Origin of the sequence: Haemophilus paraphrohaemolyticus (assembly GCF_002015045.1) — a bacterium.
In the GTDB taxonomy this organism is placed as follows: domain Bacteria; phylum Pseudomonadota; class Gammaproteobacteria; order Enterobacterales; family Pasteurellaceae; genus Haemophilus_A; species Haemophilus_A paraphrohaemolyticus.
Genome location: NZ_MUXX01000006.1, coordinates 1 through 113,006, shown reverse-complemented (window position 1 = coordinate 113,006; position 113,006 = coordinate 1). Strand labels below are relative to the sequence as shown.

Below are 113,006 nucleotides of genomic sequence, written 5' to 3'. Positions count from 1 at the left end.
AACCGTTACTTTTATTGACTGTCCAGCAGGTAAAGATGGCTCAAAATTAATTGGAATATCACGTAAATAAACAGCTTGATTATTTACCTGATAAGAGGAAATCCAATGAACAGATTTAATATCATTTTTTCCTTTATTTTCAATAGAATAAGTTAATGTCACCACAGGTTGATTATTTGGGCTCTGTAAGCCTCGTTCTGTAAAACGAATACCTACACTTTTGTTAAATCTTTCAAGTCGCACATCTTTTTTCTGTGATTCTGCTTGTTTTGTAACGGGCTGTTTTGACGGTGTCGTTTTCTCAACAGCCTGCACTGTATTCGTTGCAATAAATGCAGAAAAACCTAAAAGAGAGATTAATTTAAATAATTTCATAATACATACTCCTAAAACAGAAATTAAAGTTATTTTATACCTAATTTCTTTTCTTGTTTATCATTTTTTATTGCTCAACTGGACACAACTCAAACGTTAAATCTTGGTCAATTACCTTGAAAAGCAAATCAATATTAGGATGCTTGCCTTGATGCAATTTTGCATCTTCCACATGTTCTGCAAACCATTCTAAACCTTGCTGTGCAGCAGTAGCGGTTAATTTTCCATTAAATTTTGCAAAAAGTGCATGGTAAAGTTTTAATGAGCCCAACTTCCCTGCAATAACAGGGATAGTATGAATAACTTCACCCGTGCTATTTTTTACTTCTAAACCTGCTAGATGTTCAATGGTAGGAAAAGTTGCTAAATAATCTTTAAACTGCATAATAGATAACCTCAAAAAACAATAATATTGGCAGATTATATCAGTCTATAAACTAAAACCAAAACGCTAAAACGATTTAGTAAAATATCTTTTCGCAATCGTTTGCAAAGCCGAATATTCCCGATTATTATTAAATCATAAAGCGATTAAAAAAGAGTAAATAAGAAGGAAATTATGGCAAACCAATCTGATGTTGTTTTAATCGGTGCAGGTATTATGAGCGGCACGCTTGGCACGCTGATTAAAGAAATTCTGCCCGAGCAGAGTATCACTATTTTTGAAGCTCAAAACGCTGTGGCAACAGAAAGTTCGAATGAATGGCACAATGCGGGTACAGGGCATGCCGCATTATGTGAACTAAATTACACAGCAGAAAAAGCAGACAGTTCGATTGATATTACAAAAGCCTTGAACATCAACGAAAAATATCAACTTTCGCTTGAAATGTGGTCCTATTTGGTTGCAAAAGGTGATATTGAAAATCCTGCCGAATTTATTCGTAAGCTACCACATATGAGCTTTGTGCAAGGCGAAAAAGACGTGAATTTCTTACGCAAACGTTTTGAGGCTCTTGCTCAACATCCTTTGTTTGAGGGGATGCAATTTACTGATAATCGCGAAACATTAGCGAAATGGATTCCGTTGATGATGCAAAATCGTCAAGGAAATGAACCGCTTGCAGCCACACTCATTGAACACGGAACAGACGTGAACTTCGGCGAATTAACGCGAAAACTGTTCAAAAATCTGCAAAAACAGGGCTGTGAGTTAAAGCTGAGCCATCACGTGCAAGATATTCAGAAAACCGCTGAGGGTTGGACGCTAACCGTAAAAGACGCAAGCGGTCAAATTTTACAACACGCTTGCAAATTCCTCTTTATCGGCTGCGGTGGAGGCACTTTGCCGTTACTGCAAAAAACAGGCATCAAAGAGGGTAAACATATTGGTGGTTTCCCTGTAAGCGGTATTTTTATGGTCTGCCGTAATCCTGAAGTAGTGGAAAAACATTACGCGAAAGTATATGGCAAAGCAAAAATCGGTGCACCACCAATGTCTGTGCCGCATTTAGACACCCGCTTTATTGAAGGAAAAAAATCGCTTTTATTTGGGCCATTCGCGGGTTTTACAATGAAATATCTCAAACAAGGCTCACAACTTGATTTCCCGCTCTCGTTCAAACCAGATAATTTTGCAACGATGATGATTGCAGGAATGAAAAATATTCCACTCACGAATTATCTGATTAAGCAAGCAATGTTGAGCAAAGAGCAACGAATGGCAGATTTACGAGAGTTCTACCCAGAAGCAAAAAGCGAAGATTGGGATGTGATTGTCGCAGGGCAACGGGTGCAGATCATCAAAGATTTACCTAATGAAAGAGGCTCACTCTGCTTTGGAACAGAAGTGATTACCTCCGAAGATAAAAGCGTAGCAGCATTACTTGGTGCATCTCCTGGTGCTTCTACTTCAGTTGATGCCATGTTGAGCGTATTCTCAAAATGCTTTGTGGAAAAACATCCCGAATTACAAGTGAAGTTGAAACAGATTGTACCTTCTTATGGCGAAAAACTTAGGGATAAACCTGAGTTGATTCATGAAATCAGAGAGAAAGCGGCGAAATGGCTTGATGTATAAGTTTAAGTGAGCGGTAGAATTTGTAAAACAATTTGCAAAATCTATCGCTTTTATTTTTTAAATAGAAGTCGATTTAAAACAAATCCACTGTCACCATTCATCCAAAAGATCTATACTGGCTCCAATCATTTCTATTATTTGGAGTTTTTATGTCAGACCGTTCCCCTAACATCACTACCCACGATCCCTTCGGTAGCCTACTCGGTTATGCCCCCGGTGGCGTAGCGATTTATTCGTCGGATTACAACACTGCTGATGAAAAGGAGTTTCCCAATGATGCGGCATTTCGTAGCTATGTCGGGCGGGAATATATGGGCTACAAATGGCAGTGCGTCGAGTTTGCCCGACGTTATTTGTATCTCAATCACGGCATGGTGTTTGCCGATGTGGGAATGGCGTATGAGATTTTCTCGTTACGTTTTCTTCGCCAAGTAGTGAATGATGCCTTGTTGCCGTTGCAGGCGTTCGCCAATGGCTGCAAACGCAAACCGCAAGCGGGCGCACTCTTAATTTGGCAGGAAGGGGGCGAGTTCAAGCACACAGGGCACGTGGCGATTATTACCGATGTGCTGGAAGATCGGGTGCGCATTGTGGAGCAAAATGTGATTCACTCGCGTCTGCCAAGCGGTCAGCAATGGACGCGTGAATTGCCGATGAGCGTTTCCGAACAAGGCTATTTTCTGCACGACACGTTCAATGACACCCAAATTCTCGGCTGGATGATTCAAACCGACAACACTGAATTTGCCGAGCCACAACCTTTCCCAAAATCGACCGCACTTTCTCTTCAAGCTCGCCACATGGAAAATCACGGACAATTTGATGGCAAATGGCTCAATGAAAATGCTCCTTTTGATGCTGCTTATATCAAAGCGATGGGCGGGCACAAAGTGAGTCATTCCGACCAATATCGCTATTTTGCGATGTCTGAAAGTGCCCAACAAGAGCTAATTCACGCCACCAACGAACTGCATTTGATGTATCTGCACGCTACCGATAAAGTGCTGAAAGATGATAATCTGTTGCAATATTTCAACATCCCGAAATTGCTCTGGCCACGTTTACGCCTCTCTTGGCAAAATCGTCGATACCAAACCATCACAGGGCGTTTGGATTTTTGTATGAGCGAACGTGGGCTGAAAGTCTATGAATACAATGCCGATTCCGCTTCTTGCCACGCCGAAGCAGGCGATATTATGAGCCGTTGGGCGAAACAAGCGGTCGGAAACGCGGGAAGATTTGCAGGTGAAAACCCAGCGGACGGCTTGCGCAACGCCTTAGCCGATTGCTGGCAGCACAGCCAAGCCAGTCCACTTGTGCATATTCTGCAAGATCACGATGATGAAGAAGATTACCACGCGATGTTTATGCGTCAAGCCTTGTTGCAAGCAGGGTTCAAGGCGAAAATCATTCACGGCACGGAAGGACTGCATTGGGACAACCGCGGTCAGTTGATTGATGATGAAAACAATTTAGTGCAAACCGTCTGGAAAACGTGGGCGTGGGAAACAATGCTTGAACAGCTCCGCGAAGATGCTAAAGGCATGGAAGTTGCCCCGCCAATTCGCACGGGTTACCCTGAAGATCAAGTTCGGTTAATTGATGTGCTACTTCGCCCAGAAGTGTTGGTGTATGAGCCGCTTTGGACAGCAATTCCGAGCAACAAAGCGATTTTGCCTGTGCTCTGGTCGCTCTTCCCAAATCACCGTTATTTGCTAGAGGCTAGTTTTGAACTCACGCCGAACCTAATTCAAAACGGCTACGCCCAAAAACCGATTGCAGGCCGCCGTGGCGATAATGTAACTCTCATCGGTGAAAACAACGCCACACTCGACACGACAAGCGGTCAATTCGGTAAACAGGAAAATATCTACCAACAACTCTGGTGCTTGCCAAAAGTGGAAGATCAATATCTGCAAATCTGTACCTTCACCGTCGGTGGCCACTACGGCGGCACTTGCTTACGTTCCGATACAAGCCGCGTGATTATGGGCAATAGCGATATGCAGCCGTTAAGAGTGGTGAAGGATAGGGAGTTTTTTGAAAAATAGGAAAGAGAAGAGCGGTAAGATTTGATGAGAATTTTACCGCTTAATTGTTTATCCCGTTGAAATAATGTTTTTCAAAACAGGATTTTTATCATTATAAATCCTAGATCTTCGCTTCTTACCCTTTTAACTGAGGTAACCACGCTTATGTGCCACTCATCGTAAAGTTTCAAAGTAAGTCTGGGAAACTATAATGATCTGAGCATTCTGGATCGACTGCACGTTGAATACCGTCTTCGTCACCGTTTTGCCTAACGCAATAAATTCCAACCAGCCTTTATTGAATATTGGCTACCGCTTTATTTCATCAAACTGCATTGAACCATTGGTACTGAACATTGATAGTCAAGATACGGCAATGAACATCAACACACTTTTACTGTGCAATGATCCCAAAATAATCGCAGACTCCCCCCGCCAAGGCTTAAGCATCGAGCGAATTTTCGAGCTAAATATGCAAGCATTTGAAGACAAAGACGATTTCGTCCCGATTCTGCAAAAACATGGACGACAATATCCGCCCATTTCTTTGTATTATTTACAACATAGCCCAAAAGCACGAAAAGCACAGGTGGTGATTGAGTTTTTGTGGGAGAAGACAGGCAAATAATCGTGCCTATGGCTAGCTAAAGTGAGGAAATATGGCTATAATTGCACGCTTTTTAGGCATAGGGGATGAGCATAGAACAACCGAAGTTCGTTTTCTTATTTCTCACTTTACTTCTTATCTCACATTACTTCTGAGAGGACAAAAAATTGAAAAAATTTTTCGCAAAATTAGCTATAACAGCAATGGCGTTTTCTTCTGTGATGGCGAATGCCGCAGAAAAACTTTATGTGTATAACTGGACGGAATACGTGCCATCTTCATTATTGGAACAATTCACCAAAGAGACAGGCATTGAAGTAATTTATTCCACTTTTGAAAGTAATGAGGAGATGTATTCCAAATTAAAACTTTCAAATTCAACAGGTTATGACATCGTTTTCCCATCAAGCTACTATGTGGGCAAAATGGCGAAAGAAGGAATGTTGGCAGAATTAGATAAATCTAAGCTAACCAATTTAAAAAATATTACCCCTGATTTAATGGGTAAGCCATTTGATCCAGAGAATAAATACTCTCTTCCTTATGTTTATGGCTTAACAGGGATTGGTGTGAATGCTGCAGATATTGATCCGAAAACAATCAGCAGCTGGGGCGATTTATGGCGTGATGAATACAAAGGCAAGTTGTTACTAATGAACGATCCGCGTGAAGTGTTCCATATAGCATTGTTGTTAGACGGCAAATCACCAAACACTGGAAATGAAGAAGAAATCAAGGCGGCTTATGAGCGTTTAAAAACGATCGTGCCGAATGTGTTAGTGTTCAATTCAGACTCGCCTGAAATGCCTTATTTACAAGGCGAAGTAGCGGTAGGTATGCAGTGGTCTGGTTCTGCTCACCGTGCGAAAAGTGAAAATCCAGACTTGCAATTTATCTTCCCGAAAGAAGGTGCCGTGCTTTGGATGGATAACTATGTGATTCCAAAAGGTGCAGCAAATAAAGAAGCGGCACATAAATTTATCGACTTCTTACTTCGCCCAGAAAGTGCGAAAGAAGTAATTGAAACAATGGGCTTCTCTATGCCAAATGAAGGTGTTAAAGCATTGCTTTCTCCAGAGTTAGCAAGTGATCCGTTAATTTTCCCACCAAGTGAGGAGATTAACAAAGGCGTTTTACAAGCGGATGTAGGTCCAGCTGTAGAAATCTACGAAAAATACTGGAACTTGCTAAAAACAGGCGGAAAATAACCGCTTGTTAAATAATAAAGCATGTAGCTGTAGGGGCATGTTGAACTCGTCTCGACATTAAACACTATGGTTGCAAACCATTATTTTTGTGGCACAAATAATTGTGCCGTTTTTCCCGACATTGGCACAGGTGGAAACTTGAGCCAATGTTTTTTACTCGACATAATAGAGGTCTTTCATGTCAAATCAACACTCTTTAACGGCAAACCCAGCACCACTTGGTTTATGCGGTTTTGCATTAACAACTTGGTTATTAAGCCTTATCAATAACGGCACTTTCGGCGGCGAAAATGTTGGCTTAGTACTGGCAATGGGCTTTGCATTTGGTGGCTTAGCACAAATGTTGGCGGGTCTTTTTGAATTCTCAAAAGGCAACACATTTGGTTTTACCGCATTTACTAGCTATGGTGCATTCTGGATTTCATTTGCATTATTCAAAGTATTCTTCTCTGAAGGCGTGAGCCACGATTTCGTGGGTTGGTACTTAATCGCATGGGGAACATTCACACTGATGATGTTTATCGGCACACTCGCTAAAGCACGTGCATTACAAGCGATTTTTGCAGCATTAACTATCACATTCTACTTATTAGCAGCTGGTGATTTCACGCACAACACTACATTAACCAACATTGGTGGTAACTTCGGTTTATTAACTGCGTTATTGGCGTTCTACTTAGCTGCAGCAGACATCATCAACGACAGCTTTGGTCGTGAAGTATTACCAGTAGGCAATCCGAAAAAATAATGCCTAAAATGAACGAAAGGCTAGTTGCAAAACTAGCCTTTTTTCATCAACAAGCGGTGGGAATTTCAGGATTTTTTACGGATTTTCTGGTAGAATCTTTTGCTTAATAAATTTGGTGATTTTGGGATTTAAACAATAACGAATTTATCTCACGGCAGTAATGTAGCGGTTCAAACACCTAAAATTTCCCAAATTTAAGACCGTTAGATTTTGGCTGTGGTTTCTATTTGACCTCAAATTAACCCAAGCAGCTCGGCAGATAAAATTCTAAATCAATGGGAAGAATTAGGATTAACGCAGTTTATTTACGATATGTATGAGATTTATCATATTGAGCGATTGCAGAATGCGTTTGAGGATATTGATAAATTTATTGAAGAAAAAACAACTGCTTTTTAAGGAAAACTATGCAATCCAACGACATCACCTTCTACCAACGCTTCGAAACCGATATTCTCGCCGGGCGTAAAACTATCACGATTCGAGATAAATCGGAAAGCCATTTTAAAGCAGGCGATATCTTACGTGTTGGGCGGTTTGAAGATAATCAATATTTCTGCACCATTGAAGTGTTAAGTGTGTCACCGATTACCATTGATGAACTGGCGGAACAACATGCCAAGCAGGAGAATATGAGGTTGGATGAGTTGAAAGAAGTGATTAAAACAATTTATCCCAATGAAAGTGAGTTTTGGGTGATTGAAATTAGGTTAGTAAACTAAAATAAGTAACGATGAGATTATAATGTATAAATTTGCTATTTTTTTAAGAAAGGATGCACAACCGAATTTTTTAGAAACATTATTTTATCTACATTGAACAATAGTTATTTTGATAAATATGTCTTATGTAGTGCATTTTTTCAGGAAAATAAATTTAGTACTAGTTTAGAGATAATAAGTGCACTTAATTCTACTCGAACAGTTAACATAGATATATATGGTTTATATAGAGGAACATGGAATAAACAATTTAACCAGTTCTGTGGTAATCTGAAAAACTATTATCAGAACTCCAGTTGTTCAACTAATTTTTATAAATTTAAGCCAAATTCCCATGCAAAAATTTTTATAGCAAAAAAACAAGGTCTTCCTTTAATTTCAATAATTGGTAGTAGTAATTTAAGTGCTGGAGCATTTGCAGATAGAACGAGTAAAGATAAATGGAATCAAGAGTGCGATATTGTAATTTGGGACGATAGTGATCCCTCAAGTAAAGGAATCATACAAGATATACTGGAAAATGTCCCAGAACAATTAAAAAGTTTTATTTATATAGCTAATTATGAGCAAACTTATATCTCATCAGATATATCTTGTTTAGATAAGATTAATAGATTAGAAGAGTTAATGAAAAATAATTCTGTTACATATTCTGTATAATTAGTGCGAATATATAGCAATATGAATTTTATAGAAAGAGAGCAACAATGACACAAAAATTTGAAATGGCAGACCGTTTTAATCCGTCTGCGGTAGAACAAGCCCTTTATCAACATTGGGAAGAGAGCGGTTATTTTAAACCGTCTGAAAATGAAAATGCGCCGAGCTATTGTATTGCGATTCCGCCGCCGAACGTAACAGGCTCCCTACACATGGGGCATGCTTTCCAACAAACCCTAATGGATACCTTAATCCGTTTTAACCGTATGGAAGGGCATAACACCTTATGGCAAGCGGGGACAGACCATGCCGGTATCGCAACCCAAATGGTGGTGGAGAGAAAAATTGCGGCAGAAGAAGGTAAAACCCGCCATGATTATGGTCGTGAAGAATTTATCAATAAAATTTGGGATTGGAAAGCCTATTCAGGCGGCACAATCAGCCAACAAATGCGCCGCTTAGGTAACTCAATCGACTGGGAACGTGAGCGTTTCACGATGGACGATGGTTTATCTAATGCAGTAAAAGAAGTGTTTGTTCGCTTGCACGAAGAAGGTTTGATTTACCGTGGCAAACGCTTGGTAAACTGGGATCCAAAACTCCACACCGCGATTTCTGATTTAGAAGTAGAAAACAAAGAGAGCAAAGGCTCCCTTTGGTATTTCCGTTATCCGTTAGCTAACGGTGCAAAAACGGCAGATGGTACAGATTATCTAGTCGTCGCAACCACGCGTCCAGAAACAATGTTGGGCGATACAGCGGTGGCGGTCCATCCAGAAGATGAGCGTTACCAATCTTTGATCGGTAAAACAGTCGTTCTACCGTTAGCAAACCGTGAAATTCCGATTATTGCCGATGAATACGTCGATCGTGAATTCGGTACAGGCGTGGTAAAAATTACCCCTGCGCATGACTTCAACGACTATGAAGTGGGTAAACGTCACAGCTTGCCGATGGTCAACGTATTAACCTTAAATGCGGATATTCGTGATGAAGCGGAGATTATCGGTACTGACGGCAAACCACTTGCTGGTTATGAAGCAACAATTCCTGCGGATTACCGTGGCTTAGAGCGTTTCATTGCACGTAAGAAAATCGTGACAGATTTTGAAGCACTGGGTTTATTAGACGAAATCAAACCACACGATTTGAAAGTGCCTTATGGTGACCGTGGTGGTGTGCCAATCGAGCCGATGCTAACCGACCAATGGTATGTGAGCGTGAAACCGCTTGCCGATGTGGCGATTAAAGCGGTGGAAGATGGCGAAATCCAATTCGTGCCGAAACAATACGAAAACCTTTACTTCTCTTGGATGCGTGATATTCAAGATTGGTGTATCTCTCGCCAACTTTGGTGGGGACACCGTATTCCAGCGTGGTATGACGCGGAAGGCAACGTTTATGTTGCGCGTAACGAAGAAGAAGTGCGGTCAAAATATAACTTAGATTCTGCGGTTGAACTCAAGCAAGATGAAGACGTGTTAGACACATGGTTCTCATCAGGCTTATGGACGTTCTCTACCTTAGGTTGGCCAGAGCAAACCAAAGAACTCAAAATGTTCCACCCAACGGATGTGTTAATCACAGGTTTTGATATCATCTTCTTCTGGGTTGCACGTATGATTATGTTTACGATGCACTTTGTGAAAGATGAAAATGGCAAACCACAAGTGCCATTCAAGACGGTGTATGTAACAGGCTTGATCCGTGATGAAAACGGACAAAAAATGTCGAAATCGAAAGGTAACGTACTTGATCCAATCGACATGATTGACGGTATCAGCCTTGAAGATTTACTTGAAAAACGCACTGGCAACATGATGCAGCCGCAATTAGCAGAAAAAATTGCTAAAGCAACGTGCAAAGAATTCGCTGAAGGTATTGCAGCTCACGGTACAGATGCATTACGTTTCACATTAGCCGCATTGGCTTCAAACGGTCGCGATATCAACTGGGATATGAAACGCCTAGAAGGTTACCGTAACTTCTGTAACAAATTGTGGAATGCAAGCCGTTTCGTTCTTACGAATGACAAATTAGATTTAAGCGAAGGCGAGATCGAATTTTCATTAGCGGATCGTTGGATTCAATCAGAATTCAATCGTACCGTGGCAACTTTCCGTAACTCATTAAGCCAATATCGTTTCGATCTTTGTGCCAATGCAATTTATGAATTTACCTGGAACCAATTCTGTGACTGGTATTTAGAATTGACTAAACCAGTATTTGCAAACGGTAATGCAGCACAAATCCGTGCGGCAAGCCAAACCTTAGTTCACGTGTTAGAAAAATTATTACGTTTAGCACATCCGCTCATTCCATTTATTACCGAAGAAATTTGGCAAAAAGTGAAAGGATTTGTGGACATTACTGCTGACAGCATTATGTTGCAACCTTTCCCACAAGTGGAAGAGAACGGCTTTGATCCAGAAGCAGAAGCTGAAATTGAGTGGTTAAAAGAAGTAATTGTTGCGGTACGTAATATTCGTGCAGAAAGCAACATCGCACCAAGCAAAGGCTTAGATCTGTTATTCCGTAATTTAAGCGCAGAAAATGCAAAAATTCTCGAAAAACAGACCGCTCTTTTAAAAGCCATGGCGAAATTAGATAATGTTCAAGTGTTAGCGGCAAACGAAGCAGCACCACTTGCGGTAGCGAAATTAGTTGGCAATGCTGAATTGCTAGTACCAATGGCGGGCTTTATCAATAAAGAAGCAGAGCTTGCCCGTTTAACTAAAGAGATTGAAAAATATCAGAACGAAGTTAAACGTATCGAGAACAAACTCAGCAACGAAGCTTTCGTAGCTAAAGCACCTGAAACGGTGATTGCAAAAGAACGCGAAAAACAAGCGGAATACCAATCTGGATTAGAAAAAATCCAAGAGCAGTATAAGGCGATTGAGGCGTTGTAATGAAATAATAAAAGTCAGTGGATCGTTTGATTTACTGACTTTTTTCTTTCTTCCTCTTTATGCTAACAGGCTGTTCCATTAATGGTGGAATATCAATGTTTGAAACTCCAAATTTTCAAGAAGGAGGCGTGCTTCTTTTACCTGTTACCGATCGCGCTCTTTTTACCGCTACAGGTGTTGCCTTCACTGTAGTGGATTCTAATGGTGTAGAACGCAATTTAAGGGTGAATGATTGGGGCGAGAAGATTGAGGGAGGAAAAGTACGTGGAGAAAAATTCTTTAGAGGATTCACATTGCCAGAAGGAAACTATAAATTTACTTCTTGGAGATTAATTAGAACAGAAGGTGGTGATGCTAAAGAACCAACAGAGCCACTTACTTTTAAAATTAATAAAGGTGAAGTGCTTTATGTGGGTAACTTTAATGCAATACGTTTTCTAGGAAATGGTCAATTTCGTGACAATTTTGCTGAAGATAGTGAGAAATTCCGCTCACATTATTCTTGGTTAGCTAGTAGAGAGATAAAAAAAGAACTTGTTAAGTCTTCTTGGTGGTCTTTACCTTATGGAAAAGATCCTAAGGATTTAATGAAGAATTCAAAATAATATAAGCGGATTTAGCTTCATCAATCTCTCATAATGTCTGAACTATTTTGTCCTATATGCCGTTCTATAGCTAGATACAACATGGCATAAGGCATAATAGGGGCATAGCAGACCTACAAAAAACCCAGCCTAAGCTGGGTTTTTCTATAATCTTTTAGATTATTCAGCAACTACGTTTACAGTAACTACTGCGTTCACTTCTGGGTGTAAGTGAACTTTAACTTGATGTTCGCCAGTTGCACGAAGCGGACCTTCGCCTAAACGAACTTCAGATTTAGCTACTTCAACACCTGCAGCTGTTAATGCTTCAGCGATGTCTCTTGCAGAGATTGAGCCGAATAAACGACCATCATCACCTGCTGTTGCAGCGATAGCAACTGCTGCGATTTCAGCGATTTGAGCTGCACGAGCTTGTGCTGCTGCTAATGCTTCAGCTGCTTTTGCTTCTAATTCTGCACGACGAGCTTCGAAGTGAGCAATGTTTGCTGCTGTTGCCATAACTGCTTTACCTTGTGGGATTAAGTAGTTACGTGCAAAGCCTGATTTAACTTCAACTTGTGTGCCAACACCACCAAGGTGAGCAACTTTGTCTAATAAAATAACTTGCATTGTACTCGCTCCTTAATTACTGATGGTTGTCAGTGTATGGAAGTAACGCTAAGTAGCGTGCACGTTTAATTGCACGAGCTAATTGACGTTGATACTTCGCACGAGTACCAGTGATACGGCTAGGAACAATCTTGCCGTTTTCAGAAATGTAGTTCTTTAATGTAGCGATATCTTTGTAATCGATTTCAACAACATTTTCCGCTGTGAAACGGCAGAACTTACGACGACGGAAATAACGTGCCATTTGGCTTCTCCTGATCTATAAATTCAATATGTTCGGTATGTAAAACTAATTGGCTGTTGCCGTTGTAGTCTTTGTGTGTATTAAGAAATCCTTGTACACAGACTTTACTACCGAGCTTAATTTGTTGGGTTATTAAACTAAATTGATTACCGTTTAAAACCACTTGGATTTTGCACCAAGCTTGGCGTTCTAAATTCACTTCTGTTTGCGTCGAACGATGTTCTAACCAAAATCGGTAATTTGGAATGCCTAAAGGGCTCTGTTTTTGTTTGACTAAACTGACGACTTCACCCGTTAAACTTAAACGATTTTCAATCGGCAAAATTATTCGCCTGCTTCTACTTCAGCTGCTACTTCAACCGCTTTGCTTTCTTTTGCTTTAGCCATTGGTGAAGCTTCAGTTACTGCAGCTTTAGTGTGAACGATTAAGTTGCGAAGAACTGCATCGTTGTAACGGAAGTTAGTTTCTAACTCATCGATTACACTTTGTGGTGCTTCTACATTCATTAACACGTAGTGTGCTTTGTGAAGTTTGTTGATTGGGTATGCTAATTGACGACGACCCCAATCTTCTAAGCGATGAATTTGACCGCCAGCTTCTTTGATAGATGCTGTGTAACGCTCAATCATTGCTGGTACTTGTTCGCTTTGGTCCGGGTGAACCATAAAAACGATTTCGTAGTGACGCATTGACTATCCTTACGGGTTAGCAGCCTCCAACTTTAGCCAGTCACCAACTTGTGGAAGCAAGGATTAAAAACAAATGTGACTGAACGAGCTAATTATACAGGTTTAAACCGCTCGATCAAGCAAAAGCATAAAATTCAAGCGGTAAAATTTAAAAAAAGATTTGCAAATTTTATTGCTAGGCGTTTTTTGAAAAATAGCGTAAACTTACGCAATCGTTTGCTTTATTTAATTTTAAGGATTTTAAATGAATATTCTCATTATTGGTAACGGTGGTCGTGAACACGCTTTAGCTTGGAAAGTACGTCAATCGCCTTTGGCGGACAAAGTCTTTGTTGCACCAGGTAATGCGGGCACGGCATTAGAAGAAGGCATTGAAAATGTCGCTATTTCTGGCACAGATTTGACCGCCTTGGTGCAATTTGCCCAAGAAAACCAAATCGGCTTAGCCATCGTCGGGCCTGAAGCACCGCTCGTGGCAGGTGTAGTAGATGCTTTCCGTGCAAATGGCTTAAAAATCTTCGGCCCAACGCAAACCGCTGCCCAATTAGAGGGTTCAAAATCCTTTGCTAAAGATTTCTTGGCTCGCCACAACATTCCAACCGCAGAATACCAAAACTTCACTGAGGTTGAACCTGCACTGGCTTACTTGCACGAAAAAGGCGTGCCTATTGTGATTAAAGCAGATGGCTTGGCAGCAGGCAAAGGCGTAATTGTTGCAATGACGATGCAAGAAGCCGAAGAAGCAGTAAAAGATATGCTTTCTGGCAACGCTTTTGGCGATGCAGGGAGTCGTGTGGTTATCGAAGAATTTTTAGATGGTGAAGAAGCAAGCTTTATCGTGATGGTAGACGGTAAAAACGTCGAACCAATGGCGACCAGCCAAGACCATAAACGTGTTGGAGAGGGTGATAAAGGCTTGAATACAGGCGGAATGGGGGCATACTCTCCAGCGCCAGTAGTAACGCCAGAAATCCACCAACGTGTGATGGAACAAATTATCTATCCAACCGTTCGTGGCATGGCGGAAGAAAACAATGTTTACACAGGTTTCCTTTATGCCGGTTTAATGATTATGCCAAACGGTCAGCCAAAAGTAATCGAATTTAACTGTCGTTTTGGCGATCCTGAAACCCAGCCAATTATGATGCGTTTAGAGTCTGACTTAGTTGAGCTCTGCTTAAAAGCCTGCGACGGAGAATTAGATCAAATTCAATCAAAATGGCGTGAACAAGCCGCACTTGGCATTGTTCTGGCAGCAGAAGGCTATCCGAATGATTACCACAAAGGCGATGAAATTTCAGGTATTCCAGCAGAAACCACAACACAAAAAGTTTTCCTCGCAGGCGTTGAAAAACAAGGTGAAAAATTGCTGACCAATGGTGGTCGCGTGCTTTGTGCAACTGCATTAGGTAATTCGGTGTATGAAGCACAACAATCGGCGTTGCAACTAGCTGAACAAATCCAATGGCAAGGGTGTTTTTATCGCCGTGATATTGGCTACCGAGCAGTGGCTCGCGAACAAGCGGTTTAATTCTCCCAATATTTTGCAAAAGCGGAAACAAATTTCACCGCTTGCCTAAATTTAGACGGTTCAGTAAAATGAGCCGTTTATTTTTTTATCTCTATTTATATAAGGAACCTATTATGTTTGGAAAAGGCGGTTTAGGCGGCTTAATGAAACAAGCTCAACAAATGCAAGAAAAAATGCAAAAGATGCAAGAAGAGATTGCTCAACTTGAAGTAACGGGCGAATCTGGTGCGGGCTTGGTCAAAGTGACCATTAACGGTGCTCATAACTGCCGCCGCATCGAAATCGATCCATCATTGATGGAAGATGATAAAGAGATGGTAGAAGACTTAGTGGCAGCTGCATTTAACGATGCCGTTCGCCGTGCGGAAGAGTTACAAAAAGAGAAAATGGCAAGTGTAACCGCAGGATTAAATTTACCTGCGGGAATGAAGTTACCATTTTAATCGTAGTGTGGGATAAATCCCCCTTCAAACAAAATCCGACTCTATGCAAACAAGCCCTTTACTTGAAAACTTAATGGAAGCCCTACGGGCCCTCCCTGGCGTTGGTCCTAAATCAGCTCAACGTATGGCATTCCATCTCCTGCAACGCAATCGTGCGGGCGGACTTCATCTTTCTAAAGCCTTAAATGAAGCGATGACGCATATCGGGCATTGCCAATGGTGCCGTACTTTTACCGAAGAAGAACAATGTACGATTTGTAGCAATCCACGCCGCCAAATGAGCGGGCAGCTTTGCATTGTGGAAATGCCAGAAGATATTCAAGCAATTGAGCAAACAGGGCAATTTTCGGGTAGATATTTTGTATTGATGGGGCATCTTTCTCCTATTGATGGCATTGGTCCACGTGAAATCGGCTTAGATTTATTGCAACAACGGTTGGAAAATGAATCCTTCCACGAAGTAATTTTAGCCACCAACCCAAATGTCGAAAGCGAGGCAACCACGCATTACATCGCTGATATGTGCAAAATGTACAACGTAAAAGCCACGCGAATCGCTTATGGCGTACCAATGGGCGGTTCGCTTGAAATGGTCGATGGTAGCACGCTTTCGCACTCGATTATTGGGCGGCGGGATATTACCCTTTAGTTATTTTTTATTCACATAAAAGCTGATATAATCAGTCAACTTTTTACCGACAATTCTTTGAGGATACAATGGAAACTATCGACAAAATTAAAAAACAAATCAGCGAAAACCCAATTCTACTTTATATGAAAGGTTCGCCAAAATTCCCATCATGCGGTTTCTCTGCGCGTGCAGTGGAAGCGGTAATCAACTGCCAAGTGCCTTTTGGTTATGTAGATATTTTAACCAACCCAGATATTCGTGCAGAATTACCAAAATTCGCAAACTGGCCAACGTTCCCACAATTATGGGTGGAAGGTGAGTTAATCGGTGGTTGCGACATCGTATTAGAAATGGCACAAAAAGGTGAATTGCAAGCGTTATTAAAAGAAGTGGCAGCTCGTCATCCTGCTTAAAAAAACTTCTCATTTAGGGCAGATATCATATCTGCCCTTTATATTTTAGACCAAACGTAAATAAGCTCAAAGTTCGCCAAACCGTCCAGATTATGCGAAAATAACCGTCAATTTTAAGGAGCTACAATGAATTTATCGCAATATCACTGGACAAAAGCAAACGATATTTACCCCAACCGAGGCAAAAAATCTTATGTGGGCAAGCGATTACGCTACCGCCTACGTTCACTTTTACACGCACAAGCGGTCAAAAAATTTGAGCAATTTGTCAATCAACACCCTTTGCTTGTTTCTCTACTTAACGAGCGAACAAACTACGGCTATCCATTGGTGCATCGCTTTCTAGATAAACGTTTTAACAGCCAACAACGCTTCAATGCCATCTGCGAGAACTTACTTTTTCTTCCGCAACAACTTGCTCATCTCAACCCACCATTGTGGCAGCAGCCATTAAGTTTTGGCGAAGTTATCCCTGATTTTGAGATTTTGCTTAACATCAACGAACACCAGCCGATGGAAGGTTATTGGGCATTGGAACTTCGTTATAAGCCTGAGAATCAACTGATTTACTTGCTGACTTTTGGCAAATTAGACGATGCGTTATTGATTGCTGTGGTGCAAGGTCCAAATTTTGAAGGCTCAAAAGAGATAGTAAAACAGCTCACTAAAGCCTGCCACGGCTTGCGCCCAGCGTATTTAATGGTAGAAGCAATGAAAAGCCTTACCAAAATTTTAGGCTACGATAAATTATTGGGGATTCCGCAAAAATATCAAAACAAATCACGCCTTGTGCAAAGCAAACGCTACGTGGTGGATTACGATACGATTTTCTCTGAAGCAGGCGGAAAACGTGAAAATTATTGGCTACTCCCTCTTGAAGATAACCGCAATTTAGACGAAATCCCAAGTAAAAAACGTTCAATGTACCGCAAACGCTTTGCGATGTTGGATGAGTTGTTTGAAGTGATGAAACAAGCGGTAAAAATGTAAGAAAAGTTTGCGAGAAGAAAATCAGCCCTGAATCCAATTTAGGGTCTACTCTAAAACTTCAAAAAAATTATTCAAACTCAGTTCGAAATTGTGCAATCAAGATAGTCAAAATCTTACGAATAAATAGTTGTTACCGTTCATATTTTTAACAAATAAACATGCTAGAATTCTACCTCTTTTTTACTACTATCAATGAGGTATCTATGAGTACATTTAATGCGTTTGTTGAATTTGTTGCTAAAATCGTTGCCCCAATGCAACGCCAATTTATTAACTTTATTCGTATTGCTATTTTTATCGTTATGGTTTGGATTGGCGGCTTAAAAATTTGCCAATATGAAGCAGACGGTATCGCCCACTTTGTATCAAATAGCCCGTTCTTCAGCTATATGTATAAAAAAGGTCCAAATTTGGTTGAAAATGACAAGGGCGAAATGGTGATGGAATACACTCTTCACAAAAATCCTGAAGGCAAAATGGTAGCGAAAAACATCGAATGGCATAAAGAAAACGGTACTTACACCACTTCTTATATCATCGGTGCAATTATCGTGACTGTGGGCATCCTCACTTTAGCAGGTATCTGGAATGCAACAGCAGGTTTAGCGGGCGGATTGCTCACCTTCGGAATGTCGATTGTCACGCTCTCCTTCCTGATAACCACTCCTGAGGCTTGGGTGCCTAATCTAGGCGGTGATTTACCAACACCAGCCTATGGCTTCCCTTATCTCTCTGGTGTTGGTCGCTTAGTCATCAAAGACGTGATTATGATGGCAGGCGGCTTAACTGCTGCGGCTGAATGTGCTAATCGCATTTTAGCAAGAAAACGTGCAGCTTAATTGCAAAACAATCTAAATTTCTGACCGCTTGTAACATTTTCTACAAGCGGTTTTTTTCTATGTAAAATTTACAATTTGAGGTCGGAAAAATTGCATTTTCATTTAAGTCTGCATTTACCAATGAACCATTTATTGCATTCCTATTTGTAATTGTATGTTTCTTTATCGACTGGGCTGTAGTATTAAGTTTACTCGTGTTCTTCGGTCGTAACGAAAAAGAACCTGCACAAGTAATTCATTCTGGTCGTTCAATGTAGGAGGCAGCATGTTAAATAATCCATTTGAAACCGAAGAGCAAACAACAAAACCGTCAACAGAAGAAACCACTTTTGCTGTTGATTTAGAAAAAACAGAGCAAAGTAAGGAAGAAAATCCACCGCTTGATTTCGTAACGGAAGAACCTGTCATTGAAAAAAATGAATAATAGCTAATTTCTCTTAAAATCTCACCGCTTGTAGGTATAATACAAGCGGTGTTTTTTTAGGGAAACTTTGCAAATGTTACTTTTAACGCTTTATCTTATCGGGATTACCGCCGAATCGATCACGGGTGCGCTTGCCGCAGGGCGGGAAAAAATGGATATGTTTGGGATGATTATTATCTCATCGGTGACCGCCATTGGCGGTGGTTCGATTCGCGATATGTTGCTCGGGCATTATCCACTTGGTTGGGTAAAGCACCCTGAATATTTGGTGATTGTGGTTGCCGCCTCAATTTTTACGATGTTTATCGCCCAATTTTTGGGCTATTTTCGCACCATTTTCTTGGTATTGGACGCACTTGGCTTAATCGTTTTTTCCATCATCGGGGCGCAAGTTGCATTGGATATGGGGCACGGCTTCGTGATTGCAGCAGCGGCGGCGGTAATTACAGGCGCATTTGGTGGCGTGTTACGGGATCTGTTATGTAACCGCATTCCACTCGTATTCCGCAAAGAGCTTTACGCCAGCATTTCGTTTCTTTCCTGCTGTATTTATGTTGGCTTACTCAAATTAGGTGTTAATCATAACACGGTAGTGATTGCGACCTTGATTTTAGGTTTTGGGCTACGTTTGCTCGCGATTCGTTTTAAATTAGGCTTACCAATTTTTGAGTTTGATGAATCCCAATATTTAGGCAAAGGCGATTTGGTGGATAAATTGGCGAAGCGGAAGAAATAATTGTGTGTGATCCTATGGCTTTCGCCATAGGTTACGCATAAATCAGCCCCGCTGGAGCTGTAAATCAATGCACAAAACCCGCATCGACATCCGCATTGGGGTTCTGTTTTTCGTATTTTTCTTCTTTGAGTTTGCCCGTATAAAGTTCCTTATTCGGCTCGCCTTCAACAATAATATTCCCTTTCGCTCCTTTTTCGGCTCGGAAAATACTGTGATCAACAAAGGTATATTTCCCTGGCACATTCATTTGCATTTCGACCATTGTCGTGCCGCCTGATGGAATCAGCGTGGTTTGCACGTGATGATTTTGTAGCGTGCCACCTTCGACATAAACCGTATCAAAGGTACGCCCGATTAAATGAAACGAAGAAATTTTATTTGGACCAGCGTTACCAACGAAAAATCGCACTTTGTCGCCCACTTTCGCTTTGAGAGCGTTTTCATCAGTTAAAGCCCCCACTTTGCCGTTAAACACCACATAATCTGGTAATTCATATTCGGCTTTTGCCATATCGAACACTTTCAATTCAGGGTTGTTACCTTCTTTCACGTAAAATTCGTTCTGCATAATGTAGAATTCCTTGTCTACTTTAGGTAGTCCTTCTTTCGGTTCAACCAACATCAAGCCGAACATTCCCTTGCCGATGTGAATCCCAACGGGCATTGTGCCGCAATGGTAGAGATAAAGCCCTGGTGCAGCTGCTCGAAAGGCAAAAGTGGTGCTTTTACCTGGTGCGGTTTGGCTGGCAAGTGCACCGCCTTCGGGAGCCGCTGCAGAATGGAAATCAAGCGAATGTGGCATTTTGCCATTCACCGGGTTAGAAAGCTGAACTTCCACCATATCGCCCTCACGCACGCGGATAAATGGGGCAGGCGTTGTGCCATTGAACGTCCAATATTTGAACTTCACACCGCTTTCAATTTCCATTACTTTTTCCAACGCCTCAAGCTTAACCACTACTTTTGCAGGTGTGGTGCGTTCAATAGGTTTAGGTACGTTCGGGGCAAAGGCTAATTCCGCTTCAACGGTGGGTAATTGAGCCATCGGCACAAAAATTGAATTTGCATTTTGTTGTTGATTTTCGACCGCTTGCACATTCGGCAAGGTAAAATTGAAAGCCAACATCATGGCTAACGTTGTTTTTTTCATCTCGTAATCCTTTCTATCATCATATGAGTATTTACATTATAATAAAGGCGTTGAACAAGCGATATGATTTAGATTAAATTTTGCAAAGCTAAATCGTTACAGCTAAAATTTTTTATTTTTACATGAAGAGAAAATTATGAGCAAAATTTGGGTAACAGGCGATGCCGTGGTGGACTTAATTCCAGATGGCGAAAACCACTATTTAAAATGTGCAGGTGGTGCGCCAGCGAATGTGGCGGTGGGCGTAGCACGCTTAGGCTGTGAGGCAGGCTTTATTGGCCGTGTAGGCTTAGATCCGCTCGGCAAATTTATGCAAGAAACCTTGAATGCAGAAAAGGTTTGCACCGACCATATGATTTTAGACCCTACCCAACGCACCTCAACGGTGATTGTCGGGTTAGACAACGGCGAGCGAAGCTTCACTTTTATGGTGAACCCAAGTGCTGATCAGTTCTTGGAAGTGGGCGATTTACCAAATTTCCAAGCAGGCGATTTTTTACACTGCTGTTCAATTGCGTTAATCAACGACCCATCTCGATCCACCACCATTGAGGCGATTCGCCGTGTTAAACAAGCAGGCGGATTCTTCTCGTTCGATCCAAACTTACGCGATTCTCTCTGGGCAAGCCTTGAAGAGATGAAAACCGTGGTGAATGACGTAGTCGCTATGGCGGATATTTTAAAATTCTCCGAAGAAGAATTGACGCTCCTCACCAATACCACAACATTGGACGAAGCGATCAAAGTGATTACGGCACAATATCCTGAAAAACTGATCATTATCACATTGGGTAAAGATGGTGCAATTTACCACTTCCACGGCAAGAGCCAAATTGTCGCAGGCAAAGCGTTAAAACCAGTCGATACCACAGGCGCAGGTGATGCGTTCGTGAGCGGTTTATTAGCAGGGCTTTCAGAAGTCGCTGATTGGAAAGATGAAGCGACATTAGTGAACGTCATCCGCAAAGCGAATGCTTCAGGTGCGTTAGCCACTACCGCAAAAGGTGCGATGGCAGCACTGCCGAATAAAGCACAGTTAGAGGCGTTTTTGAACGCGTAATTCGTAGGGTGTGTGAGTTGTTTTGCAACTCACGCACCATTTTTTATCGCTTGCGTGCGTGAACTTCGTTCACACCCTACCCAAATATCCACTTTCGAGAAAATCCCATGCACATTTTCAACAACGGAAAATACAAAAGCCTGCACGCACAAGCGGAAGGCGAGCTGAACGCAATCTATGAAACCGTGCTTTCAGACCACAATTTCTACCCAACTTATCACCTTGCACCCAAAACAGGCTTATTTAACGACCCTAACGGCTTGATTTTTGATGGCGAGAAATACCATATTTTCGCTCAATGGTTCCCTTACGATGCGATGCACGGCATGAAGCACTGGGAACACTTTATTACCCGTGATTTCCAAACTTTTGAAAAAGGCGATTTACTGATTCCAGATGAATTGTTCGAATCGCACGGCTGCTATTCAGGCGGGGCGATTTTATGGAAAGACCATATCGTGGCGTTTTACACAGGCAACACTCGCCGTCCATCTGATAACGAACGCGTGCCGCACCAAAACATTGCCATTTTCGACAAAGCGGGCAAGTTATTGGAAAAACGTTGCATTATCGACCAAGCACCAAAAGGCTACACCAAACACGTTCGCGATCCAAAACCATTCGTGACTCAAGAAGGCAAAATCCGCTTCGTGCTAGGTGCACAACGTGAAAATCTCACTGGCACTTGTTTAGTCTATGAAATGGACGATTTAAACAGTACACCACGTTTGTTGGGCGAGTTAGCGGTGCAAGATTTCAACAACAGCCACGTCTTCATGTGGGAGTGTCCAGACTTGTTCCAGTTGGGCGGAAAAGACGTTTTCGTTTGGTCGCCGCAAGGTAAATTGCGTGAAGAGACGCAGTTCCAAAACAACTACCATGCTACTTACGCATTAGGCAAATTAGACGGCAATTGCTTAAAAGCGGAACACATTGAAGAACTCGATTACGGCTTTGATTTCTACGCCCCGCAAACGGTGCAAAATTCCGACCGCATTCTGTTCGGCTGGATTGGCTTGCCAGATTTGACTTACCCAACTGATAAATACAAATGGCATTCGACGCTTACTATGCCACGCCAAATTTCGGTGGAAAATGGTAGAATCAAGCAACGCCCAATTGTGAAAGTAGGCGAATTGCAAGCGGTCGAATTACAAGGCGAAATTGCAAATCTCGACACTAGCTATTTGCAAATCAATGTGGAAAATCAACCGCTTGAATTAACGTTCTTTGGCAAATTGAAATTCTGTTATCAAAATGGTATGGTAACGCTAGATCGTAGTGCAACCGAGCAGACGGATTTGATGAAACAGTTTGACGGTATTCGCCACGTAAAAGTAGAAAAATTAGACAAGATTGAGATTTTCTTTGACCGTTCAATTGTCGAGATTTTTCTCAATGATGGCGAAAAAGTGATGACTTCCCGCTTCTTTATCACAAATCGCGAAAATGTAGTGGCAAGCTCACGCCCTGTTTCGGCACAGGTTGCACAAGTGCACGCAATTACATTTTAATGGATTAAAAAGGTTACACCGTGAAAACTGAGCAACAAAAACGGCTAACGCTTAACGACATCGCCCGCCTTGCGGGGGTGTCAAAAACTACCGCAAGCATTATTTTAAATAACCGCGGAGATGATTTCCGCATTAAAGCGGAAACCCGCCAGAAAGTGCGTGAAGTTGCCCAGCAATACGGCTATCGGGCAAATGCTTATGCTAAAGCGTTGCAGGCACGTAAAACCAATGTGATTGGCTTGGTTATCCCTGATCTGACCAATTATGGTTTTGCTCAAACAGCAAAAACATTGGAGCGACTTTGTCGTGAAAATGGACTTTACTTAGTGATTGCCTGTTCGGATGATAATCCAACCCAAGAAAAAGTGGCGATTGAGCGATTACTTGATCGCCAAGTCGATCTCTTAATTACTGCCCCAACCCATACAATCGCTGATTATTATCAGGATATTTTACAACACACTCCGCTGCTTTTACTTGACCGTTATATTCCCAACTCTGGAATTCCCTCCATTACTAGCAAGGATATTCCAAGCGTTGCCATGTTAGTGGAAAACATTGTGCGAGCTTATCAGCTAGATGAATTTTTCTACTTTGGCGGGCAACTTTCGCTAACGCCAAGTGAAAATCGCTTGAAAGGCTTCCGCGAAGGCTTGATGCAATCGCATTTAACCGAACAAAGCGGTTGGATTTTGCATAAAGATTATCAACCTGAATCGGGCTATCAAATGTTAGCGGAAACGGTGGATCGAATCGGGCGTTTACCCAAGGCGATTTTTACCGCTTCTTACACCTTGCTTGAAGGCGTAATGCGTTATTTAACAGAGCATAAATTGATGGATAAGTTGATGAGCCAAGAGTTGCACTTAGCGACTTTCGATGATCATCATTTACTGAACGCCTTACCATTTCATATTCATTCGATTAAGCAAGATCACGAAACCATTGCTCAGCAAACTTTTGCAATATTAAAAGAGAAATTAAACCACCAAGAGAGCCAAAGTGCACAAGTAGATTGTGAAATTATTTGGCGGAGGTAATGAAACTAAAAGGAAATCTTATGGCACATTTTTACGAATATTTGGAATTTAGCAGCGATGAAGATCGCGAAAATCAGTTAGATGTTTACGTTGGCATTGAGCTTTCGCCTGAAACTGAATCGAAGATTAAAGCCCTCAATATCACAGGCGATTGGCTAGTGATGGCAGAACCTTACTGACCAGATTGCGTAGAGATTGTGGCATATTTCCAACGTATCACTAAGCTCAATCCGAACATCAAAGTGAAATATGTTTCGCGTAAAGATAACAAAGAACGTAAGCATTTCGATAGCGACGAGCAACAACAAGCGGTAATCGCTGCTCAAAAAATCCCAAGCATTTTTGATATTCACAACGGCAAAACCGAGCTAGTTTTAAATGAATTTCCTGCATTTTTAAAAGCCCAAATGGAAGCCAATCCAGAACAATTTGATGAGCTAAAAGCAGATTTCCGAATGGGTAAATTCGGTAAAGAAGTAGAAGCAGAATTGGTTGAGATTTTGACTAAATAACATTATTAAAGAAAAGTTGCTAATATTTGAAATAAATATTAGCAACTTTTATTACCCTATTACTTTTTAGAAGAAGCATATAACAAAATCAATACAAAAAAATAAAATATCGAACCTGAGTTATGTGCCAAGAAAGATTGGCTCATGAAATAAAACAGATGCGATAAAATATGAGTTACACCTAAAATTGCAATACATTTTATTTCTAAACTCGGTTCTTTTAGATTACGTATAAAATAAAATAATGGTATTAAAGTAACTAACATTAATCCAATAAATCCAACAAAACCACGTTTTACCCAAGATTCTAAATATTGATTGTGTAAACTATTAAATTGCAATGTGGTTTGTGCCATTTGCTTAGACTTAATTTGCTGATCTTTAAATGATTCATATCCTTTGCTACCATGACCAAATAAAGGAGCTTGTTTAATCGCAATCAACGCATTTTCCCACATATCAAATCGAGCACCAAGCGAGCTGTTCTTATTATTTTTTTCAAGGTAAAGCATAATATCTGATTTTGCAGCATTATAACGTTGCTCAATGCCAAATTTAGGATTGGTGATAAGTGTTGTAATACCAATACCTATAACCGCAATCAATGAGAAAATTAATTTTTTGCTAATGTATTGGCGATAAAGAAACAAAATCATTAGTAAAACAATGGGCAACCCTACCCAACCACCGCGTGCACCAGATAATGCACTAGTGCTCATTGCTAACATTATTCCGATAAAACTAAATAATGCAGATTTATATTCTCTCTTTACCGTAAAATAAATAGCAATCACAAGGCTAAATGTTGCAAGTGAAATCGCAATATTACCAACTTGAATATGCATAATCTCAGGAAATGGCTTCAAATACCCCAATTGAAATTTTTGAAATAATGCAGTTAGACCAGTAACCATTGCACCTACTGGGACCGAATATAAAATGGTTTTTATTTTAATAGGGAATTGGCTAAATAAAAGTAACAATGGAATAAATAATAAGATTCGGCTTGGATTATCTATTTCTCTAAAGCTATCTTTATTGATAATAATAGAAAGTAGAAAGGTAATGAAATAGAATAAAAAAGAGAAAATAAGCCATTTATCTGATTTTGCTAATTGCCATTTTTGCTTAAATTTTAAGAAATATACGAGAGTGTAAATAATGCTAATGCTACCTAATGCCATCGGTACATAGCTATAACCTTTTTTAAGCACTAAAACGCTTACAAAAAATAAAGCAACAAGTAGATTAAGCATCAAAGCAAAAGGTTTAGCCTGAATAAAGTTTGAACGAATCAACATAAAAATTCCTTAAATGAAAAGTCGTACACATTTTACCCGAAATCAGGATGCAAAAGTAGAACGTTTTTGCACCGCTTGATGAAATCAATGTTTAGTGAGAACTAACTTAGACCAAATTTTGTATAACGGATAATCTACAAAGAACCTAAATCATCTCTTTACTTCCTTGCTAACCTGCGTTAAAATTGGCTACCTTTTTTAGTTCTATGCCGCCAAAAATGTGTGCGGTTTAATTTAATCATATTTTTCTGAGGTGATGGCATATGCCAGTAATTAAAGTTCGTGAAAATGAATCATTTGACGTTGCATTACGTCGTTTTAAACGCTCTTGCGAAAAAGCAGGTTTATTAGCAGAAGTTCGTGCTCGTGAATTCTACGAAAAACCAACAACAATTCGTAAACGTGAGAAAGCGTCTTTAGCAAAACGTCACGCTAAACGCAATGCTCGTGAAAACGCACGTAACACTCGTTTATACTAATTCATTTGCTTTTTAAGCACTGAATCTTTACTGAAACCGTGAAACCGCGAGGAATCACGGTTTTAGTTTATTTATCCCACTCTTTTAGCAATGGAGGACCAATGAAAGGCACTATTCCACGTTCGTTTATTGATGATCTCATTGCTCGCACTGATATTGTCGATCTGATCAATCAACGCGTTAAGCTCAAAAAAGCAGGTCGAGATTATCAAGCCTGTTGTCCATTTCATCACGAAAAAACACCTTCTTTTTCCGTTAGCCAATCCAAACAGTTCTATCACTGTTTCGGCTGTGGGGCACACGGCAATGTAATTAGCTTTTTGATGGAATATGACAAGCTCGAATTTCCTGAAGCGATTGAAGAACTTGCCGCAATGCAAGGGCTAGAAGTCCCGCGTGAGAATGTGCGTCAATCGGGCAATTTTCGCCCAGTTAGTTATAAAACCAAACGCGATCTTTACAGTTTACTTGAAGAAATCACCCACTTCTATCAACAAAATTTACAAAACGATATTCTAAGCCAAAATTACTTACAAGGGCGGGGTTTATCGCCTGAAATCATCGCTAAATTTGAACTCGGTTTTGCACCGAATAACTATGATGCCGTACTCAAACGCTTTGGCGTGAACCCTGAAGAAACTCAGAAATTACGCGATACAGGGATGGTTTCTGAAAATGAAAACGGTCGAATTTATGATAAGTTTCGCAATCGTGTGATGTTTCCAATTCGGGATAAACGTGGTCGCGTGATTGCCTTTGGTGGTCGTGTAATGGGCGATGAACGCCCTAAATACCTGAACTCGCCTGAATCTGCCACTTACCACAAAGGCAATGAACTTTACGGCTTATATCAAGCCCTACAAGCCAATGAAAATCCTGAATATTTGTTTGTGGTGGAAGGCTATATGGATGTGGTAGCTCTCGCCCAATTTTGTGTGTTGAATGCGGTTGCTTCGCTTGGCACAGCAACCACAGGCGAACAAATCCAACAGATGTTCCGTGTCACCGAGCAGATTGTCTGCTGCTACGATGGTGACCGTGCAGGACGTGATGCGGCTTGGCGTGCCTTTGAGAATGCCTTGCCATATTTGTATGATGGGCGTCAGCTCAAATTTATCTTTTTGCCAGATGGAGAAGATCCTGATACTTTCGTACGAAGCCAAGGCAAAGAGGGTTTTGAACAATATTTGGCGGAACATTCCAAATCATTGAGCGATTTTCTGTTTGATAGCTTACTGATGCAAGTTGATTTATCTAGCCCAGAAGGGAAATCTAAACTTGCCTCGCTTGCCATTCCGCTCATTAATCGCATTCCAGGAGAAATGTTGCGGGTTTACCTTCGCAATATCTTAGGGCAAAAATTAGGCATCCTAGACTCTGCTCAGCTCGAAGCAATGTTGCCAAATCGTCAGCAAAAAGAGGTCGCTAAACCACAAGCAAACCAAATCAAACGCACACCAATGCGCTTGTTGATTGCTTTGTTATTGCAAAATCCAGTGTTGGCAAAACATGTGCCAGACCTCACACCGCTAAGCGAATTGAACGAACCTGGCTTTGCCTTATTCTTTGAATTAGCCCAAATTTGCCAAGCTAATGTTGGCATTTCAATGGGCGCTTTGCTAGAACATTGGAGAGACCACGAACAATTTCGCACGCTTGAATTACTGGCAAGTTGGGATCATATGGTCGCTCCAGAAAACCTAGAAAAAGAGTTTATCGAAACCCTTGCTTTTCTCTACGATAAATTGGTCGAAAAAAGGGCAGAAATACTAATTGCCAAAGAGCGAACTTCAGGCTTGAGCGCAGAAGAAAAACAAGAATTGGTTTTGTTAATTTCAAAGTAAATTTGACCACTTGTTTCCATTAGAATAGCTAAGAAAACCACAATATACATCAACTAAAAGGGATAGCATTCTTCAAACGCTATCCCTTTTTAATAGTGCACTATGGCATCTTATTTTTACACATCATAAGTGGTCGAAGCCGTATTACCGCCATGACCTGTCCAGTTGGTGTGGAAGAATTCGCCGCGTGGTTTGTCAGTGCGTTCATAAGTGTGTGCGCCAAAGTAATCACGTTGAGCTTGCAATAAGTTTGCTGGTAAACGTGCTGAGGTGTAGCCATCTAAGAAAGTGATCGCCGATGCCATACAAGGCATTGGGATACCCACTTCAATCGATTTCGCCACCACTTTACGCCAGTCGCTTAATGCGTTTTCTAAAATGCCTTTGAAGTAGCTGTCTGAACCTAAGAAAATTAAATCTGGGTTCGCTTCGTACGCATCGCGGATGTTGCCTAAGAAACGGCTGCGGATGATACAACCTTCACGCCATAACAACGCGGTTGCACCGTAGTTGATGTTCCAGCCGAACTGTTCTGATGCTTCACGAATGAGCATAAAACCTTGTGCGTAAGAGATGATTTTTGACGCTAATAATGCTTTGCGTACCGCTTCAATCCATACTTTTTTGTCGCCTTCAACTGGGCTGATGGTTTTGTTGAAGATCTGGCTTGCCGCTAAACGTTGGTCTTTGAATGAAGACACGCAACGTGCAAACACCGATTCAGTGATTAAGGTTAATGGAATACCGAAATCTAAGGCGTTGATACCCGTCCATTTACCTGTCCCTTTTTGGCCAGCTGTATCTAAGATTTTTTCAACTAATGGCTCACCATCCGCATCTTTATAACCAAGAATATCGGTGGTGATATCGATTAAATAACTATCAAGTTCAGTTTTTTTCCATTCTGAGAAGATGGCTTGCATTTCATCATAGCTCAAGCCTAAACCTTCTTTTAAGAATTGGTAGGCTTCACAAATTAATTGCATATCGCCATATTCGATGCCGTTGTGAACCATTTTCACGAAATGACCAGCCCCTTCGCCGCCTACCCAGTCACAGCAAGGCTCGCCTTGTTCAGTTTTCGCCGAGATCGCTTGGAAGATTGGTTTCACATATTGCCACGCTTCTGCATTACCGCCCGGCATAATGGAAGGCCCGTGACGAGCACCCTCTTCACCGCCTGACACACCAGAACCGATAAAGCGAATACCTTTCTCCGCTAAGGCTTTCACACGACGGTTAGTGTCTGGATAGTTTGAGTTACCGCCATCAATAATGATGTCGCCTTCTTCCAAGTGCGGTAATAATGCATCAATAAATTGATCCACCACATCACCCGCACGCACCATTAACATCACTTTGCGTGGACGCTCTAATTTAGACGCCAAGTCTTCCAAAGAATACGCACCAATAATGTTTGTACCTTTCGCAGCCCCTTCCAAGAACTCATCCACTTTTGAAGTTGTGCGGTTATATGCCACTACTTTAAAGCCATGATCATTCATATTTAAAATAAGGTTCTGCCCCATTACGGCTAAGCCGATAACACCGATGTCGCCTTTTACTGACATTGTTTTCTCCTGTTGGTAGGGTAGGCTTTAGCCTACCGTGATTTTTGATTTTATCCTAAGTTACACATAAGGGCGTAAACGATTAAATTTAAGTGAAAATTTACATTTCTAACGAATTTCCCTACTTTGGCAAAGAGGAGGCTTTCGAGCATTTTTACGAAATGCTCTTAAAATTCGACCGCTTATGCTCTTCTAATCTCTATGTGCGATTTCTTAAACGCTAATGCCACGGTTGCAATTAACATTACACCTGCGACCGCGATATAAAGCGTTTGTTTTTCCCATCCTGAGTCAAGCAATATTCCCGCAACCGTTGGAGCCAGCACTGAACCGGCGCGACCAGCGCCGATTGCCCAACCCACGCCAGTGTTTCGAATATCGGCATCATAAGTGGCTGGGTTGATGGTATATAAACCACTGATACAACCGTTAATTAACGCACCGACTACCACGCCAAGTACCATTGCAATCGCAAGGTTCGCACTTGAAAGAATAAAGACCACAATTGCAATTGAAGACGCCACAGTAAACAGCATCAACACACTACGCGCAGACCAGCGGCTGGCGATTAAGCCATAAACCAATGAGCCTACTGCACCGCCAAGCGAGATCATCATTCCCACATTGATACTCTCTTCCATGGTCATTCCTGCTTCTTTTAATAACGCAGGTGTCCACGAGCTGATGAAGTAGAAGCAGAACATAATCGCAAAAAATGAGAGCCATAGTAACAAGGTAGAACGTAAGTATTTTTGGCTAAATAGAGCCGTAATCGGCAATTTTACCGCTTTTTCAGCATGTTTTTCGGTGAGTTCCCATTCGCCAGCAAAGCCTAATTTGTGGGCAATCTTATTCAAACATGCTTTCGCATTTTGCGGTTGTTTAGCGTTTAAATAGTCGATCGATTCTGGTAACCAGATGAATAAAACGACAAACACCACTGCGGTCATTGCAGCACCAGCGAAGTAAACTGCATGCCAAGAGTAAGCGGCTTGTAACGATTTTGCCATCATACCGCCAATCATCGCCCCGATACCAAAGCCTGCTGCATAAACACTAATTGCAAAGCTACGCCATTTTTTCGATGAATATTCACTAGTGATTACGTTAGTTCCTACCAAAATACCGCCTACGCCTAAGCCTGTGAGAATACGTGAGAACGCAAGGATTTCAGACGTAGTAGAAAAGCCAGAACCCCCCAAACCCACTGCAGAAAATGCCACAGAAAGTAATAAAATTGGGCGACGACCGAATTTATCAGCAAGTGGTGCCAGCACCATTGAGCCAACTACCATACCAATTAACCCTGCACTGACGAGCATCCCAAATTCAGTTTTGCTCAAGCCAAAATCTTTGCTGATATTGGTGGCGGTAAAGGCAATGGCAAGCACGTCAAAGCCGTCTAAAAAGTTCATTACGGCAGCCATTAACACAATTGCCCACTGGTAAACGCCCATTGGGCTATTATCGATTTTTTCTCTTAAATTCATTAAGACCTCAAGTTGTATGTTGATTTTATTGGTTAATCCTCTCCCACAAGGGGAGAGAAGACATTAAACCTCTTTAATTAAAGAGCATCCTTCTTCAAAAGTATCTAACCATTGCCATTGTTCATTGCCAATTAATTTTCCACTTTCAATTGAAAATGTTGTTAAGCAACTCCCTAAACGATTTTCTAATGCTTGATTTAAATGCTGATAAGTGAACTCAATTTGTGTGTCGTTTATCCATTTCCCAATTAAAAAACCTTTTAAAATTTCACCACCACCATATTCGGCCCAAATCATTTTACCTTGTTGATGGTAATGAAATTCTGTTTGGTTACTCACTTCACCATTTGAGGTGTTTTCAACGGCAACAAATTTTTTATTATCTAAATTCAACATTAAAGTCACTCCGCATCTAATGTATCTATATCTTATTTTAGTCCGTACAATGCTAATAAATTAACTCTTCGTCCATGCACTCATATGCTGTGTAAATCCAATATTCGGATAATAATCCACGGCTTGTGGTGCCGATAACAGCACAATTTTGGCTTGTGGATGTAAGGCTTGTTTAGTGTGTTCAATCAATTGCAAACCGATACCTTGTTTTTGATATTGTTCATCAACCGCTAAATCAGATAAATAACAGCAATAGGCAAAATCCGTCACGGAACGTGCCACTCCCACTAATCGTTCACCATCCCAAGCGGTGATTAATAAATCCGCATAGTGCAACATTGCCGCGACACGTTTTTCATCCTCTAACGGACGGCGTGCCCCGAGCGTTGTTTTATTTAGCAATTCAATAAATTGTTTAACTGAAATTGGTTCATTCACTTTGTAGTCTATCATTTTGCAAGCCTGTGATATTTGATACTCAACTTGTTATAGCAATTTAGCTGCCGTTTTATCCAAGTACCATTCTGTCACGCCATTTTTTGCCTGAATTTTCGCGGCTGGATAAGGCAAGTTTTCTGCGGGCGTTTCTTGGATTTCTTTCAAAATTTCCGCTTTCGCCGCCCCTGTCACTAAGTAAGTAATACGTTTAGCGTTTTCCAATAATTTCGCAGTTTTAGAAATGCGAATTTGTCCTGTTTCAGGGTGTTTGGCAATCACCGCAACATTGGGATTATCAAAGTTGGTTTGATGTGGGAAAAGCGACGCGGTGTGTCCGTCGTTGCCCATTCCAAGAATAATCCAATCGAAGGCTAAATCTGGCACGCAAGCGGTCAATTCTTGCGAAAATCTTACCAATTCTTGCTCGACGTTTTCTTCACCACGAATGCGGTGAATGTTCTCGGCAGGAATTTGGATGTGATCGAAGAGCAGTTTTTGTACTTCACCATAATTGCTTTCAGGATCTTGTGGTGGAACCATACGATCGTCCCCCCACCAGAAATGGAGATTTTGCCATTGAATTTCATTGGCAAACGGAGCTTGAGCTAAGGTTTTAAATAATAATTTTGGAGTTGAACCGCCAGAAAGAGAGATATGCACAGGGCGATGTTGTTCGCTATATGCTTTCAATTCCTGAGCGATTTTTTCGACCGCTTGTTGAGCAGTAGGGAAGATAACTTTTTTCATTTTAGATTCTCTATAATACTCTCTCTTGTTGTGGGAGAGAGGCTGATGGCAATTGTGTAAGGCAATTTTCATCTGAAAAAAGGGGCTACGATATTAATTTTGCAAAAGAGTGATAAAAATGCATCGCTTACCCCTCTCCCACAAAGGGAGAGGGGTAAATTCATTACACTTTTTTCTTCATCACACCTGAAGGCTTACGCCATACTCTGCCGTGTTTGGCGATCAACTTATCCGCTTCTTTTGGCCCCCAAGTGCCTGCTTCATATTCATACACACGACCATTTTGGGCTTTATAATCCAAAATAGGCTGCACAAATTTCCAACACGCGTGCACTGCATCAGTGCGGGCAAATAGGGTGGCATCGCCTTTCATTGCGTCTAACAATAAACGTTCGTAGGCAGTGAGAAGACTTGGAGAAGCTAAATCAGCATAACGGAAATCCATTGAAACTTCTTTTGCCTCAAATCCTGCGCCTGGTTTTTTCAAACCAAAACGCATTGAGATACCTTCATCAGGTTGCACACGAATAATCAATTTATTTTCAGGCGCATTTTGGCTAAACACGGGATGAGGTGTAGTTTTGAAATGGATGACCACTTCCGTTACGCGGGTTGGTAATCGTTTGCCTGTGCGAACATAAAAAGGAACACCCGCCCAACGCCAGTTATCGATTTCACATTTTAATGCCATAAAGGTTTCCGTGTTGGAATCTTCTGGCACACCTTTCTCTTCCAAATAACCTTTTGCCATTTCACCATCAATTTCTGCGGCGGTGTATTGTCCAAGCACAAGGTTATTTTTCAAATCTTCGTCAGAAAGCGGGTGCAAGCAGTAAAGCACTTTTGCCACTTCATCACGCATTGCATCCGCGTTGATAATCGCTGGCGGCTCCATCGCAACCATGGCAAGCACTTGCAATAAGTGGTTTTGGAACATATCACGCATCGCACCCGAGCCATCGTAATAGCCGCCACGTTCTTCCACGCCAATTGATTCTGCTCCTGTGATTTCCACATAATCAATGTAATTGCGGTTCCAAAGTGGTTCGAATAAGCCGTTTGAGAAGCGCAATACGAGCAAATTTTGTACGGTTTCTTTGCCTAAATAGTGGTCGATACGGTAGATTTGATGCTCTTCGAAGAAACGGTGAATTTGCACGTCCAACGCTTTTGCGGTTTGAATATCATAACCGAATGGTTTTTCCACGATAATGCGTTTCCAGCCGAACTCTTCGGTAGTTAAGCCGTGTGCTGCCAAGCATTCTGGGATGACACCATATAAACTTGGTGGGGTTGAAAGATAGTAAAGCGTATTGCCAGCACTGCCGTATTTGTCGTGTAAATTATCAAGGCGAGGCAAGAGTTTTACGTAATCCAATGCGTCTGAAGTGTTTACCGCTTGATAATAAAGATGGCTGCAAAATTCATCTAAAGTTTCACCGCTTGCGTTCTCAAATTTAATTAACGCATCACGCATTTTTTCGCGAAATTGTTCATCGCTAAACTCCGTACGAGCCACGCCTAATACGGAAAAATGCTCGCCTAGTCTGCCGACTTTATGTAAGTTATAAAGTGCAGGGATGAGCTTACGGAAGGTTAAATCCCCCGATGCCCCAAAAATAACAATACAACAATTTTCTACGTTCATATTTTGTCCTAATGTTCTTATATTTTATAAATTTTACAATAATGCAACATTTTAAATCGTTTTGCTAATCGCTACGACTTATTAAATTGAAAGATAGTCTGCCAATCGCGCGTTTTATCACGAACCATAATGAAATAAGGGTTAATCAGGGTTTCTCGTTCGTTGTAGCTAAGAGGATTAAAATGCAAATCAAAAATCTCGCCGCCCAACTCACTTAATAAAATTTCAGATGCTGCCGTGTCCCACTCACCCGTATCGCCAAAACGAATATAGCAATCGGTGATATTTTCTGCTACCAAGCCTGATTTCAAGCTGCTTGATCCATATTCCATAAAGGTGGCTTGATAAGGTGGAATAAGATTATCTTCGATATGATCTGGATGCACAAATCCAATCGCAATATGTAAATTGTGTTCGCTGTGATCGGCTTGTTTGATGGTGTGAAGCGGTTGAATTTCGCCCTCTTTTTGCACAAAGCATCCGTGATGCTGCATAGCGAAATAGGTCTTTTCAATAATAGGGGCGTGAATAACGCCTAAGACTGGGCGATTTTTACCCTCTTGTTTTTGCACAAGAGCAATAATTACCGCAAATTGATCAGTACGATTGATAAATTGTTGCGTGCCATCCAGTGGGTCGATAATCCAATATTCGTCCCATTTTTGACGCTCTTCAAAGGCAATATCGCAATTTTCTTCTGAAAGTACGGGCACATCTGGCGTGAGCTGTTTTAACTGTTCCGTGATAAATTGGCTCAAAAAAAGATCCGCCTCGGTGACAGGCGTTTTGTCCGATTTAATATGTACCTCCACCGATTTCGCATAAAAATCTTTGAGATGATTGCCTGCTTGTTGAGCAATTTGCACGATTTTATCCAGCAAGTATTGATTAAGTGTTTGCATAGTTCCGTCCTTTTTTCTCTATTTTTCCGTATTCTTATTTAAATATGCTTTTAATAAAAAGAGGGCGGATAAATTTCTGGCTTCGGCAAAATCGGGAGAGGCGAGTAATTCGTCGATTTTCGCCAACGGATAATAAACCAGCTCAAGCGGTTCAGGCTCATCGCCCTCAAGTTTGGATGGGTAAAGGTCTTCTGCCACAAAAACGTGCATTAAGCCAAACATATGACTTGGACTGCTGTATAAACTCCGCAACGGCTCAATTTTACGTGCACCAAAACCAACCTCTTCTTGCAATTCTCGGTTGGCACTTTCAATCGGTTCTTCGCCCACATCTACAATTCCTTTCGGAAAGGTGAGTTCATAACGCTCAGATCCCACCGCATATTCTCGCACGAAAATCAAATTGCCCTTGTGAATTGGCAACACCATCACCGAAGAGCGGCGTTGTGGCGTAAGGCGCTCATATGTACGCTCTTCGCCATTAGAAAAGCGTAAATCGACCGCTTGCACTTCAAAAATCGCAGTTTTTGCAATCACAGAAACAAATTTAATTTCGGGCAGTCTTTTCATTTTATTCTAAAAAATGCGTTATTTTGACTTCAACATTGTAGCAACTGTGTTTCTTAAAGCAACCTAAAATCCTGTTAATTGCAAACGAGCATACAAGCGGTCAAATTTGGCCATATTTTTGCAATTAGCGTGCAAGTTTTCTTTGCTCTGTCAGTAAAATCCAAATCAAACACGGTGCGCCGATAATCGCCGTGAGCGTGCCGATGTAGATGTGCGAAAAAAGCGGGATATATTGCACGCAGAGATCTGCCACAAGCAGCAATAATGCACCAAGCAAACCGCTGGTGAGGTAAAGTTGCGACGGGCGTTGTTTCAACAAAATGCGGGCAAAATGCGGGGCGATTAAGCCGATAAAACCTATCGTGCCTGTTTGCGGAATGGTCGCACCGACCAATAAAGCAACGCCAAACGTGGTGATAAAAAAGCTGCGTTTAGGGTCGATGCCCATAGTCGAGGCGGTTTCTTCGCCGAAGGTGAGTAAATCGATGTAGCGGCGTTCTCGGTATAAACAAACTAAGCCGAGCAACACAATCGGCAAGGAAATCAAGAGCGTGTCGATCTTCGCCCACACGAGCGAGCCTTGCAGCCAGCGGTAAAGTTCTGCTAACGCCCACGGGCTTTCAGCGTTGGAAAGCAGTAAAGCTATCGCTGCCGAAAGCAACATATTTACCGCCAATCCGCTCAAGATCATTGCTGTTGTGCCATGATTTTTAGCAATCAAATAAACAATCAAAAAGCTCAATAACGCCCCAGCAATACCGCCGAAAAGTAGCACGGTAAAAGGTGCAGAGAAATAATAGAGAATCATCACGCTCGCGGTGGTTGCCCCTGAACTGCTTCCAAGTAACCCAGGACTTGCCAGCGGATTTTGGAAAATCCCTTGCATCGCATTGCCCGCCAACGCAAGGCTTCCCCCCGTGAGGATAGCTAAGCCAATACGTGGCAGGCGAATATCAAGCAGCACTAGCGAACGCATATCGGTAAGAATGCCATCCGCGTTTTTGAGTGCAATGAAGCTATCAAGTTGATGGTAAACCGCAAAGCCAATAATTAGCAGCAAAAGCGAAAAAAGAGCGGTGTTAAGTTTTTGTGTTTGGGTCATTTTTAATGATGGAAACTAATCTTGGAGGTCTATTTTACTCCCACTTCGCCAACTCCACACATTCCATCAACTCAGGATATTGTTTCGCCCATTTATTCCACTGCACTTTGTCGATCTCAATATCGATAATGCGATCTCCAAACTCATTGAAATGCTCGGTTTTAATGCCATTTTGTTGTTTGAAAAGCGTGTAAAGATTGCCTATAGTTGGCGGAAGAAGCAGCGTTTCTTGTACTAATTCGTTGCGTAACCGTTCGCGGATTGCTTCAAAAAGCAGATCAATACCGTCGCCAGATTGAGCAGAAAGGTAAACCGCCGTTACTTTTCCTTCATCATCACGTTCGACAAAAGGTTGAATGTCGTCTAGTTTATCTACTTTGTTATAAACCAAGAGAGTCGGAATATCCACAGCACCAATCTCTTCCAATACTTGATTTACCGCTTGGATATTCTCATTTTTGCGTTCATCTGCAACATCAATCACGTGCAATAAGAGGCTGGCTTCAACTGTTTCTTGTAAAGTCGATTTAAATGCAGAGACTAAATCGTGTGGCAAAAAGCGAATAAAACCTACGGTATCAGTAAGAATAGTGGTGCCCACATCTTGAATTTGCATTCTTCTTAGCGTTGGATCAAGTGTTGCAAAAAGCTGATCAGCAGCATAAACGCCGGCTTGGGTAATCGCATTAAACAAGCTAGATTTTCCTGCATTGGTATAGCCCACAAGCGAGATGGTCGGAATATCTGCTTTCTGGCGAGTTTTGCGATTTTGCTCGCGTTGCTTGCTCACTTTTGCCAAACGATTTTGCAGCTGCTGAATGCGTACTTTAATCAAACGGCGATCGGTTTCCAGTTGTGTTTCCCCAGGTCCACGCAAGCCAACAGCACCACCTTTCTGCTGGTCTTGATTGCCCAAACGACGCACTAAGCGAGTAGCAAGATGTTTAAGCTGAGCCAATTCCACCTGCAATTTCCCTTCGTGGCTACGAGCACGCTGAGCGAAAATATCTAAAATCAAGCCTGTCCTGTCTACCACGCGACAATTGCAGAGAGACTGCAAATTCCGTGTTTGTGAAGGGCTTAATTCGTGATTAACCAGCACGAGCGTTGCCCCCAAATTTTCGACCGCTTGTTTAATCTCTTCCGCCTTGCCTTTACCGACAAAATAGGTGATATGCGGGCTAGAACGAGAAGTGGTTAGCGTGCTTAAAATTTCTACGCCTGCCGATTCAGCAAGAGTGTGAAATTCAACCAGATTTTCGGTGTCTTTTTGTTGGGAAAGATAGAGATGAACCAAAATTGCTTTATCCGCTTGATGCGACTGCTCAAGAGATGGATTTTTTTGGTCTTTAGAAAGAGAGAAACCAAGCGGCTGATTTTCATCATCGCTTGGTAAATCATGTTGAGTAAGATTTGAGGTGTTAATAATCTTATTCCGTTACGTTTTCAACAATTTCAACGGTTTGTGTCACTTGCACTGGGGCATGTGAATTGTGGTTATTGCCGTGAGAAATCGCTCGAGCAGGCACCACAGTTGAAATCGCGTGTTTGTAAACCATTTGGCTTACTGTGTTTTTCAATAAAATAACGAATTGGTCGAATGATTCGATCTGTCCTTGTAGTTTGATTCCATTAACTAAATAAATTGAAACTGGAATACGTTCACGACGTAGTGCATTTAAGTAAGGGTCTTGTAATGATTGACCTTTTGCCATATTCATTTCCTCTTTGCTTTTTATTATTATGTGGAATTCCATTTTTTCGAGCGTAGAACACCAAATTCTACGCTCGAAATATTATCACGTTTCGATTTGGTTCGCTATCATTTTCAGGGTCCGATGAGTTGCCTCAAATCTCAAACTTCCCCCTCATACTCCCCACTGCCACTCTTGCAAAGAAAATCGCAAAGAGGAAATCGCCAAAGCCGTAACTCGCGAAAAAGCAGAAATAGACCATCGATTGCCCTGCTAGCACATCTAATTTTTCTGGTGTAGTCAGCAACCAATGTAACCAAGCCCCAAAGTAAACCAATTTTTCTACGCAGAAAACCCAAAGTAAAACAGGTACTTGCCAGAAATGTTTGGCAACCGACCAATACGCCAATCCCCAAAGTAAAATAGAGATTTGTCCGAGCCATGAGAAAACAATCGGATCGTTATCCATTAAAGTGGTATCAGTAAAAAATTGGGTAAAGCCTAAAACACCAATAAAGTTATAAAGCCCCGCTAAAAAGAAGCCTTCTCTTGCACTCTTGAGCTGCACGTTTTTCCTCCGTTTTTCTTTTATTATACAAAAAAAGTGCGATGAAATTCACCGCACTTTTTCTCAATTCTAGACTTATTGTGCTACTTTCACTAAATTTCGCTCGCTTGTGGTTGAGGATTTCTATTTCTTCGATAAATAGCTCTTTATTGAGCATGATTATACATGGCTTTTCTGACAGGAAAATCGATAAAACGGGAATAAACTATTCTGAAAAGCAGAATAAAAAATGGCTAGAAAACCTAGCCATTAGAATATTTTATTCTTCTGTTTCTCTTTCCAATTCGCCTAGTGCATTCTCTTTCATCAAATGTTGTAATTGTGGAAGGAGCTGTACTATCAGGCGTAATTGTTGGATGAGCACTAAACTCAATTCGTCTTGTTTTTCGTGGTGGGTTTGCTCAAATTGGGCAAGATCGCTATCAATAGCGATCAAATTTGCTTCCAATTTTGCAGGAGAGCGTTTGCCCTCTGCTATTTGCCCGATAATAGTTGCGACTTCCCGTCCGTGTGAGAAGAAAATCGCTGAAAAATCCACCTGTTGATTCAGCATTGGGCTGGCGATGCGATAGGCACCCAGTGCAGAAATATAGCCAAGCAAAGTATAATTTATACCTAGTAAATTCGGGGCAACTACTGAAATCGCTTGGTATTTTTTCGGCTCGCTATCTAGGTTTGACACCGCAGAACTCAAAGCAGAAATGTAGTTGTGCACTTCCCGGCGGGCACTACGGTATGGCAACTGTTCGTTATAGCCAAATTGCAGCTGTGCGATGATGTGTCGCAGGTAGTTACTGCTTGCCAGCACGGTTGATTTCAAGTTCTGTTTGAGGTTGATGTACTTCCAATCGGGGAAAATAAAAGAGACGGCAAACCACGCAATTGATGTACCGACCAACGTATCAATCACCCGTGGTAAAATACCCTCATCTGCGCCAATACCAATAATATCAAGGCTTACCAACACCAACAGCGTGATGTAGAAGGTTGAGAAACTGTAATGACGGAAACGGAAATAGGTGTAAAGGCTGGCGGTAATCACAATCAAGCCCAGCTCGGCTTCCAGCGTGGAAGTGAGGTAATATTCCCGCAACAGCATCCCAACCAACACGCCCAAGATAGTACCGATAACTCGCTGTCCTAAACGTTTCTTAGTTGCCGAATAGTTCGGCTGGCAGACGAAAATTGCCGTGAGTAGCACCCAGTAGCCTTTGCCGTCTAAATGGAAAATCGGCACGATGGCACTACACAACCCTACCACGACCGATAAACGGATGGCATGGCGAAAAAGTTGCGATGAGAGGTTGCAATGGCTTTGAATGGTTTGCCACATATTGCGAAAACCTGACACATTTTCCGCCAACAAGCGGTTAGAAAGGTGCTGTGATTTGCTAGATGCAAATTTATTGCTCATTTTAACCGCTTGTTCCATGCCCTCTTCTTGTTCGCTTTGGCTGTGCTCAATCTGGCAAAGTTGGCTTTCAATATTGCGTAAATTTTCCGCGATCGATTGCCAGCGATACGCACTTTTTAGCCCCTGTTCTTGATGATAATTGAGCGAATTAAATAAGCCTTGCATTGCCTTTTCCCCGCGGGAACTGTGCTGATAATGTTCCGCATAACGCAATGCCACTGCCACTTTTTGGCACGCCATGGCTTGCAGCTCCAAGACACGTTGGAAGCGAAAAATCAAATCGCTATTTTTAAGCTGTTGGAAGAATTCGTGATATTGATAATGGCTTGAACTGGCTCGTTCCAGAATATCTTGGGCGGTGTAGTAATAACGCAACATTTTTTGCGTCCGAGTTTGGCGATTATGGCGGCGCAAGCGATAGAAAAGCGACACGCGAGTCTGTTCAAATGCCTGAATCACTTCACTATTCGTGCGTGCTAAAGCACGCTGTTTCGCGTCGACATCGTCATCATCGGGATCAAAATAGGCAGCTTTCGCTTGTAAATATCTGCCCAATGCTTCGTAAGATTTCGCCAAATTCTCTTGCACCGTGCGGTTTGGGAAGACGATATAGACCAACATCGCCACCAAACCATAAAGCAATGCCCCCGCTAAAATCAGCAAAGTATTGGTGTACCAAGCAGTTTCGGGAGTGTAGGTCAGCGAGGCATAAACAGACACAACGAGCGTACCAAAAGCGATGGTGCTATAACGCTGCCCAATGCTGCCGAGCATTACCAAAATAAAGGTGCTGAGCACCGCAAGCGGTACAAAAAGCCAGCCAAATTCCAAAGAAAGCGTTGCCCCTGCGGACGAAATCGCAAAAGCAATCAGGGTAATGATAAGGTTTTTAAATCGCCCAGAAAGGTTGTTGTCTAAATCTACCAAACCGCCTGCAATAATGCCCAAAATCAATGGCATACTGTGCTCAGAAATATTAAGCAACCAGATACCAATGGCGGCAAGGTTGGTGGTAATAAAAATCGGCAAAGTGCTCAACACGTGAGCACTCAACCAATGAGATGGCATTTTTGTTGCAATTTTCATTGTTTAATTTTTAGTCCATTAACGCTGTAAACGTTCCGTCAAATAGCGATCGTAATCGGGCACTTCAATCTCTACTTCGTGGTTAAAACAGCTAGAGTGAAGCAAGAAATCGGCAGTCGCTTCGTTGATTGCCACAGGAATGTTCCAGACAGTTGCAATGCGCATTAAGGCTTTAACATCAGGGTCGTGCGGAGCAGCGTTCATTGGATCCCAGAAGAAAATCATTAAGTCGATTTTTTTCTCTGCAATCAATCCTCCCAGCTGTTGATCTCCACCCATTGGACCGCTCAATAAAGCGTGAATTTCCAAGCCTGTTTCACAAGAAAGTAAATTGCCCGTTGTACCAGTGGCGTATAAAGTATGCGGCTTCAAGGCTTCAGCATGTTTTTTCGTCCACGCCAATAAGCTCTGTTTGCAGCTGTCGTGTGCCACTAAGGCAATGCGTTTGTGTAATTCAATTTTGCGAGTGGTTTTGTACATTTTTTGCTCCTTTTGCTTTTTCGCAAGATAGTAAAATCATACCCCTATTTGGAAAAGCTTGGCAAGTTGAAAGGCTAGAAAGTGTTTTAATTACCCCAATTTGCAAAAAATTTTAAAATCTGACCGCTTGCGATTGACTAAGCTCGCATAATAGTTAAAAATCCAGCGTTATCTGATAGTAAATTATAGGGGCTAATTATATTAGCCCTGAAATATTTAGATTGAGATTAGGGCAAATATAATTTGTCCCTACGCTTAAAATAGCTATAAATAAAGGACATTCCGAATGAATTTATACAACATCAAACACCCAGAAGAACAAGTAAATTTCGCACAGGGCGTGCGTCAAGGTTTAGGTAAAGATCAGGGGCTTTTTTTCCCTGAAGTGTTCCCAAAATTTGATGATATTGATGCACTTTTAGTCCTACCATTAGTTGAACGTAGCCAAAAAATCTTAGGTGCGTTAATTGGGGATGAATTACCAAGAGAGACACTCAACAAAATGGTCGCAAATGCGTTTACCTTCCCTGCACCACTTGCTCGTGTAAATGATGATATTTATGCGTTAGAGCTTTTCCACGGCCCAACACTTGCATTTAAAGATTTCGGCGGTCGCTTTATGGCACAAGCCTTAAGTGCCGTGCGTGGTGAGGGCAAAATTACCATTTTAACCGCAACTTCTGGCGACACAGGGGCGGCAGTGGCACACGCTTTCTATGGTTTAGATAACATCAATGTGGTGATTTTGTATCCAAAAGGCAAAATCAGCCCGCTTCAAGAAAAACTATTCTGTACCCTTGGTGGCAATATCCGTACTGTGGCGATTGAGTCTGACTTTGATGCTTGCCAAGCGTTAGTAAAACAAGCGTTTGATGATGCAGAACTTCGTCAAGCAATTGGCTTAAACTCAGCAAACTCAATTAATATCAGCCGCCTGCTTGCTCAAGTGTGCTACTACTTTGAAGCCGTGGCACAATTACCGAAAGAAAAACGTTCAGAAGTGGTTGTTTCTGTACCAAGTGGTAATTTCGGTAACTTAACCGCAGGTTTAATTGCAAAAACTTTAGGTTTGCCAATCAAGCGTTTCATCGCTTCAACCAATGCAAATGACACCGTTCCACGCTATTTAAAATCAGGCAAATGGGAGCCGAATGCAACGGTGGCAACGCTTTCAAATGCAATGGATGTGAGCCGTCCAAACAACTGGCCACGTGTGGAAGAGCTATTCAAACGCAATGGCTGGAGCTTAGCGAATTTAGGTTCAGATGCGTTAAACGATACAGAAACCGAAGCCGCATTAAAATCACAATATGCGGAAGGCTACCTTTGCGAACCACACGGTGCAATTGCTTACCAAGTGTTGAAAGACCAACTTCAAGCGGGCGAAACAGGCATTTTCCTCTGCACTGCCCACCCAGCGAAATTTAAAGAGTCAGTAGAACGCATTTTAGACATTGAGTTACCATTGCCAGAAGCATTGGATAAACACAATAAAATGGAATTGTTATCCGACACAATGCCAGCAGATTTTGTCACATTGCGTGCGTATTTGTTGAAATAATTGGTGAGAAGTTAAAAAGAAATAACCGCTTATGGAGTAATGCAAGCGGTTTTTTAATAACCGAAGAAATGAATTTATTATAGGAAAATAATATGAAAGGTTCTGAAAAAAGATTGATGCAATTTATGGATGGTTCTAATAAAAGATTTATTATTCCTGTTTATCAAAGAAATTATAGTTGGAAACTAGAACATTGTAAGCAGCTACTTGATGACTTAAAAAGTCTAATCAATAAAAACAATACTCCACATTTTTTTGGAAGTGTTGTATCTTCACATATGGAAGGTGGAAATAGAGAAGATTTTCTGATTATTGATGGACAACAACGTATAACAACTATATCTATTCTTTTATTAGCTATTATTCATCTTATAAAAGAAGGTAAAGTTATTCCTAAAAAGGATAGTTTATCTATGCAAATTTTAGAAACACATTTAATAGATAAATATCAAAATGAAGAAAGAAAAATAAGACTAAAACCTATAAAAGATGATTGTGATGCTTTTGATGCATTATTCTCAGAAGGTAATTTCAAAGATAACTCTACCATCACTAAAAATTTTACATATTTTGCAAATAGGATTATTAATGAAAATATTTGTGTCGATGATTTATATGACGCTATTTGCAGATTAGAAATTGTCGATATATTCCTAGAAAAAGAAGATAACCCTCAGCTTATTTTCGAGAGTCTTAATTCGACAGGTCTAGAATTAGAGGAGGGGGATAAAATAAGAAATTATATTCTTATGGGATTGCCATCTAAAAAACAGGATGAGTATTATTATAAATACTGGGTTAACATAGAAAAACAAACCAATTTTAATGTTAGTGAATTCTTCAGAACTTATTTAACACTTAAATTAAGTAGAACAGTTATTATAAGAGATGTATACTTTACGTTTAAAAGTCAATTTTCAAATAAAGATATTAATGAAGAATTGTTTAAAGAGTTATTAGGGTATTCTTATTTATATAATAAAATAATTAACCCTTTAGATGGAGATAAAACCATATTTAGGGATGTTCTATATCGATTGAACTATTTAGACTTTAGTGTTACATACCCAACAATATTAGCTATTCTCTATAAATGGAAGAAAGGTGCACTATCTGAACAAGAAGTAAAAAAATTACTTATAACTATAGAATGTTATATTTTTAGAAGAACAATTGTTGGATTACCAACCAATTCGCTAGCTAAAATATTTGCTAATTTAGATAAAGATGCTAGTAAATTAGTAAGGAATGATAATGTGAAATATTTGGATGCTTTCAATTACATATTATTAAGCAAAGAAAATAACTCTAGATTTCCTGATGATGTTGAGTTTAAGAACGAGTTATTAAACAGAAATATTTATAATATGAATTCCAAATATAAAAATTATTTATTTAGTTATCTAGAAAATAGAAATAGTAAAGAGCAAATTGATGTTATTAGTAAAATTGAAAATAGAACATATACTATTGAACATATTATGCCACAGACACTTTCAGATGAATGGATTAATGAACTTGGTAAAAATTATAAAGAAATTTATAATCAATATTTACATACACTACCAAATTTAACTCTTACAGGATATAACAGTAAATATAGTAATCGTTCGTTTAGTGAGAAAAAAACTATAGAGGATGGTTTTAAAGATAGTAATCTTAGATTAAATCAATTTATTGCTTCCTGTAGAAAATGGGGAAAGGCTCAATTAGATAAGCGTAAAGATGAATTATCTAAAATTGCTTTTAAATTATGGACTTATCCTAAAACTAGCTATATTCCTACTGATCTAGAAAATTCTATTTCAGACGATGATGAGGAATAATCAAAAAAACCGCTTGCGGCTCCTGATCTGCCCCCCAAAAGTTAGACTAAACTTCTAACTGATTAAGGTGCAGATTTTTATGAATAAATACAGTCAACTTTTCAAACAACAAGTCGTGAATTTCTATTTCGAGAACGTTTACGCCTACGCATCCTTGAGTTAGAAGCCGAGGTGGCTTTTCTAAAAAAGTTGGACGAAATAATCAAGAGGGGCAAAGCCAAACGGCAGAAACAGTCCAAAGTTTGAGAGTGCATTATCCATTAGAAATACTTTTGCCTATAGCGAAATTAGCGCGAAGTACCTTCTTCTATCATCGCCAATCCAAATCTGATAGAGATAGCACACTAAAAGCCCGAATTCGTGAGATTAAGCAAGCATAACCTAATTATGGCTATCGGCGAGTCAGTGCGAAGCCGTGGGAGTGAACCATAAGCACGTACAACGCTTGATTCAAGAAATGGGTTTACAAGTTCGCACGAAGAAACAGCGTAAATATCGTTCATATAAAGGTGAACAAGGCAAAATTGCACCGAACCTGTTACAACGGGATTTTAGTGCGAGTAAACCGAATGAGAAGTGGCTAACCGATATTACCGAATTTAACGTGAAAGACGAAAAGCGCTATTTTTCCCTGATTTTAGATTGCTTTAATAATGAACTGATTGCTTATGGATTAAGTCGCCACCCAAATGGCCGGTTAGTGCAAGAAATGCTATTACAAGCGGTGGAAAAATTACCGAGAAATGCGAATTTGATATTACATTCAGACCAAGGAATCCATTATCAAATGCCTAGCTATCAACGCTTATTAACGAAAAATAGGATTTCTCAAAGTATGTCGCGAAAAGGGAATTGTTTGGATAATGCGGCAATGGAAAGCTTTTTGGGGCGAATGAAAACGGAGTGTTTTCACGGAAAATTGTTTACTCGCATTGATGAACTTGAAAAGGTTATCAATGATTATGTGCGGTACTATAATGAAGAACGAATCCAATTAAAATTAAAAGGACTGAGTCCGATACAATATCGAAAGTAGTCCTTTAAATAATAGTCTAACTTTTTGGGGTCAGATCAATAAGCTACAAGCGGTCTTTTTATGAGATTTGTTTACTACTTTAGAAAAGCTACACGTTTAAGTACAGCTACTTCTCCAAATATCTAATTAGAGTAACCCCAACACCTTACGTCCATTAATTGACGCGATATTCGACATCTCTTCAAGGTTGGTAAAGCGGCAGCCCGCAGAAAGGAGACTGAGTTCTTGCCACATATCGCCCTCACAAAGTGGCACCATATAGTCACAGATATTATCTGTGCCAATTGCAACGGTAATGCCTTCAGGAATCAGCTCATCGGCTGGCGTTAAGGCGTTGTGGAAAGGTTGTAAATCTTCTTTACGACTACTGTCGATCCATGCCATTGGGCAAGCAATCACCATCATTTGGCTATCACGCATTTTTTGGTAAAGCATTTTGCGGTATTCTTTTGGGTGTGCACCGATTGAAATCCCGTGAATTGCCACTACGCGACCTTGCATTCCGTGTTCAATCGCTTTATCGCAAAGTTGCTCAGTCTCTTTCTCTTTTGGTGTGTTAAATTGATCGACGTGCACATGTAGCATTTTGCCGAGCGATTTTGCTTTATCCATCAAAATATCCATCGCTTCTAAACCTTTGCCGTAATCTAATTCATCGCGATAAGGTAAGCCGCCAATCATATCCACCATTTCCGAACCAATATCAAACCATTTCTTCGCGGTTGGCTCAATCACGCCTTTTAAAGTTTGGTTGGCGAATTTCAAAATAATGTCGCTTTTATACACTTCGCGCGCTTTGTGAGCAGCGATAATCGCACGATCTTCACACACGCCATCAATATCTACGAAAGTACCGAACGCAGTTACCCCTTGAGAGATCATCAGCTCAATCGCTTGTGAGAAACGGCGGTAGTAGTCGTCTACGGTGGATTGACGTTTTACTTCATCCACCAAGTCCCATTTTTGTTGTAGGTTAGCATTTTGATAGATGGTAATTTTTTCTGGGGTCATCGTGAATGCACGGTCAGCGTGAGCGTGAGAGTTTACCCAACCGCCTTTTTTGATGATTTCATCACGAATATGACCTTTCAGTGTGCGAATTAATTGGCTCATGTTTGCTATCCTTTATGTAAATTTCAGATGAAAAAAAACCGCTTGTGAAAAAGCGATTTGATCAAATTAGGGAGAAATGAATAAAAAAACAGCTACGCCTCGAAGAATGATGCGTAGCTGAAAAAATAATGTATAAGGAGTTAATATATGAAGATTCATTTCTAGTTTCTACGTTTAAAACTAGAGGCGTAGTATAGCGATGTTTTTTGCAAAAAGCAAACGATTGCAAGCGGTTGAATTTCTCTTTTTTTTTGCATAGAATTCGTTCTGTTCTCATCGGAGTGCAAGGATTAACAATCTATGCTGAGAGGTGTAAGCCAATCCGTAGAACCTGAACTGAATAATTTCAGCGTAGGGATTTGAGACGAGTGTTCGACTTAAATCCTTTGATTTAAAATTTAAACAAAGGAAACATTATGAAAACTGTATCTTTTACTTTATCTGTCATTGGCTTAGCCGTTGCTACTTCTGCTTTTGCTACTGAAAAACCTGTACTCAATGTGTACACTTATGATTCGTTTGCTTCAAAATATGGCCCCGCTTCGCAATTAGAAGCCAATTTTGAAAAAGTGTGTCACTGCGATCTGCGTTTTTTACCATTTGATAATGGTGTAACAATGTTGAATCGTATTCGTTTAGAAGGTAAAAAAACAAAAGCTGATGTTGTGGTTGGCATTGATAATTTTACTCAAGCTGAAGCAGAAAAAAGCGGGTTGTTTGCTGCAAATGAATTAACCCTACAAGATACCGCATTACCGATCACTTGGCAAAGCCACACTTTTTACCCATACGATTACAGCGAATATGCATTCATTTATAATAAAGAGAAATTAGCAAATCCGCCGAAATCGTTAAAAGAGTTATTTGAACGCCAAGATTTGCGTGTAATTTATCAAGACCCTCGCACCAGCACGGTAGGGCGTGGATTACTTGTGTGGGCAAATCAAGTACTTGCTTCAGAAGGCGAGATGAGCAAATGGTGGGAAAGCTTAGCAAAACACACGGTAACTGTTGGTAAAGGCTGGTCTGAAACTTATGGTGCCTATTTAAAAGGCGAAGCAGATATGGTGTTGAGTTACACTACCTCACCGCTTTATCATCAATGGTATGAAAATGATAATAAAAATGTAGCAGCAATTTTTGAAGAAGGGCATTTGATGCAAGTCGAGCTCGCTGCTATTTTAAAAAGCAGCCAACAAAAACCGCTTGCTCAGCAATTCTTACGTTTCTTACACGAGCCTGAATCACAAAAAATTATTGCGAAATCGAATATTATGAAGCCTGTTATCGCAGGAGAAATCGATCCGCTTTTGACATCATTGCCTAAAATCAAAGTGCTTGATACTCAACAACCAAATTCTGATTTAATCCGCCAATGGTTATCAGACTGGCAAAAAGCGGTGAGCAAGTAAACAAAATAAAACAGAAAGGAATGCTGTTTTTTTGCAAAAAGATTTGCCAAACGTATTAACTTCTGTTATCAATAGCGTCCTTAAAAATCCCTATAATTTTTCCTACCCCTTTTTTACTGCTTTTGAGGTAGGTGAGGGGCAACTTAACCAACAGGAGTATAATATGGCAGTGGGCAATACCACGTCTTTAGGTTTATTAGCTCTCGCAGGGGTAAAACCTTACGAACTGAAAAAGAATGAAGAATATATGAATGATGCCCAAAAAGAGCACTTCACTAAAATTCTGAAAGCGTGGCATTCTCAAATCATGGATGAAGCCGTTCGCACGAAAAACCAAATGCAGGAAGATGTAACTAACTTCGCAGACCCTGCAGACCGTGCAACTCAGGAAGAAGAGTTCAGTTTAGAATTACGCAACCGTGATCGTGAGCGTAAATTATTGAAAAAAATTGAACAAACTTTACACAAAATTTCTGATGATGATTACGGTTATTGTGAAACTTGTGGCGTAGAAATCGGCTTAAAACGCCTTGAAGCACGCCCAACTGCGGATTTATGTATTGACTGTAAAACCCTTGCTGAAATCCGTGAAAAACAACTTGGTTTATAAGATAAACAACGGAGAATGGTCGCATTCTCCGTTATTACTTTTAGCCTAATTTAAACGAGGTGAATTATTTTTAATTACATTAAATCATTTTTTTCTCGTCCTAAAAAAGCAAAAAAATCGGCAGAAGAGACCGCTATTTATACAGAGAAAAAAATTGATAATCGCCCAATGCGTCCTGCTGTTGAGCTAAAACGAACAGAACGAGCGACATCCAAAGGTAAAAAAGCCCAAGATGGCGTACCCTCCCATATTTTGCATAAAAAACATACCATCCACGCAGGGCAACATGGCATTAGCCCGAAAGATTTCCCGAAAAATGCGTTAGCCATTGTTGAAAAATTACATCGTGCAGGCTATGAAGCCTACATCGTAGGCGGTTGCGTTCGCGATTTATTGCTCGGTAAAAAACCAAAAGATTTCGATATTTCAACCAATGCTCGCCCTGAAGAGGTGCAGAAAATTTTTGGGCGTCAATGTCGCTTAGTGGGACGCCGTTTCCGCTTAGCACATATTATGTATGGCCGCGAAATTTTTGAAGTTGCCACTTTCCGTGCGGGTCACGAAAATCACACCAACGATAAAATCTCTAAAGTTAGTGATGAAGGAATGCTGTTGCGTGATAACGTTTACGGCACTTTGTTTGAAGATGCAGGGCGTCGAGATTTCTCCGTCAATGCGTTTTACTACGATCCTCGCCACAATTTAATTTATGATTTCTTCAACGGGGTTGAAGATCTGCGTGCGGGCAAACTACGTTTACTGGGCGAGCCAACTCAACGCTACCAAGAAGATCCTGTGCGAATGTTGCGTGCAGTTCGCTTTATGGCGAAATTGGATATGTTCTTGGACAAAGAGACCGAAGCACCAATCAAAACCCTTGCACCGTTGTTAGGCAACATTCCTACTGCTCGTCTCTTTGATGAGTCGTTAAAACTCTTGCAATCGGGTACGGGCTTTAAAACGTACGAATTATTGCGTGAGTACCATTTATTTGAGCAACTTTTCCCTGTGCTCACACCGTTTTTCACCGACCATCAAGACTCAAATGCGGAGCGAATGATCAAGCGAGCCTTGATGTCTACCGATGACCGCATTCGAGATAAATTACCAGTGAACCCCGCATTTTTATTTGCGGCGTTATTCTGGTATCCGCTGCGTGAAAAAATTGACGAGTTAAAAAACGAAGGTGGATTAAACACGCACGATTCAATGATGCTTGCAGCAAATGAAATTTTAGACGAAAGCTGTAAAGCTGTTGCATTGCATCGTCGTCACACGGGCATTATCCGCGAGATTTGGGCGTTACAATTCCAAATGACTAAACGCACCGCAAAACATGCTCTGCAAACTTTGGAAGTACAAAAATTCCGTGCGGGTTTTGACTTGCTTGTGATGCGTGCCGAAACCGAAGGTGGAGATCTAGTCGAACTCTCTGCTTGGTGGCACGAGTTCCAATTCAGTAACGATAAACAACGTGATGAAATGTTGCAAGCGGTGAAAAAACTACCGAATTTTGCCAAAGAAGAAACTAAGAAAAAACGCCGCCGCAAAACGTTTCGTCGCAAAAAACCTACGAATAAAAAAGCGGAGGTAAATGCCTAATGAAAACCGTTTATGTTGCTTTAGGTTCAAACCTCAATGATCCGCTTAATCAACTTAAGCAAGCAGTGCAATCGTTGCAAGCATTTGCGATTAACTTTGAAGTCAGCCCATTTTACGGCTCAAAACCGGTTGGTCCGCAAGATCAGCCTGATTATGTGAATGCGATCGTAAAATTCGAGACTGATTTGACCGCTCTTGAATTATTGGACAAGCTACAACATATAGAAAACTCGCAAGGGCGTGTTCGACTTCGCCGTTGGGGGGAACGCACGTTGGATTTGGATATCATTTTGTATGGCAACGAACAAATCCAAAATGAGCGTTTAACCGTGCCACATATTGAAATGCAAAACCGTGAATTTGTGATCGTGCCAATGTATGATCTTTCACCAGATTTGGTGCTCCCAAGCGGTCAAAAATTGGCAGAAATTTACCAACGGTTTAAAGATCATCAAATGGTGGTTTTTGAATAATAAAAAATGTTTGCTCTCTCCGTTCGCGGAGGGAGGGAAGTTAAATATAAGGAATAACAATGTCAAACCCATTACTCAACTACACAGGCTTGCCGCCATTCTCGCAAATTAAACCTGAACATATCCAACCTGCGGTAGAAGCTGTGATTAAAGAGTGCCGTGAAACTATTGAACGCGTTTCACAAATCGACAATCCAACCTGGGAAAATTTCTATCTGCCACAAGTGATGGCAGGTGATAAATTTAACCATGCGTGGTCACCCATTGGGCATTTAAATGGCGTGAAAAACTCGCCTGAATTGCGCGAAGCCTATCAAGCCTGCTTGCCGTTATTATCCGATTACAGCACTTGGGCAGGGCAACACCAAGGTTTGTATCAAGGCTATGTGAAACTCAAAAACTCTCCTGAATTTGCTACCTATTCTGTAGCACAGAAAAAAGCGGTAGAAAACAGCTTGCGTGACTTTGAGCTGTCTGGCATTTCATTGCCAGCCGACAAACAAAAACGCTATGGCGAAGTTTCAGCACGCTTATCAGAACTCAGCTCACAATTTAGTAATAACGTGTTAGATGCAACAATGGGTTGGGATATTGTTGTGACAGACGAGGCACAGCTTAAAGGTTTGCCAGAATCAGCATTAGAAGCGGCAAAATTATCTGCCCAAAGCAAAGGTAAAGAAGGCTATCGTTTCACCCTTGAATTCCCAAGCTATTACCCTGTGTTAGTCTATTGTGAAAACCGCGAATTACGCAAAATGATCTACAAAGAGTATGCTACCCGTGCTTCCGATCAAGGTTCAAACGCAGGCAAATGGGACAACTCCGCGAATATTGCGGAGAAATTAAAACTTCGTCTTGAAATGGCGCAATTGCTTGGTTTTGAAACCTATGCTCATCTTTCATTAGCGACCAAAATGGCGGAAAACCCGCAACAAGTGGTCGATTTCTTGGAAGATCTTGCAAAACGTTCAAAAGAGCAAGGCAAAAAAGAAATTTGCGAATTGAAACAATTTGTTAAAGCAAACTACGGTGTGGAAACCCTAGAGCCTTGGGATATTGCTTTCTATAGTGAGAAACAAAAACAGGCGTTGTATGCTATCAACGACGAAGAACTTCGTCCATATTTTCCAGAAGATCGCGTACTTTCAGGCTTATTTGAGCTTATGAAACGCATTTTTGGCTTACGTATTGAAGAGAAATTTGGCATTGACACTTGGCACGAAGATGTGCGTTTCTTCCAAATTTATGACGAAAAAAGCGAAGAGCGCGGCTCGTTCTACTTAGACTTATACGCTCGTGAAAATAAACGTGGCGGGGCATGGATGGATGACTGTATCAACCAAAAACGCTTAGCAGATGGTTCATTACAAAAGCCCGTGGCGTATTTAACCTGTAACTTCAACAAGCCAATCGGCGACAAACCTGCGTTGTTTACCCACGATGAAGTGACTACGCTTTTCCACGAATTCGGACACGGTATTCACCATATGCTGACCCAAATTGATGTAGGCGACGTGGCAGGCATCAACGGTGTGCCGTGGGATGCGGTGGAATTGCCGAGCCAATTTTTAGAAAATTGGTGCTGGGAAGAGGAAGCCTTACAGTTTATTTCAGGGCATTATGAAACGGGCGAACCGTTGCCGAAAGAGAAACTCACGCAGTTACTGAAAGCGAAAAACTTCCAAGCAGCAATGTTTGTGCTTCGTCAGTTAGAATTCGGTTTATTCGACTTCCGATTACACTTAGCTCAACCGCGTGAAGGCTTGGTGTTAGAGACCTTACAAGCAGTCAAAAAAGATGTCGCTGTTGTAAAAACGCCTGAATGGGTACGCACCCCGCACAGCTTTAGCCATATTTTCGCAGGTGGTTATGCGGCAGGTTATTACAGCTACTTATGGGCAGAAGTGTTGTCGGCAGATGCATTCTCAAAATTTGAAGAAGAAGGCATTTTCAACCGCCAAACAGGGCAACAATTCTTAGATTGCATCTTAACCCGTGGCGGTTCAGAAGAACCGATGGTGTTATTCGAACGCTTCCGTGGTCGCAAACCAACCCTTGATGCGTTATTAAGACATAAAGGAATTGCGTAATGCTTAAGTGGTCGATTTTTGCAGAATTTTTGCAAAATGAGACTGCTTATTACTATTATGGAATTAGGATGTTTTCTTGATTATATGATTGAAGATGGTGCCGACTACCGGAATCGAACTGGTGACCTACTGATTACAAGTCAGTTGCTCTACCTACTGAGCTAAGTCGGCTTGGAATGTATAAATTGGGAACGTTGTGATTACAACGGGAGCGAATTATAAGGATTTTAAAATTGCTTTCAAGCCTTTTAGAGTCAAATGATGAAAAAATAACTCTTTTGGTTAAAAAGCAACATTATCTTAAATATTTTTATAAATCTTCAAACTCTAGTACATCATTTTATAAAATTAGAAAAGTTTCAGAATAAATAAACACCAAACTGAACAAAAAGAATGCTTTTAATTAAAAAGTAAAAAAATTCTATTTACTCACTTTCAAAATTCAATTATTATCTTGCACGTTTTCAACGGAGGAATGGTCGAGTGGTTGAAGGCACCGGTCTTGAAAACCGGCGAGGGTTTACGCCCTCCGTGAGTTCGAATCTCACTTCCTCCGCCATCAAATTTAGAAGCCCTGCAGCAAATGTTGCGGGGTTTTATTTTATCTGCATTACAGTATTACAGTAATTTCTCAATTAAATCCAACACAATCGGCAGTTCTGTGATACCTTCACGTTCTAAAAAATGCCCGCCTTTTGGTAATCGAATATAGTCTGCACCCAGAAATTGAGCTAAATGATCGCTGTATTGATATGGCACGATATGATCGTCCAGTGATGCCACTACAAAAGATTTTTCTAGATTATAAGCGGTTAAATTTGCGTAGAAATCGGCAAAAATATCAAGTTCAGGCAGATTCGGTAATTTTTCATAAAAGCCTGAAACAAAAATCGCCCCTTTGATTTTTTGCTGCTGTGTTGCAAGGAAATTTAGCGTTGCGATGCAACCTAAACTATGTCCAATTAAAATCGTATTTTCATCCAGCATAATTTTTTCTTGATGGTATTTTAACCACGATTCAGGTGTCGGACTCTCCGAATTCGGCATCGTTAAACGCTCACATTCGAGCCCTTTTTCTGCCAATTTTTGTTCTAACCACGGAAACCAATGTTTGTTGCCGTTTGCCGTATAGCCGTGAGTGATATAGATTTTACTCATTGTTTTTCCTGTAAAAATTTAAGTAAATTAACGTTATAATCATAGCAGTTCATTAAAGATTTTCAGCTATGTATTATAATTTTGTAATAAATAATCAAATTTATGATTTGACACATTTAAGCTCTCCCAATTTTTATATCAAAATGATGGTGCTGGGTTTTCCGCAACACTTCAATTTGGCAATCATTGCTTTACGGACGAAAAGGAGGATGAGCCATTGTTTAGCAGAAAATTAAGAAAGAATGGCCGCTATGAAGAATGATTAGAAAATAAGTTAATCACCAACACCCCGCCGATAATTAACACCATTCCAATCATGCTAGGTAAATCGGGTTTTTGCCCGAATACGAACATTGCTACCAATGTAGTAAGCACAATGCCCACGCCAGACCAAACCGCATACACAATCCCAAGCGGTAGCGTTTTGGTAATGATAGAAAGCAGATACAAGGCAATCACAAATGCCCCGATCGCAATCACGGTTGGAAGCGGTTTGGTAAAGCCGTTGCTGGCTTTAATGCAATTTGAGCCGATGACTTCGATCACAATTGCAAAGCCTAATAAAATCCAAGGGTTCATAAAGGGTTTATAGATTCCTCATAAAATGAGGCTATTCTAGCGATAAATGAGAGAAAGGTAAATTTGGGAATAGATGAGGGTGAGCAACGCCCACCCAACAAAAGATATTACGGTTGATCACCTCTTAAAGCTCTAACAAACAACACGTCATTTTCTAATTCGGTGTGGTTAGTTAAATCAGTCGCGAAGGTTTTTAAGCCGTTGTAGAGATTCGTCCAGCTGGTGCAAGCGCCTTCTGGTGGGGTAAATTCGTGTGTGAGGGCGATAATATCGGCTAAATCATTATGTGCTTCCGCGTGTTCGGCTTCCATCACTGAAATTGGCGCGGCTGCCATTGGTCCGCGTCCTGATTGAATGAGTGGAAACAGCACTTGTTCCTCTTTCATCATATGCATCGTTAAATCGTCATAGACTTTTCGAATGACTGAAGCCAAACCTTTCGGACAAGCGGGGTGATCTGCGTGGCGATTTTCTACTTTTTCTGCCAACTCAATTAATACAGGAAGTTCTGAGCGGTGTTTTTGGTGGAAATTAGGCAGAATGTAGTCAATGATTTCACCTAAAGGACAGGTACTAAAAGCAGTAATTTCAAAAGACATAGGTAATCCTCTTAAATAAAAAGTAAATAATAACCAACTAAATTAGTCGGAATTCTACCCCTATCATCAAGGAATACTATAATCAGAAGTGGGTAACGAAATGATTTATATCAAAGATTCGCCAAAATTTTGCTACAATACGCCCATTTATAACCGAAAAGGGCAAAAGATGAAAAAAATTGAGGCGATTATTAAGCCGTTTAAACTGGATGATGTGCGTGAGGCTCTGACTGATGCGGGCATTACAGGAATGACGGTAACGGAAGTAAAAGGTTTTGGCAGACAAAAAGGGCATACAGAGCTGTATCGTGGGGCGGAATATGCGATTGATTTCTTGCCAAAAGTGAAGGTGGAAGTGATTGTGCTGGATGAGCAAGTTGATGAGTGCATTGAGGCGATTATGGATGTGGCTCAAACAGGCAAAATTGGTGATGGCAAAATTTTTGTCTATGAGGCGGATCGAGCAATCCGCATTCGTACAGGCGAAGAGAATGAAGAGGCACTATAAAGCATGAAGCATAAAACAGGATTAGCTTGGCTCTGGCTGAGTTTAGTCGTTATCGTGGGCGATTTGTGGTCAAAATATGTGGTGGTGACGAATTTCCGCTTTTATGAAAGCGTGAATGTATTTCCGATTTTTAACCTGACTTATGCCCGTAATTATGGAGCGGCATTTAGCTTTTTAGCCGATCACGATGGCTGGCAAACCTACTTTTTCCTAGGCTTGGCGGTTGTGATTTCTGCAGCGTTGACCGTGATGCTTTATCGTAATAAAGAGACAAAAGCGGTCAAAAAATGGGAAAATATTGCATATTCGCTGATTATCGGTGGAGCGTTGGGTAATGCGATTGACCGTGCAGTAGACAAATGCAGTCTGCTTGGTTTTACACCTGATGAACCTTACAACCGCTTAAATGTTTGCCAAGGCTACGTGGTTGATTTTTTTGATTTTTATTGGAATTGGGACGGCTACCATTTTGCGACTTTCAACGTGGCAGACATCGCCATTTCGGTGGGGGCTGGTTTGTTGGTGTTAGCCGCATTTTTTGAAAGCAAGAAGAAAAAGAGTGATTAAATGAAGATTTTATTAGCCAATCCGCGCGGATTCTGTGCGGGCGTGGATCGTGCGATTTCGATTGTAGAACTTGCCCTTGAAATTCATGGTGCGCCAATTTATGTGCGTCACGAAGTGGTACATAACCGCTTTGTGGTGGACGGCTTGAAAGCGAAAGGAGCAATTTTTGTTGAAGAGTTGGATGAAGTGCCTGATGATGCGATTGTGATTTTCTCGGCTCACGGAGTTTCGCAAGCGGTTCGCCAAGAAGCAAAACGCCGAGGCTTGAAAGTGTTTGACGCCACTTGCCCATTGGTAACAAAAGTGCATATGCAGGTGGCTCGTGCGAGCCGTAAAGGCACAAAAGCGATTTTAATCGGGCACGAAGGGCACCCAGAAGTGCTTGGCACAATGGGGCAGTACGATAACGAAGAGGGCGGTATTTACTTAGTGGAATCGGTGGAAGATATTGCCAACTTGCCAGTTTCTAATCAAGATGAGTTGACTTTTATGACGCAAACCACGCTTTCTATTGATGATACAAGCGGTGTGATTGAAGCGTTGAAAGAGAAATATCCCGCAATTCAAGGCCCACGTAAAAACGATATTTGTTATGCGACCACAAATCGCCAGCAAGCGGTGCGAGAGCTAGCGAAACAGTCGCAATTGGTGTTGGTGATTGGTTCCAAAAATTCTTCCAATTCCAACCGCTTGGCGGAACTTGCAAGCCGTATGGGCGTGAAGTCGCAACTGATTGATGGGCCCGAAGATATCGATCCAAGTTGGTTAGAGGGTGTGCAAACCATTGGCATTACCGCTGGGGCTTCTGCACCTGAAGTGTTGGTGCAATCAGTCATTTCACACCTAAAAGAATTAGGCGCGACAGAGGTCGCAAACCTTGAAGGTTTGGAAGAAAATATGTTCTTTGAAGTGCCAAAAGAATTACGTATCAATGAAGTGCAGTAGAGGATAAGGAGTAAAATAATGGCAGAAATTGACCGCTTTAAACTGGAATGGGCGTGTCGCCGCGGGATGCGCGAATTAGATAAAATGATTATGCCATTCTACCAAAATCATTTTGATAGTCTCACTGAAGCTGAGCAACAAGCTTTTGCGGAAATGCTCACTTACCCTGATCCAGAGCTTTTTCGCTGGGTGATGCATCAACTTCCAGCACCAACACAAGAGATTACCGATGTAATTGAGTTGATGAGAAGTAAGATTCATCGTTAAAACGAAATAACCTTAACAACTATTTAGTTATAGCCAAAAAATAGCCAATCGGGTAAAATAGCCCAGACTTTTTAGCGTGGAGCCAGTTTAAACTTAGCTCTACGCTTTTCTTTTCTTACTCTTGATAACCTATTATTTGACACTATGGCAAAATTACATATTACCACTTGGGGCTGTCAGATGAATGAATACGATTCATCTAAAATGGCGGATCTCTTAAATTCAACTCACGGTTTAGAATTGACCGACAAACCTGAAGAAGCGGACGTGTTATTACTCAACACCTGTTCAATTCGTGAAAAAGCACAAGAAAAAGTATTCTCGCAATTAGGTCGATGGAAAAACTGGAAGAAAGACAAGCCTGATCTCATCATCGGCGTGGGCGGTTGTGTGGCTTCGCAAGAAGGCGAACATATTCGCGAACGTGCACCGTTCGTAGACATTGTGTTCGGGCCACAAACTTTACACCGCTTGCCTGAAATGATTAATAAAATCCGTGGTGGCGACCGTGCGATTGTGGATATTTCTTTCCCAGAAATTGAAAAATTCGACCGCTTACCAGAGCCAAAAGCCGAAGGTCCAACCGCATTCGTGTCGATTATGGAAGGCTGTAACAAATACTGCTCGTTCTGCGTGGTACCTTACACCCGTGGCGAAGAAGTTTCTCGCCCTGTGGATGATGTCTTATTCGAAATTGCCCAACTCGCAGAACAAGGCGTGCGCGAGGTGAACTTGCTCGGTCAGAACGTAAACGCTTACCGTGGAGAAACCTTTGACGGTGGCATTTGCACCTTCGCAGAATTATTGCGTTTAGTGGCAGCTATCGACGGTATCGACCGCGTGCGTTATACCACCAGCCACCCGATTGAATTTACTGACGACATCATCGAAGTGTATCGAGACACCCCAGAGTTAGTGAGTTTCCTACATTTGCCAATTCAAAGTGGTGCAGACCGCATTTTAACAATGATGAAACGTAACCACACTGCGCTTGAGTATAAAGCGATTATCCGCAAATTGCGTGAAGTGCGCCCAAACATTCAAATCAGCTCTGACTTTATCGTTGGCTTCCCAGGCGAAACCGCAGAAGATTTCGAACAAACGATGAAAGTAATTGAACAAGTGAATTTCGATATGAGCTTCAGCTTCATCTACTCAGCGCGCCCAGGTACACCAGCGGCGGACATTCCAGATGATGTGAGCGAAGAGGAGAAAAAAGAGCGTTTGGCACGCTTGCAACAACGCATCAACCATCAAGCGATGCAGTTCAGCCGTGCAATGCTTGGCACAGAACAACGCATTTTGGTGGAGGGCCCATCGAAAAAAGACATTATGGAATTAACAGGTCGCACCGAAACCAACCGCGTGGTGAACTTCGTGGGTACGCCTGATATGATCGGCAAATTTGTGGATGTAAAAATCACCGATGTTTACACCAACTCTCTGCGTGGCGAAGTGGTTCGCACCGAAGACGAAATGGGCTTACGCGTGGTGGAATCTGCGGCAAGCGTGATTGCCCGCACCCGTAAAGAAGATGAGCTTGGCGTAGGACAATACGTAGTAAATCTTTAACTAAAGTTGACCGCTTACTTTATAGTAAGCGGTCTTTTTTTATAAAAACTGAAATTTAAACCGCTTAGTTTTTAGACGTGTTATACTTCTTCCCATTTAAAAAGACAGAAAAGGAATTAAAAATGAGCCATTCAGTAATTACCGTTATTGGTCAAGATCGTGTTGGGATTGTTTACGATGTTGCAAAGATCTTAGCCGAAAACAACATTAACATTCTCAACATTAGCCAGCAGTTGATGGAAAATTATTTCACGATGATTATTCTTGTGGACACTGCGCAATGTTCGCTCTCTTTCCCTGAATTAGCAACACTTTTCACCGAACAGAGCAAAGTCTTGCAGTTGGATATTCGCTTGCAAAATGAGCAAATTTTCAAAGCGATGCACCGCATTTAGGGGGCAAAATGAGCATTCAATCTAATGAAATTTTAGAAACGATCCGAATGGTATCAGACCAACATTTTGATGTGCGGACCATTACCATCGGCATTGATTTGCACGACTGTATCAGCAGCGATATTGATGAACTGAACCAAAACATCTTCAACAAAATTACCCGTGTGGGCAAAAATTTGGTGGAAACCGCCAAAATTCTCTCTGCAAAATATGGCGTGCCGATTGTAAATCAACGCATTTCTGTTACCCCTATCGCACAAATTGCCGCAGCGACCAAAGCGGATTCTTACGTTTCTATTGCCCAAACCCTAGACCGTGCAGCAAAAGCGATTGGCGTTTCTTTTATCGGCGGTTTTTCCGCATTAGTACAAAAAGGAATGTCGCCGTCTGACGAGGTACTGATTCGTTCGATCCCCGAAGCGATGAAAACTACGGACATTGTCTGTAGCTCAATCAATATCGGCTCCACCCGTGCGGGCATCAATATGGATGCGGTAAAACTGACGGGTGAAATGATTAAGCAGACTGCTGAAATCACCCCTGAAGGCTTTGGCTGTGCCAAAATCGTGGTGTTCTGTAATGCGGTGGAAGACAACCCATTTATGGCGGGTGCGTTCCACGGTTCGGGCGAAGCCGATGCGGTGATCAACGTCGGTGTTTCAGGTCCAGGCGTAGTAAAAGAGGCGTTAGAAAATGCTCATGCAACCACACTGACCGAAGTGGCTGAAGTGGTGAAGAAAACGGCATTTAAAATTACTCGTGTAGGTGAATTGATTGGGCAAGAGGCCTCTAAAATGCTCAATATTCCATTTGGTATTTTGGATCTCTCGCTTGCACCAACTCCAGCCGTAGGCGATTCTGTGGCGCGTATTTTAGAAGCGATGGGCTTAAGTGTATGCGGCACGCACGGCACAACAGCCGCCCTTGCACTATTAAACGATGCCGTGAAAAAAGGCGGAATGATGGCGTCCAGTGCCGTGGGGGGGTTAAGCGGTGCATTTATTCCTGTTTCGGAAGATGAAGGTATGATTGCCGCGGCCGAAAGTGGCGTGCTCACATTAGATAAATTAGAAGCAATGACTGCAGTTTGTTCAGTGGGCTTAGATATGATTGCTGTTCCAGGTTACACGCCTGCACACACTATTTCTGGCATTATTGCTGATGAAGCCGCAATTGGTATGATCAACAGCAAAACCACTGCAGTACGTATTATTCCTGTCACAGGTAAAACCGTGGGCGAAAGCGTGGAATTTGGTGGCTTACTTGGTTATGCACCGATTATGCCAGTCAAAGAAGGATCTTGCGAGGTATTCGTCAATCGTGGCGGACGCATTCCAGCCCCAGTGCAGTCAATGAAGAACTAATATAGGTCAAATCCTTTACAAACTGTAAACTAAATATTTTTCTTATATTCCTTGTTTAAGGCAAACAAGCGGTCTAATTTGACCGCTTATTGATCTGCACCCAAAAATCTGGACACCTACTTTGAGGTGCAGATTATGTCCTACTCTTATCAATTTCGTTTGAAAATTATCAAACTCGTCACTGAACAGGATTATAGTATCCCTGAGGTGGCTAAACTTCATCAAATTTCCCATGCTCTCGTCATTTATTGGCTAAAAGCATTTCGGGAAAGAGGGCTTGATGGCGTAAAATCGCCTTATACAAACCTTCAAACACCGAAAATAGTGAAGCCAAAGATGAAAAAGAAAGATATTGAAATTCCAGAAACCACAGACTTTTCACCTAGAGCGTTTAAAAAGCTGCAGCGAGAGCTCGCCTTGGCTCGTGCGGAGATTGCTTATCTAGTTGGTGGACTTGGCTAACCGAGAAATTATTGCCTATAACTTTGCGACACACCCGAAGTTTTCATTGGTAAAAAAGATGTTAGAACAAGTAAGATTAAACCGACAGAATGCCCGATTATTCATAGCGACCAAGGTGTATTGTATGGTACGGCGGAATGGGTGAAAATGTTGGAGGGTAAAGCGGTGCAAAGTATGAGTCGCCGAGGAAATTGCTACGATAATGCGGTGATTGAAAGCTTTTTTGCAATATTAAAATCAGAGTGCTTTTACTCTCGAACTTATCATTCAATTGCTGAATTACAGGCTGAAATTGAAGAATATTTAGTGTATTACAACCAAAACCGAATTAAATTACGCCTTTTGCTTTTACCGGTGTCATTTTTTCCAGCATCTGTGACTGGTTCTTCTGGGATAATGTACCAAGCCTAAATTTCTGGATTGGTTCATTAGTCATTATTGTTGCCGTCAGTTTGCTTGCTAGAATGCGGGCGAAATAGAGAAATCCGACCAAACATTTAAAATATAATTATTCTCAATAACATTGTTTGAATGTATAATCCAAACGCTTTTTATTATTGAGGATACAACATGAAAAAATTATTAAAAACCACTTTAGCTTCCGCATTATTGATGGCATCTGCATTTGCTAGTGCTGTCACGATTAAAGATGCAAAAGGCGAATTTACCCTTGATAAAACCCCAAGCCGTGTTGTGGCGTTGGAATATTCTTTTGTGGATGCCTTAGCCCAAGTCGGCGTAAGCCCTGTAGGTGTAGCCGACGACAACAAAGTCGATCGTATTCTGCCACAAGTGCGTGAAAAAATTGCTGCATGGCAATCCGTTGGCACGCGTTCTCAGCCAAGCCTTGAAGTAATAGCTTCTCTCAAACCCGATTTAATTATTGCTGATCCTTCCCGTCACACAGCGGTGTTTGAAGAATTGAAAAAAATTGCGCCAACGGTGATGTTCGATTCCCGTCATGAGAGCTATCAAGGAAATCTTGAAACAGCACAGAAAATTGGTGATTTAGTCGGTAAAAGTAGCGAAATGAAAGCAAAAATCAATGAACATAATGATTACATTGCCAACATCGCAAAAAATTTAGGTGTGCAAGGCAAAAAAGCCTCATTTGGTACTTCCCGAGAAGATAAATTTAATATCCAAAATGACAATGGCTATGTGGGTAGTTTCTTAACGACATTAGGTTTTGCCCCAACTAAACTCAATAGTGATCAAGCTTTCGTAGAAATCAACCTTGAACAATTAGTAATGGAAAAACCGGAATACTTGTTCATCGCCCATTATCGTGATGAAAGTATCGCGCGCAAATGGGAAGCTGAGCCACTTTGGAAAGCCATTCCTGCCGTAAAAGCAAACCATGTTTACAGCGTTGATGCCGACATGTGGGCTCGCGGTCGTGGCTTAGAAGCGAGCAAAATTATGGCAAAACAAATTGAAGGTTTCGTGAAACAAAAATAATGATGAAGTCCACTTTCCGTTGGGGACTTCCCCTTATCATTCTGCCTTTACTATTATGGGGAAGCCTGTTTTTGTATTATCCCATCGAAATTCGACCGCTTGCAGCTTTACAAGCGCTCCTCCCCGATGGCGATGAAATTGCCAAAATTACGGTAACCGATTTACGCTTACCGCGCGCATTAGTTGGCATGATTTTAGGTGCCAATCTTGCGGTGGCGGGTGCGTTGTTACAAACCATTACGCGCAATCCACTAGCCTCCCCTACATTACTCAGCGTGAACTCAGGAGCCAGTCTTTCCATGGTGACCGCCAGTGCGTTTAGCCCCTTAATTCTTTCTGGTTATAGCATTGCTTTAGTGGCTAGTATCGGTGGCGGTCTGAGTTGGTTTGTGGTGATGCTGATCAGCAACGGATGGAAAGACAACAGCGGGGATCGTAGCCGGGTGATTTTAGCGGGGATTGCCGTATCACTACTGTGTGCAGCGCTCACGAAATTAGTGCTCATTATCGCGGAAGATCACGCCTTCGGTATTATGAGTTGGCTAGCGGGTGGCATTGCACACGCCCGTTGGAATGAATTATTGACGTTATTTCCATTCTTTATTTTGACCGCACTTTTCTGTCTGTTTTTTGCTAGCCGTTTAAATTTACTCAATTTAAGTGATGAATCCGCGCGTTCACTAGGCATCAATCTCTTTCGTTTACGCTGGTACGCTAATATCATTGCATTATTGATTGTGGGTTCAAGCGTGAGTGTTGCCGGCCCAGTTGCCTTTATCGGCTTACTCGTGCCTCATCTTGCTCGCTATTGGATTGGTTATGACTTGCGAAAATCGCTCCCTATGGCGATGTTACTCGGTGCAATTTTAATGCTCGCTGCAGATACCATTGCCCGCGCGGTCAACTTCCCTAGTGAAGTACCTGCTGGTGCGGTGCTTGCCTTAATCGGTGCACCAGTCTTTGTATTATTTGCCAGAGGAAGACACTAATGCGAACCTCTCATGTATCTTTTCGTGCTATCAGCTTTTATGTCCTCACGCTTGGTCTAATGGTACTGCTCTTTGTGTTGAGTATTCGTCTCGGCACTTATACGCTTTCCTTTGAGGAAATTTGGGCGGCCTTTAAGCCTGATGATAAAAACTATTTTACCTTGATGGAATATCGCCTACCCCGTGCGGTATTAGCGATTTTATTAGGCGGCGCCTTAGCGATTTCTGGTGTGCTCGTACAAAGCGTGGTGCGTAATCCACTTGCCTCTCCCGATATTTTAGGGATTAACAATGCAGCGGGGTTAATTGCTGTTTCGGTATTGATGTTCTTGCCAAACTTAGCATTTTACTGGATGCCGATTTTTGCCTTTTTAGGTGGTGTGCTCTCTTTTGTCATTTTATGGATCGTGTGCGGTTTTAACTTCCGCCCTATCAAAATGGCAATCATTGGGGTAGCACTTTCCGCATTGTGGGCAGCCATTAGTCATTATCTGATGCTTACCAATCCAGTCGAGATCAATACGGCAATGTTATGGCTCACAGGAAGCCTGTGGGGGCGCAGCTGGTCTTATTTAAATGTGGTATTACCATGGTTAGTAGTGTTGCTACCCTTGCCATTTATTTTCTGTCGCGATCTCGATACCCTTGGTTTAGGTGAAAACAAAGCTTCCACCTTGGGGGTGACCGTAAATAAAGTGCAAATTAGCGTTTTAGTGCTAGCGGTAGCCCTTTCTACTACAGCCGTGGCAATTTGTGGTCCGATTGTCTTTTTAGGCTTAGTTGCTCCGCATCTTGCTCGCCGTTTAGTCGGTGGCCGGCATCGCACCCTATTACCGGCAGCCTTGATTATTGGCGCTCTCTTATTACAACTTTCGGATATTTTGGCGCGGGTAATTGACCCACCAACTGAACTCCCAGCGGGTATTCTGACTGCAATTATCGGTGCGCCATATTTCTTCTACTTATTGATGAGAACTAAATAATGAGCATTGAAATCAATAATTTATCTTTAGGTTATCAAGATAAACTCGTGGTTAAAAATCTGTCGCTAAAATTCCCGAAAAATAAAGTGATTGCATTAATCGGCCCAAATGGTTGCTGTAAGTCCACCACATTAAAAGCGGTGGCTCGCTTGCTCAAACCGAAGCAAGGTTCAATCACCCATAAAGGTCAGGATATTTGGCAAAAAAGCCCTAAAGAATATGCCCAAGAATTGGCTTTTCTCCCGCAGCAACACCTGGTACCAGAAGGGATTAAAGTGCGGGAATTGATCGCCTACGGGCGTTCGCCTTACTTAAATCTCTGGGGCAAACTCAGCCAAAAAGATGAAGAATTGGTCACTTGGGCGATGGATCAAACACAAACTGCTGAACTTGCCGAACAGTTGGTTTCTGATTTATCTGGTGGTCAGCAACAACGCGTCTTCTTAGCCATGACTCTTGCGCAAGATGCTGAATTAGTGCTACTCGATGAGCCTACCACTTATCTGGATTTAAACCGCCAAGCTGAACTCATGGGCATGATGCGACAAATGCAACAAAACGGAAAAACCGTGATTACGGTGTTACATGACCTCAACCAAGCCTGCCGCTATTGCGATCACTTAATCGTCATGAAAAAAGGTGCAGTAATGGCACAAGGCACGCCTGATGAAGTGATGACCGAAGAATTGCTGAAGGATGTATTTGATTTGAATGTCATCATTCATCGTGATCCTATCAGCAATACACCAATGTTTATTTTGAAATAACTTTCAATCACTTCTCTAATGAACTGCACCCCAAAACCTGGACACCTATTTTGAGGTGCAGATTATGTCCTACTCTTATCAATTTCGTTTGAAAATTATCAAACTCGTCACCGAACAGGATTATGGTATCCGTGAGGTGGCTAAACTTCATCAAATTTCCCATGCTCTCGTCATTTATTGGCTAAAAGCATTTCGGGAAAGAGGGCTTGATGGCGTAAAATCGCCTTATACAAACCTTCAAACACCGAAAATAGTGAAGCCAAAGATGAAAAAGAAAGATATTGAAATTCCGGAAACTACAGACTTTTCACCTAAAGCGTTTAGAAAGTTACAACGAGAGCTCGCCTTGGCTCGTGCGAAGATTGCTTACCTAAAGGAGTTGGAGGCGCTCGACCGTCAAAAACAGCGACAGAAAAAAGAAAAATCATTGAAAGATTGAAGCCAGCCCATGCGTTAAATGATTTACTTCGTGTGGCTAAAATGCCTCGCTATAAAGAGATTAAGCGAAATTATCACGAAGCTAAAGAAGCTATCTTACCGCTGTATAAAAAGAACAAAAAAGGATTGAGCCCAGTGCAATACTGGGCTCAATATTTAAGTTAACTAACCTGTCCAACTTTTGGGGGGCAGATCATAAAATCATTAACGTTGAAGTGCTTGCCTTAACTTGCCTTGATTCTCAGCAAGCATTTTTTCGGCTTGGGGTTTATCCACATTGGCTAAAATCATAAGAATAGCGAGTTTGGCGTGGTTATCGGCTTGAAGCAAGGTAATTTCTGCGGTTTCTTTGGTGCAGTCGGTAGCTTCCATCACGATTTTCACCGCTCTTGCTTTGAGTTTTTCGTTGCTGGCTTGCACGTCTACCATCAAGTTTTGGTAGCATTTACCGATACGAATCATCGAAGCCGTAGTAAGCATATTCAGCACCAATTTTTGTGCTGTGCCTGATTTCATTCGGCTTGAGCCTGTGAGTATTTCCGCGCCTACGACGGTCTCAATTGCAATATCGGCAATTTGAGACATCGCACAACCTGCGTTGCTGGCAATGGATACCGTAATCGCACCTAATGATTTGGCATATTCCAATGCACCGATCACATAAGGCGTACGCCCGCTGGCTGCGATGCCAACTAAGACATCTTTTTCGCAAAAATCGACCGCTTGTAAATCGGCTTTGCCTTGCTCGTAGTTGTCTTCTGCCCCTTCGATGGGGTGGCGTAAAGCTCGCTCACCACCTGCAATAATACCCACCACCATTTCAGGTGCCACACCGTAAGTGGGTGGACATTCAGACGCATCTAATACGCCTAATCGTCCGCTCGTGCCAGCACCAATATAGACAAGTCGCCCGCCGTTTGTGAATGCATATTCGATTTTTTCGACTGCTTCGGCTATGTGAGGTAAGCATTTTTCTACTGCCTTAGCAACTAACAGATCTTCTTGATTGATAAGCTGCACGATATCGATTGCTGTCATGCAATCTATGTTAAGAGAACGGGGATTGCGTTGCTCAGTCATCATCTGAGAGAGCGAATTGAGTAGTGTTTGATTCATATTACACTCGTTTCACAACTATACTTTAATTTGGCGTTTATCTTTGTTTCGGCTCATTTTAATCGCAGGATAACTTGCCATTACCAATGCACTCAAACCAAATTATACCGCCACAACAGTTTGCTCCATTTTTTTCATCTTGATTTTTGCTGTCAATTTTCGGTTATATTATAGGCTATTTAGCTAAAAGCACAGAATAGAATTTATAGAATAGAATGAAAGAAAAACTGTCTTTTCAGACAGTTTTTCTTTTTTATCTATTAATTATTTTGGAAAAATCACCCCTAAACTCACCGCTTGCGATGAGCCCGTTACACTAGGCATATTACTTGGCAGGTTTTCCATTCGGCGATAAGCCAACCAGGCAAAAGCAGCCGCTTCCACATAATCAACATCTACGCCATAATCATTAGTCGTACCAACGCACCAATCTGGTAACAAAGCATTGAAACGCTCCATCAATAACGGATTTCTCGCCCCACCACCGCACACCAACAACACTTTATTTAGCTCTTTTTCCCACTGCGATAATTCACGAGAGACACTTTGCGCGGTAAATTCCGCCAATGTACGTTGTACATCCTCTACTTTGTAAGCGGTTGATTTTACCGTTAAATTTGCCAATTGCTTTTCCAACCATGCAAGGTTAAACAGCTCACGCCCTGTGCTTTTCGGGGGCGGTAATTGTAAAAATGGCTCTCTCAACATTTCCGCCAAGAGTTCAGAGATCACCTCGCCCGTTTTTGCCCATTCGGCATTTTTGTCGTAACGTTTGCCGAGATGTTTTTCAATCCAACTATCCATCAGTGCATTACCCACGCTCACATCATAGCCTATGGTTTGTGCCTTCGGATTAAGCACGGAAATATTGCTAATTCCACCAATATTGAGCACCACGGTAAATTGATTTGGACGGGCAAAAATCGCTTCGTGAAAAGCAGGCACAAGCGGTGCACCTTGTCCGCCAAACGCCATATCCTTACGGCGAAAATCTGCAATGGTGGTAATCCCCGTTCGGGCGGAAACAATATTCATATCGCCAATTTGCATCGTAAATGGGAAGTTACCTTGTGGAGCGTGCCAAACCGTCTGCCCGTGGCAACCAATCGCTTCAATTTGGCTTGGTTTAAGCTGATTTTTCGCCAGAAATTCGTTTACACAATCAGCATATAACACGCCCAAGCGGTAGTCGATTTCACCCAATTTTTGTAATGAAGTTTCACCCGACTTCAATAAAACAGACAAATCCGCTCTCAGCGCTTCGGGCATTGGCACAAAACAACTTGCCTCTAATTTAGCTCCGCTCTCAAAATCCACTAGCGCTAAATCTACGCCGTCTAGGCTCGTGCCCGACATAATACCTAAATATAATTTCATTTTTTCTCTACATCTTTAAATAAAAATCTTGGGTTAATGCCACAAATGCTGGTGTGTATTGATTCTGTTTATCATACACAATCAGCACCTTTTCCTCTCTTTGCTGATGTTGTAAAGCAAAGGTGATAACCCAACGTTTTGGCTCTTGCCCCATTTTGGTGATGATTTTGCAAATTTCTATGCAAAATAGTCCGCTTGTTAGGCTCTGTTCAAGCAGTATCTCAGCCTCTTGAGTGGGCAAAATCAAGCTGATTTTCCCTGTTTCGGCAAGCCATTTTTTCGCTTGCATTAACCAATCGTAATGGCTTTTTTGAAGGCTGCGGGCAATATCGCGTTCCGCAGTTCGGCTAGCAAGACTGTCACGAAAATAAGGCGGATTAGAGACAATCAGGTCGAATTTTTGTGGGAAATTCACCTCAAAAATATCGCCTTGCTGAATAGTAATGCGGTTCGCCCATGCAGAACATTGGGCATTTTCGACCGCTTGTTGGTAGGCATTTGGCTCTAACTCAAGAGCGGTAATTTGGCAATCTTCAGCGGTTCGCTGCGCAAGCATTATCGCAATCAATCCTGTACCTGTGCCGAGGTCAAGAATACGCTTGGCATTTTTTACCTCCGCCATTGCGCCAAGCAAAATACCATCGGTATTGACTTTCATTGCACATTTATCGTGAGCAAGAAAAAATTGTTTAAATTGAAATCCTGATTTTTTCATTTTTGGGTTATTTTGTCGAAAGATGGGCTATAATCGCATTGTTTTTCGCCTTCGACAACTGAAGACAGAGATTTAAATGAGGATACAATGAAACCATTAAAAAAAATTGCATTAGTCGCAATATTAAGTACTTTTTTGACCGCTTGTATGAGCACGCAACAAATTAACGCAGAAGCTTCTCAAGGTTATATGCAAATGAAGCAACAAAATGCCAAAGCGATTGATACGAACTCTGTGACGGCTCAACGGGTACATAAAATATTTAATAAAATGAAACCTTATGCAGAGCAAGAAAATAAAACAGGCGTGCCATTTCAATGGGAAATTACCGTTTTCCGCACCAATGAGTTAAATGCCTGGGCCATGCCTGGCGGCAAAATGGGCTTCTACACAGGTTTGGTTGAAAAGCTCAATATGAATGATGATGAAATTGCCACTGTAATGGGGCATGAAATGGCTCACGCTTTGCAAGAACACGGAAAGTCTTCGCGTAATGTTGGATTGGTCACGGGCATAGTTGGGCAAATGGCGGATATTGCTGTTGCGGCAACAACAGGTGTCGATACAGGTGGTTTATTAAGCGTTGGAACAGATTTAATTGCAAATAAGCCTTTCTCTCGTAGTCAAGAAACCGAGGCTGATGAAGTAGGGCTAATGTTGATGGCAAAATCAGGTTATAACCCATCATCAGCCCCAAATGTGTGGGTAAAAATGAGCAAAGCCAGCGGTGGCGGCGGTGGCATTTTCTCGACTCACCCTTCAAATGAAGCTCGCCAGAAAAACTTGGAACGTTTAATTCCAGAGGCAATGAAACTTTATAAAGCTGCACACTAATCTATTTTTTGATTATGCTGTCATAAAAACGAGAAGAAGACAAAATGAACCAAGATAACCACAAAACCGAAGATATTATCCGCATTTTCGACGAATGTTTTGCCACAGAATACAATACCCGACTAGAAAAAGGTGGCGATTATCCTATCTATTTGCCTGCATTTTTAGAGGAAGATGGCGTGAAATCAGCACGTCCATATCACGTAATTTTATTCGCCCACGGCTATTACAGCAGTGCCTTGCACGAAATTTCGCATTGGCTTGTAGCAGGTGAAGCGCGCCGCCAATTAGAAGATTTTGGTTATTGGTATGAACCTGATGGTCGCTCGGCAGAACGCCAACGTGAGTTTGAATCGGTGGAAGTGAAACCTCAAGCGATTGAGTGGGTTTTAGCTACCGCGGCAGGCTTCCGCTATTTTGCCAGTGCGGATAACCTTTCAGGCAATCCTGGCGATAATTCAGCCTTCAAAAAAGCGGTCTATAATCAGGTAAAAGTTTACGCAGAGCGAGGCTATTTACCAAAACGTGCGGAAACACTTCGAAAAGCATTGGCAAAATTCTACGGCACACCAGATGTGATTGATTTAGGTATGTTTGATCTTGCAAAAATTTAACAAATTTCATCTATTTCCTCTTGACACAAGTGCTATACTCAAACTGTTCTTAACTTTTAAGGAGGAAATATGAACACAAACAAACCCTTCCCATTGCCAACGGGCTATTTCGGTATCCCGCTTGGCTTGGCTGCACTCTCCCTTGCTTGGACACATCTTGCCCATTTTCCACTGACTGAAACAATCAGCAACATTTTAGGTATTAGCGCTATTATTGTATGGCTTCTGTTTATCGGACTTTACCTGTATAAACTCCGCTATTTTAAACACGAAGTTTTAGAAGAATATCATTGCCCTGTGCGGTTCTCATTTCTGGCATTAATTCCGATTACCACAATGTTGGTCGCAGATATTCTCTATCGCTGGCAACCGCTGTTGGCTGAAGTGATGATCTGGATTGGCACGGTTGGGCAGTTGCTCTTTTCATCCATTCGTATTAGTGAATTGTGGAAAGGCGGTATTTTTGAACAGAAATCAACCCGCCCCCCCTTCTATTTGCCTGCTGTAGCGGCAAACTTTACCAGTGCCAGCTCGCTTGCCTTAATTGGCTATCACGACTTGGGCTATTTGTTTTTCGGGGCAGGTTTAATTGCCTGGATTATTTTCGAACCAGTATTGTTACAACATTTACGCATTTCATCGGTTGAGCCCCCTTTCCGAGCAACAATGGGGATTATCCTCGCGCCTGCTTTTGTTGGAGCATCAGCTTACTTGGCGGTAAATCACGGTGAAATCGACACTTTCGTGAAAATTCTGTGGGGCTATGGCTTCTTGCAACTCTTTTTCTTAATTCGCTTACTACCGTGGATTGCAGAAAAAGGCTTAAACATCGGCTTTTGGGGCTTCTCATTCGGTCTAGCATCTATGGCAAATAGTGCTATTGCGTTTTACCACGCCAATGTGCTCACAGGCGTTGCCATTTTCGCCTTTGTATTTGCGAATTTGATGATTTTAGGCTTGATCGGTTTAACAATTTATAAATTAGCCAAAGGGCAGTTTTGGGTGAAATAGCATCAGCTTACAAGCGGTAAAATTTTGTCCTATATACCAAATTTTTTAACAAATCTTACCGCTTGCTAAATTAAACTAAAGAGCTAAAGTGTCGCTAAAATAATCTGTTCAGGATCGATATGTAGTTGAACTGATTCTCCCACTTTTTCTGAAATAGGCTCTTCTATGATGGCACATAATACAGTGTGACCAATTTTCACAAGAACTTCATTTTGTTCAATTGCTATAATCTCCCCTGTAAAATCATTTACACCTATTCGTTTCAAATTCAGCTTAATCCAAGGAGCTTTAATCAATAACATCACATCTCTGCCAAGCATAAGATCAAGTCGCTTACTACTTTTTTCAGTGATTACTGCACAAATTGGCTCATTTATACCATCAATATTTACATCAACCCAAACTAGTGCATCTTTTTGTTTTAAGCCAGATACCTTGCCAAAAAGCTGATTTCGTGCACTGGTTTGGAGTGATGATTTTGCTGTTGCAAATAACGCATTATCAAGAGGGATGTTTTCTTCATGCAAAATCTCAAAAGCTCTTTTTTGCGTTTGTTGCAATAGATCATAAAGCTGTAATAGGCGATCTGCATAACTCGTTAGTTGTGTTCCGCCACCTTGCTTACCACCTGTACTACGATCTAACAAAGGCTTAGGGCTAATTTTAGTCATTGCATCAATGTTATCCCAAGCAGTTTTATAGCTTACCCCTGCTAATTTTGCAGCTTGGTTAATAGAACCAATCTGTTTAATTTGACGCAATAATTCAATACGTCGAGGATCGGCAAATAGTATGTTGTTTAATTTGATAGTCAGTAGAATTTCAGTATCTAGCATTGTTGAGTTTCCAATAACAAAGGTTAGGTATTATAACTTATCTATTGTCTTAATTTTAACCAAATATTAATAATAAAAAACGATTAAATTTCTGAGATATGTTATAAATTATCTTTTAAAATTTAATCGTTTTATATTAATGCTGATTACAGTAAGACTATTTTAAACCTAACTTATGCTCTAAGTAGTGAATATTCGTTCCACCCTGACGGAAGTTTTCATCTTCCATGATTTTTTCGTGGAGTGGAATATTAGTTTTAATGCCTTCGATAATGGTTTCAGAAAGTGCTTGTTCCATACGACGGATCGCAATATTACGATTTTCAGCGAATGTAATCAATTTACCAATCATCGAATCGTAGTGTGGAGGCACTGCATAGCCTGAATAAATGTGTGAATCCCAACGTACGCCTAAACCACCTGGCACGTGTAAACGTGTGATTTTACCTGGTGATGGTAAGAAGGTGTTTGGATCTTCCGCATTGATACGGCATTCCATCGCATGACCTTTTACTTTGATGTCATCTTGCGTGATAGAAAGCGGTAAACCTGCAGCAACACGAAGTTGCTCTTTCACTAAGTCTACGCCTGTAATCATCTCGGTAACTGGGTGTTCAACCTGTAAACGGGTATTCATTTCGATGAAATAGAATTCGCCATTTTCAAATAAAAATTCGAATGTACCTGCACCGCGGTAGCCGATCTCACGGCACGCATTTGCACAACGCTCTCCAATGAATTTACGTAATTCAGGAGTAATACCTGGTGCTGGAGCTTCTTCAACTACTTTTTGGTGGCGACGTTGCATTGAGCAATCACGCTCTGCAAGATAAACCGCATTGCCGTACGTATCTGCCATTACTTGAATTTCGATGTGGCGTGGATTTTCAAGATATTTTTCCATATACACCATATCGTTATTAAATGCCGCCTTCGCTTCTGCTTTGGTCATTGCGATCGATTCTTCCAAATCTTTTTCTTGGTAAACCACGCGCATACCACGGCCGCCACCGCCACCAGATGCTTTAATAATCACTGGATAGCCGATACGTTTTGCAATCTCTTTATTTTTCGCAGGATCATTACCGATAGGACCATCGGAACCTGGTACGCAAGGCACGCCCGCTTTTTTCATTGCATTGATAGCAGATACTTTGTCGCCCATTAAGCGAATCACATCTGCCGTTGGACCAATAAAGATAAAACCAGAATTTTCAACCTGTTCTGCAAAATCTGCGTTTTCAGATAAGAAACCGTAACCCGGGTGGATCGCATCCGCATCCGTTACCTCAGCAGCAGCGATAATCGCAGGAATGTTTAAGTAGCTTTTTACAGAAGGTGCTGGACCGATACATACGGTTTCATCCGCTAATAATACGTGTTTAAGCTCGCGGTCTGCTGTTGAGTGAACGGCAACGGTTTTAATGCCTAACTCTTTACACGCACGTAAAACGCGTAAAGCAATTTCGCCGCGGTTGGCAATGACAACTTTTTTTAACATTGCTTATTCCTTTTGGGTAATGAAAATGCCCCTCTTAAGAGGGGATTAAATTATTCGATAATTACTAATTTTTGGTCGAATTCAACCGCTTCACCATCATTGACAAGGATTGCTTTTACAACGCCTGCTTTATCAGATTCAATACGGTTCATCATTTTCATTGCTTCAACAATACAAAGTGCATCGCCAACTTTTACTTGTTGCCCTACTTCGATAAATGGTTTCGCTTCTGGGCTTGGGCTACGATAGAAAGTCCCAACCATCGGAGAAAGTACCGCGTGACCTGAAACTTCAGAAGAAACTGGGGCATCTTGAGCTGGAGCAGAAGCTGTTGGTGCAGCTGCAGGTGCAGAAACTGGTGCTTGTTGAGGTGCTGCCACATATTGTACTGCTGCTGGGGCAACCGCTGGCGCCGCACGGCTAATACGTACAGTACCTTCTTCTTCAGAAACCTCTAATTCGGTAATGCCTGATTCTTCTACTAATTCGATTAATTTTTTGATTTTGCGAATATCCATAGTGAAATTCCATTAGGTTAAATAAAATTGACCGCTTATTTTGATCTTCAAGAAGAGTGAACAAACGGATAAAAATACGTGCGTAGATTACCTGATTTTCGTGAATTTTGCGACTAAAATCTGTGAAATTTAGTGGAAATGTCAGGAACTTAGACCACTTGGAGGGAAAATAAAAACACAAAAAGGCGTACCTTTCGATACGCCTTCTCTTGTGAAGCTTTAACTAAGCCATCAATTATTTGATGATTTTAGCAACAACGCCCGCACCTACTGTACGACCACCTTCACGGATCGCGAAACGTAAACCTTCGTCCATCGCAATTGGGTGGATTAATGATACTGTCATTTTGATGTTATCGCCTGGCATTACCATTTCTACGCCTTCTGGTAACTCGATAGTACCAGTTACGTCAGTTGTACGGAAGTAGAATTGTGGACGGTAACCTTTGAAGAATGGAGTGTGACGACCACCTTCTTCTTTTGATAATACGTACACTTCTGATTCGAAGTCTGTGTGTGGTGTAATTGTACCTGGTTTCGCTAATACTTGACCACGTTCGATTTCTTCACGTTTTGTACCACGTAATAATGCACCAACGTTTTCACCCGCACGACCTTCGTCTAATAATTTACGGAACATTTCCACGCCAGTTACAGTTGTTTTCGTAGTGTCTTTGATACCTACGATTTCAACTTCCTCACCCGCTTTGATGATACCACGCTCTACACGGCCTGTTACTACTGTACCACGACCTGAGATTGAGAATACGTCTTCGATTGGTAATAAGAATGGTTTATCAATCGCACGTTCTGGCTCTGGGATGTATGTATCTAAGTGGTTTGCTAATTCAAGAATTTTTTCTTCCCACTCTGCTACGCCGTTTAACGCTTGTAACGCTGAACCGCGTACTACTGGCGTGTCATCACCTGGGAAGTCGTATTGTGAAAGAAGTTCACGCACTTCCATCTCAACTAATTCTAATAATTCTTCATCGTCAACCATATCGCATTTGTTTAAGAATACGATGATGTATGGAACACCTACTTGGCGACCTAATAAGATGTGCTCACGAGTTTGTGGCATAGGACCGTCTGTTGCTGCCACTACTAAGATAGCACCATCCATTTGTGCCGCACCAGTAATCATGTTTTTAACGTAGTCCGCGTGTCCTGGGCAGTCAACGTGTGCGTAGTGACGAGTTGCTGTATCATACTCAACGTGTGAAGTGTTGATGGTGATACCACGTGCTTTTTCTTCTGGCGCATTATCGATTTGGTCGAATGCACGAGCTGCACCACCGAAGTGTTTCGCTAATACAGTTGTGATTGCAGCTGTTAAAGTTGTTTTACCATGGTCAACGTGACCGATTGTACCCACGTTTACATGGGGTTTTGTACGTTCAAATTTTTCTTTAGACACTTTGATAGTTTCCTAAAATATGAGCCATAACCTTATGCTATGGCTCGGGTTGAAATAACGATTTATCTAATTATTTAGATTTACGTGCTTCAATGATTGCATCAGCAACGTTTTTCGGAGCTTCAGCATATTTTAATGGTTCCATTGAGTATGATGCACGACCTTGAGTTTGTGAACGAAGGTCTGTTGCATAACCAAACATTTCTGATAATGGAACTTCAGCATTGATCTTAACAACGAATTCTGTTGCTTCTTGACCATTTACCATTGCACGACGACGGCTTAAGTCACCGATTACATCACCCACGTAGTCTGGTGGAGTTTCCACTTCAACTTTCATGATCGGCTCAAGTAATACTGGGTTTGCTTTTGCAAACGCTGCTTTAAATGCTAATGACGCTGCAAGTTTAAACGCTAACTCAGATGAGTCCACATCGTGGTATGAACCGAAGTGTAAACGTACACCGATATCTTCTACTGGGTAACCTGCTAATGGACCAGATTTAAGTTGTTCTTGGATACCTTTATCAACTGCAGGGATATATTCGCCAGGAATTACACCACCTTTGATTTCATTCACGAATTCGTAACCAGGACCTTCTGGATCTAATGGGTATAAGTCGATCACAACGTGACCATATTGACCGCGACCACCAGATTGTTTTGCGTGTTTACCTTCCACATCATTAACACGAGTGCGGATTGTTTCACGGTAAGATACTTGTGGTTTACCGATATTTGCTTCCACTTTGAACTCACGTTTCATACGGTCAACGATGATGTCCAAGTGTAACTCACCCATACCAGAGATGATAGTTTCGCCAGATTCTTCATCAGTGTGAACACGGAATGAAGGGTCTTCTTGTGCTAAACGACCTAATGCTAAGCCCATTTTTTCTTGGTCAGCTTTAGTTTTTGGTTCTACCGCAACAGAGATTACTGGCTCTGGGAATTCCATACGCTCAAGAATGATTGGTGCGTCTAATGCACATAATGTGTCACCTGTACCAACATCTTTTAAGCCGATTGCTGCAGCGATGTCGCCCGCACGAACTTCTTTGATCTCTTCACGTTTGTTTGCGTGCATCTGTACGATACGACCGAAACGTTCACGTTTTTGTTTAACTGAGTTGTAAACTGTATCACCAGAGTTAATTACACCTGAATACACACGGAAGAAAGTTAAGTTACCTACGAATGGGTCAGTTGCAATTTTGAATGCTAATGATGCAAATGGTTCATCATCGCTTGCATGACGCTCACCTTCAGTTTCGTCTTCGTTAATACCTTTGATTGCTGGGATATCAGTTGGTGCTGGTAAGTAGTCGATTACCGCATCAAGCATTGCTTGAACACCTTTATTTTTGAATGCTGAACCACAGCAAACTGGGATGACTTCACCTGCTAATACACGTTGACGTAATGCAGTTCTGATTTCTTCTTCAGTTAATTCTTCACCAGAGAAGAATTTGTCCATTAACTCTTCAGATGCTTCAGCTGCTGCTTCAACAAGGTTGTTACGCCATTCTTCACACGCTTCTAACATATCCGCTGGGATATCTTCGTATGTGAATGTCATACCTTGGTCAGCTTCGTTCCAGTTGATTGCTTTCATTTTGATTAAGTCAACCACACCTTTGAAGTTTTCTTCTGCACCAATTGGAAGTTGAAGAGGAACTGAGTTACCACCTAAACGAGTTTTAATTTGCTCAACAACACGTAGGAAGTTTGCACCAGTACGGTCCATTTTGTTTACGAACGCAATACGCGGTACAGCATATTTATTCGCTTGACGCCATACAGTTTCTGATTGAGGTTGAACACCACCTACCGCACAGTAAACCATTACCGCACCATCAAGAACACGCATTGAACGTTCTACTTCGATAGTGAAGTCTACGTGCCCTGGAGTATCGATAACGTTGATACGGTGTTGTTGATATTGTTGTGACATACCAGACCAGAATGCTGTTGTTGCAGCAGAAGTGATGGTAATACCACGTTCTTGTTCTTGTTCCATCCAGTCCATGGTTGCAGCACCATCGTGAACTTCACCGATTTTGTGACTTACACCTGTATAGAATAGAATACGCTCAGAGGTAGTTGTTTTACCTGCGTCGATATGAGCACTGATACCGATGTTACGATATCGCTCAATAGGAGTTACACGAGCCATTTTTATTTATTACCTTGTTTGGGGTTTAAATTCTTAATAATGGTAAGGCTTCACCTAAAAAATTCGAGATGAAGCCTAGCAATTTCGTTTTAAAACAACGATTACCAACGGAAGTGTGCAAACGCTTTGTTCGCTTCAGCCATACGGTGAACGTCTTCACGTTTTTTCACTGCTGAGCCTTTGTTGTCAGCTGCATCTGTTAATTCGTTTGCTAAACGTAATGCCATTGATTTGTCACCACGTTTACGAGCTGCTTCAATTACCCAACGCATTGCTAATGCATTACGACGAGTTGGACGAACTTCAACTGGAACTTGGTAAGTTGAACCACCCACACGGCGTGATTTAACTTCAACAGTTGGACGTACATTTTCAAGTGCAGCATCGAAAGCTTCTAAAGCATCTTTACCTGTACGTTGTGCGAGAGTTTCTAAAGCACCGTAAACAATAGCTTCAGCTGTAGATTTTTTACCATCAACCATTAAAACGTTGATGAATTTTGCAAGTAATTCAGAACCGAACTTTGGATCTGGAAGAATTTTGCGAGGTTCAATACGACGACGACGTGGCATTGTAAATACTCCGTTTATATATATTCAGGATATTCCAAAACTCATCTATTGTAGCTAAACATTGTTTTAGCACGATTGACTGGAGTTTATGGTATAAATTTAAAAATTTAGACGTTTGGCCTTACTTAACGGAGATCCATTAAGATTTAGGACGTTTAACGCCGTATTTAGAACGACCTTGTTTACGGTCTTTAACGCCAGCACAGTCTAATGCACCGCGTACAGTGTGGTAACGCACACCTGGTAAGTCTTTAACACGACCACCACGGATTAACACAACACTGTGCTCTTGAAGGTTATGACCTTCACCACCGATGTATGAAGTTACTTCAAAACCGTTAGTTAAACGAATACGGCAAACTTTACGTAATGCAGAGTTTGGTTTTTTAGGTGTAGTAGTGTATACACGAGTACACACGCCACGTTTCTGCGGGCAAGCCTCTAATGCAGGAACGTTGCTTTTTACAACCTTTTTCACACGCGGTTTGCGTACTAATTGGTTGATAGTTGCCATTTAAAAGCTCCAGTTAAAATTATTAAAAATAAAATTAAAAAATCCTTCCCCTATGGAAAGGACGGTAAATTGTAGTGCGATGCTGGCTAAATGTCAAGCATTGTGAGAAGTCTGCGAGCGGTCTATTTTTCTAGTTATTTTGCATTTTCTAACAGGGCAATCACTTTCTTTAACGCTTCAATTTCGCTTTCTTTTGCACTTAATAGTTGCTTTAATTTCTCATTTTCCAGTTAAAGTTTTTCATTCGTGCCGAAATAGTTGCTGTAATTGGAATGGTTGTCAACATTCGTAAATAATACAAATCGTTCGTTATCATCTAATAGCTGAGCCACGTTCACATTAAAAACCTGAGCAATTTGTTTTAATTTTTCTACGCTCACATTAGTTTGCCCACGTTCAATCTTCGCATAGCCTGTCGTGGACATACCTAATTTCTCCGCCACTTCTTCCTGTGTCCATTGGTTCATTTCACGCATAATTTTGATCTTTTCTGATGATTCCATAATCTACCCTATTAGTCATTTTTTAGCTCTCTGAGCGTATCAAATTGCTCTTTGAGTAACTGGATTAAATTTGTACTAAATATAACATAGCAAACCTCTACAGACCAATTTTCATAAGGAAATTAAGATGAAAAAACTTTTATTTGTTTTACTTGCAACTTTTGGGATGGTAGCTTGCTCATCTAAAGTTGGACAATATTCTGTCTTGAGTAATAGCAATGTTGATATTACTCACTCTAAAAATTTTTCAAGAGGAGATAAGGTAAATGGTAGAGATACAACGTTGATTTTCTTTATCTTTCCTCTTGGTAATCCTGATGTAAATACCGCCCTTACTCGTGCAATTGAACAAGACAAATGTGTTGTTGGTCTAACGGATGTTACCGTAACTTATAATAAAGCTTGGTTATTCTCCGTTGGATTAAACGATATTGAAGTAGAAGGTCGTCAGCTCATCGATACTGCTTTGCCTGGCTGTGCAAATCGTCGTTTATAAACTTTAAGGAAGTTAAGATGAAAAAAATTATTCCTGTTCTATTTTCTGTATTTTTACTTTCAGGTTGTTTTGGAATTCATTCATTAGAAGAACCAACACTTGTAAGTACTAGAAATTATGAATTTACTAATAAAAATTTACAACCAGGAAAACAAGTTGTTGTAAATCTAAAAAATTACGGTTATTCTGCATACCAAGAAGCTATTAATGATGCTATATCTCGCAATAGCTGTACTGTTGCACTAATTAACGTTAAATCAAGCAACAACGGAAGAACTATTGAAGACACTGAAGTTATCGATCCAACATTAGGAAACTGTGCTAAATAACCTTACAAAAAAGCGATAACTTTCAGAAGTTATCGCTTTTTTATCAACTACAGCTCATTCTCCAACACCTGCAACACACGATACGGCAAAATGCTTTCCATACCATTGCCCGTTAAATAATGCTGATTTTTGCCGTAAGCCCCAATCAATTTCGGATCGGTTGCACCATATAAAATCACATTTGGCTTATCTAAGGCGGCAGTGAGGTGGCTTAATCCCGTATCCACTGAAACTACCACTTTTGCATTGGCGATCTCTTGTGCCAGCTCTGCTAGCGTTAATTTAGGCAAGACTACCACATCAGCCGAGACTTTCGCTAACCGCTCGGCACGTGCTTTTTCTTCCGCATTTCCCCAAGGCAAATGCACGCTCAAGCCTTGCATAGTCACTGAACGGATTAACTCTTCCCAATATGCTTCTTTCCAATGCTTGTCTGCTCGTGTGGTTGCGTGAATTGCCACCATATAAGCGGTCGGACTTTTCGGCTGTTTCATAAAATGAGAGGCAATGCCGTAATCGCCAATAGTTTGCGGTAATGCATAGCCTAAGGCTTCGGCAAAGAGTTGGCGAATACGCTCCACGGCATGCTGTTGATACGCAATCGAAAGGGTTTTGTCGTAAAACCAGCTACTCAACCCTTCACGGACGGAATGTTTATCGTAACCATATTTCGTGCCTCGCGCCTGTTTGGTCACCAACACCGCACTTTTAATCAAGCCTTGGGCATCAATCACAGCATCATATTCTTCTGTTCGAAGTGCTTTCACATAGGATTGCCATTCTTGCCACGTTTGGCGATTCAGCAAATTTTTCCGCCAACGGCGAATGGCAACGGGAATGACCCGATTAACCGCTGAATGCCAGCAGGGAATTTCCGCAAATGCCTCTTCCACTACCCAATCAAATTGAATATTCGGAATCGCTTTCTGGGCATCGGTCAGGGCGGGCAAGGTGTGAATCACATCTCCCATGGAAGAGGTTTTAACGATGAGAACTTTCATTATTGTTATTTTGCAAGCGGTTAAAAATTGCAAAACATTTGCAAAATTAGACCGCTATGCTCACTATTTTTTATTATCTAAAAGTATATTGGCAATTGTTGCACCACCAGGTACGATTGAGCCCGCAACCTCTGAAACCACATCTTTTAAGAGTGATTTCATTTTCTCCTGATTCGCCTTTTGGCTAAACCAAGAAGTACCGTTATCAATCACTTTTCCTGTTAAACCATCGACTTCAATAATTGCAGTTCTATTATCTTTTTTATGACGATACTCGAAAGCAAACACAGGGCGGAAGTAAATTTCTAAGCATTCAATCACCGTTTTTTCATCTAAAGTTGGGGCATTGATAATCGTTGTTTCTAACAACTTCTGACGAGCACGTTGCATTAACCCAGATTGCAGTAAGCTAGGCTCAATTACTTCTGACTCTAAAGGTTTACTTCTATATTTCGGCTCTTTCAGATATGCTTGGAGTAAAGACTCATTAACATGCGAACGCTCCATACCGTCAATTACACTAGAAAAAACGATATCTCGCTGGCAAATTTCCTTAACATTAAACGAGATATAACTAGTTTGAATGTTCATATTCTGCGGGGTATTTACTTTAATTTCTTCGCTTGCATCTTCAATCAGCACAGATTTCGCATCTGGATTTTCAACATTTGTGCGATAGTTTTGCACCAATTCATAATTGATAATACGCTTCACTTCAATTTTCCAGAAAGGTTCTAATCGACGTTCGGAACGAATAAGTTCAATATCTTCATCTTTATTTAAAAGTTTAGAACTTTTTACAGCTAATGATTTAAGTGATGCGACTTTCGCCAAGCCTGATAATGTACTTGAGAATGCACTATTTTTATGCTGTTCTGCCGCATCTTTGGCTAAATGCTCTGGATAGAAGTCCTCAAATTCATAAGCAGGCACTTCAACGTGTTCTAGACTTAATACTTCGTTCATTATGTTCTCCCAAAAGATAAACGTTGCAAATTATCGGTAAACTCCAATCGCTTGATATCTACGGATTGAGTTTTTGTAATAACTTTTCCATCACCATCTCAGGCTGAATATCAATCAAACTTTGATGATACCCTTCTGCTGCTTCACCTTTGCGGATTTTAATCAAGCCACCTTCAATGAGCCGAATGACTTCGGCATTCGAAGAAAGAGGTGGAGTATAAGCAGGACTAGTTGGTCCATACAACGCAATCAACGGCTTGTTCAAGGCGGCGGCAATGTGCATTAAGCCGCTATCGTTGCTGACCACCGCGGCACAATCGGCAATTAAATCTACCGCTTGATTGAGATCGGTTAAACCCGCCAAATTCAAGCAATAAGACTGTAAGTTTTCAGGTAAACTTTGACGAATTTGCTCACCAGCTTCTTGATCTTTTTTCGAACCGAATAACTGAACGGAATAACCTTTTTCAATCAGCATTTCCGCCAATTTTGCATAGTGATAATGTGGCCAACGTTTTGCGGGTCCAAACTCTGCTCCTGGGCAAAAACCAATCGTATGGCGATTTTCCGCTTGGTTTAGCAACTGTGAGAATTTTGCTTTTGTTGCCTCAATTTCGACCGCTTGTGTTTGCAAATAAGGATAAAGCAACGGTAAATTCTGCGCCGTTGGCACTTGCCCCTTTTCAAAGGCTAACGCTATATAGCGTTGCACCATCATAGGGTAATCATTTTTATTGGCACGCAAATCATTCAGCAGGAAATAGCGACTTTCCCCTTTCCAGCCTCGACGCACGGGAATTTTGGCAAACAATGGAATAAAGGCAGATTTCAGCGAATTAGGCAACACAATCGCCATATCATATTGATTACGAAGCAATTTCCCCAGTTGGAAACGTTCGCCCAAACAAAAAGCACCATGCCCAATCGGCATAGAAATCGCTTTACGTACTTCTGGCATTCTTGCCAACAATTGACGACACCAATCAGGTGCCATTACATCAATTTGGCAATCTGGATATTGCACCTTGAGTTGCTGATAAAGGGCGTGCGACATCATCATATCGCCCACCCACGAAGGACCAATCACTAAAATATTCATTTTTTCTCTTAAATTTAACCGCTTATTTAATGCTTAACGTTGCTTAATGCACTCTTTCGCAAGGACTTTTTTGTTATTATCATAGAGCTCCGCCACCCCAGAACGCATTTCCCACCATACCCAACGAATATTGCTATATTTCTTGCCGTTTTTTGTGACTGTTGGCGAAAGAGTATGGGTCGCGTCCATAAAGGTAACGCTAATACTGTTCTTTTTACCTTTAGTTTTCAATATGCGAACTTCTTTATCATCTTGACACAAATAAAGGTTCATCGCTTGGTTTTTAACCACACTACGTTGAGCAATTTCTTTAACTTGCTCCGCATTGTCACTATTCGTTTGCTGAACTTGCTGCACCTGCTCAACAGGCGAAACAGCAACTTTTGTGCAACCCGAAATTAGCAATAATGTCGATACCAATAGGCTAATATTAAGCTTTAAAGACATATTTTTCCCTTTTATAACAAAAGAGCAACGTGTTGGCGTTGCTCTTTAACATTATTATTTAAAGCGATAAGTGCCATCTGCTTGGCGAGTAAATTTACCGCCTGAACCGATAGTCATTTCTACCACACGGTTATTTTTATCTAAACGCACAGTTACCTTTTCATTTACTTTTAAACTGCTCACTTTGTTATTCACTTTACTCATTGCATTCACATCAGAAATATTGAGCTGATTATCACGGAATACTTGCATTAATGAGACGCCTTTAGGCACGCTTAATGTTTTGCTCGCCATAACCACATTTTGACTTTTTGCAGCTTCTGTTTTTGCTGCTAATGAAGGAGCTAGTGTGGCTTTATCTACAACTGGCTTACCCGTTTCAACATTTTTTACTAAACGATCTAACTGAGCATTTTGTGATTTCTTAGTATCAAACTCTGCTTTCGTTACCGCCTTAACCTTTGGTTGAGCATTTACTTGTTTATTATTTGCATGATGAGATGCTTTTAATTTCTCAACTTTTGGTTGAACAACTTGAGCTGTTGATGTTTCAGGTTGATATACTACACCGCCTTGAGTCGCAGGTTTTTCAGTGACAACCGTCATTGGTTGAGACTGACTTGCTTGTAATGTAGCTTGTGGTTGAGCAAGTTCATTTGCCACAGGTTGAACAGGCTGCGGCTCTGCTGTTTTCTCTACTGGAGAAACGACTTGTTGAGCTGGCTGCTGTGTTTGTTGTTCTAACTGAGCTTGTTGCTGATTTTGTTGTTGAGCTAAAGCTTCTTGCTGTGCTTGAGCTTGGGCTTTTGCCTCAGCCTCTTGACGTTGAGCTTCTGCCTCATCTACAGGGCGGAATTCAATAGGTAAACTACCGCTCTGTTGAGATTGTAATTCTTCAACAGTCTCTGGTGTACTTGGTTTTAGCCAGAAGAAAATTGCCCCTAAAACTACAGCCAATAAAGCAACGATACCTAAACGGCGATGTTTTGATGACTTCTCTTTCGCAGAATTTTCTGATGTTACTTTTTCTATTGAAGCGGTTGGGATAACGCGCTCTGCCGCATTAATTGCAACTTTTGCTGTTTCTTTTGCAACAGACTTAACTTCTTCAGTTTTTTCTTCGGTTTGTTCGTTTGCTGTTTGACTAGCCTGAGCAGTTTTGATTTCTACATTTTTATCTTCTGTAGTAAATGCTAAGCCTGCTGGTTTTACTGCTTCTCCGCCATCCATTTTAGGTAATTCTGATTTTACAGAGCTTGATGGTTTAATGACAGGTGTAAATGTATGCCCTGGCGATTGCGTTGTATGTAATGAAGGTGCGATGCTTTTTGTATTATTTTCCCCAAAAGTTGGCTCTTTGCGTTCGTTCTGATTCATATCAAATTCCATAAATTAAAAATAAAAATTTTTGCTATTTTAAAGGATTTCTAGCTTATCAGCACGATTTTTCAAAAAATTTTCACATTTCTTTTCATTTAATCAAGCAATTTGCTCTATTTTGCAAATTTCTCGCAAAAATCAACCGCTTTACTCTATTTTTTCGAGCACGCTCGAAAAATTCATTTTTGCTCGTTGCAGGCTTTTTCAACCCTCTGTATCTTTCCTTCGGTTCATTTTTCTGACCATTTTATCTACAAGAGGACTTTATGAAAAAAATCAACACTTTTGCAACATCTCTCATGATTGGCTTATTCTCAACTGCAGTATTTGCCAATGAAGTCACAACACAGCCAGCAGTGCAACCTGTTCAAACCACCGTTGTAACCGCACCTGCTGCCTCTACAGCACCTGTTAGTATTCAACAAGTTGCTGTCGATCCGAATGCCGTCAACATTAACACTGCATCAGCAGCAGAAATTCAAGACAAACTGGTTGGCATCGGAGCGAAAAAAGCCCAAGCTATTGTTGACTACCGCACGAAAAACGGTGCTTTCCTAAGCATTGAGCAATTAAAAGAAGTTTCAGGCATTGGTGCTGCGACAGTTGAGAAAAACCGCTCACGTATCGTTTTATAAGCATTTCTCGGATTTGTTGAACCGAGCAGAATTGGGTGGGTTGTGTCTATGAGGATTAAAGAGGGCTCAACTCACGTTCGGTTCAACAACCTTTTACATATTTGGTCTCAACCGCTTTTCTGTTATAATCGCCCATTTTCAAAACAACAGAAAGGATAATGTTATGGCACTTAAAGCCTATCCAACCCCAACTTACTGGCAACGCATAAAGATTGCCTGTCACTATCTTTTACCTCAACTTTCCATTACCCGTGCAGCAGGCTGGCTTGCTCAACAAAAATGGGGATCAGTGACTCATTTCATCATCAAACTATTTGCCAAACAATATCACGTAAATTTAAGTGAAGCGGAAAAAACAGCACCTTCAGATTACGCCACCTTTAACGAGTTTTTTATCCGCCCATTAAAAGCGGGGGCTCGCCCTATCGTAGAAGGCGAAAATACCATTGCTTTACCTGCGGATGGCCGTGTAAGTGAATATGGTAGCATCGTAGAAAATCAACTTATTCAAGCAAAAGGACATTTCTTCACGCTTGAAACCTTGCTTGCCAGAGATCTGGAAATGGCAGAAAAATTCAAAAATGGCAATTTTATTACCACTTATTTATCGCCAAGCGATTACCACAGAGTGCATATGCCGTGTGATGCTGTGCTCAAAAAAATGATTTACGTGCCAGGTGAGTTATTCTCTGTAAATCCATTTTTAGCAGAACACGTGCCAAATTTATTTGCTCGCAATGAACGTGTGATTTGTGAATTTGAAACCGCATTTGGACCAATGGTACAGATTTTAGTTGGTGCGACTATCACAGCAAGTATGAGCACCGTTTGGGCAGGCATTATTAACCCACCTCGTCCAAATGAGGTGGTGGAATATCACTATGAAACCGAAGGCGAAAAAGCTATCAGCTTGAAAAAAGGCGAAGAAATGGGCGCATTCCGCTTAGGTTCAACCGTGATCAATCTTTTTCCTCAAAATATGATGACTTTTGCGGAAGGAATCCAAACTGGCAGCAAAACCAGAATGGGCGAATTATTAGGAAATTTTAATAAATAGATATTAAAGGGCGTGTTAATCTAATTAAACACGCCCTTAAAATTATCTCAACTGAAACAATAAAAACTCCATTTCACTGGCTGCTTACAATTCAAACATTACTTTCATTTATTTTGCGATCTTGCTCGAAAATTTGGCAATTGCCTTTTGCCTCTTTGCCTTATCTTTTTTATTCTCTCAACGATTTAATCAGTAGAGGATAATATGGATAAAACATTAATGCCACGCGAGAAATTGTTGCAACAAGGCGTGGAAGCATTGAGCGATCAAGAGTTATTGGCAATTTTCTTACGCACGGGGATTCGTGGCATTCCCGTAATGCAACTTTCGGAAAATGTACTCAAAACCTTTGGCAGTTTACGCGGATTATTAACCGCTTCGGTCGAAGATTTCTGTAAAGTCAAAGGCTTAGGAAAAACACAATATATTCAACTACAAGCCACAAAAGAGATGACCAAGCGTTATCTTTCACAACAGATGGAGGCAAACGAAACCATCAGTGAGCCATATATGGCGATTATGTATTTCCAATCGGAGCTTGAGCATTGGGAGCGTGAAGTGTTTATGGTGATCTTTTTAGATAATCAAAACCGGTTGATTCGCACCGAAAAAATGTTTTTTGGCACGATAAATCAAGCCAGTGTGCATCCACGAGAAGTGATAAAAGCAGCGCTAAAATGCAATGCAGCAGCGATTATCATCGCGCATAACCATCCTTCAGGCGAGTGCACACCAAGCGATGCCGACCGCCATCTAACCAGACGTATTGAACTGGCGTGCGATTTGGTCGATATTCGATTTGTCGATCATATTATCGTGGGAAAAGGAGATTACTTCTCTTTTGAAGAAGAAAAACTCCAAATTTCATAAGAAAATTATTCGGCTTATGGCGTACAGATTTCTGCTCAACGAATTGGAGCTAATTGAACCTGCACTTTATTTAGATCAAGCGGTCGGTTCTGCCCAAGATTTTGCGAAAGTGTTAAAATCCTGCATTTATGATATAAATCAAGGTAAATAGATGAAGGTTGTGGATAATTGATACCATCTATTTTCTTTCGTAGGGGTATGTTTCACACGCCTGATATACCAATGATGTAAAAGAGTGTGTGCAACACGCCCCCATACCCGAACAACTCAGTTGTGACGATATTTTATTATTTCGAGTGATTTCTCTATGAAAATGCGATTTTCTTCCCTATTTTCCTCGCTCATTTTGAGCTTGTCATTTGCAATATTTTCCCCAAATTCAACCGCTTCCCCTTATTCTTACACGCCAGAAAGTCTGCCGTTGTATGCAGATGAAGCCCTTTCCAAACCCATTGGCGAACTAGAAGCAGGCGTACCTGTAAAATTAGTACAAACCACGCAAAATGCCGATCAGCTTGAGCTTGAAATGTGGCGGAAAACCAAAGGATTTGGGCGAATTTGGTATAACCAATTTGCAAAACATATTACCGATGCGGTATTTGATAAAACCTTCACTCAAAACGCTTCCAATTTTGAGGTGTTAGAGAACAAAGAAGATCCACTCACAGGCTTAGTTTGGCAGAAAGTCAAAACAAAAGTTTGGGTGAAAAAATCGGAACTTAGCCAAAATCTCACCGCATTCTGGGCGAATGCAGAAAGCACTTTCAAAACTGAATGCAGCGTTTGCCACAAACAGCGCGATCCGAAAATGCACGATGCGAATGAGTGGGTGGCAGTGTTTAATGGCATGGTCGGCTTTACCGATATGGATAAACAGCAACAAAAACAAGTGCTTCGTTATTTACAATTACACGCCGCTGATGCGTCAAAATAGGAATTTGTATGTCTTCTCTTGAATTTTCACGTCGCCAATTTTTACAAAAAATGTCGCTGATGACCGCAACGCTTGCGATGCCCTCTTTCCTTGTTCCGCGTGAAGCGAAAGCAAATAGCACAAGCACACCCGATGAATGGAAAGTCACAGGCTGCCAATGGGGAGCGGTACGTGCCAAAGTGATCAATGGCAAATTGGCTGAAATCAAACCTTTTGAATTTGACAAACACCCAACCGAAATGATCCAAGGCATCAAAGGTATTTTGTATGGCGAATCTCGCGTGCGTTATCCGATGGTACGATTAGATTGGCTCAAAAATCGTGAAAAAAGCGACCGCTTGCAACGTGGCGACAACCGCTTTGTTCGCGTCAGTTGGGATGAAGCACTCGATCTTTTCTATCAAGAACTGGAACGCATCCAGCAAAATTACGGCCCTTGGGCACTTCACACTGCCAATGTCGGCTGGCGTTCTTCGGGGCAATTCCACAGCTGCGGTAACCATATGATCCGTGCCATTGCGATGCACGGGCATAGTGTTGGTACAGTGGGCGATTACTCCACAGGTGCAGGGCAAACCATTCTGCCGTATGTGCTGGGTTCAACCGAGGTTTACTCGCAAGGCACATCATGGGAGATCATTTTAAAAGAGACCGAAAACCTGATCTTCTGGGCGAACGATCCAATCAAAAATTTACAAGTGGGCTGGAACTGCGAAACGCACGAGGCTTATGCCTATTTTGAGCAGCTAAAAGAGAAAGTGAAGAACAACGCGATCAACGTGGTGTGTGTTGATCCTGTGAAAAGCAAAACGCAAAATTATTTGGGCTGCGACCATTTTTACGTAAACCCACAAGCGGATATGCCGTTTATGTTGGCAATCGCCCATACACTTTACACTGAGAATTTATACGATAAAGCTTTCCTTGATATTTACACCCTTGGTTTTGAGAAATTCGTGCCTTATTTGCTGGGCGAGACCGAAGATAAAATCGCTAAAACGCCAGAGTGGGCTGCACCAATTTGTGGCGTTTCTGCCGAGAAAATCCGCGAATTTGCACGGATGTTGGCAGGAAAACGCACCCAACTGATTTTTGGCTGGGCAATCCAACGTCAACAACACGGTGAGCAACCTTATTGGATGGGGGCAGTATTAGCCGCGATGCTCGGGCAAATTGGCTTAGCAGGTGGAGGCATTAGCTACGCACACCATTACAGCTCGGTGGGCGTTTCAAGCTCTGGGGCTTCAATGCCAGGTTCCTTTCCATCGAATTTAGATGAAGGGCAAACACCGAAATACAACAACAAAGATTACCAAGGTTATAGCGAAGTCATCCCTGTGGCTCGTACCACCGATGCATTACTTCACGCGGGCGAAACCATTGATTACAACGGCAAAAAAATCACCTACGCCCCGTATAAAATGGCAATTTTTTCAGGCTGTAACCAGTGGAGCCGCCAATCGCAATTGAACAAAATGAAGCAAGCCTTCCAAAAATTGGAAACCGTGGTTTCGCTTAATTACAGCTGGACAGCAACTTGCCGTTTCTCCGACATAGTGCTACCTGCTTGCACGCCATTTGAACGTAACGACATCGACGCCTATGGCTCTTACAGCAACCGTGGGGTATTAGCGATGCACAAATTGGTTGAGCCGATGTATGAAGCCCGCTCCGATTTTGAGATCTTTAAAGGCTTATGCGAACGCTTTGGCAAAGCGGAAGAATATTGCCGCGGAATGGACGAAATGGAATGGGTGGAACGCCTCTACCGTGATTGTCGCAACGCCAACCGTGGCAAGTTTGAAATGCCACCGTTCGAGGAGTTTTGGAAAACAGGCTACGTGCTTTTCCCAGAGGGCAAACCTTGGGTGCGCCACGCTGATTTCCGCGAAGATCCTGAATTGCACGCCCTTGGCACGCCATCAGGCTTTATCGAAATTTACAGCCAAAAAATCGCCAGCTATGGCTATGCCGATTGCAAAGGGCATCCAATGTGGTTCGAAAAAGCCGAACGCTCACACGGCGGACCAAACTCAGAACGCTACCCGTTCTGGATGCAATCAGTTCACCCCGACAAACGCTTGCATTCTCAGCTGTGCGAAGCGAAAAACTTACGTGATACATACAGCGTAAAAGGGCGTGAACCGTTCTATATGAACCCGCAAGATGCGGCGAAACTTGGTATTCAAGACGGTGATTTAGTGCGTGTTTACAATGAACGCGGGCAAGTGTTAGTAGGGGCAGTATTATCGGATAACTTCCCAACAGGTGTGGTGCGTTTGCAAGAAGGAGCGTGGTTCTCACCACTTGATGAAAAAGTTGGCTCAATTGACACCTACGGCTGCCCAAATACCTTAACGTTAGACATTGGTGCATCTAAACTCTCGCAAGCAACTTGTGTCAGCACTTGCTTAGTCAATGTGGAAAAATGGCAAGGCGAAGCTCCTGAGCCGAACGGCTTTAGCGGCCCGAAAATAGTGGAGCGAGCGTAATGTTCCAAAAAGAAGAGTACCAATTTATCTATCGCTGGTTTAGCAATATACTCGGACGGGAACTTACCGATGCACAATTGCAAAGCTTACAAGCGGGCGAATTTACCCCGTTTTTTGCCTTTTTGAAAGAAGCGGGTTTTGCTGCTGAAATCGCACAGCTTGAAATTGCACTTACCAGCTTGCAGCTCCACCCACACGCCCGTTTAGAACTTGCGGCAGATTTTGCCGAATGCTTTTTGCTAGAGGGAAAAATCAGTGCAATGCCTTATGCTTCCGCTTATTTAGCAGGCGAGGAACTGACGCAAAACTTGCAAAAAATGGATGATTATTTAACAGAGTTTAGCTTGCAAACCAACCGCCAAGTGAATGAACCGAGCGATCATCTTTGCGTCTATTTGGAAATTTTGCTTAAGCTTGTTGAGCAAAAAACACTTGCTGAACAACGTCAATTTATCCGCGAACAGCTGCAAACGTGGCTGCCGAAGATGACAGAAAAATTGGCAAAAATTCCCCTTCAAAATCAGTTTTACCCAGCACTATTTTCGTTGCTGTGTAAGATTTTGGCATTGCACGCAACGGAAAGCTAGAAAAGCACCAAGCGGTCAATTTTTTGCAAAATCTTGCGAAGAATTGACCGCTTGTTGATCTGCACCCCAAAACCTGGACACCTAATTTGAGGTGCAGATTATGTCCTACTCTTATCAATTTCGTTTGAAAATTATCAAACTTGTCACCGAACAGGATTATGGTATCCGTGAGGTGGCTAAACTTCATCAAATTTCCCACGCTCTCGTCATTTATTGGCTAAAAGCATTTCGGGAAAGAGGGCCTGATGGCGTAAAATCGCCTTATACAAACCTTCAAACACCGAAAATAGTGAAGCCAAAGATGAAAAAGAAAGATATTGAAATTCCAGAAACCACAGACTTTTCACCTAAAGCGTTTAAAAAGCTGCAACGAGAGCTCGCCTTGGCTCGTACGGAGATTGCTTATCTAGTTGATGGATTTGGCTAACCGAGAAATTATTGCCTATAACTTTACGACACGCCTGAAGTTTTCATTGGTAAAAAAGAGGTTAGAACAAGGGCTTAGTCGGCTTAAACCGACAGAATGCCCGATTATTCATAGCGACCAAGGTATATTGTATGGCTCGGCGGAATGGGTAAAGATGTTGGAGGGTAAAGCGGTGCAAAGTATGAGTCGCCGAGGAAATTGCTACGATAATGCGGTGATTGAAAGCTTTTTTGCAATATTAAAATCAGAGTATTTTTACTCTCGGACTTATCATTAAATTGCTGAATTACAGGCTGAAATTGAAGAATATTTAGTGTATTACAACCAAAAACGCATTAAACTTGCTTTCAAAGGATTGAGCCCAGTGCAATACCGAGCTCAATATTTAAGTTAACTAACCTGTCCAACTTTTTGGGGGCAGATCAAAGTTCCGTTTGCCCTTGTTTTAAGGACAGATTACTAAATACAATCATTGTTTAAATATATCTTTATTTACATCTATTTGGTTACATTTTACTCAAAATATAAAAAAAAACACAAGCAAGATCACAAAACAGATAATTTTATTAATATTTTAATTTTAACATATCATATAATCTCGAACCAATTATACATGTAACCTAACATTATCATCCAAGGAGGATATTTTGAAAAAACGTACTACTTTAACTACTGCAAAAAGTTCAGTAGCCTTATTACTCTTTACATTGCCTTTATCTTCTAACCTTGCCTATTCTGCCCCGTCCACAACGGGTGAAGGGAATATTGTCACCGGAGATCATGGCGTTGCAACTGGCTATAACAATGCTGTAACAGCTAAATATGGTTTAGCACAAGGTAATGATTCTGTTGCAACAGGTGGCAATATTTCTCGCAAAGAATTTGATGAAAAATTAAACGAAGAAAAGCAAACGATTGCCAACAAAAGCAAAGCAGAAAATGAACTTTCCGATATAAACAAAAAAATTGAAGTCAGCAATAAAACTGCTGAAGATCTGAACAAAAGAATTAATGAAATAACAGATTTAATCAAACAATCTAACGATAAAAAAAATCAAGTTGTTACTTCGCTGAATAATGATTTGGCTAATAAACAAAAAGAATTAGCCAAATTAGACAAAGAGCGGGAAGAGGCTAAAGAATACGCTAGTCATTATCCTTCAATCTATTCAGAGGATGAAAATGTTTCGATAAAATTCCTAGAACAACTTAAAAAACTTGATTGGAATAAACTTTCAGATAATTCTGCAGGAACAACAGGAGTACAAAAACTAGCAAAAGACCTAAAAGAGCGAGTTGAGGCTGATTACCCTAATGTTTCTGAAATTAAAAAATTTGGTATAGATAAATATGAAGTTATAGTTAATGGATATGATAACGCTAGAGGATCATTTGAATATAACAAAGAAAATATAGAAGATATGATTAGATCTAGAAACGAACAATACTTATTTTCCCACGGGGCTGGAAGAGATCTAAGTTCATACGCTTCTGATTATGATGGTATTACAGATTTACTAAAAAATGTAACTTCTGTAGATCCTGTAAAAATTACAAGCATCGATAACATACCAAGCCGAATTACAGATGACTTTTTTTCATCCCAAAAACAAGAGCGTTATGTGCAATTTTCTACCCTACTGAAAATGATAAGTGAAAATAATGTCATAAGTGATTTAAGTAAAGCTTATAAGCTTAATAAAATACATGATGATAATTATTACAAACCAAATTACGTAGCGAATACTGTATTTTATCTTCCACCAATAAAAGCTAGTGATGATCAAATAAATCACAGTAATTTTTTATTAACTAGACACCATTATAATCCAAGTGATTTTGATGACATGAACTACGGTGATGATAATCATAAAGTCGAGCATCGATTTGACGATGAAGCAAAGAAAGCAGAGTATTATCTTTACTATGGTCAAACGCAAAGATTTTTTGATGAATTTTTTGACGGAGTAAAAACTAACACCCCTCAGGATGTGGAGCGTCTAAGAGAATGGGTAAATACATTTTATAATGACTTTGATAATCTAATTGATCGTGAAGCACCTGAGGAAAAATGGCTTTTTGATAAAAATGATTTTCTTCGTCAACTTAAAGATGTAGAAAGTTTTGCGAAGAAAATTTCAGACTATATAGCTGTTTATGACGAGGCGAACAAATCTCCTACTCCAGAAAATAGAGCGAAACGAAACAGTTTATATGAAGAAATCTCTAAACTAAAAAACGATTCTAAAAATTATTATGAAAATATTGAATTTAAATTTAAGGAATCAACCAAAGATTTATGGAATGACTATGCTAAAAAGACAGCAACAGAATTAACTGATTGGGCTAAAAAATTGAAACTTTATGACCCATACAATGAAGTTGTTAAGGGAATAACAGAGGAATCTGAAAAAGCCCAAAATGCCTTAAATGAAGCTAAAATAAAATTTGAGGATAAGGAACGGGAAATTAAGGATCTCAAATCTCAAATTGACAAACTACAATCAGCTTCAGATTCAAATAATTCAAATGAATTAAAACAAAAACAAGAAGAACTTGCAAAAAAACAAGTAGAAAAAGAAGAGTTTGAAAAAGAGCGAGCAAAAAAGGAAAAAGCATTAAAAGAGTTAGAGGAAAAACTAACACGTCATTTTTCTAACATTGGTGAAAACTCAATTGCTGCAGGGAAAGAATCCTTTGCGAGCGGTACAAACTCAATTGCTATCGGTACAAAAAATGAGGTAACTGGTAATAATTCTGTAGCGATTGGTGCGGGAAATAAAGTTGCATCACATAATGTGATGGTGTTAGGCAATAATGTCACTGTTGATGCGGGGTTTGATGGTGCTGTGGTATTAGGTAATGAATCTGCGCCAAGTAAGCCAATGCCAGTAGAAAGCATCACTATTCAGGGCACAACTTATCGATTTGCTGGTACAAATCCAACATCAACTGTCAGCGTAGGTGCAGAAGGTAAAGAGCGTCAAATTACTCACGTTGCAGCAGGCCGCATTACCAGTACATCAACGGATGCGATTAACGGTTCTCAACTTTATTCTGTTGTCGAGGCTATTAATCAAAAAGTTACCCAACATAATAAAATGCTGAAAGCTGGGATTGCGGGTTCAGCTGCAATAGCTGGATTACCACAAGTACGAGGTAATGGTAAGTCTATGATTTCTGCGGGTGCAGGAAACTTCAAAGGACAAAATGCTATCGCAGTGGGATATAGCCGCTCAAGTGACAACGGTAAAGTATTATTCCGCCTAAGTGGAAGCACAAATACCCAAGGTGATGTGGTAAGCTCCGTTGGCGTAGGCTACGAATGGTAAGCTAAGAAACACAAAAGTGCGGTGAAATTTCACCGCACTTTTTTCATCAAATCAATTTTATTTAAAACACATTAATAAGCTGTATCAATTGGTAATTCTGCTCGACACCAGCCATCAAATTCACCAATAATACTAAACACATTTTCATAGCCTTGTTCCACTAGAAAGGTTGCTACATTTTTACTGCTCACGCCATGATAGCAATTCACAATAATGGGGGAGTCGAAATCGACTAACTCTTCAAATTGCAAAAAACTTTGATTCGTTAAATGAAAGGCACCTTTAGGAGGTGAGTGGGTAAAGCGGGTATCATCACGAATATCAGCTAACACTGCCCCTTGTTGAACCATTTCCCAAGCTTGTTGTGGCGTGGCATTGGGGCTATGATGAGGTTTACGAGATAACTCGGTTAAGCCCTCAAAGCCAAGCTGTTCGTGGCGTTTAATCCATTTATCTGCCGTTGGACGGCTAATATTAAACTTCTGACACAGTTCAGTTTTAGTATAGCGTTGGCTTAGCCACGCTTTTAAGAAAAGTACACGCTGTTGCATCGCATCGGTCTCTATCCAAGGCATCATCAATCTCCAGTGGATTTGGTATTTTGATGATAAGTTTACGGGAAAAATGTAAACGATGTCCTCGGGTTAGAATGTAAATGATGTTATCAGGTTGTACCCTCCCCAACCCCTCTTTTCTAAAGAGGGGGATCTTGAGTGTTATTCATTTGTCATCGGGCGAACCATTGATTCAATATATTCAATTTCTGCTTGCGTTAATGGATATTTTTCATAGAGTTCTTTGTCTGTCCATGGTTTAGAGAAGTCTTGTATTGGAACAAGTTCATAGACTTTTTTAGTGGTATGTTGGGTATTTTTCTTGAGCGTAAGCATAAAATGGAAAAAACGTGTATTAATGTAACTCATCACATTTTCACAAGTTTGTTTATCTTCAAATGGTCCTATAACAAGATAAGTTTCTGTACAAGCTGTATTGGGTTCGGCATAAATCGGTTTTACCCAGTCGGTTTTACTATCTCCAGAGCCAATTGCCTTTGGTACAAATAATTTATATTGATCAATAAGTTGTTTATTTGTAGGGATTTCTTCTCGTTTTACGTAAGAAATACTTTTATTTTGACAAAGTGTAACGTTATTAGATTTATCACTATAAGGTTCTTTTTTTCTTAATTTGCATCATTATGGAAAAGCAATTGGTGTGCACGCGTTTGGTCATTGGCTAAGAGGCGAGCGTATGCCTACTGCTAAACATCTAAAAACTCTTGCTGAATGGCTTGAAATTGATATTCACGAATTGGTTTCAGATGAAAAAGCCTACCAAGTTGCCAAATTAGAGAAGAAAAAAGAATCAAACAAGCATATTTGGGAAAGTGCGGCAAGTTATCAAGATCAGACGCTTTTTCAGATTTTCTTAAACTTACCGCAGGAGCAGAAAAAGGTAGTACGGGAAGTAATTATGGCAATGGATAAGGCATATCACCTCACGAAAAAATAGGCAATTTTGAGAGAAGGGCTTGAATAAGCAAAGCAAAACAAGTATAATTGCGAACCTTTATTATAGTCTTTGGTCGGGTTTATACCTGACGAGGTAGTGAGTACGCTGTGTTGAGTCAGCACTCATCACCCGAACCATACAAACTTACTTAAGTAATTGGAGAATTAAAATGTCAAGAGTTTGCCAAGTAACCGGCAAGCGTCCAGCAGTTGGTAACAACCGCTCACACGCATTAAACGCGACTCGTCGTCGTTTTTTACCTAACCTTCACACTCACCGTTTCTGGGTTGAGTCTGAAAACCGTTTCGTAACTTTACGCTTAACAGCGAAAGGTATGCGTATTATTGATAAAAAAGGCATTGATGCAGTATTAGCTGAAATCCGTGCTCGTGGCGAAAAAATCTAAGGAGCTAACCAATGGCAGCTAAAGGTAACCGTGAGAAAATCCGTTTAGTTTCTACTGCAGAAACTGGTCACTTCTACACAACTGACAAAAACAAACGTAATATGCCTGAAAAAATGGAAATCAAAAAATTTGATCCAGTAGTGCGTAAACACGTTATCTATAAAGAAGCTAAAATTAAATAATTTTAGACCGATTTTAAGCCCGAACAAAATGTTCGGGTTTTTTATATATTTTTACTGCAAACGTTTGCTTTTTATTTAGCCGTTCAGCTCATAAGCGGTTGAATTTGCTTTCCATTTCGCAATAAAAATGTACAATAGCCCCGTTTTGTTGTAACCCTACATCAAAAACTGTTTCCAACCTAGCCCGTCCTTTGGGCAAACTAGGGTAAAAACAAAAAAGCTGAAACGCTTTTTTTAATAAGTAGCGAGTCAAATGCCCCATGGCATCTGTTTTTTCAGAAACAGAAAGCTTAGGCTTCCCGCAAGGCACCCGACTTATTTTTTTCACCTCTTTTAGAAGGTTTTAATTAAAAATGACAATTACCACACCTGTACAAGCAATCCTTGCTTCAAACCAACATTTCTTAGACCGCCAAGATGCGATGGAATCTAACGTGCGTAGCTATCCGCGCAAATTGCCTTTTGCCTATGCAAAAGCACAAGGCTGTTGGGTCACTGACGTTGAGGGCAACGAATACCTCGACTTTTTAGCAGGGGCAGGAACCCTTGCATTAGGACACAATCACCCTGTGTTAATGCAAGCCATCAAAGACGTTTTAGACAGCGGTTTACCGTTACACACTTTAGACTTAACGACCCCGCTGAAAGACGCATTCACTGAAGAATTATTGTCATTCTTCCCGAAAGATGAGTACATCTTACAATTCACTGGCCCTTCAGGCGCAGATGCCAACGAAGCAGCGATCAAATTAGCGAAAACTTACACAGGTCGCGGCAACGTGATCGCCTTCTCTGGCGGCTTCCACGGCATGACCCAAGGTGCATTAGCCTTAACAGGTAATCTTGGTGCAAAAAACGCCGTGCAAAACTTAATGCCAGGCGTACAATTCTTACCATATCCACACGAATATCGCTGCCCATTTGGTATCGGTGGCGAAGCGGGTGCGAAAGCGGTTGAACATTACTTTGAAAACTTCATCGAAGACATTGAAAGCGGCGTGGTAAAACCTGCTGCGGTGATCTTAGAAGCAATCCAAGGCGAAGGCGGTGTTGTACCAGCCCCAATCAGTTTCTTACAAAAAGTACGTGAAGTAACCCAAAAACACGGTATTTTAATGATCGTGGATGAAGTACAAGCGGGCTTCTGTCGTTCAGGTAAAATGTTCGCCTTTGAATACGCAGGCATTCAACCAGATATCGTAGTGATGTCAAAAGCTATCGGTGGTAGCTTACCATTAGCCGTATTAGCAATTCGCAAAGCGTTCGATGCTTGGCAACCAGCCGGGCACACAGGCACCTTCCGCGGCAATCAATTAGCGATGGCAACAGGTTATGCTTCACTTAAAATTATGCGTGATGAAAACCTCGCACAAAATGCTCAAGAGCGTGGCGAATACTTAACCAACGTATTACGCGAATTAAGCAAAGAATATCCGTGCATCGGCAACGTACGTGGTCGTGGCTTAATGATGGGTATCGATATTGTAGACGAACGCCAAGCGAAAGATGCGACAGGGGCTTACCCGCGCGATTGTGAATTAGCAGCAGCAATCCAAAAAGCGTGTTTCAAAAACAAGCTCTTGCTCGAACGTGGCGGGCGCGGCGGCAACGTGGTTCGAGTACTTTGTGCAGTGAACATCAACCAAGTCGAGTGCGAAGAGTTCATCAAACGCTTCAAACAATCTGTAGCGGACGCTTTAAAATCCGTGCGTGGTTAATTGAATGCGGTCGGATTTTGCAAAAGTTTTGCGGATTTTGACCGCTTGTAAATTCAAAATGGTGGGGAAATCCCACCTTTTTTCTACTCAACTGTACAAAACTGGGATATACTTATGCTATATACAATTAAGCATAAGGAATAACTATGATTGAAGCCTCTGTTTTTATGACTAATCGAAGTCAAGCTGTGCGTTTGCCCGCTGAAGTTCGCTTTTCTGAAGAAATCAAAAAATTATCGGTTCGTGTATTGGGCAGTGATCGGATTTTATCGCCTCTCAACCAATCTTGGGATAGTTTTTTCTTGAATGATCAAGCAGTTAGCGATGATTTTATGAATGAACGAGAAATTGCATTTCAACCAGAGCGTGAGGCTTTATAGTGTTGAAATATATGCTTGATACTAACATTGTGATTTACGTGATTAAGCGTAGACCATTGGAAATTCTTTCTCGCTTTAATCAAAATGCAGGAAAAATGTGCGTGAGTAGCATTACTGTGGCTGAACTTTATTATGGAGCTGAAAAAAGCGAATATCCCGAAAGAAACCTTGCGGTTATTGAAGATTTCTTATCACGCCTCTCCATTTTAGATTACCAACCAAAGCATGCAGCTCATTTCGGCAATATTAAAGCTGAACTCTCTAAACAAGGGAAATTGATTGGCGAAAATGATATTCATATAGCTGCTCATGCTCGTAGTGAAGGGTTAATTCTGGTTAGTAACAATTTAAGAGAATTTGAGCGAGTTCCCGCATTGCGTACAGAAAATTGGGTGTAATTTATATCTAGGAATAATTATGTCAAACCTCGAACAACACAAACAAGCCTTGTTTTGTAACGATAGCAAAGCAATTGCTGACTACGAAACTGCGATGCACAATGCGGTGCAAGCGGTCTCTTCTTGGCTAAAAAATGAAAAAATGTACACGGGCGGTTCTATCAAGCAAATGAGAGCTTTGGTGGACGGCTTCAAACCGACCAAAGAAGGTATAGGTGTGCAAAAATCGCTCGAACATTTGGTGGAAATTTTTCTAAATCCAAGTTTGAAAGTACATCACCCACATTCATTGGCACACTTACACTGTCCAACGATGGTTGCAAGCCAAATTGCGGAAGTGTTGATTAATGCCACCAACCAATCTATGGATTCTTGGGATCAAAGCCCTGCGGGTTCGATTATGGAAGAGCATTTGATCGACTGGCTCCGCCAAAAAGCGGGCTATGGGGAAGGCACTTCGGGTGTGTTTACTTCTGGCGGTACCCAATCTAACTTAATGGGCGTATTGTTGGCACGCGATTGGGCGATTGCAAAGCACTGGAAAAACGAAGACGGCTCTGAATGGTCAGTACAACGTGATGGCATTCCTGCCGATGCAATGAAAAAAGTGAAAGTGATCTGCTCGGAAAATGCTCACTTCTCCGTACAAAAAAATATGGCGATGATGGGAATGGGTTTCCAATCTGTCGTGACCGTGCCATCGAATGCAAATGCTCAAATGGACGTAGCAGCTCTTGAACAAACGCTTGCCCAATTGAAAGCCGAAGGTAAAATCGCCGCTTGTATCGTGGCAACCGCAGGGACAACCGATGCAGGGGCAATTGATGACTTAAAAGCCATCAGAAAATTAGCGGACGAATATCAAGCGTGGTTACACGTTGATGCCGCCTGGGGCGGGGCGTTATTGCTTTCTAAAAATTACCGCCATTTATTAGATGGAATTGAATTGACTGACTCGATCACGCTTGACTTCCACAAGCACTTCTTCCAAACGATCTCGTGTGGAGCGTTCTTGTTGAAAGATCCTGCGAACTATCGCTTTATCGACTACAAAGCTGACTACCTCAACTCAGAATATGATGAAGAACATGGCGTGCCAAATTTGGTGGCGAAATCATTACAAACCACACGTCGTTTTGATGCATTAAAATTGTGGTTTACGGTGGAAGCCTTAGGCGAAGAGCTTTACGCTTCAATGATCGACCACGGTGTAAAACTGACCCAAGAGGTGGAACAATACATCAACGACACCGCATCATTAGAAATGCTTGTGCCAAGCCAGTTTGCTTCGGTATTATTCCGTGTGGTACCTGAAGGCTATCCTGCGGAATTTGTGGATGCTCTCAACCAAAACGTGGCAGATGAACTCTTTGCACGAGGCGAAGCGAATATTGGTGTGACCAAAGTTGGCGGCAAACAATCGCTTAAAATGACGACCTTAAGTCCAATTGCAACACTTGAAAACGTGAAAGCATTATTGGCACAAGTCTTGGCAGAAGCTGATCGCATTAAAGATGCTATCGCCAGCGGCACTTACGTTCCACCGATTGATTAGTGGATAAATTTCTGTATTTTACAGCTCCAAAATGTTGCTAATGTCACATCCTTTAGATATTAGCAACATTTTTTATTTGCTTTTTGCCATTAAACTAGTATCTAAACGAACCTCTTTCCATATATTCAAACTAAAATGAATAACATTAAGCATATCACTAATGCCAACATTTAAATATACAAACAATATTTTTTGTTGTGAGTATCTGCTTTTTTTTGTAAAATACTGTACTTATTTTCACGTCTTATTTCATTTTATGCTGAAAAATAAAAAAATTCTGGTCGGCATCACAGGTGGCATTGCCGCTTATAAAAGCATTGAGTTAATTCGTCATTTCAAAAATGCGAATGCAGAGGTGCGTGTGGTGCTTACCCCTGCGGCAGAAACCTTTGTTACCCCTTTAACGCTACAAGCGATTTCTGGTAATGCAGTTTCTACCTCGTTGTTAGACCCTCAAGCAGAACTTGCGATGGGGCATATTGAGTTGGCGAAATGGGCAGATCTCATAGTAATTGCCCCCGTTTCGGCAGACTTTATCGCTCGCCTTCGTATAGGTATGGGCAATGACTTACTTTCCACCCTTTGCCTTGCGACTGCTTCTCCTATTCTGCTTGCGCCCGCGATGAATCAGCAGATGTTCAAACAAGCAGCGGTGCAAGAAAACTTAACAGTATTGGCGGAGCGTGGTGTGCAAATAATCGGGCCGAACAGCGGTTTTCAGGCGTGTGGCGATGTGGGCAAAGGACGAATGTCTGAGCCGAGTGAAATTTTCCAAGCTGTGTGCGAACATTTTGCAGATACACAAGATTTAGCCGATTTAAACATCACAATTACCGCGGGCCCAACCCAAGAGGCGATTGATCCTGTGCGTTATATCAGTAATCACAGCTCGGGCAAAATGGGCTTTGCGATTGCCGATTCCTTTGCTAAACGGGGGGCAAAAGTAACACTGATTGCTGGGCCTGTTAATTTAGCAACACCGAAAAATGTAGTGCGAGTCAATGTGCTTTCTGCCCAAGAAATGGCGGAACAAGCGGTCAGATTTGCTGAACAATCTGCGATTTTTATTGGCTGCGCTGCGGTCGCAGATTATCGTGTAGCAGAAGTGGCAACCCAGAAAATTAAGAAAACTACAGATAGCGATGAATTCACGCTAAAACTCGTGAAAAATCCAGATATTATCGCAACGGTCGCAAACTTGCAGGAAAAGCGCCCATTCGTGGTCGGTTTCGCGGCAGAAACGCAAAACGTGGCGGAATATGCAAAAAGCAAGCTACAACGTAAGAATCTCGATCTAATTTGTGCCAACGATGTATCTGGTGGGCAAGTTTTCGGGCAAGAGCAAAATGCCTTACAGCTTTTTTGGCAAAACGGCGAGAAAATTTTACCGCTTGCAGACAAGGGCAAATTAGCCAAGGCCTTGGTTGGAGAAATTACTCAGTTGTATAACGAGAAAAAGGACAAATAATGAAACAAATTGATTTAAAAATTTTAGATAGCCGCATCGGTTCTGAATTCCCTCTGCCAGCGTATGCAACCGAAGGCTCGGCAGGTTTAGATTTACGTGCCTTAATTGAGGCACCGATGACGGTTGAAGCGGGTCAAACCGTACTTATTCCAACAGGCATTTCAATCTATATTGCTGACCCAAGTTTAGCAGCTGTGATTTTACCTCGTTCAGGCCTAGGACATAAAAATGGCATCGTGTTAGGGAATTTAGTGGGATTGATTGACAGTGATTACCAAGGCCCGCTAATGGTTTCACTTTGGAACCGCAGCGATAAACCATTCATCATCGAAGTGGGCGACCGCATTGCACAGCTTGTGTTCGTGCCTGTGGTGCAAGCGAGCTTCAACATCGTCGAGAATTTTGAAAAAACGGAACGCGGCGAAGGCGGTTTCGGGCATTCAGGTAAGCAATAATATAACAACACGCTCTTATTCAAACGTTTATTGGGGAAAAATTATGTCAACGCCACAAGTTAAAATGCCGAAAAAAACTAAAGAAGAACGCCAACAACAGGTATTGGAAACGCTGATTAGCGAGCTTAATTCTGAAGGCGGAATGCAACGTGTGACGACCGAGAGATTAGCCAAAGCGGTTGGTGTGTCGGAGGGGGCTTTGTACCGTTATTTCCCAAGCAAAGCGAAAATGTTTGAAGCCTTGATCGAGAAAATTGAGCAAACGCTTAATAGCTATATCGTGGCAAGCAAACGTCGAGAAAATAGCACAGAGGCGATTATTAAGTCGATCGTCTATTCTGTGATTGAATTTGCACGCAAAAATCCAGGCGTTACTCGCATTCTTACGGGGCACGCCTTGATGTTTGAAGATGATGCTTTAAAAGCCCGCATTGCAAAATTCTTTTACAGCCTTGAGATGCAATTTGCCAATATTTTACAAATGAGTAAACTTAATAATGACAAAGTGTTTAATGATGAACGTGCATTAGCGGCTTACTTAGTGAATTTCTGCGAAGGACAATTTTTACGCCTTGTTCGATCAAATTTTAACTCCTCTCAATATCAACCTTTTGAAAAGCAGTGGGCAATGCTCAAACCGCTTTTTGAATAAGGAAAAACAATGATTATTCCTTGGCAAGAACTGGAAGAAGAGACACTTTATAACGTGCTTGATTCCTTTATTTTACGCGAAGGCACAGATTACGGTGCTCGTGAGCTTTCATTAGATGAAAAACGCGAACGCCTGTTAGCAGAACTAAAAGCAGATAAAGTGGTGATTGTGTGGTCGGAATTACACGAAAGCCTTGATATTAAAGACAAAAAATCGTTTTTAGGCTAAATATTGCTTATGTGCTACAATAACGACAACAAATACCCCTAAATAATTAGTTTTAACAAGGGTAATGCCCTTTAAAAAGGTTTTAAAATGGGCAGGAAGCTCACTCTCACAACATAATTTCACCATTCTAAAAGGACTTTTTATGCAAGATATGACACTGAGTACACCGCCGATTGAAGACTTAACTCCTGCACCATCTATCCACGATCCTGTAGTGGAATGGTTCTTAACTCAATGCCACGTGCACCGCTACCCAGCGAAATATACGCTTATCCACGCAGGCGAAAAGGCAGAATCGCTTTATTATATCGTGAGTGGTTCGGTATCGGTTTTCGTTAAAGATGACGAGCATAAAGAGATGCTTTTAACCAACCTTGGGCAAGGTGAATTTTTGGGCGAAATCAGTCTGTTTGAAGAAAAATTGCAAACTCGCACTGCTTGGGTGAAAACCAAAGAAACTTGCGAAATTGCTGAAATTTCCTACAAACGTTTCAAACAGATTGTGCACATCAACCCTGAAATTTTGATGTATCTTTCTGCACAAATGGCGCGCCGTTTACGCCAAACTTCCAGCCAAGTAAGCAACCTTGCGTTCTTAGATGTGGCGGGTCGCATTGCTCAAACCTTGATGAATTTAGCTCGCCAACCTGACGCGATGACTCACCCTGAAGGAATGCAGATCAAGATCACCCGCCAAGAGATTGGACAAATGGTCGGTTGTTCCCGTGAAACCGTTGGACGTATTTTAAAAATGCTTGAAGATGATGAGATGATCTCCGCCCACGGCAAAACGATTGTGGTGTTCCACAAGCAACTGCAGAAAGCAGGTAATTAATATTCTTATTTATCTTATAAAGCTGAAAGATGAAAAATCTTTCAGCTTTATTATTTGGTAGCATAATAGAAAAAAAAGTCTGCCCTAAGGCAGACAAGGAGTGATTTCTGATTATTTGGATGTATTATAGCATTATATAAAAATATAATAGCGATGCGTATTTTATCGACAATATATAAATTAAGCAATGAATTTATCATATTCTCGCTATTATTTTTCCTTTTTAACTATTTCCACTAATAAGTTCTTATGCTTGGAGCTTGATAATGCTGAATAAACGTTTCAATCTCAGCTAAATCATTGCTAAACAAAATCTTGTCACGATCTGGTTGGGTTAAGAAACCATCTTGCACCATTCTGTCGTAAAAATTACGTAAACTGTCAAAATAGCCGTTCTCATTAAAAAGAATGCATGGGCTTGGATTTTGTCCAATTCTTGCCCAAGAAATCACTTCGGAAATCTCTTCTAACGTGCCAGGGCCACCTGGTAAAGCGATAAAGGCGCTGGCAAGATCAAACATTCGTTTTTTGCGTTCAGGCATTGTGTCCACCACAACTAATTCGGTTAAATTGGGATGGGCTAATTCACGTTCCTTTAAAAATTCGGGAATAATGCCGATGACTTTTCCACCGTGAGCCAACACGGTGCTCGCAATTAACCCCATTAAACCTGCTGCACCGCCACCATACACGAGCTGATGCCCTTTTTCAGCAATCCATTTGCCTAAGCATTCGGTGGCTTGTTGATAGAGAGGATTATTGCCAAGACTGGCGCCACAATAGACGGTAATGTTCATAGAAGTTCCTGCTTATTGGGATGAGATTTGCAAATTTGAGGTAATAAAAAACCGCTTGTTGAAAAACAAGCGGTTAGAATTTGATGGCGGAGGAAGTGAGATTCGAACTCACGGAGGGCGTAAACCCTCGCCGGTTTTCAAGACCGGTGCCTTCAACCACTCGACCATTCCTCCGTTGAAAACGAGCTGAATAATATCGGTTTATGCTCACTCGGTCAAGTAGAAGTTTTAAAGAATGTGTTGTTTGGTTGTTTTTTAGTCTTTTTTAATCAGCCACACACCGCTTTCAATATGATGTGTGTAAGGGAATTGGTCAAACAACGCCGCTCGCTCAATGCGGTGAGTTTGCGAAAGTTGTTTGAGATTATCCGCCAGCGTTTCAGGATTACACGAAATATACAAAATGCGATCATACGCTTGCACCATATCAAGTGTAGCTTGATCTAACCCCGCACGCGGCGGATCAACAAAAATCGTGTTGCAATCGTAGCTTTTCAGATCAATGCCTTTCAAGCGGTTAAATTCACGTACGCCATTCATCGCTTGGGTGAACTCTTCGGCAGACATTCGAATAATCTGCAAGTTATCGACACCGTTTTTCTCAATATTATATTGAGCCGATTGCACGGACGATTTCGAGATTTCTGTCGCCAACACTTTGCGGAAATTTTCCGCTAACGCAATCGAGAAATTGCCGTTCCCGCAGTAAAGCTCAAGCAAATCGCCTTTGCTATTTTTCGTGCAACTTCTCGCCCATTCCAACATTTTGATATTCATTTCCGCATTGGGCTGAGTGAAGCTGTTTTCCACTTGGCGATAGACGTAATTTTTGCCTGCAAGTGGTAGAATTTCTTCCACAAAATCACAATCAAGGGCAATTTTTTGCTTGGTAGCACGCCCGATGATTTGTACCTTAAAGCCCTGATTTTCTAAGCGAGTTTTTAAGGCTTTAGCCTGTTCAATCCACGCCTCATCAAGCTTTTTATGATAGAGCAATGAAACCGCAATTTCACCGCTCAAGGTGCTTAAATAATCTACTTGGAACAGCTTGCGTGTTAAAATTTCATTGCCGTGAATATCAGCCAGCAGAACTTGCATCATTCGGTTGATCAGCTCATTAGCAATCGGAAAATGATCCACGCGATAGCGTTGTTTGGTCGCTTGGTCAAACATAATATGATAGAGATCATTTTCGCCTTGCTTGTTTTTATCGTGCCAAACGCGAAACTCGGCCCGCATACGGAAATGGCTGGGTTTTGAGGCAAAAACGTCTAACTCAGGCGCATTGAATGGTGCAAGTAAAGTGGTTAAATTTTCGGTTTTTTTTGCAAGAAGTTCGGAATATTGTTCGATAGGTAATATCATGGTTTTCTTTAGATAAAAAACAAGGTGCAAAAATGCACCCTATCTATAAAAAATGTTAGCAAAAGGCTTATTCTGCCGCACTAAAATCATCACCAGCGTCGCTGCCTGCGTTGCCAGAAAGTGTGTAGATGCGTTTTGATTTGGTTGTTAATGAACGATATTTTAACCACGCTTTTTCGATGATGCTTTCTGCAATTTCGTCACCTTTCATCACGGCAACAAAGCGTTTTTCTTCCGCCGTTGCTGCTTTACGTTCACCCGTTTCTAATGCTAAACACGCTTGACCATATTGCTCTAAAACTTGCGCTTCGCGGATGGTGTAATCACCGTGGCGAGCAAAACCGCGTGGGTAGTTTTTATCATCAAAGTAACGACGGGTTACGCTAAAACTTTCTGCCATAATATGCCTCTTTTTATGCAAATTTGCTGTGGGAAAATAAAAAAATCAATTGTGCATTAAAGCAAGGAATAAAAACAAGGTCAAGGATTTATGCGTGTGAACGGTCGTTTTCTTGCAAAAATTTGCCTATAATGGGCAAATTTTATGATTTTAATAAAAGGATCTTTAATGAAATCCTACCTCACGCTTTTCTTTCGCGTTTTTTTCAAACGAATGGGGCAGAATCAAATTCCTGTCACGGCAGGCTATCTGACTTACAACACTATGCTTGCCACTGTGCCATTGATTATGGTGATTTTCTCCGTGTTTACCATTTTTCCGTTTTTTGAGGAAGCCACGGGGCAAATCAAAGCACTTATTTACGACAACTTCGCCCCAAGCGCGGGCGATTTAGTGCAAGAATATTTGGAAAGTTTTGTCGCTAATTCCCGTAAAATGGGGATTGTCAGCACGCTCGGTTTGGTTGTAGTAGCGTTAATGCTGATTCACAACATCGACAAAGCCCTTAACGGCTTATGGCACGAAACCCGCAAGCGGTCTATTTTTCTCTCCTTTTTGCTTTATGCCTTGTTGCTTGTGTTTGCACCATTGCTTACGGGAATGAGCATTGCAATTAGCTCTTATATTATGTCTCTGCGAATGTTTAACGATTTGGAAGTGCTTTCGCTCGGTAATTATCTGCTCAATTATGTGCCGTTTTTGCTCACGTGGCTGCTATTTAGCCTGATTTATTGGCTGGTACCGAACACCAAAGTGAAGTGGCATCACGCCTTGATTGGCGCGTTGTTAGCAGGCATTTTCTTCACATTGGGCAAGCAGATTTTTATTTGGTACATCACCACCTTCCCTTCTTACCAAGCGATTTATGGTGCGTTGGCAACCCTGCCGATTACGCTGTTATGGATTCATCTAAGCTGGCAAGTGGTGCTCTTTGGTGGGCAGTTTGCCGCAGTGTTAAAAGATGTCGAGTTAATTCAAAAAGGAGAACTAACCTTATGATCGCGTTAATTCAGCGAGTGAAATGGGCAAAAGTGGAAGTAGAAAGCCAAACGGTGGGCGAAATTGCTCACGGATTGTTGGTGCTATTAGGTGTGGAACAAGGCGATACACAAGAAAAATCCGACCGCTTGTTGGAGAAAGTATTGAACTATCGCATTTTCTCTGATGAACAAGGCAAAATGAATTTTAACGTGCAGCAAGCGGGCGGAAGCCTGCTCGTGGTTTCACAGTTCACGCTGGCTGCCGACACCCAAAAAGGCTTACGCCCAAGTTTTTCCAAAGGCGGAAGCCCGCAAGTGGCGAATGAGCTTTACACTTACTTCCATCAGCAAGCAGCGAAAAAAATTCACACCCAAACAGGGCAATTTGCCGCAGATATGCAAGTTTCATTGCAAAACGACGGACCAGTGACTTTTTGGTTGCAGGTGTAGCAATTTATTTGTGGAAAAAAACGCCTTTCTATGTTAAAACTATGGGGCATTTTTTCGTTAAATTTTTAACAATTTTATTTACAAGGAACACAACAATGTCTTTACAAGCAATTATTGAAGCGGCATTCGAACGTCGAGCAGAAATCACTCCAAAAACTGTGGATGCAGAAACGCGTGCAGCGATTGAAGAGGTGATCGAAGGGTTAGACAACGGCACTTACCGAGTGGCGGAAAAAATTGACGGCGAATGGGTTACGCATCAATGGTTAAAAAAAGCGGTTTTACTTTCATTCCGCATTAACGACAACCAAATCATTGACGGTGCAGAAACCAAATACTACGACAAAGTGGGTTTAAAATTTGCAGATTACACAGAAGAACGCTTCGCACAAGAAGGCTTCCGTGTCGTGCCTTCAGCAACTGTGCGTAAAGGGGCATACATTTCTAAAAACTGTGTGTTAATGCCTTCTTATGTGAACATCGGTGCTTACGTTGGCGAAGGCACAATGGTGGATACTTGGGCAACCGTAGGTTCTTGTGCACAAATCGGTAAAAACGTTCACTTATCAGGTGGCGTGGGCATCGGTGGCGTATTAGAGCCATTACAAGCAAACCCAACTATCATTGGCGACAACTGCTTTATCGGAGCACGTTCAGAAGTGGTTGAAGGCGTGATTGTTGAAGATGGTTGCGTAATCTCAATGGGCGTATTCATCGGTCAATCTACCCGTATTTACGACCGCGAAACAGGCGAAATCCACTATGGGCGCGTACCAGCCGGCTCTGTGGTAGTTTCAGGTAGCCTTCCGTCAAAATGCGGTAAATACAGCCTTTATTGTGCAGTAATCGTGAAAAAAGTTGATGCAAAAACTTTAGGTAAAGTGGGCATCAATGAATTGCTTCGCACGATTGAAGAATAATTTTTAAAGTAGGATGTGTGAACGTAGTTCACGCACGCAATAGGTCAATTTTTCGTAATAAGATACAAAACGTGCGTGGATTTTTAATCCACACACCCTACATTGGAGGTTCTATGACCACCTACAACCTACGTTTAAAAGCCAAAAACGAACTTACCCCTCACCCCACCGCCCAATATTGGCGAAAATGCCAGGTGGAAGAACTTTTCGATTTACCTTTTATGGATTTAGTCTTCCGTGCGGCAAGCGTTCACCGTGAACATTTCAACCCAAACGCTATTCAACTTTCAACCTTGCTTTCCATTAAAACAGGCGGTTGTGCGGAAGATTGCGAATACTGTCCGCAATCCGCCCGCTACGACACAGGCGTAGAAAAGCAAGAAATGCTCGATGTGGAATATATTGTTGAAAAAGCCAAAATCGCTAAAGCACGAGGAGCAAGTCGTTTCTGTATGGGGGCCGCGTGGCGAGGCCCGAAGCCGAAAGATATTGAAACTGTTTCTAACATTATTCACGCAGTGAAATCCCTCGGCTTAGAAACCTGTGGCACATTCGGAATGCTTGAAGACGGTATGGCGGAAGATTTAAAAGAAGCGGGCTTGGATTACTACAATCATAACTTAGACACCGATCCAGAACGCTACAACAAAATTATCCATACCCGTTCTCACGATGACCGAATGGACACCCTCGGCAAAGTACGTCACGCAGGCTTGAAAATCTGCTGCGGCGGTATTGTGGGAATGAACGAAACCCGTGCCGAACGTGCAGGCTTAATCGCTAGCCTTGCCAACCTCGACCCGCAACCTGAAAGCGTGCCGATTAATCAATTAGTGAAAGTGGCAGGCACACCGCTGGAAAACGCGGAAGATTTAGACTGGACGGAGTTCGTTCGCACCATCGCCGTTGCCCGCATTACGATGCCAAACAGCTACGTTCGCCTTTCCGCAGGCAGAAGCAATATGCCAGAATCAATGCAAGCCCTTTGCTTTATGGCAGGTGCGAACTCAATTTTCTATGGTGATAAATTGCTCACCACCGAAAACCCAGAAGAAGACGGCGACCGCTTGCTGATGGAAAAATTGAATTTGTATCCGTTGGCGTATGAGGCTAAGCCTGAAACAGAAGAAGGCAAAGAACTTTGGCAAAATGCCGCAGCAAATTAACCGCTTGTCAATTAAACCCCTCCTCCCTTGTGGAAGAGAGATAATTTCACTTCGTTCAGAAGTGAAATTCGGGAGAGGGGTAAGCGGTCAATTTTAACCTCACTTTTTCTCCCTCTCTCTGAAAAAATTTCTGAACGAAATTTTGTACAACCCAAACATC

The 113,006-nt window shown here is 41.4% G+C and carries 123 protein-coding genes, 3 tRNA genes and 4 pseudogenes (1 of these 130 running past the window's edge); 80 read left to right on the top strand and 50 right to left on the bottom strand.

Features of this window, described 5'->3' with window-relative positions; translation table 11 throughout:
• Positions 1-375, bottom strand: the 5' portion of a protein-coding gene (locus B0184_RS04975) for a hypothetical protein (protein WP_005707673.1). 132 nt of this gene lie to the left of the window's left edge; 375 of the gene's 507 nt are visible here — the first part of the coding sequence; its start codon is at positions 373-375; the stop codon falls past the left edge of the window.
• A gap of 67 nt (positions 376-442) precedes the next feature.
• Positions 443-760, bottom strand: a complete 318-nt coding sequence (locus B0184_RS04970; protein ID WP_005707710.1) for a DUF2322 family protein — start codon at positions 758-760, stop codon at positions 443-445.
• A gap of 174 nt (positions 761-934) precedes the next feature.
• Here B0184_RS04970 and mqo point away from each other — a divergent pair, with 174 nt between their 5' ends.
• The 10 genes from mqo to B0184_RS04920 all read left to right on the top strand — a co-directional run bounded on the left by mqo (position 935) and on the right by B0184_RS04920 (position 11,887).
• Entirely contained in the window at positions 935-2,395 is a 1,461-nt protein-coding gene (mqo, locus tag B0184_RS04965) for a malate dehydrogenase (quinone) (protein WP_005707671.1), read from the top strand.
• 149 nt (positions 2,396-2,544) lie between these two features.
• Positions 2,545-4,446 (top strand): bifunctional glutathionylspermidine amidase/synthase, encoded by a 1,902-nt coding sequence (gss, locus tag B0184_RS04960; protein ID WP_005707714.1) that lies wholly within the window; start codon positions 2,545-2,547, stop codon positions 4,444-4,446.
• Positions 4,447-4,666: 220 nt separating this feature from the next.
• A complete protein-coding gene (locus B0184_RS10415; RefSeq protein WP_115264949.1) occupies positions 4,667-5,053 on the top strand; it encodes a type 2 periplasmic-binding domain-containing protein in 387 nt (128 codons plus the stop codon).
• A gap of 146 nt (positions 5,054-5,199) precedes the next feature.
• The gene (locus B0184_RS04950; protein WP_005707699.1) at positions 5,200-6,240 is read left to right on the top strand and encodes an extracellular solute-binding protein; all 1,041 of its coding nucleotides are present in this window, start codon (positions 5,200-5,202) and stop codon (positions 6,238-6,240) included.
• A 178-nt stretch (positions 6,241-6,418) separates the two neighbouring features.
• The gene (locus tag B0184_RS04945; RefSeq protein WP_005707679.1) at positions 6,419-6,988 is read left to right on the top strand and encodes an acetate uptake transporter; all 570 of its coding nucleotides are present in this window, start codon (positions 6,419-6,421) and stop codon (positions 6,986-6,988) included.
• A 237-nt stretch (positions 6,989-7,225) separates the two neighbouring features.
• Entirely contained in the window at positions 7,226-7,387 is a 162-nt protein-coding gene (locus tag B0184_RS10860; RefSeq protein WP_078177621.1) for a DUF3791 domain-containing protein, read from the top strand.
• An 8-nt stretch (positions 7,388-7,395) separates the two neighbouring features.
• Positions 7,396-7,710: a N(4)-acetylcytidine aminohydrolase gene (gene yqfB / locus B0184_RS04935; protein ID WP_005707676.1), complete on the top strand. Its 315-nt coding sequence runs from the start codon at positions 7,396-7,398 to the stop codon at positions 7,708-7,710.
• Between the two features lie 93 nt (positions 7,711-7,803).
• Positions 7,804-8,370 (top strand): restriction endonuclease PLD domain-containing protein, encoded by a 567-nt coding sequence (locus tag B0184_RS04930; protein ID WP_005707761.1) that lies wholly within the window; start codon positions 7,804-7,806, stop codon positions 8,368-8,370.
• 47 nt (positions 8,371-8,417) lie between these two features.
• Positions 8,418-11,282 (top strand): valine--tRNA ligase, encoded by a 2,865-nt coding sequence (gene valS / locus B0184_RS04925; protein ID WP_005707701.1) that lies wholly within the window; start codon positions 8,418-8,420, stop codon positions 11,280-11,282.
• A gap of 95 nt (positions 11,283-11,377) precedes the next feature.
• Positions 11,378-11,887: a hypothetical protein gene (locus B0184_RS04920; protein ID WP_005707747.1), complete on the top strand. Its 510-nt coding sequence runs from the start codon at positions 11,378-11,380 to the stop codon at positions 11,885-11,887.
• A 159-nt stretch (positions 11,888-12,046) separates the two neighbouring features.
• Here B0184_RS04920 and rplI read toward each other — a convergent pair whose 3' ends face one another.
• The 4 genes from rplI to rpsF are packed head-to-tail and all read right to left on the bottom strand — an operon-like array spanning position 12,047 to position 13,430.
• On the bottom strand, positions 12,047-12,496 hold the full coding sequence (gene rplI, locus B0184_RS04915; protein WP_005707677.1) for a 50S ribosomal protein L9: 450 nt from the start codon (positions 12,494-12,496) through the stop codon (positions 12,047-12,049).
• Positions 12,497-12,512: 16 nt separating this feature from the next.
• Positions 12,513-12,740, bottom strand: coding sequence for a 30S ribosomal protein S18 (gene rpsR, locus B0184_RS04910; protein ID WP_005705387.1), 228 nt, complete (start codon positions 12,738-12,740; stop codon positions 12,513-12,515).
• Positions 12,715-13,062, bottom strand: coding sequence for a primosomal replication protein N (gene priB / locus B0184_RS04905; RefSeq protein WP_005707759.1), 348 nt, complete (start codon positions 13,060-13,062; stop codon positions 12,715-12,717). Before priB ends, rpsR begins: the two co-directional genes overlap by 26 nt.
• Before the next feature lie 2 nt (positions 13,063-13,064).
• Complete coding sequence (gene rpsF, locus B0184_RS04900) at positions 13,065-13,430, bottom strand: 30S ribosomal protein S6 (protein ID WP_005707709.1); 366 nt, start codon at positions 13,428-13,430, stop codon at positions 13,065-13,067.
• Between the two features lie 244 nt (positions 13,431-13,674).
• On the opposite strand from rpsF, the gene purD reads away from it, so the two are divergent.
• The 8 genes from purD (at position 13,675) to B0184_RS04855 (ending at position 19,437) form a co-directional block, all read left to right on the top strand.
• Positions 13,675-14,961, top strand: coding sequence for a phosphoribosylamine--glycine ligase (gene purD / locus B0184_RS04890; RefSeq protein ID WP_005707716.1), 1,287 nt, complete (start codon positions 13,675-13,677; stop codon positions 14,959-14,961).
• A 113-nt stretch (positions 14,962-15,074) separates the two neighbouring features.
• Entirely contained in the window at positions 15,075-15,404 is a 330-nt protein-coding gene (locus B0184_RS04885; protein WP_005705407.1) for a YbaB/EbfC family nucleoid-associated protein, read from the top strand.
• 43 nt (positions 15,405-15,447) lie between these two features.
• Entirely contained in the window at positions 15,448-16,053 is a 606-nt protein-coding gene (recR, locus tag B0184_RS04880) for a recombination mediator RecR (RefSeq protein WP_005707726.1), read from the top strand.
• Between the two features lie 68 nt (positions 16,054-16,121).
• The gene (gene grxD / locus B0184_RS04875) at positions 16,122-16,448 is read left to right on the top strand and encodes a Grx4 family monothiol glutaredoxin (protein ID WP_005707713.1); all 327 of its coding nucleotides are present in this window, start codon (positions 16,122-16,124) and stop codon (positions 16,446-16,448) included.
• 126 nt (positions 16,449-16,574) lie between these two features.
• The gene (locus B0184_RS04870) at positions 16,575-17,438 is read left to right on the top strand and encodes a VirK/YbjX family protein (protein ID WP_005707678.1); all 864 of its coding nucleotides are present in this window, start codon (positions 16,575-16,577) and stop codon (positions 17,436-17,438) included.
• Positions 17,439-17,641: 203 nt separating this feature from the next.
• Positions 17,642-18,277 (top strand): YkgB family protein, encoded by a 636-nt coding sequence (locus B0184_RS04865; protein WP_005707751.1) that lies wholly within the window; start codon positions 17,642-17,644, stop codon positions 18,275-18,277.
• Positions 18,278-18,542: 265 nt separating this feature from the next.
• Positions 18,543-18,701: a hypothetical protein gene (locus B0184_RS10410; RefSeq protein WP_005707744.1), complete on the top strand. Its 159-nt coding sequence runs from the start codon at positions 18,543-18,545 to the stop codon at positions 18,699-18,701.
• A gap of 73 nt (positions 18,702-18,774) precedes the next feature.
• On the top strand, positions 18,775-19,437 hold the full coding sequence (locus B0184_RS04855) for a trimeric intracellular cation channel family protein (protein WP_005707734.1): 663 nt from the start codon (positions 18,775-18,777) through the stop codon (positions 19,435-19,437).
• Between the two features lie 64 nt (positions 19,438-19,501).
• On the opposite strand, the gene nirK is transcribed toward B0184_RS04855, so the two are convergent.
• Positions 19,502-20,587 carry a copper-containing nitrite reductase gene (gene nirK, locus B0184_RS04850; protein ID WP_005707720.1) on the bottom strand — a complete coding sequence of 362 codons (1,086 nt, stop codon included), beginning with the start codon at positions 20,585-20,587 and terminating at the stop codon, positions 19,502-19,504.
• A gap of 136 nt (positions 20,588-20,723) precedes the next feature.
• On the opposite strand from nirK, the gene B0184_RS04845 reads away from it, so the two are divergent.
• The 4 genes and pseudogenes from B0184_RS04845 (at position 20,724) to B0184_RS04830 (ending at position 24,713) form a co-directional block, all read left to right on the top strand.
• Positions 20,724-21,647, top strand: coding sequence for an aminoimidazole riboside kinase (locus B0184_RS04845; protein WP_005707718.1), 924 nt, complete (start codon positions 20,724-20,726; stop codon positions 21,645-21,647).
• 107 nt (positions 21,648-21,754) lie between these two features.
• Positions 21,755-23,161 carry a glycoside hydrolase family 32 protein gene (locus B0184_RS04840; RefSeq protein ID WP_005707762.1) on the top strand — a complete coding sequence of 469 codons (1,407 nt, stop codon included), beginning with the start codon at positions 21,755-21,757 and terminating at the stop codon, positions 23,159-23,161.
• Positions 23,162-23,181: 20 nt separating this feature from the next.
• The gene (locus B0184_RS04835; RefSeq protein WP_005707672.1) at positions 23,182-24,201 is read left to right on the top strand and encodes a LacI family DNA-binding transcriptional regulator; all 1,020 of its coding nucleotides are present in this window, start codon (positions 23,182-23,184) and stop codon (positions 24,199-24,201) included.
• Between the two features lie 20 nt (positions 24,202-24,221).
• Positions 24,222-24,713: pseudogene (locus B0184_RS04830) on the top strand (thioredoxin family protein).
• A 59-nt stretch (positions 24,714-24,772) separates the two neighbouring features.
• Here B0184_RS04830 and B0184_RS04825 read toward each other — a convergent pair.
• Positions 24,773-26,014 carry an O-antigen ligase family protein gene (locus B0184_RS04825; protein WP_005707750.1) on the bottom strand — a complete coding sequence of 414 codons (1,242 nt, stop codon included), beginning with the start codon at positions 26,012-26,014 and terminating at the stop codon, positions 24,773-24,775.
• A gap of 263 nt (positions 26,015-26,277) precedes the next feature.
• Between B0184_RS04825 and rpsU the strand changes: the two genes are divergently transcribed.
• Positions 26,278-26,493: a 30S ribosomal protein S21 gene (rpsU, locus tag B0184_RS04820; protein ID WP_005598703.1), complete on the top strand. Its 216-nt coding sequence runs from the start codon at positions 26,278-26,280 to the stop codon at positions 26,491-26,493.
• Between the two features lie 101 nt (positions 26,494-26,594).
• On the top strand, positions 26,595-28,337 hold the full coding sequence (gene dnaG, locus B0184_RS04815) for a DNA primase (protein ID WP_005707731.1): 1,743 nt from the start codon (positions 26,595-26,597) through the stop codon (positions 28,335-28,337).
• Positions 28,338-28,453: 116 nt separating this feature from the next.
• Here the strand turns inward: dnaG and gnd are convergent, their stop codons facing one another.
• The 14 genes from gnd to mgsA form a co-directional block, all read right to left on the bottom strand.
• Positions 28,454-29,908, bottom strand: coding sequence for a decarboxylating NADP(+)-dependent phosphogluconate dehydrogenase (gnd, locus tag B0184_RS04810; RefSeq protein ID WP_005707684.1), 1,455 nt, complete (start codon positions 29,906-29,908; stop codon positions 28,454-28,456).
• A 182-nt stretch (positions 29,909-30,090) separates the two neighbouring features.
• The gene (locus tag B0184_RS04805) at positions 30,091-31,398 is read right to left on the bottom strand and encodes an MFS transporter (RefSeq protein ID WP_005707703.1); all 1,308 of its coding nucleotides are present in this window, start codon (positions 31,396-31,398) and stop codon (positions 30,091-30,093) included.
• A gap of 63 nt (positions 31,399-31,461) precedes the next feature.
• The gene (locus B0184_RS04800; RefSeq protein WP_005707758.1) at positions 31,462-31,794 is read right to left on the bottom strand and encodes an avidin-fold protein; all 333 of its coding nucleotides are present in this window, start codon (positions 31,792-31,794) and stop codon (positions 31,462-31,464) included.
• A 60-nt stretch (positions 31,795-31,854) separates the two neighbouring features.
• Positions 31,855-32,247, bottom strand: coding sequence for a GNAT family N-acetyltransferase (locus tag B0184_RS04795; RefSeq protein ID WP_005707737.1), 393 nt, complete (start codon positions 32,245-32,247; stop codon positions 31,855-31,857).
• 33 nt (positions 32,248-32,280) lie between these two features.
• Positions 32,281-32,979, bottom strand: coding sequence for a 6-phosphogluconolactonase (gene pgl / locus B0184_RS04790; protein WP_005707696.1), 699 nt, complete (start codon positions 32,977-32,979; stop codon positions 32,281-32,283).
• Positions 32,980-33,142: 163 nt separating this feature from the next.
• Complete coding sequence (zwf, locus tag B0184_RS04785) at positions 33,143-34,627, bottom strand: glucose-6-phosphate dehydrogenase (protein WP_005707704.1); 1,485 nt, start codon at positions 34,625-34,627, stop codon at positions 33,143-33,145.
• A gap of 71 nt (positions 34,628-34,698) precedes the next feature.
• The gene (cysQ, locus tag B0184_RS04780; RefSeq protein WP_005707700.1) at positions 34,699-35,529 is read right to left on the bottom strand and encodes a 3'(2'),5'-bisphosphate nucleotidase CysQ; all 831 of its coding nucleotides are present in this window, start codon (positions 35,527-35,529) and stop codon (positions 34,699-34,701) included.
• Between the two features lie 18 nt (positions 35,530-35,547).
• A complete protein-coding gene (nudE, locus tag B0184_RS04775; RefSeq protein ID WP_005707748.1) occupies positions 35,548-36,099 on the bottom strand; it encodes an ADP compounds hydrolase NudE in 552 nt (183 codons plus the stop codon).
• 124 nt (positions 36,100-36,223) lie between these two features.
• Positions 36,224-37,201 (bottom strand): FecCD family ABC transporter permease, encoded by a 978-nt coding sequence (locus tag B0184_RS04770; RefSeq protein WP_005707727.1) that lies wholly within the window; start codon positions 37,199-37,201, stop codon positions 36,224-36,226.
• A 34-nt stretch (positions 37,202-37,235) separates the two neighbouring features.
• Positions 37,236-38,627: a ribosome rescue GTPase HflX gene (hflX, locus tag B0184_RS04765; protein ID WP_039850904.1), complete on the bottom strand. Its 1,392-nt coding sequence runs from the start codon at positions 38,625-38,627 to the stop codon at positions 37,236-37,238.
• A 4-nt stretch (positions 38,628-38,631) separates the two neighbouring features.
• A complete protein-coding gene (hfq, locus tag B0184_RS04760; protein ID WP_005707732.1) occupies positions 38,632-38,916 on the bottom strand; it encodes an RNA chaperone Hfq in 285 nt (94 codons plus the stop codon).
• 133 nt (positions 38,917-39,049) lie between these two features.
• Positions 39,050-39,463: a hypothetical protein gene (locus tag B0184_RS04755; protein ID WP_005707721.1), complete on the bottom strand. Its 414-nt coding sequence runs from the start codon at positions 39,461-39,463 to the stop codon at positions 39,050-39,052.
• A gap of 259 nt (positions 39,464-39,722) precedes the next feature.
• On the bottom strand, positions 39,723-41,963 hold the full coding sequence (yccS, locus tag B0184_RS04750; RefSeq protein ID WP_005707688.1) for a YccS family putative transporter: 2,241 nt from the start codon (positions 41,961-41,963) through the stop codon (positions 39,723-39,725).
• Between the two features lie 18 nt (positions 41,964-41,981).
• Complete coding sequence (gene mgsA, locus B0184_RS04745; protein WP_005707685.1) at positions 41,982-42,443, bottom strand: methylglyoxal synthase; 462 nt, start codon at positions 42,441-42,443, stop codon at positions 41,982-41,984.
• A gap of 286 nt (positions 42,444-42,729) precedes the next feature.
• Between mgsA and thrC the strand changes: the two genes are divergently transcribed.
• From thrC to B0184_RS04730, 3 genes are all read left to right on the top strand, one after another.
• The gene (gene thrC, locus B0184_RS04740) at positions 42,730-44,004 is read left to right on the top strand and encodes a threonine synthase (RefSeq protein ID WP_005707693.1); all 1,275 of its coding nucleotides are present in this window, start codon (positions 42,730-42,732) and stop codon (positions 44,002-44,004) included.
• Between the two features lie 92 nt (positions 44,005-44,096).
• Positions 44,097-45,830: a DUF262 domain-containing protein gene (locus B0184_RS04735; RefSeq protein ID WP_005707683.1), complete on the top strand. Its 1,734-nt coding sequence runs from the start codon at positions 44,097-44,099 to the stop codon at positions 45,828-45,830.
• A 421-nt stretch (positions 45,831-46,251) separates the two neighbouring features.
• Positions 46,252-46,866, top strand: coding sequence for an IS3 family transposase (locus tag B0184_RS04730; protein WP_100208331.1), 615 nt, complete (start codon positions 46,252-46,254; stop codon positions 46,864-46,866).
• 126 nt (positions 46,867-46,992) lie between these two features.
• Here the strand turns inward: B0184_RS04730 and B0184_RS04725 are convergent, their stop codons facing one another.
• On the bottom strand, positions 46,993-47,979 hold the full coding sequence (locus tag B0184_RS04725) for an amidohydrolase family protein (RefSeq protein WP_005707730.1): 987 nt from the start codon (positions 47,977-47,979) through the stop codon (positions 46,993-46,995).
• Positions 47,980-48,395: 416 nt separating this feature from the next.
• Between B0184_RS04725 and thiB the strand changes: the two genes are divergently transcribed.
• The 5 genes from thiB to prlC all read left to right on the top strand — a co-directional run bounded on the left by thiB (position 48,396) and on the right by prlC (position 54,166).
• Positions 48,396-49,391, top strand: coding sequence for a thiamine ABC transporter substrate binding subunit (gene thiB, locus B0184_RS04720; RefSeq protein ID WP_005707728.1), 996 nt, complete (start codon positions 48,396-48,398; stop codon positions 49,389-49,391).
• 163 nt (positions 49,392-49,554) lie between these two features.
• Positions 49,555-50,001: an RNA polymerase-binding protein DksA gene (dksA, locus tag B0184_RS04715; protein ID WP_039850900.1), complete on the top strand. Its 447-nt coding sequence runs from the start codon at positions 49,555-49,557 to the stop codon at positions 49,999-50,001.
• A 168-nt stretch (positions 50,002-50,169) separates the two neighbouring features.
• The gene (gene pcnB / locus B0184_RS04710) at positions 50,170-51,603 is read left to right on the top strand and encodes a polynucleotide adenylyltransferase PcnB (protein ID WP_005707706.1); all 1,434 of its coding nucleotides are present in this window, start codon (positions 50,170-50,172) and stop codon (positions 51,601-51,603) included.
• Complete coding sequence (gene folK, locus B0184_RS04705) at positions 51,603-52,076, top strand: 2-amino-4-hydroxy-6-hydroxymethyldihydropteridine diphosphokinase (protein WP_005707690.1); 474 nt, start codon at positions 51,603-51,605, stop codon at positions 52,074-52,076. Before pcnB ends, folK begins: the two co-directional genes overlap by 1 nt.
• Before the next feature lie 59 nt (positions 52,077-52,135).
• Positions 52,136-54,166, top strand: coding sequence for an oligopeptidase A (gene prlC / locus B0184_RS04700; protein WP_005707740.1), 2,031 nt, complete (start codon positions 52,136-52,138; stop codon positions 54,164-54,166).
• Between the two features lie 95 nt (positions 54,167-54,261).
• Here the strand turns inward: prlC and B0184_RS04695 are convergent.
• Positions 54,262-54,337 (bottom strand) — tRNA-Thr (locus tag B0184_RS04695).
• 298 nt (positions 54,338-54,635) lie between these two features.
• On the opposite strand from B0184_RS04695, the gene B0184_RS04690 reads away from it, so the two are divergent.
• Positions 54,636-54,725 (top strand) — tRNA-Ser (locus B0184_RS04690).
• A gap of 59 nt (positions 54,726-54,784) precedes the next feature.
• On the opposite strand, the gene B0184_RS04685 is transcribed toward B0184_RS04690, so the two are convergent.
• From B0184_RS04685 to B0184_RS04675, 3 genes are all read right to left on the bottom strand, one after another.
• A complete protein-coding gene (locus tag B0184_RS04685; protein ID WP_005708193.1) occupies positions 54,785-55,324 on the bottom strand; it encodes an RBBP9/YdeN family alpha/beta hydrolase in 540 nt (179 codons plus the stop codon).
• A 249-nt stretch (positions 55,325-55,573) separates the two neighbouring features.
• Positions 55,574-55,903, bottom strand: coding sequence for a DMT family transporter (locus tag B0184_RS04680; RefSeq protein WP_005708197.1), 330 nt, complete (start codon positions 55,901-55,903; stop codon positions 55,574-55,576).
• A gap of 107 nt (positions 55,904-56,010) precedes the next feature.
• Complete coding sequence (locus B0184_RS04675) at positions 56,011-56,502, bottom strand: hemerythrin domain-containing protein (RefSeq protein ID WP_005708195.1); 492 nt, start codon at positions 56,500-56,502, stop codon at positions 56,011-56,013.
• Between the two features lie 169 nt (positions 56,503-56,671).
• On the opposite strand from B0184_RS04675, the gene B0184_RS04670 reads away from it, so the two are divergent.
• The 15 genes and pseudogenes from B0184_RS04670 to B0184_RS04605 all read left to right on the top strand — a co-directional run bounded on the left by B0184_RS04670 (position 56,672) and on the right by B0184_RS04605 (position 67,221).
• Positions 56,672-57,010, top strand: a complete 339-nt coding sequence (locus B0184_RS04670) for a P-II family nitrogen regulator (RefSeq protein WP_039851146.1) — start codon at positions 56,672-56,674, stop codon at positions 57,008-57,010.
• Between the two features lie 3 nt (positions 57,011-57,013).
• The gene (gene lspA / locus B0184_RS04665; protein ID WP_005708191.1) at positions 57,014-57,577 is read left to right on the top strand and encodes a signal peptidase II; all 564 of its coding nucleotides are present in this window, start codon (positions 57,014-57,016) and stop codon (positions 57,575-57,577) included.
• A complete protein-coding gene (gene ispH / locus B0184_RS04660) occupies positions 57,578-58,522 on the top strand; it encodes a 4-hydroxy-3-methylbut-2-enyl diphosphate reductase (protein WP_005708188.1) in 945 nt (314 codons plus the stop codon).
• 18 nt (positions 58,523-58,540) lie between these two features.
• On the top strand, positions 58,541-58,789 hold the full coding sequence (locus B0184_RS04655; protein WP_005708200.1) for an FAD assembly factor SdhE: 249 nt from the start codon (positions 58,541-58,543) through the stop codon (positions 58,787-58,789).
• 144 nt (positions 58,790-58,933) lie between these two features.
• Positions 58,934-60,361 (top strand): tRNA (N6-isopentenyl adenosine(37)-C2)-methylthiotransferase MiaB, encoded by a 1,428-nt coding sequence (gene miaB / locus B0184_RS04650; RefSeq protein WP_005708194.1) that lies wholly within the window; start codon positions 58,934-58,936, stop codon positions 60,359-60,361.
• A gap of 122 nt (positions 60,362-60,483) precedes the next feature.
• Complete coding sequence (locus tag B0184_RS04645) at positions 60,484-60,756, top strand: ACT domain-containing protein (protein ID WP_005708189.1); 273 nt, start codon at positions 60,484-60,486, stop codon at positions 60,754-60,756.
• An 8-nt stretch (positions 60,757-60,764) separates the two neighbouring features.
• Complete coding sequence (locus B0184_RS04640; protein ID WP_005708192.1) at positions 60,765-62,120, top strand: PFL family protein; 1,356 nt, start codon at positions 60,765-60,767, stop codon at positions 62,118-62,120.
• 135 nt (positions 62,121-62,255) lie between these two features.
• On the top strand, positions 62,256-62,582 hold the full coding sequence (locus B0184_RS04635; protein WP_078177619.1) for a transposase: 327 nt from the start codon (positions 62,256-62,258) through the stop codon (positions 62,580-62,582).
• A gap of 147 nt (positions 62,583-62,729) precedes the next feature.
• Positions 62,730-62,897, top strand: a pseudogene (locus tag B0184_RS10740) (integrase core domain-containing protein); the annotation flags it as partial.
• Positions 62,898-62,914: 17 nt separating this feature from the next.
• A pseudogene (locus B0184_RS10735) lies at positions 62,915-63,061 on the top strand (DMT family transporter); the annotation flags it as partial.
• Between the two features lie 91 nt (positions 63,062-63,152).
• Positions 63,153-64,043 (top strand): Fe(3+) dicitrate ABC transporter substrate-binding protein, encoded by an 891-nt coding sequence (locus B0184_RS04625; protein ID WP_005709063.1) that lies wholly within the window; start codon positions 63,153-63,155, stop codon positions 64,041-64,043.
• Complete coding sequence (gene fecC, locus B0184_RS04620; protein ID WP_039851464.1) at positions 64,043-65,032, top strand: iron-dicitrate ABC transporter permease FecC; 990 nt, start codon at positions 64,043-64,045, stop codon at positions 65,030-65,032. Before B0184_RS04625 ends, fecC begins: the two co-directional genes overlap by 1 nt.
• Positions 65,032-66,015: a Fe(3+) dicitrate ABC transporter permease subunit FecD gene (gene fecD / locus B0184_RS04615; RefSeq protein WP_005709058.1), complete on the top strand. Its 984-nt coding sequence runs from the start codon at positions 65,032-65,034 to the stop codon at positions 66,013-66,015. Before fecC ends, fecD begins: the two co-directional genes overlap by 1 nt.
• Positions 66,015-66,782, top strand: a complete 768-nt coding sequence (gene fecE, locus B0184_RS04610) for a Fe(3+) dicitrate ABC transporter ATP-binding protein FecE (RefSeq protein ID WP_005709065.1) — start codon at positions 66,015-66,017, stop codon at positions 66,780-66,782. Before fecD ends, fecE begins: the two co-directional genes overlap by 1 nt.
• Before the next feature lie 64 nt (positions 66,783-66,846).
• Complete coding sequence (locus tag B0184_RS04605; RefSeq protein WP_078177618.1) at positions 66,847-67,221, top strand: transposase; 375 nt, start codon at positions 66,847-66,849, stop codon at positions 67,219-67,221.
• A gap of 203 nt (positions 67,222-67,424) precedes the next feature.
• Here the strand turns inward: B0184_RS04605 and murQ are convergent, their stop codons facing one another.
• The 3 genes from murQ to B0184_RS04585 all read right to left on the bottom strand — a co-directional run bounded on the left by murQ (position 67,425) and on the right by B0184_RS04585 (position 70,428).
• Positions 67,425-68,336 (bottom strand): N-acetylmuramic acid 6-phosphate etherase, encoded by a 912-nt coding sequence (gene murQ / locus B0184_RS04595; protein ID WP_005708053.1) that lies wholly within the window; start codon positions 68,334-68,336, stop codon positions 67,425-67,427.
• A 264-nt stretch (positions 68,337-68,600) separates the two neighbouring features.
• Positions 68,601-69,713 (bottom strand): anhydro-N-acetylmuramic acid kinase, encoded by a 1,113-nt coding sequence (locus B0184_RS04590; RefSeq protein WP_005708052.1) that lies wholly within the window; start codon positions 69,711-69,713, stop codon positions 68,601-68,603.
• Between the two features lie 7 nt (positions 69,714-69,720).
• Positions 69,721-70,428 (bottom strand): tRNA1(Val) (adenine(37)-N6)-methyltransferase, encoded by a 708-nt coding sequence (locus B0184_RS04585; protein WP_005708060.1) that lies wholly within the window; start codon positions 70,426-70,428, stop codon positions 69,721-69,723.
• Between the two features lie 87 nt (positions 70,429-70,515).
• Between B0184_RS04585 and B0184_RS04580 the strand changes: the two genes are divergently transcribed.
• From B0184_RS04580 to tehA, 3 genes are all read left to right on the top strand, one after another.
• On the top strand, positions 70,516-71,262 hold the full coding sequence (locus tag B0184_RS04580; RefSeq protein WP_005708054.1) for a M48 family metallopeptidase: 747 nt from the start codon (positions 70,516-70,518) through the stop codon (positions 71,260-71,262).
• A gap of 44 nt (positions 71,263-71,306) precedes the next feature.
• Complete coding sequence (locus B0184_RS04575) at positions 71,307-71,876, top strand: elongation factor P hydroxylase (RefSeq protein ID WP_005708056.1); 570 nt, start codon at positions 71,307-71,309, stop codon at positions 71,874-71,876.
• 69 nt (positions 71,877-71,945) lie between these two features.
• A complete protein-coding gene (gene tehA / locus B0184_RS04570) occupies positions 71,946-72,887 on the top strand; it encodes a dicarboxylate transporter/tellurite-resistance protein TehA (RefSeq protein WP_005708059.1) in 942 nt (313 codons plus the stop codon).
• An 83-nt stretch (positions 72,888-72,970) separates the two neighbouring features.
• On the opposite strand, the gene B0184_RS04565 is transcribed toward tehA, so the two are convergent.
• The 8 genes from B0184_RS04565 to B0184_RS04530 all read right to left on the bottom strand — a co-directional run bounded on the left by B0184_RS04565 (position 72,971) and on the right by B0184_RS04530 (position 80,927).
• Complete coding sequence (locus B0184_RS04565) at positions 72,971-73,723, bottom strand: TOBE domain-containing protein (RefSeq protein WP_005708057.1); 753 nt, start codon at positions 73,721-73,723, stop codon at positions 72,971-72,973.
• Between the two features lie 157 nt (positions 73,724-73,880).
• Positions 73,881-75,224, bottom strand: a complete 1,344-nt coding sequence (gene accC, locus B0184_RS04560) for an acetyl-CoA carboxylase biotin carboxylase subunit (RefSeq protein WP_005708058.1) — start codon at positions 75,222-75,224, stop codon at positions 73,881-73,883.
• A gap of 50 nt (positions 75,225-75,274) precedes the next feature.
• Positions 75,275-75,742 carry an acetyl-CoA carboxylase biotin carboxyl carrier protein gene (gene accB / locus B0184_RS04555; protein ID WP_005708061.1) on the bottom strand — a complete coding sequence of 156 codons (468 nt, stop codon included), beginning with the start codon at positions 75,740-75,742 and terminating at the stop codon, positions 75,275-75,277.
• Between the two features lie 235 nt (positions 75,743-75,977).
• Positions 75,978-77,162: an elongation factor Tu gene (gene tuf / locus B0184_RS04550; RefSeq protein WP_078177606.1), complete on the bottom strand. Its 1,185-nt coding sequence runs from the start codon at positions 77,160-77,162 to the stop codon at positions 75,978-75,980.
• A 70-nt stretch (positions 77,163-77,232) separates the two neighbouring features.
• Positions 77,233-79,338: an elongation factor G gene (gene fusA, locus B0184_RS04545; RefSeq protein ID WP_005708956.1), complete on the bottom strand. Its 2,106-nt coding sequence runs from the start codon at positions 79,336-79,338 to the stop codon at positions 77,233-77,235.
• 101 nt (positions 79,339-79,439) lie between these two features.
• Positions 79,440-79,910, bottom strand: a complete 471-nt coding sequence (gene rpsG / locus B0184_RS04540) for a 30S ribosomal protein S7 (protein WP_005708968.1) — start codon at positions 79,908-79,910, stop codon at positions 79,440-79,442.
• Between the two features lie 139 nt (positions 79,911-80,049).
• The gene (rpsL, locus tag B0184_RS04535; protein WP_005708967.1) at positions 80,050-80,424 is read right to left on the bottom strand and encodes a 30S ribosomal protein S12; all 375 of its coding nucleotides are present in this window, start codon (positions 80,422-80,424) and stop codon (positions 80,050-80,052) included.
• A gap of 230 nt (positions 80,425-80,654) precedes the next feature.
• On the bottom strand, positions 80,655-80,927 hold the full coding sequence (locus B0184_RS04530) for a helix-turn-helix domain-containing protein (protein WP_005708957.1): 273 nt from the start codon (positions 80,925-80,927) through the stop codon (positions 80,655-80,657).
• A 127-nt stretch (positions 80,928-81,054) separates the two neighbouring features.
• On the opposite strand from B0184_RS04530, the gene B0184_RS04525 reads away from it, so the two are divergent.
• Together B0184_RS04525 and B0184_RS04520 are read left to right on the top strand one after the other, a co-directional pair.
• Positions 81,055-81,423 carry a putative periplasmic lipoprotein gene (locus B0184_RS04525; RefSeq protein ID WP_005708963.1) on the top strand — a complete coding sequence of 123 codons (369 nt, stop codon included), beginning with the start codon at positions 81,055-81,057 and terminating at the stop codon, positions 81,421-81,423.
• A 17-nt stretch (positions 81,424-81,440) separates the two neighbouring features.
• Complete coding sequence (locus B0184_RS04520; RefSeq protein ID WP_005708961.1) at positions 81,441-81,752, top strand: lipoprotein; 312 nt, start codon at positions 81,441-81,443, stop codon at positions 81,750-81,752.
• Between the two features lie 47 nt (positions 81,753-81,799).
• On the opposite strand, the gene rfaC is transcribed toward B0184_RS04520, so the two are convergent.
• The 5 genes from rfaC to B0184_RS04495 form a co-directional block, all read right to left on the bottom strand.
• Positions 81,800-82,753: a lipopolysaccharide heptosyltransferase RfaC gene (gene rfaC, locus B0184_RS04515; RefSeq protein WP_039851444.1), complete on the bottom strand. Its 954-nt coding sequence runs from the start codon at positions 82,751-82,753 to the stop codon at positions 81,800-81,802.
• A gap of 63 nt (positions 82,754-82,816) precedes the next feature.
• Entirely contained in the window at positions 82,817-83,719 is a 903-nt protein-coding gene (locus B0184_RS04510; RefSeq protein WP_005708952.1) for a hypothetical protein, read from the bottom strand.
• 58 nt (positions 83,720-83,777) lie between these two features.
• A complete protein-coding gene (gene waaF / locus B0184_RS04505) occupies positions 83,778-84,818 on the bottom strand; it encodes a lipopolysaccharide heptosyltransferase II (RefSeq protein ID WP_005708953.1) in 1,041 nt (346 codons plus the stop codon).
• A 33-nt stretch (positions 84,819-84,851) separates the two neighbouring features.
• Entirely contained in the window at positions 84,852-85,265 is a 414-nt protein-coding gene (locus B0184_RS04500; RefSeq protein ID WP_005708954.1) for an MliC family protein, read from the bottom strand.
• A 54-nt stretch (positions 85,266-85,319) separates the two neighbouring features.
• Positions 85,320-86,642, bottom strand: coding sequence for a LysM-like peptidoglycan-binding domain-containing protein (locus B0184_RS04495; RefSeq protein ID WP_005708962.1), 1,323 nt, complete (start codon positions 86,640-86,642; stop codon positions 85,320-85,322).
• 269 nt (positions 86,643-86,911) lie between these two features.
• Between B0184_RS04495 and B0184_RS04490 the strand changes: the two genes are divergently transcribed.
• The 11 genes from B0184_RS04490 to B0184_RS04450 all read left to right on the top strand — a co-directional run bounded on the left by B0184_RS04490 (position 86,912) and on the right by B0184_RS04450 (position 96,979).
• Positions 86,912-87,280 carry a ComEA family DNA-binding protein gene (locus B0184_RS04490; RefSeq protein WP_005708966.1) on the top strand — a complete coding sequence of 123 codons (369 nt, stop codon included), beginning with the start codon at positions 86,912-86,914 and terminating at the stop codon, positions 87,278-87,280.
• A gap of 163 nt (positions 87,281-87,443) precedes the next feature.
• The gene (gene asd / locus B0184_RS04485) at positions 87,444-88,337 is read left to right on the top strand and encodes an archaetidylserine decarboxylase (protein ID WP_005708958.1); all 894 of its coding nucleotides are present in this window, start codon (positions 87,444-87,446) and stop codon (positions 88,335-88,337) included.
• 204 nt (positions 88,338-88,541) lie between these two features.
• Positions 88,542-89,207: a RadC family protein gene (radC, locus tag B0184_RS04480; RefSeq protein WP_005708960.1), complete on the top strand. Its 666-nt coding sequence runs from the start codon at positions 88,542-88,544 to the stop codon at positions 89,205-89,207.
• Positions 89,208-89,223: 16 nt separating this feature from the next.
• Positions 89,224-89,358: a hypothetical protein gene (locus B0184_RS10790; protein WP_005708955.1), complete on the top strand. Its 135-nt coding sequence runs from the start codon at positions 89,224-89,226 to the stop codon at positions 89,356-89,358.
• A 156-nt stretch (positions 89,359-89,514) separates the two neighbouring features.
• Positions 89,515-90,141 carry a hypothetical protein gene (locus B0184_RS04475; RefSeq protein WP_005708949.1) on the top strand — a complete coding sequence of 209 codons (627 nt, stop codon included), beginning with the start codon at positions 89,515-89,517 and terminating at the stop codon, positions 90,139-90,141.
• Between the two features lie 8 nt (positions 90,142-90,149).
• Positions 90,150-92,633: a trimethylamine-N-oxide reductase TorA gene (torA, locus tag B0184_RS04470; protein WP_005708950.1), complete on the top strand. Its 2,484-nt coding sequence runs from the start codon at positions 90,150-90,152 to the stop codon at positions 92,631-92,633.
• On the top strand, positions 92,633-93,220 hold the full coding sequence (torD, locus tag B0184_RS04465) for a molecular chaperone TorD (protein WP_005708965.1): 588 nt from the start codon (positions 92,633-92,635) through the stop codon (positions 93,218-93,220). The genes torA and torD overlap by 1 nt, the downstream gene beginning before the upstream one ends.
• A gap of 100 nt (positions 93,221-93,320) precedes the next feature.
• A complete protein-coding gene (locus tag B0184_RS04460; RefSeq protein ID WP_078177617.1) occupies positions 93,321-93,647 on the top strand; it encodes a transposase in 327 nt (108 codons plus the stop codon).
• On the top strand, positions 93,640-93,924 hold the full coding sequence (locus B0184_RS04455) for a DDE-type integrase/transposase/recombinase (protein ID WP_158077811.1): 285 nt from the start codon (positions 93,640-93,642) through the stop codon (positions 93,922-93,924). The genes B0184_RS04460 and B0184_RS04455 overlap by 8 nt, the downstream gene beginning before the upstream one ends.
• The gene (locus B0184_RS10855; RefSeq protein WP_080565535.1) at positions 93,925-94,041 is read left to right on the top strand and encodes an IS3 family transposase; all 117 of its coding nucleotides are present in this window, start codon (positions 93,925-93,927) and stop codon (positions 94,039-94,041) included.
• A 253-nt stretch (positions 94,042-94,294) separates the two neighbouring features.
• The gene (locus tag B0184_RS04450) at positions 94,295-96,979 is read left to right on the top strand and encodes a YadA-like family protein (RefSeq protein WP_005708172.1); all 2,685 of its coding nucleotides are present in this window, start codon (positions 94,295-94,297) and stop codon (positions 96,977-96,979) included.
• Positions 96,980-97,050: 71 nt separating this feature from the next.
• On the opposite strand, the gene B0184_RS10655 is transcribed toward B0184_RS04450, so the two are convergent.
• From B0184_RS10655 to B0184_RS10730, 3 genes and pseudogenes are all read right to left on the bottom strand, one after another.
• Positions 97,051-97,329 carry a rhodanese-like domain-containing protein gene (locus tag B0184_RS10655; protein ID WP_050855464.1) on the bottom strand — a complete coding sequence of 93 codons (279 nt, stop codon included), beginning with the start codon at positions 97,327-97,329 and terminating at the stop codon, positions 97,051-97,053.
• Between the two features lie 12 nt (positions 97,330-97,341).
• Positions 97,342-97,554, bottom strand: a pseudogene (locus B0184_RS10650) (helix-turn-helix domain-containing protein); the annotation flags it as partial.
• A 141-nt stretch (positions 97,555-97,695) separates the two neighbouring features.
• On the bottom strand, positions 97,696-97,902 hold the full coding sequence (locus tag B0184_RS10730) for a hypothetical protein (RefSeq protein WP_039851674.1): 207 nt from the start codon (positions 97,900-97,902) through the stop codon (positions 97,696-97,698).
• A gap of 328 nt (positions 97,903-98,230) precedes the next feature.
• Between B0184_RS10730 and B0184_RS04435 the strand changes: the two genes are divergently transcribed.
• The 12 genes from B0184_RS04435 (at position 98,231) to crp (ending at position 106,768) form a co-directional block, all read left to right on the top strand.
• Positions 98,231-98,491: a hypothetical protein gene (locus B0184_RS04435; RefSeq protein ID WP_005710079.1), complete on the top strand. Its 261-nt coding sequence runs from the start codon at positions 98,231-98,233 to the stop codon at positions 98,489-98,491.
• 169 nt (positions 98,492-98,660) lie between these two features.
• On the top strand, positions 98,661-98,897 hold the full coding sequence (gene rpmB / locus B0184_RS04430) for a 50S ribosomal protein L28 (RefSeq protein ID WP_005599762.1): 237 nt from the start codon (positions 98,661-98,663) through the stop codon (positions 98,895-98,897).
• An 11-nt stretch (positions 98,898-98,908) separates the two neighbouring features.
• Positions 98,909-99,079: a 50S ribosomal protein L33 gene (rpmG, locus tag B0184_RS04425; RefSeq protein ID WP_005706939.1), complete on the top strand. Its 171-nt coding sequence runs from the start codon at positions 98,909-98,911 to the stop codon at positions 99,077-99,079.
• A gap of 353 nt (positions 99,080-99,432) precedes the next feature.
• The gene (locus B0184_RS04420) at positions 99,433-100,797 is read left to right on the top strand and encodes a diaminobutyrate--2-oxoglutarate transaminase (RefSeq protein ID WP_005710081.1); all 1,365 of its coding nucleotides are present in this window, start codon (positions 99,433-99,435) and stop codon (positions 100,795-100,797) included.
• A 146-nt stretch (positions 100,798-100,943) separates the two neighbouring features.
• Positions 100,944-101,177, top strand: a complete 234-nt coding sequence (gene vapB2, locus B0184_RS04415; RefSeq protein WP_005706948.1) for a type II toxin-antitoxin system antitoxin VapB2 — start codon at positions 100,944-100,946, stop codon at positions 101,175-101,177.
• Complete coding sequence (vapC, locus tag B0184_RS04410; protein WP_005710084.1) at positions 101,177-101,575, top strand: type II toxin-antitoxin system tRNA(fMet)-specific endonuclease VapC; 399 nt, start codon at positions 101,177-101,179, stop codon at positions 101,573-101,575. Before vapB2 ends, vapC begins: the two co-directional genes overlap by 1 nt.
• Before the next feature lie 19 nt (positions 101,576-101,594).
• Positions 101,595-103,130: an L-2,4-diaminobutyrate decarboxylase gene (ddc, locus tag B0184_RS04405; protein WP_005710075.1), complete on the top strand. Its 1,536-nt coding sequence runs from the start codon at positions 101,595-101,597 to the stop codon at positions 103,128-103,130.
• A gap of 256 nt (positions 103,131-103,386) precedes the next feature.
• Positions 103,387-104,598, top strand: coding sequence for a bifunctional phosphopantothenoylcysteine decarboxylase/phosphopantothenate--cysteine ligase CoaBC (gene coaBC, locus B0184_RS04400; protein WP_005710066.1), 1,212 nt, complete (start codon positions 103,387-103,389; stop codon positions 104,596-104,598).
• Complete coding sequence (gene dut / locus B0184_RS04395) at positions 104,598-105,053, top strand: dUTP diphosphatase (RefSeq protein ID WP_005710083.1); 456 nt, start codon at positions 104,598-104,600, stop codon at positions 105,051-105,053. Before coaBC ends, dut begins: the two co-directional genes overlap by 1 nt.
• Positions 105,054-105,096: 43 nt before the next feature.
• A complete protein-coding gene (gene slmA, locus B0184_RS04390; protein WP_005710071.1) occupies positions 105,097-105,705 on the top strand; it encodes a nucleoid occlusion factor SlmA in 609 nt (202 codons plus the stop codon).
• A gap of 9 nt (positions 105,706-105,714) precedes the next feature.
• Entirely contained in the window at positions 105,715-105,933 is a 219-nt protein-coding gene (locus B0184_RS04385) for a YheU family protein (RefSeq protein WP_005710073.1), read from the top strand.
• A gap of 142 nt (positions 105,934-106,075) precedes the next feature.
• A complete protein-coding gene (gene crp, locus B0184_RS04380; RefSeq protein WP_005710069.1) occupies positions 106,076-106,768 on the top strand; it encodes a cAMP-activated global transcriptional regulator CRP in 693 nt (230 codons plus the stop codon).
• Positions 106,769-107,004: 236 nt separating this feature from the next.
• On the opposite strand, the gene B0184_RS04375 is transcribed toward crp, so the two are convergent.
• From B0184_RS04375 to B0184_RS04360, 4 genes are all read right to left on the bottom strand, one after another.
• Positions 107,005-107,565: an LOG family protein gene (locus tag B0184_RS04375; RefSeq protein WP_005710067.1), complete on the bottom strand. Its 561-nt coding sequence runs from the start codon at positions 107,563-107,565 to the stop codon at positions 107,005-107,007.
• Positions 107,566-107,649: 84 nt separating this feature from the next.
• A tRNA-Ser gene (locus B0184_RS04370) sits at positions 107,650-107,739 on the bottom strand.
• Between the two features lie 81 nt (positions 107,740-107,820).
• On the bottom strand, positions 107,821-108,930 hold the full coding sequence (trmA, locus tag B0184_RS04365; RefSeq protein ID WP_005708354.1) for a tRNA (uridine(54)-C5)-methyltransferase TrmA: 1,110 nt from the start codon (positions 108,928-108,930) through the stop codon (positions 107,821-107,823).
• A gap of 67 nt (positions 108,931-108,997) precedes the next feature.
• Positions 108,998-109,330, bottom strand: coding sequence for a MaoP family protein (locus tag B0184_RS04360; protein ID WP_005708359.1), 333 nt, complete (start codon positions 109,328-109,330; stop codon positions 108,998-109,000).
• A 168-nt stretch (positions 109,331-109,498) separates the two neighbouring features.
• On the opposite strand from B0184_RS04360, the gene B0184_RS04355 reads away from it, so the two are divergent.
• The 4 genes from B0184_RS04355 (at position 109,499) to bioB (ending at position 112,846) form a co-directional block, all read left to right on the top strand.
• Positions 109,499-110,329 (top strand): virulence factor BrkB family protein, encoded by an 831-nt coding sequence (locus B0184_RS04355; RefSeq protein ID WP_005708353.1) that lies wholly within the window; start codon positions 109,499-109,501, stop codon positions 110,327-110,329.
• A complete protein-coding gene (dtd, locus tag B0184_RS04350; protein ID WP_005708356.1) occupies positions 110,326-110,760 on the top strand; it encodes a D-aminoacyl-tRNA deacylase in 435 nt (144 codons plus the stop codon). The genes B0184_RS04355 and dtd overlap by 4 nt, the downstream gene beginning before the upstream one ends.
• A 95-nt stretch (positions 110,761-110,855) precedes the next feature.
• Positions 110,856-111,680, top strand: a complete 825-nt coding sequence (gene dapD, locus B0184_RS04345) for a 2,3,4,5-tetrahydropyridine-2,6-dicarboxylate N-succinyltransferase (RefSeq protein WP_005708361.1) — start codon at positions 110,856-110,858, stop codon at positions 111,678-111,680.
• 113 nt (positions 111,681-111,793) lie between these two features.
• Complete coding sequence (bioB, locus tag B0184_RS04340) at positions 111,794-112,846, top strand: biotin synthase BioB (protein ID WP_005708357.1); 1,053 nt, start codon at positions 111,794-111,796, stop codon at positions 112,844-112,846.
• The last annotated feature ends 160 nt before the right edge of the window (positions 112,847-113,006 follow it).

What these genes read in the sequence shown, in the direction of transcription:
- dksA (WP_039850900.1), top strand. Translation starts at nt 49,555, where the DNA reads ATGGCAGTGGGCAATACCACGTCTTTAGGTTTATTAGCTCTCGCAGGG.
- B0184_RS04495 (WP_005708962.1), bottom strand. Translation starts at nt 86,642, where the DNA reads ATGAATCAGAACGAACGCAAAGAGCCAACTTTTGGGGAAAATAATACA.
- B0184_RS04845 (WP_005707718.1), top strand. Translation starts at nt 20,724, where the DNA reads ATGAGCAAAATTTGGGTAACAGGCGATGCCGTGGTGGACTTAATTCCA.
- cysQ (WP_005707700.1), bottom strand. Translation starts at nt 35,529, where the DNA reads ATGCAAACACTTAATCAATACTTGCTGGATAAAATCGTGCAAATTGCT.
- B0184_RS04385 (WP_005710073.1), top strand. Translation starts at nt 105,715, where the DNA reads ATGATTATTCCTTGGCAAGAACTGGAAGAAGAGACACTTTATAACGTG.
- B0184_RS04855 (WP_005707734.1), top strand. Translation starts at nt 18,775, where the DNA reads ATGTTACTTTTAACGCTTTATCTTATCGGGATTACCGCCGAATCGATC.
- crp (WP_005710069.1), top strand. Translation starts at nt 106,076, where the DNA reads ATGCAAGATATGACACTGAGTACACCGCCGATTGAAGACTTAACTCCT.
- rfaC (WP_039851444.1), bottom strand. Translation starts at nt 82,753, where the DNA reads ATGAAAGTTCTCATCGTTAAAACCTCTTCCATGGGAGATGTGATTCAC.
- trmA (WP_005708354.1), bottom strand. Translation starts at nt 108,930, where the DNA reads ATGATATTACCTATCGAACAATATTCCGAACTTCTTGCAAAAAAAACC.
- B0184_RS04460 (WP_078177617.1), top strand. Translation starts at nt 93,321, where the DNA reads ATGTCCTACTCTTATCAATTTCGTTTGAAAATTATCAAACTTGTCACC.
- B0184_RS10730 (WP_039851674.1), bottom strand. Translation starts at nt 97,902, where the DNA reads ATGAGTTACATTAATACACGTTTTTTCCATTTTATGCTTACGCTCAAG.
- B0184_RS04475 (WP_005708949.1), top strand. Translation starts at nt 89,515, where the DNA reads ATGAAAATGCGATTTTCTTCCCTATTTTCCTCGCTCATTTTGAGCTTG.
- folK (WP_005707690.1), top strand. Translation starts at nt 51,603, where the DNA reads ATGAAAACCGTTTATGTTGCTTTAGGTTCAAACCTCAATGATCCGCTT.
- grxD (WP_005707713.1), top strand. Translation starts at nt 16,122, where the DNA reads ATGGAAACTATCGACAAAATTAAAAAACAAATCAGCGAAAACCCAATT.
- B0184_RS04565 (WP_005708057.1), bottom strand. Translation starts at nt 73,723, where the DNA reads ATGCTAGATACTGAAATTCTACTGACTATCAAATTAAACAACATACTA.
- B0184_RS04920 (WP_005707747.1), top strand. Translation starts at nt 11,378, where the DNA reads ATGTTTGAAACTCCAAATTTTCAAGAAGGAGGCGTGCTTCTTTTACCT.
- B0184_RS04360 (WP_005708359.1), bottom strand. Translation starts at nt 109,330, where the DNA reads ATGGCAGAAAGTTTTAGCGTAACCCGTCGTTACTTTGATGATAAAAAC.
- B0184_RS04375 (WP_005710067.1), bottom strand. Translation starts at nt 107,565, where the DNA reads ATGAACATTACCGTCTATTGTGGCGCCAGTCTTGGCAATAATCCTCTC.
- B0184_RS04680 (WP_005708197.1), bottom strand. Translation starts at nt 55,903, where the DNA reads ATGAACCCTTGGATTTTATTAGGCTTTGCAATTGTGATCGAAGTCATC.
- dnaG (WP_005707731.1), top strand. Translation starts at nt 26,595, where the DNA reads ATGAAAGGCACTATTCCACGTTCGTTTATTGATGATCTCATTGCTCGC.
- mqo (WP_005707671.1), top strand. Translation starts at nt 935, where the DNA reads ATGGCAAACCAATCTGATGTTGTTTTAATCGGTGCAGGTATTATGAGC.
- B0184_RS10655 (WP_050855464.1), bottom strand. Translation starts at nt 97,329, where the DNA reads ATGGTTCAACAAGGGGCAGTGTTAGCTGATATTCGTGATGATACCCGC.
- rpsF (WP_005707709.1), bottom strand. Translation starts at nt 13,430, where the DNA reads ATGCGTCACTACGAAATCGTTTTTATGGTTCACCCGGACCAAAGCGAA.
- nudE (WP_005707748.1), bottom strand. Translation starts at nt 36,099, where the DNA reads ATGAAAAGACTGCCCGAAATTAAATTTGTTTCTGTGATTGCAAAAACT.
- B0184_RS04520 (WP_005708961.1), top strand. Translation starts at nt 81,441, where the DNA reads ATGAAAAAAATTATTCCTGTTCTATTTTCTGTATTTTTACTTTCAGGT.
- B0184_RS04645 (WP_005708189.1), top strand. Translation starts at nt 60,484, where the DNA reads ATGAGCCATTCAGTAATTACCGTTATTGGTCAAGATCGTGTTGGGATT.
- radC (WP_005708960.1), top strand. Translation starts at nt 88,542, where the DNA reads ATGGATAAAACATTAATGCCACGCGAGAAATTGTTGCAACAAGGCGTG.
- B0184_RS04500 (WP_005708954.1), bottom strand. Translation starts at nt 85,265, where the DNA reads ATGTCTTTAAAGCTTAATATTAGCCTATTGGTATCGACATTATTGCTA.
- B0184_RS04435 (WP_005710079.1), top strand. Translation starts at nt 98,231, where the DNA reads ATGCCTACTGCTAAACATCTAAAAACTCTTGCTGAATGGCTTGAAATT.
- fecE (WP_005709065.1), top strand. Translation starts at nt 66,015, where the DNA reads ATGAGCATTGAAATCAATAATTTATCTTTAGGTTATCAAGATAAACTC.
- B0184_RS10410 (WP_005707744.1), top strand. Translation starts at nt 18,543, where the DNA reads ATGTTAAATAATCCATTTGAAACCGAAGAGCAAACAACAAAACCGTCA.
- rpsL (WP_005708967.1), bottom strand. Translation starts at nt 80,424, where the DNA reads ATGGCAACTATCAACCAATTAGTACGCAAACCGCGTGTGAAAAAGGTT.
- B0184_RS04585 (WP_005708060.1), bottom strand. Translation starts at nt 70,428, where the DNA reads ATGAAAAAATCAGGATTTCAATTTAAACAATTTTTTCTTGCTCACGAT.
- yqfB (WP_005707676.1), top strand. Translation starts at nt 7,396, where the DNA reads ATGCAATCCAACGACATCACCTTCTACCAACGCTTCGAAACCGATATT.
- B0184_RS04885 (WP_005705407.1), top strand. Translation starts at nt 15,075, where the DNA reads ATGTTTGGAAAAGGCGGTTTAGGCGGCTTAATGAAACAAGCTCAACAA.
- B0184_RS04525 (WP_005708963.1), top strand. Translation starts at nt 81,055, where the DNA reads ATGAAAAAACTTTTATTTGTTTTACTTGCAACTTTTGGGATGGTAGCT.
- B0184_RS04735 (WP_005707683.1), top strand. Translation starts at nt 44,097, where the DNA reads ATGAAAGGTTCTGAAAAAAGATTGATGCAATTTATGGATGGTTCTAAT.
- B0184_RS04725 (WP_005707730.1), bottom strand. Translation starts at nt 47,979, where the DNA reads ATGAGCCAATTAATTCGCACACTGAAAGGTCATATTCGTGATGAAATC.
- pcnB (WP_005707706.1), top strand. Translation starts at nt 50,170, where the DNA reads ATGCGTCCTGCTGTTGAGCTAAAACGAACAGAACGAGCGACATCCAAA.
- pgl (WP_005707696.1), bottom strand. Translation starts at nt 32,979, where the DNA reads ATGAAAAAAGTTATCTTCCCTACTGCTCAACAAGCGGTCGAAAAAATC.
- B0184_RS04625 (WP_005709063.1), top strand. Translation starts at nt 63,153, where the DNA reads ATGAAAAAATTATTAAAAACCACTTTAGCTTCCGCATTATTGATGGCA.
- asd (WP_005708958.1), top strand. Translation starts at nt 87,444, where the DNA reads ATGGCACTTAAAGCCTATCCAACCCCAACTTACTGGCAACGCATAAAG.
- B0184_RS04770 (WP_005707727.1), bottom strand. Translation starts at nt 37,201, where the DNA reads ATGACCCAAACACAAAAACTTAACACCGCTCTTTTTTCGCTTTTGCTG.
- B0184_RS04800 (WP_005707758.1), bottom strand. Translation starts at nt 31,794, where the DNA reads ATGTTGAATTTAGATAATAAAAAATTTGTTGCCGTTGAAAACACCTCA.
- B0184_RS04635 (WP_078177619.1), top strand. Translation starts at nt 62,256, where the DNA reads ATGTCCTACTCTTATCAATTTCGTTTGAAAATTATCAAACTCGTCACT.
- valS (WP_005707701.1), top strand. Translation starts at nt 8,418, where the DNA reads ATGACACAAAAATTTGAAATGGCAGACCGTTTTAATCCGTCTGCGGTA.
- B0184_RS04655 (WP_005708200.1), top strand. Translation starts at nt 58,541, where the DNA reads ATGGCAGAAATTGACCGCTTTAAACTGGAATGGGCGTGTCGCCGCGGG.
- B0184_RS04510 (WP_005708952.1), bottom strand. Translation starts at nt 83,719, where the DNA reads ATGAACGAAGTATTAAGTCTAGAACACGTTGAAGTGCCTGCTTATGAA.
- gnd (WP_005707684.1), bottom strand. Translation starts at nt 29,908, where the DNA reads ATGTCAGTAAAAGGCGACATCGGTGTTATCGGCTTAGCCGTAATGGGG.
- B0184_RS04870 (WP_005707678.1), top strand. Translation starts at nt 16,575, where the DNA reads ATGAATTTATCGCAATATCACTGGACAAAAGCAAACGATATTTACCCC.
- coaBC (WP_005710066.1), top strand. Translation starts at nt 103,387, where the DNA reads ATGCTGAAAAATAAAAAAATTCTGGTCGGCATCACAGGTGGCATTGCC.
- B0184_RS04685 (WP_005708193.1), bottom strand. Translation starts at nt 55,324, where the DNA reads ATGAGTAAAATCTATATCACTCACGGCTATACGGCAAACGGCAACAAA.
- slmA (WP_005710071.1), top strand. Translation starts at nt 105,097, where the DNA reads ATGTCAACGCCACAAGTTAAAATGCCGAAAAAAACTAAAGAAGAACGC.
- mgsA (WP_005707685.1), bottom strand. Translation starts at nt 42,443, where the DNA reads ATGTACAAAACCACTCGCAAAATTGAATTACACAAACGCATTGCCTTA.
- prlC (WP_005707740.1), top strand. Translation starts at nt 52,136, where the DNA reads ATGTCAAACCCATTACTCAACTACACAGGCTTGCCGCCATTCTCGCAA.
- dapD (WP_005708361.1), top strand. Translation starts at nt 110,856, where the DNA reads ATGTCTTTACAAGCAATTATTGAAGCGGCATTCGAACGTCGAGCAGAA.
- yccS (WP_005707688.1), bottom strand. Translation starts at nt 41,963, where the DNA reads ATGAAAATTGCAACAAAAATGCCATCTCATTGGTTGAGTGCTCACGTG.
- torD (WP_005708965.1), top strand. Translation starts at nt 92,633, where the DNA reads ATGTTCCAAAAAGAAGAGTACCAATTTATCTATCGCTGGTTTAGCAAT.
- dtd (WP_005708356.1), top strand. Translation starts at nt 110,326, where the DNA reads ATGATCGCGTTAATTCAGCGAGTGAAATGGGCAAAAGTGGAAGTAGAA.
- B0184_RS04805 (WP_005707703.1), bottom strand. Translation starts at nt 31,398, where the DNA reads ATGAATTTAAGAGAAAAAATCGATAATAGCCCAATGGGCGTTTACCAG.
- thrC (WP_005707693.1), top strand. Translation starts at nt 42,730, where the DNA reads ATGAATTTATACAACATCAAACACCCAGAAGAACAAGTAAATTTCGCA.
- ispH (WP_005708188.1), top strand. Translation starts at nt 57,578, where the DNA reads ATGAAGATTTTATTAGCCAATCCGCGCGGATTCTGTGCGGGCGTGGAT.
- zwf (WP_005707704.1), bottom strand. Translation starts at nt 34,627, where the DNA reads ATGAACGTAGAAAATTGTTGTATTGTTATTTTTGGGGCATCGGGGGAT.
- B0184_RS04530 (WP_005708957.1), bottom strand. Translation starts at nt 80,927, where the DNA reads ATGGAATCATCAGAAAAGATCAAAATTATGCGTGAAATGAACCAATGG.
- fecC (WP_039851464.1), top strand. Translation starts at nt 64,043, where the DNA reads ATGATGAAGTCCACTTTCCGTTGGGGACTTCCCCTTATCATTCTGCCT.
- thiB (WP_005707728.1), top strand. Translation starts at nt 48,396, where the DNA reads ATGAAAACTGTATCTTTTACTTTATCTGTCATTGGCTTAGCCGTTGCT.
- gss (WP_005707714.1), top strand. Translation starts at nt 2,545, where the DNA reads ATGTCAGACCGTTCCCCTAACATCACTACCCACGATCCCTTCGGTAGC.
- B0184_RS04490 (WP_005708966.1), top strand. Translation starts at nt 86,912, where the DNA reads ATGAAAAAAATCAACACTTTTGCAACATCTCTCATGATTGGCTTATTC.
- fecD (WP_005709058.1), top strand. Translation starts at nt 65,032, where the DNA reads ATGCGAACCTCTCATGTATCTTTTCGTGCTATCAGCTTTTATGTCCTC.
- rpsG (WP_005708968.1), bottom strand. Translation starts at nt 79,910, where the DNA reads ATGCCACGTCGTCGTCGTATTGAACCTCGCAAAATTCTTCCAGATCCA.
- B0184_RS04670 (WP_039851146.1), top strand. Translation starts at nt 56,672, where the DNA reads ATGAAAAAAATTGAGGCGATTATTAAGCCGTTTAAACTGGATGATGTG.
- B0184_RS04590 (WP_005708052.1), bottom strand. Translation starts at nt 69,713, where the DNA reads ATGAAATTATATTTAGGTATTATGTCGGGCACGAGCCTAGACGGCGTA.
- dut (WP_005710083.1), top strand. Translation starts at nt 104,598, where the DNA reads ATGAAACAAATTGATTTAAAAATTTTAGATAGCCGCATCGGTTCTGAA.
- purD (WP_005707716.1), top strand. Translation starts at nt 13,675, where the DNA reads ATGAATATTCTCATTATTGGTAACGGTGGTCGTGAACACGCTTTAGCT.
- B0184_RS04970 (WP_005707710.1), bottom strand. Translation starts at nt 760, where the DNA reads ATGCAGTTTAAAGATTATTTAGCAACTTTTCCTACCATTGAACATCTA.
- B0184_RS04575 (WP_005708056.1), top strand. Translation starts at nt 71,307, where the DNA reads ATGAACCAAGATAACCACAAAACCGAAGATATTATCCGCATTTTCGAC.
- rplI (WP_005707677.1), bottom strand. Translation starts at nt 12,496, where the DNA reads ATGCAAGTTATTTTATTAGACAAAGTTGCTCACCTTGGTGGTGTTGGC.
- accB (WP_005708061.1), bottom strand. Translation starts at nt 75,742, where the DNA reads ATGGATATTCGCAAAATCAAAAAATTAATCGAATTAGTAGAAGAATCA.
- B0184_RS04605 (WP_078177618.1), top strand. Translation starts at nt 66,847, where the DNA reads ATGTCCTACTCTTATCAATTTCGTTTGAAAATTATCAAACTCGTCACC.
- lspA (WP_005708191.1), top strand. Translation starts at nt 57,014, where the DNA reads ATGAAGCATAAAACAGGATTAGCTTGGCTCTGGCTGAGTTTAGTCGTT.
- recR (WP_005707726.1), top strand. Translation starts at nt 15,448, where the DNA reads ATGCAAACAAGCCCTTTACTTGAAAACTTAATGGAAGCCCTACGGGCC.
- rpmB (WP_005599762.1), top strand. Translation starts at nt 98,661, where the DNA reads ATGTCAAGAGTTTGCCAAGTAACCGGCAAGCGTCCAGCAGTTGGTAAC.
- hfq (WP_005707732.1), bottom strand. Translation starts at nt 38,916, where the DNA reads ATGGCAAAAGGTCAATCATTACAAGACCCTTACTTAAATGCACTACGT.
- rpmG (WP_005706939.1), top strand. Translation starts at nt 98,909, where the DNA reads ATGGCAGCTAAAGGTAACCGTGAGAAAATCCGTTTAGTTTCTACTGCA.
- bioB (WP_005708357.1), top strand. Translation starts at nt 111,794, where the DNA reads ATGACCACCTACAACCTACGTTTAAAAGCCAAAAACGAACTTACCCCT.
- B0184_RS04675 (WP_005708195.1), bottom strand. Translation starts at nt 56,502, where the DNA reads ATGTCTTTTGAAATTACTGCTTTTAGTACCTGTCCTTTAGGTGAAATC.
- accC (WP_005708058.1), bottom strand. Translation starts at nt 75,224, where the DNA reads ATGTTAAAAAAAGTTGTCATTGCCAACCGCGGCGAAATTGCTTTACGC.
- B0184_RS04825 (WP_005707750.1), bottom strand. Translation starts at nt 26,014, where the DNA reads ATGTTGATTCGTTCAAACTTTATTCAGGCTAAACCTTTTGCTTTGATG.
- rpsU (WP_005598703.1), top strand. Translation starts at nt 26,278, where the DNA reads ATGCCAGTAATTAAAGTTCGTGAAAATGAATCATTTGACGTTGCATTA.
- B0184_RS04840 (WP_005707762.1), top strand. Translation starts at nt 21,755, where the DNA reads ATGCACATTTTCAACAACGGAAAATACAAAAGCCTGCACGCACAAGCG.
- B0184_RS04420 (WP_005710081.1), top strand. Translation starts at nt 99,433, where the DNA reads ATGACAATTACCACACCTGTACAAGCAATCCTTGCTTCAAACCAACAT.
- nirK (WP_005707720.1), bottom strand. Translation starts at nt 20,587, where the DNA reads ATGAAAAAAACAACGTTAGCCATGATGTTGGCTTTCAATTTTACCTTG.
- miaB (WP_005708194.1), top strand. Translation starts at nt 58,934, where the DNA reads ATGGCAAAATTACATATTACCACTTGGGGCTGTCAGATGAATGAATAC.
- vapB2 (WP_005706948.1), top strand. Translation starts at nt 100,944, where the DNA reads ATGATTGAAGCCTCTGTTTTTATGACTAATCGAAGTCAAGCTGTGCGT.
- ddc (WP_005710075.1), top strand. Translation starts at nt 101,595, where the DNA reads ATGTCAAACCTCGAACAACACAAACAAGCCTTGTTTTGTAACGATAGC.
- fusA (WP_005708956.1), bottom strand. Translation starts at nt 79,338, where the DNA reads ATGGCTCGTGTAACTCCTATTGAGCGATATCGTAACATCGGTATCAGT.
- B0184_RS04580 (WP_005708054.1), top strand. Translation starts at nt 70,516, where the DNA reads ATGAAACCATTAAAAAAAATTGCATTAGTCGCAATATTAAGTACTTTT.
- B0184_RS04795 (WP_005707737.1), bottom strand. Translation starts at nt 32,247, where the DNA reads ATGATAGACTACAAAGTGAATGAACCAATTTCAGTTAAACAATTTATT.
- B0184_RS04640 (WP_005708192.1), top strand. Translation starts at nt 60,765, where the DNA reads ATGAGCATTCAATCTAATGAAATTTTAGAAACGATCCGAATGGTATCA.
- B0184_RS04865 (WP_005707751.1), top strand. Translation starts at nt 17,642, where the DNA reads ATGAGTACATTTAATGCGTTTGTTGAATTTGTTGCTAAAATCGTTGCC.
- B0184_RS04355 (WP_005708353.1), top strand. Translation starts at nt 109,499, where the DNA reads ATGAAATCCTACCTCACGCTTTTCTTTCGCGTTTTTTTCAAACGAATG.
- rpsR (WP_005705387.1), bottom strand. Translation starts at nt 12,740, where the DNA reads ATGGCACGTTATTTCCGTCGTCGTAAGTTCTGCCGTTTCACAGCGGAA.
- B0184_RS04945 (WP_005707679.1), top strand. Translation starts at nt 6,419, where the DNA reads ATGTCAAATCAACACTCTTTAACGGCAAACCCAGCACCACTTGGTTTA.
- tehA (WP_005708059.1), top strand. Translation starts at nt 71,946, where the DNA reads ATGAACACAAACAAACCCTTCCCATTGCCAACGGGCTATTTCGGTATC.
- waaF (WP_005708953.1), bottom strand. Translation starts at nt 84,818, where the DNA reads ATGAATATTTTAGTGATTGGTCCTTCGTGGGTGGGCGATATGATGATG.
- torA (WP_005708950.1), top strand. Translation starts at nt 90,150, where the DNA reads ATGTCTTCTCTTGAATTTTCACGTCGCCAATTTTTACAAAAAATGTCG.
- B0184_RS10790 (WP_005708955.1), top strand. Translation starts at nt 89,224, where the DNA reads ATGGCGTACAGATTTCTGCTCAACGAATTGGAGCTAATTGAACCTGCA.
- murQ (WP_005708053.1), bottom strand. Translation starts at nt 68,336, where the DNA reads ATGAATCAAACACTACTCAATTCGCTCTCTCAGATGATGACTGAGCAA.